This is a genomic window from Streptomyces guryensis (assembly GCF_021261325.1).
In the GTDB taxonomy this organism is placed as follows: Bacteria; Actinomycetota; Actinomycetes; order Streptomycetales; family Streptomycetaceae; genus Streptomyces; species Streptomyces guryensis.
Genome location: NZ_JAJSBI010000002.1, coordinates 55,693 through 170,243, shown reverse-complemented (window position 1 = coordinate 170,243; position 114,551 = coordinate 55,693). Strand labels below are relative to the sequence as shown.

96 protein-coding genes and 9 pseudogenes (2 of these 105 only partly in view) are annotated in these 114,551 nt (G+C 70.7%); 40 read left to right on the top strand and 65 right to left on the bottom strand.

Annotated elements, in window-relative coordinates; translation table 11 throughout:
- The 7 genes from LJ657_RS04745 to LJ657_RS04715 all read right to left on the bottom strand — a co-directional run.
- Nucleotides 1–397, bottom strand: the start of a protein-coding gene (locus LJ657_RS04745; RefSeq protein WP_232646941.1) for a lantibiotic dehydratase family protein. It extends 2,264 nt beyond the left edge of the window; only the first 397 of its 2,661 coding nucleotides appear in the window; it begins with the start codon at nt 395–397; the stop codon falls past the left edge of the window.
- Nucleotides 397–1,977: a SagB family peptide dehydrogenase gene (locus LJ657_RS04740; protein WP_232646940.1), complete on the bottom strand. Its 1,581-nt coding sequence runs from the start codon at nt 1,975–1,977 to the stop codon at nt 397–399. Before LJ657_RS04740 ends, LJ657_RS04745 begins: the two co-directional genes overlap by 1 nt.
- Nucleotides 1,974–3,623, bottom strand: coding sequence for a TOMM precursor leader peptide-binding protein (locus LJ657_RS04735; RefSeq protein WP_232646939.1), 1,650 nt, complete (start codon nt 3,621–3,623; stop codon nt 1,974–1,976). The genes LJ657_RS04740 and LJ657_RS04735 overlap by 4 nt, the downstream gene beginning before the upstream one ends.
- Nucleotides 3,616–5,598 (bottom strand): hypothetical protein, encoded by a 1,983-nt coding sequence (locus tag LJ657_RS04730; RefSeq protein ID WP_232646938.1) that lies wholly within the window; start codon nt 5,596–5,598, stop codon nt 3,616–3,618. Before LJ657_RS04730 ends, LJ657_RS04735 begins: the two co-directional genes overlap by 8 nt.
- Nucleotides 5,599–5,718: 120 nt before the next feature.
- On the bottom strand, nt 5,719–5,886 hold the full coding sequence (locus LJ657_RS04725; RefSeq protein WP_232646937.1) for a thiomuracin/GE37468 family thiazolyl RiPP peptide: 168 nt from the start codon (nt 5,884–5,886) through the stop codon (nt 5,719–5,721).
- Nucleotides 5,887–5,944: 58 nt separating this feature from the next.
- Nucleotides 5,945–6,112, bottom strand: a complete 168-nt coding sequence (locus LJ657_RS04720; protein WP_232646936.1) for a thiomuracin/GE37468 family thiazolyl RiPP peptide — start codon at nt 6,110–6,112, stop codon at nt 5,945–5,947.
- A 60-nt stretch (nt 6,113–6,172) separates the two neighbouring features.
- On the bottom strand, nt 6,173–7,237 hold the full coding sequence (locus LJ657_RS04715; protein ID WP_232646935.1) for an LLM class flavin-dependent oxidoreductase: 1,065 nt from the start codon (nt 7,235–7,237) through the stop codon (nt 6,173–6,175).
- A gap of 531 nt (nt 7,238–7,768) precedes the next feature.
- On the opposite strand from LJ657_RS04715, the gene LJ657_RS04710 reads away from it, so the two are divergent.
- From LJ657_RS04710 to LJ657_RS04700, 3 genes and pseudogenes are all read left to right on the top strand, one after another.
- The gene (locus LJ657_RS04710; RefSeq protein ID WP_232646934.1) at nt 7,769–9,808 is read left to right on the top strand and encodes a radical SAM protein; all 2,040 of its coding nucleotides are present in this window, start codon (nt 7,769–7,771) and stop codon (nt 9,806–9,808) included.
- Nucleotides 9,809–9,999: 191 nt separating this feature from the next.
- Nucleotides 10,000–10,419, top strand: a complete 420-nt coding sequence (locus LJ657_RS04705; RefSeq protein ID WP_232646933.1) for a winged helix-turn-helix transcriptional regulator — start codon at nt 10,000–10,002, stop codon at nt 10,417–10,419.
- 14 nt (nt 10,420–10,433) lie between these two features.
- Nucleotides 10,434–10,676, top strand: a pseudogene (locus tag LJ657_RS04700) (IS630 family transposase); the annotation flags it as partial.
- Nucleotides 10,677–10,748: 72 nt separating this feature from the next.
- Here the strand turns inward: LJ657_RS04700 and LJ657_RS04695 are convergent.
- The 3 genes from LJ657_RS04695 to LJ657_RS04685 form a co-directional block, all read right to left on the bottom strand.
- A complete protein-coding gene (locus LJ657_RS04695) occupies nt 10,749–11,126 on the bottom strand; it encodes a nuclear transport factor 2 family protein (RefSeq protein ID WP_232646932.1) in 378 nt (125 codons plus the stop codon).
- A 358-nt stretch (nt 11,127–11,484) separates the two neighbouring features.
- Nucleotides 11,485–11,730, bottom strand: coding sequence for a DUF2283 domain-containing protein (locus LJ657_RS04690; protein WP_232646931.1), 246 nt, complete (start codon nt 11,728–11,730; stop codon nt 11,485–11,487).
- A gap of 147 nt (nt 11,731–11,877) precedes the next feature.
- Entirely contained in the window at nt 11,878–12,342 is a 465-nt protein-coding gene (locus tag LJ657_RS04685; RefSeq protein ID WP_232646930.1) for a DUF6299 family protein, read from the bottom strand.
- A 225-nt stretch (nt 12,343–12,567) separates the two neighbouring features.
- Here LJ657_RS04685 and LJ657_RS04680 point away from each other — a divergent pair, with 225 nt between their 5' ends.
- Nucleotides 12,568–12,777, top strand: coding sequence for a DUF5999 family protein (locus tag LJ657_RS04680; RefSeq protein ID WP_232646929.1), 210 nt, complete (start codon nt 12,568–12,570; stop codon nt 12,775–12,777).
- A gap of 19 nt (nt 12,778–12,796) precedes the next feature.
- On the opposite strand, the gene LJ657_RS04675 is transcribed toward LJ657_RS04680, so the two are convergent.
- A complete protein-coding gene (locus LJ657_RS04675; protein ID WP_232646928.1) occupies nt 12,797–13,195 on the bottom strand; it encodes a RidA family protein in 399 nt (132 codons plus the stop codon).
- Complete coding sequence (locus tag LJ657_RS04670) at nt 13,192–14,343, bottom strand: acyl-CoA dehydrogenase family protein (RefSeq protein WP_232646927.1); 1,152 nt, start codon at nt 14,341–14,343, stop codon at nt 13,192–13,194. The genes LJ657_RS04675 and LJ657_RS04670 overlap by 4 nt, the downstream gene beginning before the upstream one ends.
- Before the next feature lie 135 nt (nt 14,344–14,478).
- Here LJ657_RS04670 and LJ657_RS04665 point away from each other — a divergent pair, with 135 nt between their 5' ends.
- Nucleotides 14,479–16,161, top strand: coding sequence for an AMP-binding protein (locus tag LJ657_RS04665; protein WP_232646926.1), 1,683 nt, complete (start codon nt 14,479–14,481; stop codon nt 16,159–16,161).
- Nucleotides 16,158–16,970 carry a PaaX family transcriptional regulator gene (locus LJ657_RS04660; protein WP_232646925.1) on the top strand — a complete coding sequence of 271 codons (813 nt, stop codon included), beginning with the start codon at nt 16,158–16,160 and terminating at the stop codon, nt 16,968–16,970. Before LJ657_RS04665 ends, LJ657_RS04660 begins: the two co-directional genes overlap by 4 nt.
- 32 nt (nt 16,971–17,002) lie before the next feature.
- Here LJ657_RS04660 and LJ657_RS04655 read toward each other — a convergent pair whose 3' ends face one another.
- Together LJ657_RS04655 and LJ657_RS04650 are read right to left on the bottom strand one after the other, a co-directional pair.
- Nucleotides 17,003–19,393: a bifunctional salicylyl-CoA 5-hydroxylase/oxidoreductase gene (locus LJ657_RS04655; RefSeq protein WP_372487802.1), complete on the bottom strand. Its 2,391-nt coding sequence runs from the start codon at nt 19,391–19,393 to the stop codon at nt 17,003–17,005.
- Nucleotides 19,390–20,217, bottom strand: coding sequence for an enoyl-CoA hydratase family protein (locus LJ657_RS04650; protein WP_232646923.1), 828 nt, complete (start codon nt 20,215–20,217; stop codon nt 19,390–19,392). Before LJ657_RS04650 ends, LJ657_RS04655 begins: the two co-directional genes overlap by 4 nt.
- Nucleotides 20,218–20,517: 300 nt before the next feature.
- Here LJ657_RS04650 and LJ657_RS04645 point away from each other — a divergent pair, with 300 nt between their 5' ends.
- A complete protein-coding gene (locus LJ657_RS04645; RefSeq protein ID WP_232646922.1) occupies nt 20,518–20,976 on the top strand; it encodes an ATP-binding protein in 459 nt (152 codons plus the stop codon).
- A gap of 15 nt (nt 20,977–20,991) precedes the next feature.
- Here the strand turns inward: LJ657_RS04645 and argF are convergent, their stop codons facing one another.
- Together argF and LJ657_RS04635 are read right to left on the bottom strand one after the other, a co-directional pair.
- Nucleotides 20,992–21,999 (bottom strand): ornithine carbamoyltransferase, encoded by a 1,008-nt coding sequence (gene argF, locus LJ657_RS04640; protein ID WP_232646921.1) that lies wholly within the window; start codon nt 21,997–21,999, stop codon nt 20,992–20,994.
- Nucleotides 22,000–22,060: 61 nt separating this feature from the next.
- Nucleotides 22,061–23,284, bottom strand: coding sequence for an arginine deiminase (locus LJ657_RS04635; protein ID WP_232646920.1), 1,224 nt, complete (start codon nt 23,282–23,284; stop codon nt 22,061–22,063).
- A 131-nt stretch (nt 23,285–23,415) separates the two neighbouring features.
- Here LJ657_RS04635 and LJ657_RS04630 point away from each other — a divergent pair, with 131 nt between their 5' ends.
- Both LJ657_RS04630 and LJ657_RS04625 read left to right on the top strand, forming a co-directional pair.
- Nucleotides 23,416–24,519: an SPFH domain-containing protein gene (locus LJ657_RS04630; protein WP_232646919.1), complete on the top strand. Its 1,104-nt coding sequence runs from the start codon at nt 23,416–23,418 to the stop codon at nt 24,517–24,519.
- A gap of 274 nt (nt 24,520–24,793) precedes the next feature.
- On the top strand, nt 24,794–25,699 hold the full coding sequence (locus LJ657_RS04625; protein WP_232646918.1) for a hypothetical protein: 906 nt from the start codon (nt 24,794–24,796) through the stop codon (nt 25,697–25,699).
- Here the strand turns inward: LJ657_RS04625 and LJ657_RS04620 are convergent.
- From LJ657_RS04620 to LJ657_RS04595, 6 genes and pseudogenes are all read right to left on the bottom strand, one after another.
- Complete coding sequence (locus tag LJ657_RS04620; protein WP_232646917.1) at nt 25,679–26,935, bottom strand: MFS transporter; 1,257 nt, start codon at nt 26,933–26,935, stop codon at nt 25,679–25,681. The genes LJ657_RS04625 and LJ657_RS04620 overlap by 21 nt on opposite strands.
- Nucleotides 26,936–26,938: 3 nt before the next feature.
- Nucleotides 26,939–29,062, bottom strand: coding sequence for a RiPP maturation radical SAM C-methyltransferase (locus LJ657_RS04615; RefSeq protein WP_269786069.1), 2,124 nt, complete (start codon nt 29,060–29,062; stop codon nt 26,939–26,941).
- 216 nt (nt 29,063–29,278) lie between these two features.
- A pseudogene (locus tag LJ657_RS04610) lies at nt 29,279–29,986 on the bottom strand (polynucleotide kinase-phosphatase); the annotation flags it as partial.
- Nucleotides 29,987–30,109: 123 nt separating this feature from the next.
- A complete protein-coding gene (locus LJ657_RS04605; RefSeq protein ID WP_232646915.1) occupies nt 30,110–31,822 on the bottom strand; it encodes a recombinase family protein in 1,713 nt (570 codons plus the stop codon).
- A gap of 40 nt (nt 31,823–31,862) precedes the next feature.
- Nucleotides 31,863–31,976, bottom strand: a pseudogene (locus tag LJ657_RS04600) (hypothetical protein); the annotation flags it as partial.
- 108 nt (nt 31,977–32,084) lie between these two features.
- Complete coding sequence (locus tag LJ657_RS04595; RefSeq protein ID WP_232646914.1) at nt 32,085–33,002, bottom strand: DUF4232 domain-containing protein; 918 nt, start codon at nt 33,000–33,002, stop codon at nt 32,085–32,087.
- 149 nt (nt 33,003–33,151) lie between these two features.
- Between LJ657_RS04595 and LJ657_RS04590 the strand changes: the two are divergent.
- Nucleotides 33,152–34,072: pseudogene (locus LJ657_RS04590) on the top strand (FAD-binding oxidoreductase); the annotation flags it as partial.
- Nucleotides 34,073–34,093: 21 nt separating this feature from the next.
- On the opposite strand, the gene LJ657_RS04585 reads toward LJ657_RS04590, so the two are convergent.
- Nucleotides 34,094–34,765, bottom strand: a complete 672-nt coding sequence (locus tag LJ657_RS04585; RefSeq protein ID WP_232646912.1) for an FMN-dependent NADH-azoreductase — start codon at nt 34,763–34,765, stop codon at nt 34,094–34,096.
- 132 nt (nt 34,766–34,897) lie between these two features.
- On the opposite strand from LJ657_RS04585, the gene LJ657_RS04580 reads away from it, so the two are divergent.
- Nucleotides 34,898–35,824: a LysR family transcriptional regulator gene (locus LJ657_RS04580; protein ID WP_232646911.1), complete on the top strand. Its 927-nt coding sequence runs from the start codon at nt 34,898–34,900 to the stop codon at nt 35,822–35,824.
- Between the two features lie 31 nt (nt 35,825–35,855).
- On the opposite strand, the gene pheA is transcribed toward LJ657_RS04580, so the two are convergent.
- The 5 genes from pheA to LJ657_RS04555 form a co-directional block, all read right to left on the bottom strand.
- Nucleotides 35,856–36,707, bottom strand: a complete 852-nt coding sequence (gene pheA, locus LJ657_RS04575) for a prephenate dehydratase (protein ID WP_232646910.1) — start codon at nt 36,705–36,707, stop codon at nt 35,856–35,858.
- 9 nt (nt 36,708–36,716) lie between these two features.
- Entirely contained in the window at nt 36,717–37,121 is a 405-nt protein-coding gene (locus tag LJ657_RS04570) for a nuclear transport factor 2 family protein (protein WP_232646909.1), read from the bottom strand.
- A gap of 15 nt (nt 37,122–37,136) precedes the next feature.
- The gene (locus tag LJ657_RS04565) at nt 37,137–38,060 is read right to left on the bottom strand and encodes an NAD-dependent epimerase/dehydratase family protein (protein WP_232646908.1); all 924 of its coding nucleotides are present in this window, start codon (nt 38,058–38,060) and stop codon (nt 37,137–37,139) included.
- A gap of 27 nt (nt 38,061–38,087) precedes the next feature.
- A complete protein-coding gene (locus tag LJ657_RS04560) occupies nt 38,088–40,844 on the bottom strand; it encodes a non-ribosomal peptide synthetase (RefSeq protein WP_232646907.1) in 2,757 nt (918 codons plus the stop codon).
- A 603-nt stretch (nt 40,845–41,447) separates the two neighbouring features.
- Nucleotides 41,448–42,371: an LLM class F420-dependent oxidoreductase gene (locus LJ657_RS04555; RefSeq protein WP_232646906.1), complete on the bottom strand. Its 924-nt coding sequence runs from the start codon at nt 42,369–42,371 to the stop codon at nt 41,448–41,450.
- A 238-nt stretch (nt 42,372–42,609) separates the two neighbouring features.
- Between LJ657_RS04555 and LJ657_RS04550 the strand changes: the two genes are divergently transcribed.
- A complete protein-coding gene (locus LJ657_RS04550) occupies nt 42,610–42,774 on the top strand; it encodes a hypothetical protein (protein WP_232646905.1) in 165 nt (54 codons plus the stop codon).
- Between the two features lie 10 nt (nt 42,775–42,784).
- On the opposite strand, the gene LJ657_RS04545 is transcribed toward LJ657_RS04550, so the two are convergent.
- The 4 genes from LJ657_RS04545 to LJ657_RS04530 form a co-directional block, all read right to left on the bottom strand.
- Entirely contained in the window at nt 42,785–43,255 is a 471-nt protein-coding gene (locus LJ657_RS04545) for a DUF6099 family protein (protein ID WP_232646904.1), read from the bottom strand.
- A 197-nt stretch (nt 43,256–43,452) separates the two neighbouring features.
- Nucleotides 43,453–43,779: a nucleotide pyrophosphohydrolase gene (locus tag LJ657_RS04540; protein ID WP_232646903.1), complete on the bottom strand. Its 327-nt coding sequence runs from the start codon at nt 43,777–43,779 to the stop codon at nt 43,453–43,455.
- Nucleotides 43,776–44,954, bottom strand: a complete 1,179-nt coding sequence (locus LJ657_RS04535; RefSeq protein ID WP_232647399.1) for an AAA family ATPase — start codon at nt 44,952–44,954, stop codon at nt 43,776–43,778. Before LJ657_RS04535 ends, LJ657_RS04540 begins: the two co-directional genes overlap by 4 nt.
- A 310-nt stretch (nt 44,955–45,264) precedes the next feature.
- Nucleotides 45,265–45,654, bottom strand: a complete 390-nt coding sequence (locus LJ657_RS04530; RefSeq protein ID WP_232646902.1) for a cell division protein SepF — start codon at nt 45,652–45,654, stop codon at nt 45,265–45,267.
- Between the two features lie 234 nt (nt 45,655–45,888).
- Here LJ657_RS04530 and LJ657_RS04525 point away from each other — a divergent pair, with 234 nt between their 5' ends.
- The gene (locus LJ657_RS04525) at nt 45,889–47,649 is read left to right on the top strand and encodes a hypothetical protein (RefSeq protein ID WP_232646901.1); all 1,761 of its coding nucleotides are present in this window, start codon (nt 45,889–45,891) and stop codon (nt 47,647–47,649) included.
- A 6-nt stretch (nt 47,650–47,655) separates the two neighbouring features.
- On the opposite strand, the gene LJ657_RS04520 is transcribed toward LJ657_RS04525, so the two are convergent.
- Nucleotides 47,656–48,171, bottom strand: coding sequence for a YceI family protein (locus LJ657_RS04520; RefSeq protein WP_232646900.1), 516 nt, complete (start codon nt 48,169–48,171; stop codon nt 47,656–47,658).
- A gap of 134 nt (nt 48,172–48,305) precedes the next feature.
- Here LJ657_RS04520 and LJ657_RS04515 point away from each other — a divergent pair, with 134 nt between their 5' ends.
- Together LJ657_RS04515 and LJ657_RS04510 are read left to right on the top strand one after the other, a co-directional pair.
- Complete coding sequence (locus LJ657_RS04515; protein ID WP_232646899.1) at nt 48,306–48,881, top strand: MarR family winged helix-turn-helix transcriptional regulator; 576 nt, start codon at nt 48,306–48,308, stop codon at nt 48,879–48,881.
- 64 nt (nt 48,882–48,945) lie between these two features.
- Nucleotides 48,946–52,065: an FAD-binding and (Fe-S)-binding domain-containing protein gene (locus LJ657_RS04510; protein WP_232646898.1), complete on the top strand. Its 3,120-nt coding sequence runs from the start codon at nt 48,946–48,948 to the stop codon at nt 52,063–52,065.
- A gap of 9 nt (nt 52,066–52,074) precedes the next feature.
- Here the strand turns inward: LJ657_RS04510 and LJ657_RS04505 are convergent, their stop codons facing one another.
- Nucleotides 52,075–52,812, bottom strand: a complete 738-nt coding sequence (locus LJ657_RS04505; RefSeq protein WP_232646897.1) for a YcnI family copper-binding membrane protein — start codon at nt 52,810–52,812, stop codon at nt 52,075–52,077.
- A 39-nt stretch (nt 52,813–52,851) separates the two neighbouring features.
- Complete coding sequence (locus LJ657_RS04500) at nt 52,852–53,460, bottom strand: hypothetical protein (RefSeq protein WP_232646896.1); 609 nt, start codon at nt 53,458–53,460, stop codon at nt 52,852–52,854.
- A gap of 108 nt (nt 53,461–53,568) precedes the next feature.
- On the opposite strand from LJ657_RS04500, the gene LJ657_RS04495 reads away from it, so the two are divergent.
- The 3 genes from LJ657_RS04495 (at nt 53,569) to LJ657_RS04485 (ending at nt 54,869) form a co-directional block, all read left to right on the top strand.
- Nucleotides 53,569–54,027: a DUF5990 family protein gene (locus tag LJ657_RS04495; RefSeq protein WP_232646895.1), complete on the top strand. Its 459-nt coding sequence runs from the start codon at nt 53,569–53,571 to the stop codon at nt 54,025–54,027.
- Between the two features lie 39 nt (nt 54,028–54,066).
- Nucleotides 54,067–54,561, top strand: coding sequence for a DUF6153 family protein (locus tag LJ657_RS48515; protein ID WP_308117006.1), 495 nt, complete (start codon nt 54,067–54,069; stop codon nt 54,559–54,561).
- A gap of 95 nt (nt 54,562–54,656) precedes the next feature.
- On the top strand, nt 54,657–54,869 hold the full coding sequence (locus tag LJ657_RS04485; protein ID WP_232646894.1) for a hypothetical protein: 213 nt from the start codon (nt 54,657–54,659) through the stop codon (nt 54,867–54,869).
- Nucleotides 54,870–55,096: 227 nt separating this feature from the next.
- Here the strand turns inward: LJ657_RS04485 and LJ657_RS04480 are convergent, their stop codons facing one another.
- The 3 genes from LJ657_RS04480 to LJ657_RS04470 all read right to left on the bottom strand — a co-directional run bounded on the left by LJ657_RS04480 (nt 55,097) and on the right by LJ657_RS04470 (nt 60,370).
- Entirely contained in the window at nt 55,097–59,179 is a 4,083-nt protein-coding gene (locus tag LJ657_RS04480) for a bifunctional nitrate reductase/sulfite reductase flavoprotein subunit alpha (protein ID WP_232646893.1), read from the bottom strand.
- A 172-nt stretch (nt 59,180–59,351) separates the two neighbouring features.
- On the bottom strand, nt 59,352–59,798 hold the full coding sequence (locus LJ657_RS04475; RefSeq protein ID WP_232646892.1) for a hypothetical protein: 447 nt from the start codon (nt 59,796–59,798) through the stop codon (nt 59,352–59,354).
- Nucleotides 59,799–59,833: 35 nt separating this feature from the next.
- Nucleotides 59,834–60,370 (bottom strand): DUF2231 domain-containing protein, encoded by a 537-nt coding sequence (locus LJ657_RS04470; RefSeq protein WP_232646891.1) that lies wholly within the window; start codon nt 60,368–60,370, stop codon nt 59,834–59,836.
- A gap of 105 nt (nt 60,371–60,475) precedes the next feature.
- Between LJ657_RS04470 and LJ657_RS04465 the strand changes: the two genes are divergently transcribed.
- The 6 genes from LJ657_RS04465 to LJ657_RS04440 all read left to right on the top strand — a co-directional run bounded on the left by LJ657_RS04465 (nt 60,476) and on the right by LJ657_RS04440 (nt 65,731).
- On the top strand, nt 60,476–61,129 hold the full coding sequence (locus LJ657_RS04465; protein WP_232646890.1) for a helix-turn-helix transcriptional regulator: 654 nt from the start codon (nt 60,476–60,478) through the stop codon (nt 61,127–61,129).
- Between the two features lie 252 nt (nt 61,130–61,381).
- On the top strand, nt 61,382–61,996 hold the full coding sequence (locus tag LJ657_RS04460) for a hypothetical protein (protein ID WP_232646889.1): 615 nt from the start codon (nt 61,382–61,384) through the stop codon (nt 61,994–61,996).
- Nucleotides 61,993–63,327, top strand: coding sequence for a copper resistance CopC/CopD family protein (locus tag LJ657_RS04455; protein ID WP_232646888.1), 1,335 nt, complete (start codon nt 61,993–61,995; stop codon nt 63,325–63,327). The genes LJ657_RS04460 and LJ657_RS04455 overlap by 4 nt, the downstream gene beginning before the upstream one ends.
- A gap of 60 nt (nt 63,328–63,387) precedes the next feature.
- Nucleotides 63,388–64,416 (top strand): cupredoxin domain-containing protein, encoded by a 1,029-nt coding sequence (locus LJ657_RS04450; protein ID WP_232646887.1) that lies wholly within the window; start codon nt 63,388–63,390, stop codon nt 64,414–64,416.
- A gap of 134 nt (nt 64,417–64,550) precedes the next feature.
- The gene (locus LJ657_RS04445; RefSeq protein ID WP_232646886.1) at nt 64,551–65,066 is read left to right on the top strand and encodes a hypothetical protein; all 516 of its coding nucleotides are present in this window, start codon (nt 64,551–64,553) and stop codon (nt 65,064–65,066) included.
- Nucleotides 65,054–65,731, top strand: coding sequence for a cupredoxin domain-containing protein (locus LJ657_RS04440; protein WP_232646885.1), 678 nt, complete (start codon nt 65,054–65,056; stop codon nt 65,729–65,731). The genes LJ657_RS04445 and LJ657_RS04440 overlap by 13 nt, the downstream gene beginning before the upstream one ends.
- Nucleotides 65,732–65,749: 18 nt before the next feature.
- On the opposite strand, the gene LJ657_RS04435 is transcribed toward LJ657_RS04440, so the two are convergent.
- On the bottom strand, nt 65,750–66,022 hold the full coding sequence (locus tag LJ657_RS04435; protein WP_232646884.1) for a hypothetical protein: 273 nt from the start codon (nt 66,020–66,022) through the stop codon (nt 65,750–65,752).
- A 335-nt stretch (nt 66,023–66,357) separates the two neighbouring features.
- On the opposite strand from LJ657_RS04435, the gene LJ657_RS04430 reads away from it, so the two are divergent.
- Together LJ657_RS04430 and katG are read left to right on the top strand one after the other, a co-directional pair.
- The gene (locus tag LJ657_RS04430) at nt 66,358–66,795 is read left to right on the top strand and encodes a Fur family transcriptional regulator (protein ID WP_232646883.1); all 438 of its coding nucleotides are present in this window, start codon (nt 66,358–66,360) and stop codon (nt 66,793–66,795) included.
- Between the two features lie 23 nt (nt 66,796–66,818).
- On the top strand, nt 66,819–69,011 hold the full coding sequence (gene katG / locus LJ657_RS04425; protein WP_232646882.1) for a catalase/peroxidase HPI: 2,193 nt from the start codon (nt 66,819–66,821) through the stop codon (nt 69,009–69,011).
- Between the two features lie 35 nt (nt 69,012–69,046).
- Here the strand turns inward: katG and LJ657_RS04420 are convergent, their stop codons facing one another.
- Nucleotides 69,047–69,709: a restriction endonuclease gene (locus LJ657_RS04420; protein ID WP_232646881.1), complete on the bottom strand. Its 663-nt coding sequence runs from the start codon at nt 69,707–69,709 to the stop codon at nt 69,047–69,049.
- Nucleotides 69,710–69,998: 289 nt separating this feature from the next.
- Here LJ657_RS04420 and LJ657_RS04415 point away from each other — a divergent pair, with 289 nt between their 5' ends.
- From LJ657_RS04415 to LJ657_RS04405, 3 genes are all read left to right on the top strand, one after another.
- Nucleotides 69,999–70,445, top strand: coding sequence for a hypothetical protein (locus tag LJ657_RS04415; RefSeq protein ID WP_232646880.1), 447 nt, complete (start codon nt 69,999–70,001; stop codon nt 70,443–70,445).
- Nucleotides 70,446–70,542: 97 nt separating this feature from the next.
- Complete coding sequence (locus tag LJ657_RS04410) at nt 70,543–71,463, top strand: DUF8832 domain-containing protein (protein ID WP_232646879.1); 921 nt, start codon at nt 70,543–70,545, stop codon at nt 71,461–71,463.
- Between the two features lie 488 nt (nt 71,464–71,951).
- Entirely contained in the window at nt 71,952–72,287 is a 336-nt protein-coding gene (locus LJ657_RS04405) for a hypothetical protein (RefSeq protein WP_232646878.1), read from the top strand.
- A gap of 141 nt (nt 72,288–72,428) precedes the next feature.
- Here LJ657_RS04405 and LJ657_RS04400 read toward each other — a convergent pair whose 3' ends face one another.
- Nucleotides 72,429–73,187 carry an SDR family NAD(P)-dependent oxidoreductase gene (locus tag LJ657_RS04400; protein WP_232646877.1) on the bottom strand — a complete coding sequence of 253 codons (759 nt, stop codon included), beginning with the start codon at nt 73,185–73,187 and terminating at the stop codon, nt 72,429–72,431.
- Nucleotides 73,188–73,544: 357 nt separating this feature from the next.
- Between LJ657_RS04400 and LJ657_RS04395 the strand changes: the two genes are divergently transcribed.
- Both LJ657_RS04395 and LJ657_RS04390 read left to right on the top strand, forming a co-directional pair.
- Nucleotides 73,545–74,210, top strand: coding sequence for a DUF4097 family beta strand repeat-containing protein (locus LJ657_RS04395; RefSeq protein WP_232646876.1), 666 nt, complete (start codon nt 73,545–73,547; stop codon nt 74,208–74,210).
- A 164-nt stretch (nt 74,211–74,374) separates the two neighbouring features.
- Complete coding sequence (locus LJ657_RS04390) at nt 74,375–75,190, top strand: alpha/beta fold hydrolase (RefSeq protein WP_232646875.1); 816 nt, start codon at nt 74,375–74,377, stop codon at nt 75,188–75,190.
- Between the two features lie 202 nt (nt 75,191–75,392).
- Here the strand turns inward: LJ657_RS04390 and LJ657_RS04385 are convergent, their stop codons facing one another.
- The 3 genes from LJ657_RS04385 to LJ657_RS04375 all read right to left on the bottom strand — a co-directional run bounded on the left by LJ657_RS04385 (nt 75,393) and on the right by LJ657_RS04375 (nt 78,337).
- Nucleotides 75,393–76,640 (bottom strand): MDR family MFS transporter, encoded by a 1,248-nt coding sequence (locus tag LJ657_RS04385; protein ID WP_232646874.1) that lies wholly within the window; start codon nt 76,638–76,640, stop codon nt 75,393–75,395.
- A complete protein-coding gene (locus LJ657_RS04380) occupies nt 76,637–77,764 on the bottom strand; it encodes a PLP-dependent cysteine synthase family protein (RefSeq protein WP_232646873.1) in 1,128 nt (375 codons plus the stop codon). Before LJ657_RS04380 ends, LJ657_RS04385 begins: the two co-directional genes overlap by 4 nt.
- A gap of 129 nt (nt 77,765–77,893) precedes the next feature.
- Nucleotides 77,894–78,337: a hypothetical protein gene (locus tag LJ657_RS04375; protein WP_232646872.1), complete on the bottom strand. Its 444-nt coding sequence runs from the start codon at nt 78,335–78,337 to the stop codon at nt 77,894–77,896.
- Nucleotides 78,338–79,865: 1,528 nt separating this feature from the next.
- Here LJ657_RS04375 and LJ657_RS04370 point away from each other — a divergent pair.
- Entirely contained in the window at nt 79,866–80,795 is a 930-nt protein-coding gene (locus LJ657_RS04370; protein ID WP_232646871.1) for a Ppx/GppA phosphatase family protein, read from the top strand.
- Nucleotides 80,796–80,883: 88 nt separating this feature from the next.
- Here the strand turns inward: LJ657_RS04370 and LJ657_RS04365 are convergent.
- The 8 genes and pseudogenes from LJ657_RS04365 to LJ657_RS04335 form a co-directional block, all read right to left on the bottom strand.
- Nucleotides 80,884–81,835: pseudogene (locus tag LJ657_RS04365) on the bottom strand (diaminopimelate decarboxylase family protein); the annotation flags it as partial.
- A pseudogene (locus LJ657_RS49320) lies at nt 81,830–81,943 on the bottom strand (sensor histidine kinase KdpD); the annotation flags it as partial. The pseudogenes LJ657_RS49320 and LJ657_RS04365, both read right to left, overlap by 6 nt.
- Nucleotide 81,944: 1 nt before the next feature.
- Nucleotides 81,945–82,628: a response regulator gene (locus tag LJ657_RS04360; protein WP_232646870.1), complete on the bottom strand. Its 684-nt coding sequence runs from the start codon at nt 82,626–82,628 to the stop codon at nt 81,945–81,947.
- A gap of 132 nt (nt 82,629–82,760) precedes the next feature.
- Nucleotides 82,761–83,429, bottom strand: coding sequence for a potassium-transporting ATPase subunit C (locus LJ657_RS04355; RefSeq protein ID WP_232646869.1), 669 nt, complete (start codon nt 83,427–83,429; stop codon nt 82,761–82,763).
- Nucleotides 83,430–83,435: 6 nt separating this feature from the next.
- Nucleotides 83,436–85,574, bottom strand: coding sequence for a potassium-transporting ATPase subunit KdpB (gene kdpB, locus LJ657_RS04350; RefSeq protein ID WP_232646868.1), 2,139 nt, complete (start codon nt 85,572–85,574; stop codon nt 83,436–83,438).
- Nucleotides 85,571–87,235: a potassium-transporting ATPase subunit KdpA gene (gene kdpA, locus LJ657_RS04345; RefSeq protein WP_232647397.1), complete on the bottom strand. Its 1,665-nt coding sequence runs from the start codon at nt 87,233–87,235 to the stop codon at nt 85,571–85,573. Before kdpA ends, kdpB begins: the two co-directional genes overlap by 4 nt.
- Nucleotides 87,236–87,267: 32 nt before the next feature.
- Entirely contained in the window at nt 87,268–87,357 is a 90-nt protein-coding gene (gene kdpF / locus LJ657_RS04340; RefSeq protein ID WP_016434100.1) for a K(+)-transporting ATPase subunit F, read from the bottom strand.
- Nucleotides 87,354–87,527, bottom strand: coding sequence for a hypothetical protein (locus LJ657_RS04335; RefSeq protein ID WP_232646867.1), 174 nt, complete (start codon nt 87,525–87,527; stop codon nt 87,354–87,356). Before LJ657_RS04335 ends, kdpF begins: the two co-directional genes overlap by 4 nt.
- A 398-nt stretch (nt 87,528–87,925) precedes the next feature.
- Here LJ657_RS04335 and LJ657_RS04330 point away from each other — a divergent pair.
- Both LJ657_RS04330 and LJ657_RS04325 read left to right on the top strand, forming a co-directional pair.
- A pseudogene (locus LJ657_RS04330) lies at nt 87,926–88,048 on the top strand (RNA-guided endonuclease TnpB family protein); the annotation flags it as partial.
- A gap of 10 nt (nt 88,049–88,058) precedes the next feature.
- Nucleotides 88,059–88,496 (top strand): annotated as a pseudogene (locus tag LJ657_RS04325) (Na+/H+ antiporter); the annotation flags it as partial.
- A gap of 64 nt (nt 88,497–88,560) precedes the next feature.
- Here LJ657_RS04325 and LJ657_RS04320 read toward each other — a convergent pair.
- Together LJ657_RS04320 and LJ657_RS04315 are read right to left on the bottom strand one after the other, a co-directional pair.
- The gene (locus tag LJ657_RS04320; protein ID WP_232646866.1) at nt 88,561–89,586 is read right to left on the bottom strand and encodes a GlnX family signal transduction membrane protein; all 1,026 of its coding nucleotides are present in this window, start codon (nt 89,584–89,586) and stop codon (nt 88,561–88,563) included.
- Nucleotides 89,574–89,759 carry a hypothetical protein gene (locus LJ657_RS04315; protein ID WP_232646865.1) on the bottom strand — a complete coding sequence of 62 codons (186 nt, stop codon included), beginning with the start codon at nt 89,757–89,759 and terminating at the stop codon, nt 89,574–89,576. The genes LJ657_RS04320 and LJ657_RS04315 overlap by 13 nt, the downstream gene beginning before the upstream one ends.
- A 19-nt stretch (nt 89,760–89,778) precedes the next feature.
- On the opposite strand from LJ657_RS04315, the pseudogene LJ657_RS04310 reads away from it, so the two are divergent.
- The 4 genes and pseudogenes from LJ657_RS04310 to LJ657_RS04295 form a co-directional block, all read left to right on the top strand.
- Nucleotides 89,779–90,348: pseudogene (locus tag LJ657_RS04310) on the top strand (amino acid transporter); the annotation flags it as partial.
- 104 nt (nt 90,349–90,452) lie between these two features.
- Nucleotides 90,453–90,971 (top strand): hypothetical protein, encoded by a 519-nt coding sequence (locus tag LJ657_RS04305; RefSeq protein ID WP_232646864.1) that lies wholly within the window; start codon nt 90,453–90,455, stop codon nt 90,969–90,971.
- A gap of 407 nt (nt 90,972–91,378) precedes the next feature.
- On the top strand, nt 91,379–91,771 hold the full coding sequence (locus LJ657_RS04300) for a hypothetical protein (protein WP_232646863.1): 393 nt from the start codon (nt 91,379–91,381) through the stop codon (nt 91,769–91,771).
- A 5-nt stretch (nt 91,772–91,776) separates the two neighbouring features.
- Nucleotides 91,777–92,445, top strand: coding sequence for a nucleotidyl transferase AbiEii/AbiGii toxin family protein (locus LJ657_RS04295; protein ID WP_232646862.1), 669 nt, complete (start codon nt 91,777–91,779; stop codon nt 92,443–92,445).
- 459 nt (nt 92,446–92,904) lie between these two features.
- Here LJ657_RS04295 and LJ657_RS04290 read toward each other — a convergent pair whose 3' ends face one another.
- The 4 genes from LJ657_RS04290 to LJ657_RS04275 all read right to left on the bottom strand — a co-directional run bounded on the left by LJ657_RS04290 (nt 92,905) and on the right by LJ657_RS04275 (nt 105,418).
- Nucleotides 92,905–98,964, bottom strand: coding sequence for a hypothetical protein (locus tag LJ657_RS04290; protein ID WP_232646861.1), 6,060 nt, complete (start codon nt 98,962–98,964; stop codon nt 92,905–92,907).
- Between the two features lie 112 nt (nt 98,965–99,076).
- The gene (locus LJ657_RS04285; RefSeq protein ID WP_232646860.1) at nt 99,077–101,314 is read right to left on the bottom strand and encodes a hypothetical protein; all 2,238 of its coding nucleotides are present in this window, start codon (nt 101,312–101,314) and stop codon (nt 99,077–99,079) included.
- A 620-nt stretch (nt 101,315–101,934) separates the two neighbouring features.
- Nucleotides 101,935–103,263, bottom strand: a complete 1,329-nt coding sequence (locus LJ657_RS04280; protein WP_232646859.1) for a class I SAM-dependent RNA methyltransferase — start codon at nt 103,261–103,263, stop codon at nt 101,935–101,937.
- Nucleotides 103,264–103,354: 91 nt separating this feature from the next.
- Nucleotides 103,355–105,418, bottom strand: coding sequence for an APC family permease (locus LJ657_RS04275; protein ID WP_232646858.1), 2,064 nt, complete (start codon nt 105,416–105,418; stop codon nt 103,355–103,357).
- A 383-nt stretch (nt 105,419–105,801) separates the two neighbouring features.
- On the opposite strand from LJ657_RS04275, the gene LJ657_RS04270 reads away from it, so the two are divergent.
- Nucleotides 105,802–106,473: a potassium channel family protein gene (locus LJ657_RS04270; protein WP_232646857.1), complete on the top strand. Its 672-nt coding sequence runs from the start codon at nt 105,802–105,804 to the stop codon at nt 106,471–106,473.
- Complete coding sequence (locus LJ657_RS04265) at nt 106,473–107,150, top strand: potassium channel family protein (protein ID WP_232646856.1); 678 nt, start codon at nt 106,473–106,475, stop codon at nt 107,148–107,150. The genes LJ657_RS04270 and LJ657_RS04265 overlap by 1 nt, the downstream gene beginning before the upstream one ends.
- Nucleotides 107,151–107,351: 201 nt before the next feature.
- Here the strand turns inward: LJ657_RS04265 and LJ657_RS04260 are convergent, their stop codons facing one another.
- The 7 genes from LJ657_RS04260 to dut form a co-directional block, all read right to left on the bottom strand.
- On the bottom strand, nt 107,352–108,116 hold the full coding sequence (locus tag LJ657_RS04260) for a DUF3159 domain-containing protein (RefSeq protein WP_232646855.1): 765 nt from the start codon (nt 108,114–108,116) through the stop codon (nt 107,352–107,354).
- 3 nt (nt 108,117–108,119) lie between these two features.
- Nucleotides 108,120–108,518: an OB-fold nucleic acid binding domain-containing protein gene (locus LJ657_RS04255; RefSeq protein ID WP_099931846.1), complete on the bottom strand. Its 399-nt coding sequence runs from the start codon at nt 108,516–108,518 to the stop codon at nt 108,120–108,122.
- Between the two features lie 68 nt (nt 108,519–108,586).
- A complete protein-coding gene (locus LJ657_RS04250; protein ID WP_232646854.1) occupies nt 108,587–109,273 on the bottom strand; it encodes a response regulator in 687 nt (228 codons plus the stop codon).
- The gene (locus LJ657_RS04245; RefSeq protein WP_232646853.1) at nt 109,270–111,816 is read right to left on the bottom strand and encodes an ATP-binding protein; all 2,547 of its coding nucleotides are present in this window, start codon (nt 111,814–111,816) and stop codon (nt 109,270–109,272) included. The genes LJ657_RS04250 and LJ657_RS04245 overlap by 4 nt, the downstream gene beginning before the upstream one ends.
- A gap of 124 nt (nt 111,817–111,940) precedes the next feature.
- Entirely contained in the window at nt 111,941–113,119 is a 1,179-nt protein-coding gene (locus LJ657_RS04240) for an alginate lyase family protein (protein ID WP_232647395.1), read from the bottom strand.
- 263 nt (nt 113,120–113,382) lie between these two features.
- Entirely contained in the window at nt 113,383–114,144 is a 762-nt protein-coding gene (locus LJ657_RS04235; protein WP_232646852.1) for a DUF3710 domain-containing protein, read from the bottom strand.
- 1 nt (nt 114,145) lies between these two features.
- On the bottom strand, nt 114,146–114,551 hold the 3' portion of the coding sequence (gene dut, locus LJ657_RS04230) for a dUTP diphosphatase (RefSeq protein ID WP_232646851.1). Its footprint extends 146 nt past the window's final position; only the last 406 of its 552 coding nucleotides appear in the window; the start codon falls outside the window, past its right edge; its stop codon occupies nt 114,146–114,148.

Here is a 114,551-nt window from a genome sequence, read left to right as displayed (position 1 = left end):
GTTCGAGCTGCTCCGGCAGTGCCGCGAGCAGGCGGTCGCGTTCGTCGAGCCGCGCCGTCCACTCCCGTACCGGGCCGGCCAGTTCGGCGGGGAGGCCGGCCAGCCGTTCCGGGCCGACGCGCCGACCCCGGTGCACTGCCCTGCGCACCGCGACGAGCCTGGCCTTGAGCTCGCCGTCGCCGGTGGCGCCGACCGCCGCGTGCAGCAGGTCCGACAGCTCGCCGGCCGCCACGGCGATCGCGGCGCGCAGCGGTACCAGGCTGGTGGCGGTGCGCCAGCTCCGCGCGCAGCGCAGTCCTTCCAGCGCGGCGAGCGGGCTGCCGGCGAGGCGGACCACGGCGGCCGGAGCGAGCACGTACTGCGCCGGCTCGGGGCCGGCTTCCTGCGACCTGTCCATCACTGAGCCCCCTCCGGTTCGACGGGCACGATCACGCGACCGCCCGGGCCGGTCCTGGCCAACAGGATCTGGAAGACCGGGGCGTGGCGTTGTTCGGTGAGTCCGAGCGCCGCGCGCACTCCGTCGGCGTGGTAGGCGTTGACGATCCGGCCGGAGACTCCCTGCGCGGCGGCCGCGACGCACACGCGGTGCGCGAGCAGTCCGGCCTCCTGGTTGAGCACCCGGTAGCCGCGGTCGCCGAAGGTGTCGAACGCCCAGTCGCGGTCGACGACGAGATGGACGACGGCGTTCATGTTCCGGAAGACCGGTCCGGGGATGGTGACGCGTTCGATCGCGGTGAGGGCGTCCGTGCCGCCCTGCCCTGTGTCGGGGGTCGCCGGGCGGACCGGGTGCAGCGCGCCGGTGCCCTGGTCGAGCCGGTAGCAGCCCGCGGGTATGCCGGTGAGATCCCCGACGGTCAGGAAGATCTCCACCGGCACCGGCGCACCCGCCGGGACGGCATCGCTGCTGACCCCGGTGCGGACCCGGGCCAGCCGTGCCCACAGTTCGGCTCCGTCGACCTGCGAGGCGACCGGCCGGAAGATCCCGGGACCGGAATCGCGGGCCCGCAGCACCTGCGCCAGGTCCACTTCCGGAGCGGCCGTCCGGGGCGGGGCCAGCGGTTCGGCTGCGGGCAGCGCGGGCGCGGCCGGTTCGGCCGTCGCGAAACCCCCGGTGTCGGTGCGGAGGGACGCGCGGTTGACCGCCGTCAGCGTCGGACATGCCTGCGCGACCCGCAGTCCGCTGCGGACCACGTACGGCTCGATCGGTTCGATGGTCCCGGCCAGTGCCGCCGCCGTTTCCGCCACCTCCCGGCGCCGGATTCCAGGGTCGGCACCGGCGAGGTGCAGCGGCAGGACCACGAGCGCCGGCTCCTCGTCGGGGTCGAGCCCGAGCAGCTTGTTGACCGGCTCGTCGACGAACTGGTGGTGCACATGGGCCCGCAGGCCCATGGACCGCGCCACCAGGTCGAGGTTCCCGGTGAGCAGACCGGCCTCCTGGGTGCACAGCCGGTAGGCGTAGTCGCGGTAGATGTAGGCGGCCTTGGAGAACAGCCCGGAGAGGACGAGTACGGCCTGAGGCGGCGCACCCGTGCTTCCGGTCGCCCTGGCCAGCAGCTCCCGGTGGTCCCCGGCGCGCAGCCGCACCAGCGAGTGGTGCGGGGCGTCGTAGTGGTGGACGCCCTCGGCCAGGCACACGTACAGCTGGACGGCGAACAGGCAGCGCGCCGACGCGACCATCCGGTGGTAGGGCCAGGTCCCGTTGGTGTCGAACTCCTGCCGGGAGATGCCGTAGCCGTAGCGCAGCAACGTGGAGAGTGCCTGTTCGTCGAGCGCCTCGACCCCGGTCAGCCGCCGGTGCACCCTGGTCGTCAGCGGGCGCCGGGGCAGGCCCCGGTAGATCTTGAACTTCAGCGGCTCGTCCGGGTTGGCGTACTCCGACTGCCGGGTCTCCATCGCCTCGGCGAGGTCCTCCAGGCTGACCCGCAGGAACTCCCGGCCCACGCGGGCCTCGTGCTCGATCACGGCTGCCCCGGTCACGGGAAGGGATGCGGGTGCGGGTTGCGCACCTCGGGCAGCCTGGGCAGCCCGGTCACCCGCCGGGCCGTGTGTCCGAAGGTCATCGGCACCGACCCCGGTGCCATCACCTTGACGCATGTGAAGCCTCCAGCTGTCTGTTCCATGGAGGTGGTGTCGACGGCGACGACGTCCATGCCGGCCGCCGCGAAACGCCGGACGCACTCGTCGAGATCCGCGCCGATGTCGGCGTTGACCGGCCACGGCCGGCGTTCGGGTCCCTGCTGCCAGGTCGATGTCACCGGGTCGTCGAGCAGGAACGAGTACCGGTCGAAACTGGCCGGATCGGCCGCGCAGAGCAGGTGGTCGGCCATCGACACGACCTCGTCCGGGTGGCCGGCCAGATGCCGGGCGCGCTCGCTCCAGCCCGGATCGAGCGCGAGGATCGTCACGTACTCGACGGTCTGGCTCAGCTCGTGCAGCGCGGCCAGGATCGCCTCGGCCGGGCGCAGTCCGCTGCCGCCGGTCGACACGGCCCTGGGCCGGCCGGTCCCGGTGACGTCCTCGGCCAGCGTCCAGAACGACGGGATCCCGTGCTCCCGCGTGGAGTCGAACACGTGCACCCGGTACCCCTGGCGCTCGATGCGCTCGGCCACCAGCGGGATACGGCGATCGGGCGCCGTGGCGAGGTCGATGCGGGGCAGGGGGATCTGCCCGTACCAGGCCATCAGGAAGGCGTCGCGTTCGGCGACCTCGAGGACGCCGTGCAGCACGGCCTCCTCGTAGCAGCCCCCGAGCGCGAACCCGCTGGAGATCTCGCAGGCGAACCTGCGCTCACCGGCGGGCATCGGCGACCGGTGGTAGACGAAGCTCTCCGGCACCAGCACCGGCCGGCCGCGGCCGAAGGAGTACCCCCACACCCAGTCGGTCACCGCGTCCTCGGTGAACGGCCGGTAGGGGAAGTCCGGGGTCAGGAACCGGTCGTCGGGATACAGGCCGAGCGAGCGCGGATCGATCGCGGCACCGGCCACGTCGGCGTAACCGGCCCTGACGCCGGTCCGCCTGGCCGGCGCGTACGCGGCGAGCCGTTCGAGCGACTCGGCCACCGCGATGGACCACGCGGAGGCGAAGTCCCGGGTGCGGCCGTAACCGGCCGGCTCCTTCGGGGCACCGGGTACGGCCATGACGGCCCCGGTGAACGGAAAGGCGTGCTGGGTGTAGGAGGTGACCGAGGGGATCAGGCCGCTCTGCTCGTCGACGTAGGCCTCCCGGAGTGCGCCCTGGTCCAGCGGGCGGACGCGGCTCGACTCCGGCGACAGCTTCGGCCGTGCCTCCCGGACGGGCCTCGCCGCCTGCTCGGTGTCGGCCGGCAGCACCGAACACGCCGGACAGTGCGGATCGTTGAGGAAACCGTGGCGGGACAGCGCGAGCGTGGCCGTGTCGACGATCCAGAACCGCTGGGCCCCGGGCCTGGCCGCGGCCAGTTGGGCGACGGTGTCGGCCAGGAAGCTCGGCAGCTCCCGGTCCGGCGCCACGGCCGCCATCTCGGCGGCGCGTTCGGTGGAGGCCGACGCGGCACGACGCGTGCGCAGGCACTCCGGACAGCCCGGCGCCCACGGTCCCACGACCACCTGATGTGGTTCGCGGAGCACCTGCGGCTGGTCAGCCATGGACGACCACGGCACGCACCACGAACGGACAGGCCCGGGCCACGGAGGCATCGTGGTCAAGCGGGACCGCGACCACCCGGCCGCCTTCCCGTGTCAGCCCGGCCACGACCTCTTCCAGGGTCGCCGAACGGGGCCGCGCCCCGGCCGCATCCTCGGCGGCGGGCCCACGCAGGGCCACGGGCAGCTCGGGCACGGGCGCCGGCGCGTAACCGGGCTGGTCCGTGACCCGGGCCTGGTAGGCGAGCAGGGTCCGCTCCAGCCCCTGCTCCAGCGCCACGCCCGCCTCCAGGTCGCTGACGTACGCGACCGTACCGGTCGGGGTGGTGAACGCGAACGTGGGCAGTCCGAGCAGGCCGGACAGATCGTGGACCTCGAAGGACTGCTCGACGATCCCCAGCAGCTTCAGGTAGCGCTCACCGCGCGGGGTCAGCTCCGCGGTGTCCATGTCCAGCCGCGGCAGTGGTCCGGCGGCGGCCGAAAGTGCCTCCGCGACGCGGTCGTTGGCCGCCGCCACCACCGCGGCGCGCACGGCGTCGGACCAGTCCGGCCCACTGGCCGCGGTCCGCGCGGGGAAGACCTCCGCGGCGTCGACCGTGACCTGTTCACCGGTCAGCACGTCCAGGCCGTACAGCCTCTCGCCCTTGCGGGAGTCGGCCATGACGGCCGCGTAGCGCTCGAACGCGTGCCGGACGGCCCGCTGGCGCGACTCGACCACGGTCTCGCCGCAACCGTGGACCGGGAAGGGACCACCGGCCAGGCCGACCGGGTCGGAGACCACGACCTCGCTGACGAACAGCGGCAGTTGCTCGTAGTCGCGCTCGGTGACCTCGGCGAACACACCGGTCCGCGGGTCGACGAAGTCCACCGCGCGCCGGGCCAGTTCGTCGTCGTCGACAGGAGCCGCGGCGGCCAGGGCGGTCAGCCGCGCCGGGTCGTCGGGAACCACGGGCCGGGCGAGTGGGTGCGGCAGAAACGCGTGCTTCGAGGTCTCCAGCGTCTCCAGGTCGAATCGCACCAGGTGAGCGGCCCCGCTGCCCTCGTCGATTCCGGTGAGATGGCGGAACGCCGCGAAGCACAGCTGGTTGGCGACCAGCGCGACGGTGGGTCCGCGCAGGAACTCGCTCGGGGCCACCTCGGGGTGGTCCCGCAGATCCGCGCCGGTCAGGTCCGATGTGAGTGCGGACAGTCGACGCCACGCCGAATCCCACGCGGTGGCCTCGTCGTCCTTGCCGATCACCGGGCCGACCCACGCCTCGTCACCCGCCACCAGCGCCTGCGCGAACGCGGCACCCGCGGTGATGGCGGCTGCGGGCAGCAGCCGGGCACGTTCGATCATGGGGCGGTCGGCGACGTGCAGCACCATGGTGGCGTCCGCAGTCAGCAGGTCGAGCGGCCGGGTGTCGGCCTCCAGGTACTCGATCCGCTGCTCCGGGTCCTGTTCACGGGACGCGGCCAGGTGCTCGTCGACGCGGTCGCGGTCGAAGGGCGACTCGGCGAACGGTGCGAGCCGTACCGTACGCACACCGGCGCGCAGCTGCGAGTTGACCAGGGCCTGCAGCAGGGGACCGGATCCGGTCAGCACGAGGGAGCTGTTGCGGTAGGTCTCGAAGCGCAATTCCGGCGAATCGGTGAAGTACTCGATGAAGGAGATGTTGGCCGCGTAGGTGGTGGCCAGCTCGCCGGACAGGGTGTGCGGACGGTCGTCCAACACATTTTTTACGTATCCCTTGCCCTGCAGGAGCAGAATCAGTTTCGCCAGCGCGCTGCGGCTGGATTCCGGCACGGCGGCGCACAGCTCGCCGAGTGTCCTGGTGCCGTCGAGCATCGGCGCGATCCGCTGGATGAATTCGTACGTCGACGCGCCCTTGAGTATTGACCCGCCCAGGTTGCTGCGAATGTACGCACCCTCCGGAACGCGCATGACGTAGACGTCACCGCGCAGTCGTGGCCGTATCCGCTCCACATCGACTCCCATGACCACCGCTTCTTTGCAAATTCATTGACAACTGGCCAGCAGGAAGGGCCGAGAGCCACCCGGTCCCTTTTGGTGAACACGCACCGGCTAGAGCACATGTGCCGAGAATTCAGCGCCCGATCAGGTGCAGGAGCAGCACGGGCAACAGCAGCAGCAGCTGCTCTGGCCCTTTGACGCGGACAGCTCCGTCAGGCCGTAACCGGCCGTCACCGACGCGGGCACCACCTCGCCCAGGTCCACCAGCTCGAAAGCGCTGTCATCCAGCACCAGGCTGTCGAAGTCCTCCATGTCTTTCACCTCCTTCGCCTGTCTCGTGCGGAGCACATGTGCCGGGGCAGGCCCCGGATCAGGTGCAGGAGCAGCAGGGGCAGCAGCAGCAGCAGCTGCTGGCGCCGCCGGAAGCGGACAGCTCCGTGAGGCCGTAGCCGGCCGTCACCGACTCGGGCACCACCTCGCCCAGGTCCACCAGCTCGAAGGCGCTGTCATCCAGCACCAGCTCGTCGAATCCCTCCATGTCTTTCACCTCCTTCCGGCGTACGGCCGATGCGGTCCCGATCGGGACCGGCACCGACGGTCAGAGTGCTTTCACCTCCGGCAGAACCCGGTCGCAGAAGAGCTCCAGGGTCTGCCGAGCTTCGGGGAGCGGCATCGCGCCGAAATCGACCTGCCACAGGATCTGGTCGACGCCGCCGATGTCCTCGTTGAAGGCGCGGATGCGGTCGATGACCGTGGCCGGCGATCCGACGATCGCACCGCCTTCGGTGTAGAGGTTCTTGGGCTGCATGCCGCGCAGCATCCAGCCGAACCCGGAGTAGCCGCGGTAGGCCGAAGACTGCCGCCTGTCCCAGGGGCTCACCGCTTCCGCCCATACGTCGAGGTAACGACGCAGGTAGGTCTCCGCGATCTCGGCCGCGCGCTCGTCGGTCTCGGCGACCACCAGCGGCAGGCTGGCCGAGACCCGGGGCCGCAGTTCCGAATCACCGTGCGCCGCCTGGAAGGCGTCGCGGTAGAGGGTCAGCTGGGCGCGGAACTCGTGCGGCGAGATCATCGGCGTGATCAGCAGCCCGAGCCCCTCCGTGCCCAGCCAGGTGAAGCTGTCCGGTGTGCGCACCGCGGCACCCCACATCGGCGGGTGCGGCTGCTGGGTGGGCCGCGGCAGTCCGGTCACGTCGCGGTAGGAGAAGAACGGCGTCTGCTCGCTGACCTTCTCCTCGGTCCAGATCCGCCGCACCGCCCGGATCGTCTCGCGGAATCGGTCGACGCTCTCGTCCATCTCCACACCCAGCGCGTCGAACTCGTCCGGCAGGTACGCCCGGGCGAACCCGACGTCGAGCCGGCCACCGCTGATCGCGTCCACCTGCGCGGCTTCCGCCGCCAACTGGATCGGATGGTGGAAGACCGGCAGGACGCATCCGGTGATCAACCTGACCGAGCTCGTCCGAGCGGCCACCGCGGACAGGAAACCCAGCGGGCTGGGGCAGTAACCGCCGTAGTGATGGAGATAGTGCTCGGTCATCTTGACCGAATCAAGGCCACCCGCCTCCGCCTGGACCGACAAGTCAAGCGCATCACTGAAATAGGTCTGCGGAGATTTCATCTCCGGCGTACAGTCAGGAAGAAAAGAAAGCCCGAAGCGCACCGATACCACACTCCATATATCCGCCGGATGAATTCTGGAGGTTCACTGCTCGAACACTGGGGCCGGTCGGCACGCCACCAGGTGTTTCGGCGCTGACGCTACATGGGGGCACGGGGGCCGTCAATTACGCTCCCGCATTTTTACGAAGCTCAAATAAAGCTCAAATCTGGCCGGGTATCCTCGGGGATACTTACGGTGCCTGGGGTGCGTTATTGACGTCAATGCGCGCCACTGGAAATGTTGGCGGCAATTGGCGGCCATTGACCGTGGCCTTGCATCGAGGGAACGGCAACGCAAAGCGGAGCCGATGCGCCCCGCACCGGAACGACCGACCACAACCCGGCCGGGCGGCGGTGCGGGCGGGCCGGCCGGACGGGGCGGACCGGCGGGGACGACTCCTTCCTCCTCATGCACGAAGCCGCGCCTCGGGCTCGTGCAGTCGATGTTGTGTTGTGTGCGGTCTCAACGGGCGCGCGAGGGTCGCTTGGGCGTCCGAAATATTCGTCTTGCTCGATTTATTTGGATGTGACTATGACCTCCGCCATCGAGACGAACGACGTCGCCCATACCGGGGCGCAGCCGCCGGTGCCCGACGGGCGGAAACCCGTCCAACTCGTCGAGTTCACCGCGATGCAGGGGGTCCGGTACAGCGTCACCCTCGGCTACCTCAAGGCGGCCGCGATCGCCGACCCCGTACTCGACGCGGCATGCGACTTCCGGATCAGCGTGCGCGAGCAGAGCGGCGGGGAGCAGGCGACGAAGGAACTGCTCGACACCTGGGACGAGCCGTTCGTCGTCGCACTGACGGTGTTCTTCTGGAACCGCGCCCAGTCCCTGGAGCTGGCCCGCCAGGTGAAGGAGCGCTGGCCGGACTGCCGCGTCGTCGTCGGCGGCAACGATGTCAGCTACCAGCAGGAGCCGCTGTTCGCCGAGGCGCCCTGGCTGGACGTGCTGGTGCACGGCGAGGGCGAACTGCGCTTCCGCGACCTGCTGCACGCCTTCCTGACCGACGGGGAGCTCGCCGCGATCCCCGGCATCAGCCACTGGCGCGACGGCGCCGTCGTCACCAACCCGGACGCGGACCGCATCACCGACCTCGACCAGGTCGTCTCGCCGATTCTCACCCCCGTGTACTCGGACGAGGAGATCACCGGCTCGTCCATGATCGTCTACGAGACCAACCGGGGCTGCCCGTACGGGTGCGCCTTCTGCTATTGGGGAGGCGCGACCAACTCCAAGGTCCGCCAATTCGACCTGGAGCGGATCTTCGCCGAGCTGGACCGGCTGATCCGGCTGATGCCCCAGGACGCGACGCTGTTCATCGCGGACGCGAACTTCGGCATCCTCGGCCGCGACCGGCAGATCGCCGAGCACATCGTGGAACTCAGCCGGCGGTACGGCAAGCGGCTGATCGTCAGCACCAACTGGGCGAAGAACGGCAACGAGCGCATCGTGGAGATCGCGAGCATGCTGCACGCCGCCGACCTGACCGGTGCGATCACACTGTCCGCGCAGTCCTTCGACGCGGACGTGCTGAAGATCGCCAACCGCGCCAACATCCGCACCGACCACTACCGCCGGCTGCTGTCCCGCTTCCGCGAACTCGACGTACCCACCTACACCGATCTCATCTGGGGCCTGCCCGGGGAGACGTTCGACAAGTACCTCAACGGCATCGAGGAGGTGCTGACCGCGGGCGGATCTCCGGTGATCTATCCGTTGCTGCTGCTGAACAACACCGAGTACTCGCGCGACTCCTTCCGGGACGAACACGCGTTGAGGACGCGCTGGATGCCCGCCGACATCACCAATCCCGAACTCGTCGCCGACGTGGTCGTGGAGCACGGGTGCATGACCGCCGACGAGTGGGTGCGGGGCATGGAGTTCAGGGTGTCCATGACGCTGTTCCAGAAGATCCTGCTGCGCTGCGCTCTCCGCGTCCTCCATACGACCACGGGCGTCCGCATGGTCGACCTGTGCCGGCAGCTGTGGTCGTTCCTGCTGGACGACTGTGCCGACCCGTTCATGCGTGCCGTGGCGCGCGATGTCTCCGCCGTCTACCGGGACCCGTCCTCCCTGGACATGGCGATGCTGAAGACGGTCATGGGCAACCGGGCCATCGTGCCCGAAGAGGTGCACTACCAGGCGTTGTTGTGCCGCGCCGTGCGCACCGGGCGTGCCACCGCGGACCTGCTCGACGCGGCGGTCGACCACCTGTGCACCTGGCTGGCCGGCACCGGGTTCGAGGTCGACCGCGTCCTGGTCGACGGTGCGCTGACCCTTGACATCGCGACGACGACGATCCTGCGCGCGAGTCTGCACGGGGAGCTCTCCGAGACGGACTTCGCCGTCCCGAGGCGGGGCTGGGACCTGCTCGTCGCTTCCGGGGACGTGCCGTCGAGCCTCGACACCGGCAACCAGGGGAGCATCGTGCGCGGCACGGTGTGGGCGCCGCCGCGCTGGGTCCACTTCCCGATCAGTGTCTACGCGCTGTCCATCTGGCACGGTACCGGCCGGCCGCTGTACGACCTGCTGTTCGCTCTGCCCGACGAACTGCCGGCCGTCGCGTGACCCGTGCGCACCCGCCGGGCCCTGTCACCTGGGGTGCCACCCCTTATTGACACCTTTTTGTCTGGACAACATCATGAACACATCACATGCGCCACCTGACCAGGGTGCATCATGCGCACTACGCGCAGCCCGAGATGATTCATCTCCGTCTCAAGGCGGCTGCTGCGCCCCATGGATATCGAGGGGGGACCATGACCACCGAACGCCCCGCCTACAGCCCCGACAGCACCTGCCGCGCCATCATCGACCAGATCAGCGACAAGTGGTCGATGACCGTCATGGCGGTCCTGGACGAGCCGAGGCGGTTCAATGAGATCAAGCGCCACATCGACGGCGTGACCCACCGGGTCCTGACCCAGACCCTTCGTCGCCTGGAGCGCAACGGGATGATCACACGCCGAGTGCTGCCGACCTCACCGGTCGGGGTCGAGTACTCCCTCACTCCACTCGGCGAATCTCTGAGGGAACCGTTCAACCGGTTGCACGCCTGGACCGTCGCCAACACAGACCAGATCCGGGCGCACCAGATGGCATACGACCGGCGGGCGCACTGCTGCCCGGACCAGGACTCCTCAGTGCCACACCGGCCGCGGGGACCGGAACCCGCCTGATCCGGCGACGGGCGACCTACGCATCCTGGGCCAACCGGATCGAGACCCGCTTCGGGCCGCTGCGGCAGTTCACCCTGGCCAACTCCCACCACCGCAGCCACCCCGCGCAAACCCGGGCCCTGCACCGCTACCCGCGCTGGCGCAACGCCGACGCCCGCCGCCCCGACGTACTTGCCGCCCAATGCACGGAACGCGCCCGCATCCGCAGTGAGAAGGGCATCCGCTGGGGCGGACGCCCCCTCGACGCCGCGGCCTGACCGACCGCGAACCGCAGCCCCGGAATGCCGGAAGGGACAAGTTCACGAGAAGGACAGCGGCAGAAGGACGACTCAGAAGGCGGATGGCCCGATCTCCCCCGCAAAGACGATGACCTGGTCGATGAGGCTCCGCCGCAGATGGACGACGTCCGTTCCCGCCAGGCGGGGGCCTCCATCCGGCGTGGTGAAGACCCACTGGTACCGGGCCCACTCGTCAGGCATGTCCACCGCTGAGCAGCGCACCATCGTGCCGGTCCCCGCCGGGTGGCGCCGGATGTCCAGCACGAACCGCTCGACCTCCGCGATTCCTTCGCTGCGACCCAACGGCCCCCAGAAGACCACGTCTGAGGTCAGGGCCTGGGAGAGCAGGGCAGTCACATAGCCGTCGTCCGAGGCGTTGAACGCGGAGATGAACGTGTCGATCGCGGAGCGTGCCGTCTCTTCCTGCATCCCCCAGTAATACCAGCCGTTGCGCGTGCGCTCGTCCCGCGAGCCGCCTTCCGATCACGGTGGACCATCCCGGTCACAGCACGATTGGCGTATGGAGCCGAAAGGGCATCCCTCAGCAGTGGGAGCCCTCTGGGACTTTTCTGACTTCCGGCCCCATCAACTGGCCCGAACGTGAAACAGATGAAAGGTCATTCGCTCAGGTCAACGACCATCAGCCACCCATCGCGGCAGGTCACCGCGTTCACTGGTCTCTTCCGGGACATCTGAAGGACGGGTGCCGCCGCACCGCCTCCGACCTGCGTGGCCGCGGGCGTGGCGGGAGGACGGCTGCACCGCCTTCAGGTCGATCGTCGATGGTTCATCCGGTATCCGTGTCCGGCCGCTCCGCGTTGTCGAGCAGATACCGGGGCACCTTCGAACGAGCCGCCATCACCTCTGCACCGGTCAGTCGGCCGTCCTCGTCGAGGTCGAGGTTGATCATGCCGCCCACCTCGACGGGATCGCAGGGATACATGCGCGCGACCGCAGGCTCCGATCCCGGTTCGGCGAAGGAGATGTACGCCGCGTTCGCCTGCCCGTCGTACGTCACCTTGACGTCCGCCATGATCACTTCGCTTTCCGGAGCCGGTTGAGTAGGCCTGACCGACGTCGGTCATGACCGTGTCACGCAGTATCTTGCCGTTGCGCGACCCATCCGTAGAGTGCCGGACGCGTGTGCGCCGCCGGGTCCGGCGGCGCACACAGGCGGCGGTCAGGCCTTGGTCAGGGTGACCTCGTGCCGCTCGTCGGCGTGGATGCGGGGCAGCGGCAGGATGCCCTCGAAGCGGAGTTCCGCGACCGTGGCCTCGACACTGACCTTGCCGGGGCCGATGGCCGGCGACGGTCTGCTCGTGTTCTCCCAGCGGTGTGTCGCACCGTCGCACACTGCGACCGTGCCACCGATGCCCTGGACCAGGGTCGAGGTGCCGTGGGTCGCGGAGGATTTCGTGGTGCTCACGGAGGAGCTGACGAAGGCCGCGCCCCCGCCGCCCGTGCAGCGGTAGGTGCCGGTGAGGGTGACGGTGCCGTCCGCGGAGATCTGGCCTGTCGGGTCGACGGTCACCGTCTCTTCCAGATCCGCGGCCCTGTACGGCGCCGCGGCCGCCGACACGGCGGGAGCGGCGAGCAGGAGCAGGGCGGCACCGGCGGCGAGAGCCAGGGCGGGGCGCTTGGGCATGGGAAACCTCCTGTAGGTGGGGCTTCCACTGGTACCCGGAGGGCGCGTCCCCGGCCGTGACCGTCACCCACTCGGTGGCGAGTCCGCACCGACGGTCCTGGGACCGTCCTGGTGTTGTCCGCGTGTTGTCACGCTTCACGCCCGGCCGTTCCGATGAGTTCGCGGCGGGAGCATGGTCTGTCCACAGGGACCGGCGGACGGTCCCGACCGACGTGGAGGTGCGCCATGTGTTCCCACCAGTCTTCGTGCCCTTCCTTCGACGGCAGCTCCTTCGACGGCAGCGCCGTGCACGTCGTCGCCGCCCACCCCGAGCAGGGCTGGAGCCTGCGGTGCGACGGCGCGATCGTGTTCGACGACAGCGGCGAGCTGACGCCCGACGGCAGGGCCGTCGCGCCGCACCGGGCGCCGGCGGAACGAATGGCCGTCGCCGCCTGATCGGACACGGCTTGCGCTACTAGGGCAGTACGGCGAACCCGTCGAGTTCCACCATCGCCTCCTCGTCCCACAGGCGTACGACCTGCACGACCGCCATCGCCGGGTAGTCACGGCCCGCCAACTCCCGCCAGAGACACCCCAGTTCGTGGGCGTGAGCGCGGTAGGCGGCGACATCTGTGGCGTAGACCGTGACGCGGGCGAGGTCCGCGGGGGTGCCGCCCGCCGCGCGCAGGGCGCTCAGGAGGTTGGTGAGGGCCCGCTCGAACTGGGCGGTGAGGGTGTCGCCGGTGACCTTGCCGTCGGCGTCGAGGGCGGTCTGGCCGGCCAGGAAGACGACGCGGGTGCCGGTCGCGACGACGGCATGGGAGAAGCCGGCGGGCGGGGAGAGGTCGGGCGGGTTGACGCGCTCGGTGCTCACTCGGGTGCCTCCACGTCGGCGTACGACTCCGTGTACAACTCCTTGGCGATGATGCCGCGTTGCACCTCGCTCGCGCCCTCGTAGATGCGGGGGGCGCGCACCTCGCGGTAGAGGTGTTCCAGGAGGTGGCCGCGGCACAGGGCACGGGCGCCGTGCAGCTGGACGGCCTGGTCGACGACGTACTGTGCGGTCTCGGTGGCGAGCAGCTTCGCCATCGCCGCGCGCTTCGGGACGCCGGGGGCGTTCTCGTCGTACGCCGCCGCGGCCGCGTACACCATGAGACGGGCCGCTTCGGTGCGCAGCGCCATCTCGGCCACCTGGTGGGCGACGGTCTGCAGATCCCTCAACTTGCCGCCGAACGCGTCCCGTCGGGCGGTGTGCGCGAGCGTCGCGTCCAGCGCCGCCTGCGCCATGCCGACCGCGAAGGCGCCGACGCTCGGGCGGAACAGATTGAGGGTTCCCATGGCGACCCGGAACCCGCGGTCGACGTCACCGAGCACATCGTCCGCCGTGACGGGTACGGCGTCGAAGTCGAGGGCGCCGATGGGGTGCGGCGAGAGCATGTCGAGGGCCCTCCCGGTGAGGCCGGGACGGTCGGCGGGCACCAGGAAGGCGGTCACGCCTCGGGCGCCTGCCTCGGCGGTGGTGCGCGCGAACACGGTGTAGAAGTCGGCCTCGGGGGCGTTGGAGATCCAGCACTTCTCGCCGGTGAGCCGCCAGCGGCCGGGGCCGGCGGTACGGGCGGTCAGCGACAGCGCCGCCGCGTCCGACCCGGCCCCCGGCTCGCTCAACGCGAACGCGGCGACCGCACTCCCCTCGCTCACCCGGGGCAGCCAGCGGTCCCGCTGAGCGGGTGTGCCGTACGCATGGACCGGGTGGGCGCCCAGCCCCTGAAGGGCGAGGGCCGTCTCCGCCTCCGTGCAGGCATACGCGAGCGACTCCCGCATCAGACAGAGGTCCAGGGCACCCGACGTGAACAGCCGCTCCAGGAGGCCGAGTCGGCCGAGCTCGGCGACCAGGGGGCGGTTGACGTGCCCCGGTTCAACCTCCTCCGCCTTCTCCACGAGCGGGCGCAGCCGGTCGGCGGCCAGGGCGCGCAGCTCGGCACACCAGGCGGTCTGTGCGGGATCGAGCGAGAATACGGGCATTGGCGGTCCCCTCTCCCGACATGACCCTTCGACGATATCGCGCACCGTTGACTGTCGTCACCAACACGATACGCTCGATGTGCCAGGTGTATTGGCCCACCAGGACGCCCACAAACGGCAAGGGGGCGCACCGCCATGAACGTCTCGGCCCACGTCGACACCTTCGCGCGCGACCACCTCCCGCCGCCCGAGGAGTGGCCGGAACTCCGGTTCGACCTGCCGGAGCTCCGTTACCCCGATCGGCTGAACTGCGCCGCCGAGCTGCTGGACCACGCCGACCCCGGCCGCCCGGCGTTCCACACCCCGGACGGGCCTTCGTGGACGTACGGCGAGCTGCGTGCCCGCGTCGACCGCATCGCCCATGTCCTGACGGGGGACCTCGGCATCGTCCCGGGCAACCGCGTCCTGCTGCGCGGCCCGACCACGCCCTGGCTCGCGGCCTGCTGGCTGGCGGTGCTGAAGGCGGGCGGGGTAGCGGTCACGGTGCTGGCCCAGCAGCGGCCTCACGAGCTGGAAGTGGTATGTGACATAGCACTGATCGGACACGCCCTCTGCGACATACGCGCCGTCGACGACCTCGCCAAGGCCGAGATACCGGGCCTGCAGATCACGACCTACGGCGGCGACGCCCCCGACGACCTTCTGCACCGCCCGGCGCCCGACACCCCGTACCCGGCCGTCGCCACGGCGGCCGACGACGTCGCGCTGATCGCGTTCACCTCGGGCACGACCGGCCGCCCCAAAGGGTGCATGCACTTCCACCGGGATGTGCTCGCCATAGCCGACACCTTCGCCAAGCATGTGCTCCGACCCCGTGCGGACGACGTCTTCGCGGGCAGTCCCCCGCTCGGTTTCACCTTCGGGCTCGGCGGGCTGGTCGTCTTCCCGATGCGGGTCGGAGCCAGTGCGCTCCTGCTCGAACAGGCGCATCCCCAGCAGCTGCTGACGGCGGTCGCCGAGCACCGGGTCTCCGTACTGTTCACCGCGCCGACGGCCTACCGGGCGATGCTCGACGAACTCGACGCCCACGACACCTCGTCCCTGCGCCGCTGCGTCTCGGCCGGCGAGAACCTGCCCGCCGCCACCTGGCGGGCCTGGTACGAGCGGACCGGCCTGCGCGTCATCAACGGCATCGGCGCCACCGAGCTGCTGCACATCTTCGTCTCAGCGGCCGACGAGCACATCAGGCCCGGCACGACGGGCGTGCCCGTACCGGGCTGGCACGCGCGCGTGCAGGACGAGAACGGACAGCCCGTGCCCGACGGGCAGCCGGGGCTGCTCGCCGTGCGCGGGCCCGTCGGCTGCCGCTACCTCTCCGACCCTCGCCAGCGCGTGTACGTGCGCGACGGCTGGAACATCACCGGTGACACATACGTCCGCGAGAGCGACGGCTACTTCCGCTATGTCGCCCGCGCCGACGACATGATCATCTCGGCCGGGTACAACATCGCCGGACCGGAGGTGGAGGACGCCCTGCTGCGCCACCCGGACGTGGTGGAGGCGGCCGTGGTGGGCCGCTCCGACGAGGCACGCGGACAGGTCGTCGTGGCGTACGTCGTCCTCAGGGAGGGCGCCGAGCGGGACGCCGAACCCCTGCGCGCCTTCGTCAAGTCCGAGCTGGCGCCCTACAAATGCCCCCGCGAGATCGTCTTCCTGGACGCCCTGCCCCGCACGGCGACCGGCAAGCTGCAGCGCTTCAGACTGCGCACCGACCGTGACACCCGGCCCGGCACCGAAGGAACCGGCGAACCAGCCGTCGAAGTGTCCTCGAACGTGACACCGAAGGTGACCAGCACTGATGCCGACGACCTAAGATGATCAACGTGTCCGACCAGCATGCACCACGGTCTCTCATCGTCACGCTCTACGGCGCGTACGGCCGCTTCGCGCCGGGCCCCGTGCCCGTCGCCGAACTGATCCGGCTGCTCGCCGCGGTCGGCGTGGACGCGCCCTCCGTACGCTCCTCGGTCTCCCGCCTCAAACGCCGGGGACTGCTGCTGCCGGCCCGTACCGCGCAGGGCGCGGCCGGGTACGAACTGTCGCCGGACGCCCGCCAGTTGCTCGACGACGGCGACCGGCGCATCTACGCCACCGACCCGCCCGGGGACCAGGGGTGGGTGCTCGCCGTGTTCTCGGTGCCGGAGTCGGAGCGGCAGAAGCGGCACGTGCTGCGCTCACGGCTGGCCGGGCTCGGCTTCGGCACGGCGACGCCCGGGGTGTGGATCGCTCCCGCCCGGCTGTACGAGGAGACCCGGCACACCCTCGAACGGCTGCACCTCGACCCGTACGTCGATCTGTTCCGCGGCGAGCACCTGGGGTTCGCGGCGACCGAGGAGGCGGTCGCCCGCTGGTGGGACCTGGCCGCGATCGCCAAGGAGCACGAGGCGTTCCTCGACCGGCACGCGCCCGTGCTGCACGAATGGGAGCACCGGGCGGACACCCCGCCCGAGGCGGCCTACCGCGACTACCTCCTCGCCCTCGACTCCTGGCGCCACCTCCCCTACACCGACCCCGGCCTGCCCGCCCGTCTCCTCCCCGAGGACTGGCCCGGCGTCCGCTCGGCGGCCGTCTTCCGGGACCTGCACGAGCGGCTCAGGGACGCGGGGGCCGAGTTCGCGGGCGTGTGACCGCGCGGCCGTTCCGCATCCACCTCGGCACCTCAAGTCCCCAGCGTCAGGCGGGGCTTGGGGGCGTCCGTGCGGCCCGTCCGAGGGCGGCGGCTGCCCGCGCGGTACGGGGCCGGCCAGACGACGCCGGGGCCGTCGTAACCCTGCTCGGCCGCCGCGTGCAGGGTCCAGTGGGGGTCGTAGAGGTGGGGGCGGGCGAGGGCGCAGAGGTCCGTGCGCCCGGCCAGGATCAGGGAGTTGACGTCGTCCCAGGAGGAGATCGCGCCGACCGCGATCACGGGGAGGCCGGTGGTGTGGCGGATGCGGTCCGCGTACGGCGTCTGGTAGGAGCGCCCGAACTCCGGGTGGTCGTCGGCCACGACCTGCCCGGTCGACACGTCGACGGCGTCGACGCCGTGCGCGGCGAAGGCGCGGGCGATCTCGACGGCGTCGTCGGCCGTCGTGCCGCCCTCGGCCCAGTCGGTGGCCGAGATGCGGACGGTCATGGGCCGTTCCTCCGGCCAGACGCCCCGGATCGCGTCGAAGACCTCCAGCGGGAAGCGGAGTCGTTTCTCCAGCGAGCCGCCGTAGGCATCGGTGCGGCGGTTGGTCAGCGGGGAGAGGAAGCCGGAGAGCAGATAGCCGTGGGCGCAGTGGAGTTCGAGGAGGTCGAAGCCGGCGCGGGCGGCCCGCCAGGCGGCGGCCGTGAACTGCTCGCGGATGTCGGTGAGTTGGGCCCGGGTCAGCTCGCGCGGGGTCTGGCTGTCCGGCTTGTACGGCAGCGGGGAGGCGGCCACCAGCGGCCAGTTGCCGTGGGGCAGCGGTTCGTCCATGCCCTCCCACATCAGCCTGGTCGAGCCCTTGCGGCCGGAGTGGCCGAGCTGCACGCCGATCGCGGTGCCGGGCGACTGTGCGTGCACGAATTCGGTGATCCGTTTCCAGGATTCCGCCTGCCGGCCGGTGTAGAGGCCGGTGCAGCCGGGGGTGATCCGGCCTTCCGCGCTGACGCACACCATCTCGGTCATCACCAGACCGGCGCCGCCGAGGGCGCGGGCGCCGAGATGGACGAGGTGGAAGTCGCCGGGGACGCCGTCGACCGCCGAGTACATGTCCATGGGCGAGACCACGACCCGGTTGCGCAGGGTCAGACCGCGCAGCCGGAACGGGGTGAACATCGGCGGCGTACCGGGCGGGCAGCCGAACTCGTGCTCCACGGCCTGGGTGAAGCGGGCGTCGCGCAGGCGCAGGTTGTCGTGGGTGACGCGGCGGCTGCGGGTGAGCAGGTTGAAGGCGAACTGGCGGGGCGGCTGGTCGAGGTGGAGGCCGAGGTCCTCGAACCACTCCAGGCTGGCGCGGGCCGCACGCTGGGTGGAGGCGACGACGGGCTTGCGCTCCTCCTCGTAGGCGGCCAGCGCCTCGGCCGGTGTGGGCTGTTCCTCCAGGCAGGCGGCGAGTGCGAGGGCGTCCTCGACGGCCAGCTTGGTGCCGGAGCCGATGGAGAAGTGGGCGGTGTGGGCCGCGTCGCCGAGCAGGACCACGTTGCCGTGCGACCAGCGCTCGTTGACGACCGTACGGAAGGTGGTCCACGCCGACTTGTTGGAGCGGAGCGGGCGGCCGCGGAGCGCTTCCGCGAAGATCTTGGCGCAGCGTTCGACGGACTCCGTCTCGTCGAGGTCCTGGAAGCCGGCAGCCCGCCATACGTCCTCATGCATCTCGACGATCACAGTGGAGGCGTCGGGAGCGTACGGGTAGCCGTGCAGCTGCATCACGCCGTGTTCGGTCTCGGCGATCTCGAAGCGGAACGCGTCGAAGGCGAAGTCGGCGCCCAGCCAGACGTAGCGGCAGTGATGGGTGGCCACATGGGGGCGGAACACATGCGCGTAGGCCTCGCGGGTGGCGCTGTTGACTCCGTCGGCGGCGATGACCAGGTCGTACTCCTGTGCCAGCCGGTCGGGGTGCGGGCCTTTCGAACGGAAGCGCAGGTCGACGCCGAGGTCCCGGCAGCGCTCGTGCAGTATCTCCAGGAGGCGTCGCCTGCCGAGTGCGGCGAAACCGTGGCCTCCGGAGGTCTGGCGGGTGCTTCGATGGACGATGTCGATGTCGTCCCAGCGGATGAAGTCCTTCTTGAGGGCCTCGTAGACGACGGGATCGGCGTGTTCGATGCCGCCGAGGGTTTCGTCGGAGAGGACGACTCCGAAGCCGAAGGTGTCGTCCGGGGCGTTGCGTTCCCAGACGGTCAGCTCGCGCTGCGGGCTGAGCCGTTTCAGGAGGGCGGCGGCGTACAGGCCCCCGGGACCGCCGCCGATGATCGCAACGCGTTGGGGGTGGCCGGTCGCCTCGGGCGGCTGCGGGTCCTCTGTGGCTGGTCGCGCCCACGCGGCGGTAGCCGCAGATTCCACACGGTCCCGCGCCCCTTGGGGCGGTGTCACTGAGGTCGGCATCATCGGCCCTGCCACTTCGGTGGGCGCTTCTCCGTGAACGCCGCGTGGAACTCCGCGTAGTCCTCGCCGTTCATCAGCAGGGCCTGGGTCGAGGCATCCAGTTCGACCGATGCTGCGAGCGGCATGTCCAGCTCGGCCGTGAGCAGGGCCTTCGTCTGGGCGTACGCCAGGGCCGGGCCGTCGGCCAGGCGGTGGGCCAGAGATTGGGCCGCCTCGTCCGCGCCGCCCTCGTCGGTCAGCTCGCTGATCAGGCCGATGCGTTCCGCCTCGGGGGCGCGGACCGGTTCGCCCAGCATCAGGAGGCGGGTCGCGTGGCCCAGGCCGACGACCCTCGGCAGCAGATACGCCGCGCCCATGTCGCCGCCGGACAGACCGACCTTGGTGAACAGGAAGGCGAACCGGGCGGTGGGGTCGGCGACGCGGAAGTCCGCCGCCAGGGCGAGCACCGCCCCCGCGCCCGCCGCCACCCCGTGCACCGCCGCGATCACCGGGAACGGGCACTCCCGTATCGCCCGCACGGTGTGGCCGGTCATGCGGTTGAAGTCGAGGAGCTGGGCGGTGTCCATGGACAGGGTCGCGCCGATGATCTCGTCGACGTCGCCGCCCGAGCAGAAGCCGCGGCCCTCGCCGGCCAGGACCAGGGCCCGCACGGACCGCTCCCGGGACAGTTCGGCCAGCAGGTCGCGCAGGTCGGCGTAGGCGCCGAAGGTGAGCGCGTTGAGTTTCTCCGGGCGCGCGAGGGTGACCGTGGCGACCCCGTCGGCGTGCTCGACACGCAGATGCCGCCAGTCGGAGGTGCGGGCGGCGGAGCCGGTGAAGGGACTCATGACGAGCGGCCTCCTCGGGGGGCGGGCACTGCCTCACTGAGCTCTACCCCTCGAAGTTATCACTCATCCGTGACTGTCGTCATGAGTACGCGATAGAGCTGTCCGGATGTGACCCGGTCCGGTCACATCCGTCACGGCTCGTCGACAGAGCGGCTACGGCGGGAGCAGCCGCGCGAGGCAAGCCGTTGCTACGGGTAAGCCGCCCGTCAGCGGGGCCGAAGCTCCCGCACGGTGCCCGTCGGGCCTCTCGTCGGGCGGCGCCGTACCATTCATAAAAGTTGAAAGCAGGACAGCCTGCTCATGAACGGACCCGCCTTGCACGACCGCCCCTCAGCCTCCGCCGCCTCCTGGCGCATCGCACTGCCGCACTCCGCAGCGGCCGTGCCCGTGGCCCGCGCACTCGTGCGCACGGCACTCGCCGAGCTGGAGCACGGGGCCGACTGCGACACCGCGGAACTGCTCACGGCGGAGCTGGTCGCGAACGCCGTGGAGCACACCGTCGTCGGCGACTCCCCGATAGAACTCGTGGTGGAGCTGCTGCCGAGCGGCTGCCAGGTGGAGGTGCACGACCCCGACCCGGTGCCGCCGTTCGACCTCACCTGGCCGGGCGCGCAGGCACCCGACCCCTGGCAGGAGCACGGGCGCGGGCTGCTGCTGATCCGCGCGCTCAGCTCGTCCTGCGGTCACCGGCCGACGACGTCCGGCAAGGCCGTGTGGTTCCGTCTGCCGGTGGTGCCTCGGCAGCGGCGTTCCGCCTGAGTGCGGCGCCGGGCGTCAGGCGAGGGTCGCGACCAGGACCGCCTTGATGGTGTGCATGCGGTTCTCGGCCTCGTCGAAGACCACGGAGTGCTCCGACTCGAACACCTCGTCGGTGACCTCCAGCTCCGTCAGACCGTGCCGCTCGTGGACCTCGCGGCCCACGCGCGTGCCGAGGTCGTGGAAGGCCGGCAGGCAGTGCATGAACTTCACGTCGGGGTTGCCGGTGGCGCGCAGCACGTCCATGGTCACGGCGTAGGGACCGAGCAGCGCTATGCGCTCGTCCCAGACCTCCTTGGGCTCCCCCATCGACACCCAGACGTCGGTGGCGACGAAGTCGGCACCGCGCACCCCCTCCTTCACGTCCTCGGTGAGCGTGACCCGGCCGCCGGAGGCGAGGGCGAGCTGCTGGGCCACCTCGACGATCGTCTCGTCCGGCCACAGCACCCGGGGCGCGACGATACGGACGTCCATGCCGAGCAGGGCGCCCGTGACCAGGTAGGAGTTGCCCATGTTGTAGCGGGAGTCGCCGAGGTAGGCGAAGACCGTCTCGCTGAGCGGCTTGTCGCTGTGCTCGGTCATGGTGAGCACGTCGGCCAGCATCTGGGTGGGGTGCCACTCGTCGGTGAGGCCGTTGTAGACGGGAACGCCGGCGTACGCGGCCAGTTCCTCGACGACGCCCTGCCCGTGCCCGCGGTACTCGATCCCGTCGTACATCCGCCCCAGCACGCGCGCGGTGTCCTTCACGGACTCCTTGTGCCCGATCTGCGAGCCCGCGGGGTCGAGGTAGGTCGTCGAGGCGCCCTGGTCGGCGGCGGCGACCTCGAACGCGCAGCGCGTGCGCGTCGAGGTCTTCTCGAAGATCAGCGCGATGTTCCGGCCCCGCAGGTACTGCGTCTCCGTCCCGGCCTTCTTGGCGGCCTTCAGCTCGGCGGCCAGCTCGATCAGACCCAGGAACTCCTGCGCGGAGAAGTCGAGCTCCTTGAGGAAGTGGCGGCCGGCGAGGGCGGTCGGGACTGTCGCCATGGGGGCGCTCCAGGAATGCGGGGACGTATACGGATGGAAGTCTATACGATGATTTGCATTTCTATACGGCATCCCGTTCGACCGGACAGCTCATACAGCGCGGGCCGCCCCGGCCCCGCCCGAGTTCGCTGCCGGGGATCTCGATGACCTCGATGCCCTGCTTGCGCAGGTGCGTGTTGGTGGTGACGTTGCGTTCGTAGGCGACGACGACGCCCGGCTCGACGGCGAGGACGTTGCAGCCGTCGTCCCACTGCTCACGCTCGGCGGCGTGCACGTCCTGCGTGGCGGTCAGGACGCGGATCGCGCTCAGGCCGAGGGCGGCGGCGATCGCGCGGTGCATGTGCTCCGGCGGGTGGTCGGTGACCTTGAGCTCCTTGTCTCCGGCGCCGGGTTCGATGGTGTACGAGCGGAGCATGCCGAGGCCCGCGTACTGGGTGAAGGTGTCGCCGTCGACCATGGTCATCACGGTGTCGAGGTGCATGAAGGCGCGCCGCTTCGGCATGTCGAGGGCCACGATCGTCTGCGCGGAGCCGGCCTCGAACAGCTTGTGCGCCAGCATCTCCACCGCCTGCGGGGTGGTCCGCTCGCTCATGCCGATCAGGACGGCGCCGTTCCCGATGACCAGGACGTCCCCGCCCTCGATCGTGGACGGGTAGTCGGCCTGCCCCTCGGACCAGACGCGGAACGTTTCGTCACGGAAGAGGGGGTGGTGGCGGTAGATCGCCTCGAAGTGGACCGTCTCCCGCTGGCGGGCCGGCCAGCGCATGGCGTTGACACAGACGCCGTCGTAGATCCAGGCGGAGGTATCGCGCGTGAAGAGGTGGTTCGGAAGCGGTGCGAGGAGGAAGTCGTCGAGGTCCATGACGTGGAAGCGGACGGAGGTGGGCTCCGCGTGGGCCTCCAGGAACTCGCGTTTGGTCATGCCGCCGACCAGGGCCTCGGCCAGCTCCGGCGCGGGGAGCGTCTCGAAGGCGGCTCTGAGGTGGTCGGTGGCGAGGACGCCGTACTCCTTCTCGTCGAAGACCCGGTCCAGGACGAGCGTTCTGGCCGCCGGGATCTCCAGGGCCTCGGTGAGCAGGTCGCCGAAGAGGTGGACGGCGACCCCGCGGTCACGCAGGACGTCGGCGAAACCGTCGTGCTCGGCGCGCGCCCGGCGCACCCACAGCACGTCGTCGAAGAGGAGGGCGTCCTTGTTGCTGGGGGTGAGCCTTTTGAGCTCGAGATCCGGCCGGTGGAGTATGACGCGGCGCAGCCGCCCGGCCTCGGAGTCGACATGCATTCCCATGCCTCCATCCTGACCATCGGAGGGCTCATTGACCCGCCGGTGGCCGGTTTCTCCGCCTTCTTGTTTTCGTCCTCTTGACGATAAATGGCCCCGGCGATTATCGTCTGATGGACGAGAACCGAGGGGGTCCGATGGCCGACATCACACGGCGCCTGGGCTGGCGCCATCTGCGCGGGGCGCCGACGGCGCACATCCGGCACCAGCGCGCCGGGAAGCTGCTGCACGACGGGCCGGGGCTCAGCTTCTGGTTCCGGGCGCTGACCGCCGCTCTCTCCGAAGTGCCGGTCGACGACCGGGAGTTGGCGATGACCTTCCATGCCCGTACGTCCGACTTCCAGGACGTGGCGGTGCAGGCGACGGTGACGTACCGGATCAGCGACCCGGCGCTCGCCGCCGCCCGGCTGGACTTCTCCGTCGACCCTGACACCGGGGTGTGGCGGGGCGCGCCGCTGGAGCAGCTGGGGACGCTGCTGACGGAGACGGCGCAGCAGCATGCGCTGGACGTCCTGGCCCGTACGTCGCTGTCGTCGGCGCTGGTGGACGGGGTGGCGGCGGTACGGGAGCGGGTCGCGGCGGGGCTGGGCGCGGAGCCGCGGCTGCCGGCGACGGGCATCGACGTGGTCGCCGTACGCGTGGTGGCTCTGCGTCCGGAGCCGGAGGTGGAGCGGGCCCTGCGCACGCCCGCCCGGGAGCAGATCCAGCAGGAGGCCGACCGGGCGACGTACGAGCGGCGGGCGGTGGCCGTCGAGCGGGAGCGGGCGATCGCCGAGAACGAACTGGCCAGCCAGATCGAACTGGCCCGCCGGGAGGAGCAGTTGGTCGAGCAGCGCGGGACGAACACCCGGCGGGAGGCCGAGGAACAGGCGGCGGCGGACGCCGTACGGACCGAGGCGGAGGCCACGCGGTCCGTGCGGCTCGCGGACGCCGAGGCGCGGCGTACCGAGCGGCTGGCGGAGGCGGAGGCGGCGCGGACGGTGCGGATGGCCGATGCCGAGGCGGCTCGTTCGGTGCGGCTCGCCCGCGCCGAGGCCGAAGGTGCGCGCGAGGTCGGGGAGGCGCGGGCCCAGGCGCAGGCCGCCTGGCTGCGCGTGCACGCCGAGGTGGACGTCGCGACCCTGCACGCCCTCGCCGGGACCCGGCTGGCGGAGAACCTGCCGAACATCGACAGCGTGACCATCTCGCCGGACGTGCTGACCGGGTTGTTGGCCAGGCTGGGCTCGCGGGAGCGGGTGTGAAGGCGGAGGCCGGACCGACCGGATTCGCCGGAGCGAGGGTGACCGGCCTGCCGTCGGCCGGCCCGGCCGGGTTCCGCGGCGCGGGCCATGGGGCCTGTCCGGCGGATCAGCTCGGCGTCGCGGGGTCCGGCACGCAGATCTGCGGCGTTGTCGTCGGTTGCCGACGCTCGGCGTCAGCGCCCCTGCGGGGCGACACACCTGGCGCCGGGCAACCGTCCCTCGTCGCGCCGACGGGAGCGCCCGTCCGGCCCGTCCTCTCCGCGGGGCGTGCCGCGTGAGCCTCGCCCCGCGTGTCGTGCTCGTCCATCGCACCACGGAGTACGAGGAGTTGGTGGCCCACCACGGCACGCACGGACAGGCCGCCTTCTTCCTCTCCTCCCGGGGCCGGGACATCGGGGAGGTCGCGGAGCGGCACCGACGCACCCGGCGGGCGCTCGCCGAGGTCACCTCCGCGATTCCACTGACTTGGCGTCAGACGCTGGTCGAACGGGGCGACTTGGACCGATTCCTGTTCGCGCCGGAGGACGTCGTGGTGGTCGTCGGGCAGGACGGGCTGGTGGCGAACGTCGCCAAGTACCTCGCCGGGCAGCCGGTGCTGGGCATCGACACGGACCCCGGCCGCAACCCGGGCGTCCTGGTGCGGCACCGGCCCGCGGACGCGGCGGCCCTGCTCCCGGCGGCCCGCAGCACGAGCGCCGTGGACGAACTCACCATGGTGGAGGCCGTCGCCGACGACACACAGCGGATCGTCGCGCTCAACGAGATCTACCTGGGCGCCGCCGGACATCAGACGGCCAGGTACCGCCTGGGCCTCGAGAACGACGGGGGTGTCGTCGAGGCCCAGGCTTCGTCCGGGGTGCTGGTGGGGACGGGGACCGGGGCCACGGGATGGATCCGGTCCGTGTGGCAGGAGCGGGGCGCCGCCCTGAGTGACCTGTCGCTGCCCCACCCGACCGACGACCGGCTGCTGTGGTTCGTACGGGAGGCGTGGCCGTCGCCGGCCACCGGGACGTCGTTGGTGGCGGGCGAGCTCGCGGCCTCGGCCCGTCTCACCCTCACCGTCGAGTCCGAGCGGCTGATCGCCTTCGGGGACGGGATGGAGGGTGACGCGCTACAGCTGACGTGGGGGCAGTCGGTGCGGGTGGGCGTGGCGGGCACGTCACTGCGCCTGGTCGGGTAGCGGCAGCTCCCGCGTCCGGATCGGCGCCCACAGCGTCGCACCGGAGGCCAGCGCGACCGCCGCTGCCGCCACCAGCACCGGTACGGCCCCCAGCGCCGCCGCCAGCGCCCCGCCGCCCAGCGCGCCGACCGGCACCGTCGCCAGAAGCGCGGCCTGGTTGAAGCCCGCGACCCGGCCCTGCATTCCCGCCGGTGCGACCAGCTGCTGGAGGGTGGTCAGGGAGATGGTCCAGACGGTGACGGCCAGGCCGTACGAGACCTGGTATGCGAGGAGGAGCGGGAAGGCGGGGCCGAGGGACGCCGTCGGGACCAGGAAGCCCGCGGCGCCCGCGACCAGTCCGCAGAACCTCGTCGTCCGCCACAGCCCCAGCCTCTCGCCGAACCGCTTGGCCACCACGATTCCGAGCACGGTGGCCGCACTGAACATGGCGTATGTCGCACCCAACTGCCATGGCGAGAGACTCAGTTCACGGCTCGCGTACAGCACGTAGAGCGCGGCCGAGGCTCCGCTGCCGAGGTTGAGTCCGGCACCGGCCAGCACCATGCGGAACAGCCGCCGCTCCCGCCGTACGACCTCAAGTCCCGCCCGCAGGGCGGCGGTCGGCGAGGTGCCGCGGGCGTTGCGCGGTGCGGCCGGGGTGTCGAGGGCGCCGGGCAGGGCGAACATCACCAGTGCCTCCACGGCGTAGGCGAGGCTCCCGGCCGTCAGTGCGACGGCGGTTCCGGTCAGGCCCACGAGGACGCCGCCGAGGGCCGGTCCGCCGATCTGGCCGAGGGTGCGGGCGCCGGTCAGCACGGAGTTGGCGGCGAGCAGCCGGTCGGGGCCGACCACCCGGGGCAGCGCCGCCTGGAGGGCGATGGAGAGGGTGAAGGTCAGGCTGCCGGAGACCGCGGCGACCGCATGGATGTGCGGCCAGGTGAGGTGTCCGGCGGCCTGGGCGAGCGGGACGGAGCCGACGACCAGGGCCTGGAGGGAGGTGGCCAGGACCAGCAGCCGGCGCAGGCGTACGCGGTCGACCAGCACTCCGGCGAAGGGGCTGAGCACCGCGCCGGGCAGATACGTCAGCGCGAGGATCACGGACGCGGCGAACGGCCCGGCGTCCAGGACCGTCACGGCGAGCAGGGTGAGCGCGAGCGCGGTGATCTGGCGGCCGACGGAGCCTGCCGTCTGCTCCGCGCAGAGCAGGACGAAGGGGCGGTGGCGTCGTAGGGGCGGGGGCTTCGGCGGGACGGTCACCCGTCAGATTCCGGTGCAGGGCACGGGCCAGCTCCGGAGACGGGGTGGCAGGGCGACCGCCCGGCCGTCGGTGAGCAGGGCCAGTCCCTCGTCCGCCAGGAGCCTCGCCGCTTCCTGCTGTGTGTCGCTCAACTCGGCCAGGGGTGTGGGTTCCTGAAGCATGTCGAAGGTGGCGAGCAGATCGGGGTCGTCGAGCGTGTAGCGGGCCGACACCCCCTTGTCCCTACGGTCCATGACGATGACGAAATCGGGTCCGCGCCGGTGGTAGAGCATCTGGTAGGCATACCCCGGTTCGTCCAGGCGCACCGGTTCACCCCAGGTCGGCAGGGAGACGTACGTCCGCCCGTCACGGAACAACAGGCCGAGTTCCAGGGCCCGTTGGAGCCATTGGTCCAGCTCCTCGACCGTGAGCCGGTGACCGTCCTCAAGGAGCAGACGGTGCAGTGCCTGCCCGCTCCGTCCGTCCTCCAGTCGGCGCAGGGCGGCCGCCCGCCAGCCCGTGAACCTGTGTGTGCGCCGCGGCCAGTTCGCCCGCCGGTCGTGCACCAGCAGGGCGTCCGCGTCCTCGGTGAACGTCAGCCGCGACCCGGAGTGGCCGGTGAGCCAGCGCTCCACGCCCCGCTTCAGCCGGGCCTCCACCGCTCCCCCGATGCCTGCGTCCTCCGTGTCGAACAGGTAGACGAGTTCGGTGAGTTCGTTCTCGGGCAGGTCGTAGACGTGCTGGTACATCTCGGCCGGGCCGCGCTTGCCGAAGCCGAGGCCGGGGTCGTTGAAGTGGGGGCTGAACCGTTCGAGCTGGATGCGGTGGGCGCCGCTGGGCGGCTGGAGGTGGACGAGTGCGGGGAGTTGGTCCAGTACGGCGGTGTAGTCGTCGGCGGTCTCGCCGGGGAAGCCGTAGAGGAGGTTCCAGGAGCAGGTCAGCGCGTGGTTCTCGCACTCGCGGAGGGTGCGGATGTTGCGGGCTCCGGTGACACCCTTGTCCATCAGGTCGAGAACGCGGCTGCCGAGGCTCTCGATGCCGGGCTGGATGTGCACGGTGCCCGAGTCGGCGAGAAGGGCGAGCTGGTCGGCGGTGAGGTTGGACTTCACCTCGTAGTGCATGCGCAGGTCCCAGCCGCTGGCGGCGGCCCGCGGCAGGAAGTCCCTGAAGTACGCCATGTCGATGATGTTGTCGACGGTGACGACGTCGAGGATGCGGTGCCGGCGGACCAGGCGGTCGACCTCGGACCACAGGCGCTCGCCGGGCTTGGCGCGGAAGGCCATGGCCGAACCGTTGAGCCCGCAGAAGGTGCAGTGGTGCTTCTCGCCCCACCAGCAGCCGCGCGCGCCCTCGACGACCAGTTTTGGGTGGACGTACTCGGCGACCGGCGAGGCGTCCAGCGCCGTCTGCCAGTCGTCGTAGTCGGGCGAGGGGATGTCGGCCGGTGCCACCGTGCGCCGCGACTCGGGGTTGGCACGCGAGACCTCGCCCTCCCACCAGCACAGGCCCGGTACGTCCGAGGGTGGGGTGCCGTCGTCGAGATGCCGCAGGAGCGCGGGAAGGGCGTACTCCCCCTCGCCGCGCACCACCTGGTCGACGAAGCGGTGGTTGCGGTGCAGGGCGTGCCCCATGGGGCCGTCGCAGTTGCTGCCGCCGAAGACGATCGTCAGCTGCGGGCTGCGGCCCTTGAGTTCGCGGGCCAGTGCGAGCGAGGACACGTTCTGCATGAAGGTGGTGGTGAAGCCGACGACGTCCGGTTCGTCGGCGAGTACGGCGTCGGCGCACTCGGCGATGAACTCGGCCGCGTACGCGCGCATGGCGCACGCCGTGTCCACGTCGATCCCGTGCCGGACGGCGTAGTCCCTGAGGCGTGCGGTGCCCCAGTCGGGGTCGTCGTAGAGCGCTCCGGAGAAGACCCAGTCGCCCAGGCCGTGGAAGATCGAGTCGCTGCCGACCCGTACGTAGTCGCCCGGCCGCAGCCGCCCGTCGGAGCGTTCCAGCAGGAACTCCGCCCAGCGCAGGGAGCCGTGGAACTCGCGCACCTCGTCGTGTGGGCGGGTGCGCGAGACCAGAGCGTGCAACAGGCCCAGCTGCAGCGAGGGCAGATCGATCGGATGCCAGGGCATCGTCACGAGCGTGATGCCCATGCCGCCCCGCCGGCCGGTCAGGGCGTCGGCCGTTTCTCCACGATGCGCGGCTGCCGGTTGGTTTTCTCTTCCTCCCGGACCACTACCTTCTTGATCTCCACCGGTGCCCCGCCCTCCTCGAACTCCCCTGATTCGTACGGCTGTTCAAGTTAGGCGGGGCCATGTGTGTGACACAAGGTTTCCATGGTGCTTGTGTGAACACGGCTCACGATTGGCTCAAAGCCGTGGGTCCACCGGCTCCGACTCCAGTGCCAGCACCCCGAACACGGCCTCGTGCACCCGCCACAGCGGCTCGCCCTCCGCCAGCCGGTCCAGGGCCTCCAGACCCAGGGCGTACTCACGGATCGCCAGCGACCGCTTGTGGTTCAGGAACCGGCCGCGCAGCCGGACGAGGTTGTCGGGGCGCGTGTACTCCGGACCGTAGATGATCCGCAGGTACTCGCGGCCCCGGCACTTGATGCCGGGCTGCACGAGCCGTCCCTCCCCGCTGCGCACCAGCGCGCCCAGCGGCTTGACGACCATGCCCTCGCCGCCGCGACCGGTCATCTCCAGCCACCAGTCGACGCCGGCCCGCACCGACTCCGGGTCACCGGTGTCGACGTAGAGCCGTCGGGTGGTCTGCAGCAGGCCGCTGCCGTCGTGCTCCACGAGCCGGTCGAGCAGGGCGAGCTGCTCGTCGTGCGGCAGCCCGGCGAGGCTGCGGCCCTGGACGGCCAGGATCTGGAAGGGGGCGAGCCGTACGCCCTCCAGGCCGTCCGTCGTCCAGCAGTAGCGGCGGTACGCCTGCGTGAAGGCGGCCGCGTTCGAGGCCCGTTCGCGCTGGCGCGCCAGCAGGTCGGCCACCTCGACGCCGCGGGACACGGCGCCGACGGCCGCGTACTGCGACCGCAGAAGACCGGAGGCCTTCAGCGACCACGGCCCTAGTCTTTCGCGAGTAAGGCTAGTCAATGGTCCAAGCAGTATCCGGAAGGGGGCTCTGGTAGACACAGAAAAGCCCCTGTGACGCCCTCCCGACTCGGGAAGGCATCCAGGGGCTTTCTCGTATTCTCAGACGCTCTCAGGGACGCTCAAGAGCTTCTTGTGTAGCTGGTCAATGACTTCCGGAACAACCGACGTATCCGCCAACCGGCTCGGGAAATCCCTCAGTTCTGGATTGGTCCAGTGGTCCGGTACGTTCCAGCCGCTCAACTGCCATCCCACAAGCACATCGGATTCCAGACTTGCCGCCGTGGCAAGCTGCTTGAGATCTCCCAGTGAGATCACAGCGCCATGCGCGAGTTTAGGAATGGCCTGCTTCCAGACGTAAACCTGAACGTCCCTGTTCGTCAGGTAGTCCCTGCGAGCATCAGTGTTCATCCCTCCCCACTTCTGAGCCCACTTCAGACCTGTCGGGACGTAGCGAGTGACCGCAGCGCGTACAGGCTTTGCCTTGAGATCCTTCTGTTTCTTGGTGAGATTCCCGTGCATCCGCCAGTAGGACTCTTCCTTCTCAGGCTCGTCGTACCGGCCGTTCTCGTAGTCCTTCTCCAGGCGCAGCAGACGTGCTGTGACCTGGTTAAGCTCCGCTGTGTGGTCTTCCCCCGGCTCTGTCACCTTCACCACTTCCGGAAGCTCACCAAGTCGGCTCAGGAGAGCATTCTCAAAGATCTCATTGAGCAAGTCCTCTGGAATCCGTGCCGGGTTGCTACAGGGCATTCCCTTGGAGCGCGCCATACAGGAGTAGTGCCTATAGACCTTGACCTCTCCTGTTGCCAGAGTCTTCTTCAGCCGGTGACAGAAGATCCTCTCACCGCAGTTGCCACAGCGGGCAACACCAGTCAGGAGAGAGGTTTCGTTGGTGCGCCGGATGTTGGACTGCCCACGGGACTCAATGGCTGTGACAGTGGCTTGCCATTCCGCATGGGTGAGAATCGGGTACTCCGTAGCCATGACCAAGTTCCCCTGATCGTCCTCGAACGGCTCACCCTTGTATGCGAGGAATCCAGCGCAGGAAGGGTTCTTGAGGATGTTGCGGACGACGTTGGGACTCCAGTTGGTTCCCTTGGGCTTTGTGAGAGCCGTTCCGTGCCTGCGCTTGGCATCCTTGCCTCGCAGCTCCCTGAGATAGTCACGCCATGTCAGAAGGCCGGATGCGTTCAGCTCTCGTGCAATCTGGTTGGTGGAGACTCCCGTACGCACCCGCTCTGAGATCTCCTTCAAGATCTTGGCGTACTTGGCTTCCGGCACCAGGACGTAATGTTTCCCGTCCGGTGAGTTCTCATAGAGATAGCCGAACGGTGTGTGCCCACCAGCGAACAGACCGTTCCGGCGTAGGTAGTCCCGTGCATCAGAGACACGCTGTCTGATCTTCCTCAGCTCTGCTGCTGCCTGAGTCGCTTTGGCGTAGGCAATGAGCCGTCCCGTCTCGGTGGAGATATCGAACGAGGGGTCATCCAGGACAACGAGAGTCTTCCCCCAGTCCAGAACGTTCTTCACGAACGCCATGAAGTGGAGATCGTCTCGGCTCAGACGGTCCTGTGTGGTGACTGCCAGTACGTCCCACTTCTCCCGCCCTTCCTCGGTGAGCCATGGCCCCATAGAGGGGCGCTCAGGGAGGTCTACAGAGCCGGACACGGAACGGTCCTCAACTACCCCCGCTACGTCATGTCCGAGCCCCTGAGCCCACCTGTGAAGGTGTTCCAACTGCCTTGGGATGGACGTCGATTCGTCCGTGTCGACGCTGATCCGCGCGGCGAGTAGCGCCCTCTGTGTCTCTGCCATGAGACAGAGCGTAGGGCAGTTTCAACCTACGTATCTACGGAGTGCCGTAGGAGATGGAGAACACCTGGGCCTTCTCGGGGTGCTTGTGCAGCAGGAAGCCGAGGTCGGTGGCGGGGCGTTCGGGGGTGCCGGTGGTGGTGATGGCCAGGAACACGGTGGGTTGCCTCGAAAGGGTTCGGTAGGAGAGAAAGCGCTGGTCGTGCACTCTCGCGCCCTTCCAACGTACCGAGATCGGCGCGGGCTCACGCGGAATTTCGCCGCGCTACGGTTGCGCTCGTTTCCACGCGCCGACGCCCAGCTTTCCGGTGGTGCCGAGGTCGAGGTGGGGGGTGAGCATGACCGGTGCGGCGCCGGACTTCGCGCGCACCCGGACGTAGGGGATGTTCACGGCGTCGGTGCCGGCGTCGGTGGTGTTGCGCCAGGCCAGACCGGAGACAGCGGTTTCGCCGGGTGCCAGGGTGAGGGCGCTGGGCGGGTCGTCGTAACCGGTTCCGGTGGCGATGGCGGCGCCGCCCTTCAGGATCTTCACGCCCTCGACCGGCTCGTGGTCCTCGGCCAGGAGGCTCAGCTGCGGGTAGCCGTCGAGGGTGTAGTCCTGCTTGCCGCAGTTCTCCAGGCGCAGGCCGACGACGCGCAGCCCCATGGCGGCGTCACCGTCGTCAGCCGTGACGCGGATTCCGGAGGAGGGGCAGACACCCGCCTCGGGCGGCGCCTCGTCCGCGGGGACCTCGGTGACCTCGCCGATCTTCACCGTCGTCACCGTGGAGGCGCCCGGAGCGATCACACCCAGGCCGACGGTGCCGCGCACGGTCCGGCCGGGCCCGACCGCGCGCACGGTCTCGCGCCGGTTGCTCATGACCTCGCCTCTGCTCGTCGTGAAGTCGAACAGCACGGTGTACGTCAGTGCCTGGGTGCTGTCGTTGGTGACCTCGTAGGCGGCCGAGACGCCGGAGTCGCCGGGGATCCGGTCCGCGTGGACGAGGCCGTCGGAGGGGGTGGGGGTCGCAGAGGCGGAGGGGATGGTCACGGCGGTGATCCGCACGCCGTCCACGGCTGGTCCGCTGACCTGCGTGCGGGGTGCCGGGGAGGCGGTGCCGGGGCCGGCGGCGCGTTGCGAGCCGCAGGCCGACAGCAGCAGGACGGCGGCGAGGGCCGGGAGGAGGCGGGCGGGTCTGCGCATCCGGTCACCCCATCAGGACCGTGGGGCCGGGGCCGTGACGGAAGCCACACCTCCGGTCACAGCCGCGTCACAGGCCGGCCGGACACCCCGCTCCGCCCGGAGACTCCCTCAGTGCGGATGCACGGTGGGCACGCCCGACGCACGGCGACGTCGGGGTGGGCGGGGTGGTCACGGCGGGCGGGACCGGGTGGTTCACGCCGCGGAACGGGCTGACGACCGGCCATGTGACGGCCGTCGAACTCGTCCTGGCCGACGGGACGTTCGTCCGGGCGGGCACGGAAAGCAGTCCCGCCCTGTTCTGGGCGGTGCGGGGCGCGGGCGGCAACTTCGGCATCGTCACGGCGCTGGAACTGGAGGCGTCCGAGACCGGCGACGTCGTCTTCGCCGACCTCGTCATCGACGCGCGGGACGCGGCGCCGCCCGTCGAGGAGTGGGGAGCCGTGCTGCGGGCGGCGCCCCGCGAACTCACCGGCTTCCTCACCCTGATGCCGGCGGGGCCGGACCGCCCGGCCGTCGCCCATGTCTCCGCCGTGTACGCCTGCGACCGGCCGGACGCCGCCCAGCGGGCGCTGACGCCCCTGCTGGGGCTGGGTCCGCTGTTGCCGCGGGAGGCGGTACTCGCCCCGTATCCGGCGCTGGTGCCGGCCGGCGGTGCCCCGCACCAGGGCCAGGGGCTGGGCGCCACCCGCTCCGGGCTGCTGGACGGCGTCTCCGCGCACACCGCGCGCCGCGTCGCGGACGCGCTGGGGTCGGGGCAGGTACTGATGGAGCAGTTCCGTTCGGTGGGCGGCGTGGTCAACGACGTCGATCCCGCGGCCACCGCCTGCGTCCACCGCACCCAGAACTTCCAGCTCCTGTCCGCGACCGTGCCGGAGCTGGAGCGGTCCCTCGACGCCCACTGGGCGAGACTCGCTCCTGAGGTGAACGGCAGGTACCTGAACTTCGACAGCCGCTGCTCCCCCGACGTCCTCATCGAGGCGTTTCCCGAGCCGGCCCTGACCAGGCTGCGTGCGCTCAAGGCCCGGTACGCCCCGGAAAACGTCTTCGGCCGGAACCTCCCGCTGCGGTGAGGTCCCGGTTGTGGCGGGCGGTCAGGCGCCACCGTGGGTGCGGGCGCCGTCGATCGCGGTCTGGTACGAGGTGGCCGCCAGCTCCTTGAACTGGGCGAGCCGCGGCACGTGCGCCGACTTGGTGAGCTCCGCGTGCAGGAAGGTGAGGTCGCCGGCGAGACCGACCATGGAGAGGGCCGCCTTCAGGTAGGGCTCTTGGTGGTCGAAGTCGTGCCGGGGGGTGCCGGGGCCGTAGGCGCCGCCGCGCGCGGAGGCCACCACGACCTTCTTGCCGGTCAGCGGGCCCTGGCCGGTGGCCGGGTCGGCGATCAGCGGTGCGATCAGGACGCGGTCGAACCACGCCTTGAACGTGGACGGCACCGAGAAGTTGTACATCGGTACGCCGAGCAGAATCGTGTCGGCCGCGAGGAGCTCCTCGATCAGCGGCCAGGTCACCGCCCAGCTCGCCTTCTCCTCGGGGGTCTTCGCGAACTCGCGGGCCACGGCGAGGTCGCGCACGCCCTCCGTCTCCAGGCGGTGCATGACCTCGATCTGCGCGTGGTCGACGTGCGGTACGGGGTCGGCGGCGAGGTCGCGGTAGACGTACTCGCCGCCGGAGTTGGTCTTGCGCCAGGTCTCCGCGAACTCGCCCGAGATCTGGCGGGAGACCGAGCCCTGGCGGGGGCTGGAGTCGAGGTGGAGCAGGGTGGGCATGGCGGAGTTCCCTTGTCTGGTGCCCGCGTCGGGCGAGGTGGATGAAGCGGGGTTGATCTCCATTGAAATCTCCGGTCGGAGCGTTGTCCCGTAATCTGGCGTGATACTTCGTAACCGGAAGCGTTAGCGAGGATGACGGTGCTGGATGTACGGAAACTGGTGCTGCTGCGTGAGGTGGGGGCGCGGGGCTCGATCGCCGCGGCCGCGCAGGCGCTCAACTACACGCGTTCCGCGGTGTCCCAGCAGTTGTCCGCGCTGGAGTCGGAGACCGGTACCGCGCTTCTCGACCGTGGCAGCAAGCGGGCCGAACTCACCCCCGCCGGGCGGATGCTGGTGACCCACACGGAGCGGGTCCTCGCCCAACTGGAGGAAGCGGAAGCGCAGTTGATGGCACGGGACGGCAGGGTCACCGGCGAGCTGCGGGTGGGCGTACCGCTGCACGAGGGCCCCGCTCTGCTGGTACCGGCGCTGAACCGGTTACGGAAAAGCCATCCGGAGCTGCGTATCACCCTGCACGGTGTGCATCCCGACGAGGGCCGGCAGACGGTCCGCCTGGGGCGTCTCGACGCCGTCCTGGCCTCGGGCTACTCGCACGTGCCCGAGCCGCGGGTGCCCGGGCTGTACGAGGAGGAGGTGATCAGCGACCGCATCCGCCTCGCCGTCGCGCCCGGTCACCCGCTGGCCCGGGCCGAGGAGCCCCGGGCTCTCGCCGAGTTCGCGGAGGAGCCCTGGCTCCTGGACCGGACGTCCGGGCTCGGCCAGCTGGCGCTGCACGTGTGCGCCGGCGCCGGTTTCGCACCCGACATCGTCTCCGACATCGGGGACATGCAGGCGGTGTTCGGCCTGGTCTCCCTGGGCTGGGGCGTCGCCCTCGTCCCCGACCTGGTGCCGGACCGCCCGGGCCACCCTGTCACCCGGATCCCGCTGAAGGGCATCCGCCCCATCCGCCGTATCACCCTCGTCGTCCGCACGGGCACGCTGACCAGCCCGCCGGTGGCGGCCCTGCTCCCCGCGGTGCGGGAGGCGGCCGACGAGTTGCGCCGGGTGACGACCGACTGACCGCGCCGCCGTACGGGCCGGGGCGGTCGTGTCAGCCGGTTGCCGTCCAGCGGGGGTAGCTGCCCAGGAAGCGCACCTCCAGGCCGAGGGACCCGACCGCCGCCATGGCCAGACGGAGCGGGCCGGTGTCGATGTGGGCGTCCACGTCGAGGAAGAGGTGGTAGCTGCCGAGGGCGCGGCCCGTCGGCCAGGACTGGATCCAGGACAGGGCGATGCCGAGGGTGCGGAAGGCGTTGAGGACGTCGGGCACGAGGGCCGGGCCGCCGGGGCCGAGAAAGACCAGCAGGGAGGTGCGTTCGCGGGCCGTGCGGGCGGGGTGGGACCAGCGGGGGGCCACGGCCACGAAGCGGGTCACGGCGCCCTCCTCCCGGCCGAGGCCGCCGGCGAGGATCCTCAGCCCGTACAGGTCGGCGGCCGCCGGTGCCGCGATCGCCGCGTGGCCGGGCGCGGCCGTCTCGGCGACCTGCCGGGCGGCCGCCGCGGTGGAGGCGGCCGTCCTCGTACCGGCCCCGGGCAGCCGGGTGCGCAGCCAGTCCTCGCACTGGCCGAGCGCGTGCGGATGGCTGTGCACGGCGGTCACCTCCTCCAGCGCGACGCCCTCGGGGGCCATGAGCGCGAACGACACCGGCACCTCGACCTCCGCGTTGATGTGCATCTCCGCCGAGGCCAGCTGGTCCATGGTGGCGGGGACGACCCCGCGTACCGAGTTCTCCAGCGGCACCACCGCCGCGTCGCAGTCGCCCCGGCGGGCCGCCTCCAGGGCGGCCGGCACGCTCGGGAAGGGGCGGTGCGCCGGTGCGCGGCCCGGAGGGACCGCCGACAGCAGCCGGCGCAGCGCGGTCTGGGTGAAGGTTCCCTCCGGGCCGAGACAGGCGTACGTCATCGTCGCCCGTCAGCTCTCGATCACACGGTGGAAGGCGACGGTGTCGAAGATGTCCTCCATGCGCACCGCCCGGCCCTCGCGCAGCACCCAGGAGTGCACGAAGGGCTGTGTCTCCGTGTGGCCGCTCAGCGAGGTGATGTCCCGGTGGCCGAAGACGACCACACGTTCTCCCTCGCGGACGAACTCCACGGGGTGCAGCCGCATTCCGCCGAGGACGGTGGGCACGTGCGCCAGGAACTCCTTGACGCCGGCGTGTCCGTGCTTGGTGCCACCGAGGCCGTACTTGTGCATGCCCTCGGGGTGCACCCACTCGATGCCGGGGTCGAAGGCGTCCAGGAGCGCGCCCACGTCACGTGCCGCGAAGGCCGCGTAGGCGGCGTGGATCGGCGCCAGCGGATCGGGTTTGTCGGTCATGGCCTGGCCGCTCCTTCAGTTCTTGAGGTACTCGGGATACATGGCCTCGAGGGTGCGCCGGATGCCCTCGCGCCAGGGGACCTTGCACGGCCCGGTGAGCGAGCGGCGCAGCGCCGGGTCGAACTGGTAGGTCTCACGGGTGACCTCGCTCGGTACGAGGTCGGCCTTCACCCCGGTGAGCTCCTCCAGGTGGCGGACGCAGTCGGTGATGCCGACGGCCTCGTCGCCGCCCCAGTTGGTCAGGGTCACCGGGACGCTCGCCGCGTTCCACAGATGCGGGACCTGCTCGACGAGGTCGTCGGTGTACAGCAGCGAGGTCCAGTTCTGGCCCTCCAGGGGGACCGGGATCGGCTCCCCCGCGAGCATGCGCTTGAAGTACAGCATCGGGACACCGCCGTAACCGCCGGGGCCGTAGGCGATGTTGAGGCGGGCGATGACGGTCGGCAGGCCGAGGGTCTGCGCGAACGCCCGGACCGTGCCCTCGGCCGCGATCTTGACGACGGGGTAGGCGGGCAGCCAGTCGGCCTTGCCGTCCAGCGGGTCGGTCTCGGTGTATTTGTGGTCGAGGGTCTGGCGGGCGTAGAGGGCGCCGGTGGAGACGTAGAGGAACGCTTCTGCTGTACGGCAGTGAGTCATCAGGCGTCCCGCGGCGACGGAGTTGACCTCTACGGCCGCGTTGAAGTCGCCGTCCTCGCCGCGCCGTACGGCCGAGTGGAATACGTGGGTGAAGTCCTCCGGCAGGCCCTTGAGGGCGCCGGCTGCGGTGTCGTCCATGTCCCAGCGGAAGATACGGATGCCATGCCGGGTCAGCGCCTCCTGTGCCCCGGGGGTGCCGAAGCGGCCGAGCGCCCAGACCTCGTTGCCGTCGGTGAGCGCCCTGGCCACCGGTCCCGCGACCTGTCCGGTGGCTCCGGTCACCAGGATCTTCTTGCCGTTCAAGGTGGTTGTCCTCCTGGGGTTGGGGGGTCAGGCGTCGCCGAGGGCGCGGTCGAGTTCCTTGCGCAGGATCGACTGGAAGGTCGCCACGTGCGCGGGGCCCATCAGCGTGTAGTGCTCGCCGGGTACGTCGATGTAGCGGTTCTCTCCGGTGACGTGCTCGTCCCACCGGCGCAGCTCGTTGTTGAGCCAGTCCTCCTTGGTGCCGCGCAGCGGAATGGCGTAGAAAACGCTGAGCGAGCGGACCGTGCCGGCCGGCGAGTAGGTGCGTCCGAGATCGGTGAGGCGGTCGGCGAGCTCCGCCCACGCCTTGAACTTCTCGAAGGTCAGGTCGAGTTCCGCGAGCCGGCCCTCGGGCGCGTGGTCGATGAACTGGGCCAGCTGCTCGTCCCTGGGCAACGGCCGTAGCAGTTCGGGGAGTTCGAGGGACTGCTTCTTGTCGATGAGCTCCAGGAAGAACGCCAGGTTGGCGGCGGTCTCGATGAAGTCCAGTTCGTTCATGCGGTACTTGATGTGCGGCGGCAGGTTGAAGCTGCCGACGAAGTCCACGCGCTCGCCCTGAGCTTCGAGCACCTTCGCTATTTCGAAGGCGACGGCACCGCCGTAGGAGTACCCGGCGACGGCGTACGGGCCGTGCGGCTGACGGGAGCGGATCGCCCTGACGTATGTGTCGACCATCTCGGCGAAGCTCTCGAAGGGCTGCTCGCCGGGGTTGAAGCCGCGGGCGCGCAGCGCGTAGAACGGGCGGTCGCCGACGAAGTACTTGGCGAGGTTGACGAACACGAGCACCTCGCCGACGCCGGGGTGGACGCAGAACAGCGGTGTCCTGTCGCCGGTGGTCTGCATGGGGACGATCGGGTCGTACTCCTGCTCGCCGTCCGCGGCCCCGTCGAGGTGGGCCGCCAGCGCGCGCACGGTGGGCGACCGCAGGACGGTGATGATCTGCAGGTCGTGCGCGCCGAGGCGCTGGGCGACCAGGGAGCGCAGACGCAGGATGTCGAGCGAGGTGCCGCCGAGGTCGAAGAAGTTGGCGGTGGCGCTCAGCCGCCCGGGGTCGGTGTCGAACATCTCGGCGTAGATCCCGGCGAGGACCTGCTCGGTGTCGCCCTCGGGTGCGGTGTAGCCGCCGAGGCGGCGCAGGACGACGTCGTCGACGTAGGTCTTCACCTCGTCGTACGCCCCGGACTCCAGACGTTTGCGCATCAGCGCGCGCTGGATCTTGCCCAGGCTGGTCTTGGGGAAGGCGTCCTTCGGCAGCGGCAGGACGAGTGCGGGCCTGAAGCCCCAGTGCATGACGACGGTGCTGCGTACGGCGCTCAGCACCCGGTACAGCGCGAGCTCGTCGCCGTCGGCGCACTCCGCGTGGAAGGCGATGACGAGCTGCTCGGTGTCGCTGCCGGGGGCGCGGGTGGGGAAGGCCGCGACGTAGGAGCGGGCGACGTCGTCGAGGCCTTCGAGCAGGGTCTCGATGTCATGGCTGAAGTAGTTCACGCCATTGACGATGACGCTGTCCTTGCTGCGGCCGACCAGGGTGAGCCGGCCGTCGTCGATCCGGCCGAGGTCGCCGCTGCGGAACCAGCCGTCGGGTGTGAACGCGTCCTGAGTGGCCTGCTCGTCGTTGTAGTAACCGGTTGTGATCATAAGGCCGTTGAGCTGGAGTTCTCCCACCTCGCCCGCGGGCAGCTCTTGGTGCTCCTCGTCGGCGACGCGGATGCGCAGCCCCTCGACGGGGCGGCCCAGGTTGGCGAACTCCTGGCCCTGGTCCGCCGCCGGGAACTCGACGGAGTAGATGCTGCCGGCGCAGGTCTCGGACATGCCGAACGCCGGCCACAGGGCGTCGGCGCGCAGCCCGTAGGGCGCGAAGCGGCTGAGGAAGGTCTCGCCGGTGGTGCGGACGACGGCCTCGCCGCCGCTGATGATGTGCCGCAGCCGGGACAGGTCGAGTTCCTCGCCGTCCTCCTCGTCGAGCCGGTCGGCCTGCGGGTTGATCAGCCCCAGCAGGAAGTTGGGGGTGAAGGTCATGGTGACGCCGAAGCGGGAGACGATCCGCAGGAAGTTCAGCGGCTCCTGGAGCACCACGGGCGCCTCGACGTGCAGCTGGGTGCTGCCCGCGGACAGCGGCAGCATGTGGCATTCGAGCAGGGCGGCGACATGGTCGAAGGAGACCCAGTTGAGGCTGGTGTCGGCGGCGGTCAGCCGGTGGTAGCCGTTCTTGCCGGCCATGGAGGCGAGCAGGTTGGCGTGGCTGAGCATGACGGCCTTGGAGTTGCCGGTGGAGCCGGAGGTCAGCACGAGGACGGCGGTGTCCTTCGGGTCGGCCTCGTGGAAGGTGTCGGCGGGTTGCTCGGCGCGCAGCTCCTCCAGCGGGACGACGGACAGGCCCTCGGCGCGCGGGAGTTCGGCGGCGAGGGTGGCACTGGTGACGATCAGCGGGTGGTCGAGGAGGGTGTCGACGTGGGTGAGCTGGGCCGCCCAGCGCTCGGGGTCGCCGCCGAGGGCGGCCATCGGGCAGGGCACGAACCCGCCGAGCTGGCAGGCCCAGAACGCGGCGAGGAATTCCTGCGGCTTCTCCAGCAGCAGGACGACCTTGTCCTGGGGTGCGAGGCCGCGGTCCCTGAGGCCGCAGAGGACCGAGCGGGCGGCGTCGAGGAGTTCGGGGTAGCTCTGCAGGGGTGCGTCCCGGTCGTCCGCGCTCCGGGGGTAGCGCAGCCCGGACTCCGCGTGGTTCCGGGCGGCCTCACGCAACAGGTCCACGATGGTCCGCGTCGTCGTCACGGCTGTGGTCATGTGGGGATGCCTTCTTCCTCTGCGTCGGCCGCCGCACCCGGGATCACCGGGACGGAATGCCGAACGGTGTACGGAATGTCGTTCGGACGTACTGAGACGTACTGAGGGCGCACTGAAGCCGGCGCACTGAGGGCGTAATGATGATGTGCCAGGGCGGTATGGGGCGGTCGAGGCTCGAACGCATGCGAAATAGGGCAGCGAAGCCTGCACGAAACCCGGTCGGGAAACTAAGAAGCGGAACAGACCTCTCCGCTTCGCTCCGGCAATTCGGGCGAATACCTGTTCATCGTCCCCCATCGACCAGGTCGTCCCCTGGAGCCACGACGCCGGAGCTCCGAATACCCAGCGAGAATAAGAACGGCGGTCCAGCTTGTCAAAGGCTTAAAGGGACAGCAAAAAAGAGCGGGGAAAAGGGAGAAACACCCACCTGAGATAGGGGCAACCCAACCGTCACATTCAAACTTCCCGGGCGTTTCACAAAAAACTCGCCCGGCGGTTTTTCTGACGGCGTGCGTAAGCAATCGAGACATGTGGGGGAAAGGAAACGCCGCAGGCACCCGGAGCATTCGTCTCCGGGCGCCTGCGGCGGGCGGCGGGCCCGGACTACGGCAGCTGCGACTGCACCTGGGCGGAGATCAGTTCCAGGTGGTCCAGGTCGTTCAGGTCGAGGACCTGGAGGTAGAGGCGGCCGGCGCCGGCCTCCGCGTAACGGCCGATCTTGTCGACGACCTCGGACGGGGTGCCCGCCAGGCCGTTGGCCCTCAGTTCGTCGGCCTCGCGGCCGATGGCGGCGGCGCGACGGGCGACCTCCTGGTCGTCCTTGCCCACGCAGACGACCAGTGCGTTGGAGTAGGTGAGCTCCTCGGGCCTCCGGCCGGCCTCCTCGGCGGCGGCGCGGACCCGGGCGAACTGGCGCTCGCTGTCCTCGATCGAGGCGAACGGCATGTTGAACTCGTCGGCGTACCGTGCGGCCAGCCGCGGGGTGCGGGTCGCGCCGTGGCCGCCGACCAGGACCGGGATCTTCTCCTGGGCGGGCTTGGGCAGCGCGGGCGAGTCGGTGAGGTCGTAGTACTTGCCGTGGAAGTCGAAGGTGCCGCCGACCTTGGTCTGCCACAGGCCCGTGACGATCTCGAGCTGCTCCTCCAGACGGCCGACCTTCTCCTTCGGGAACGGGATGCCGTACGCCTTGTGCTCCTCCTCGAACCAGCCGGCGCCGAGGCCCAGTTCGACGCGGCCGCCGGACATCTGGTCGACCTGCGCGACCTGGATGGCGAGCACGCCGGGGAGGCGGAACGTGCCGGCGGTCATCAGGGTGCCCAGACGGATGCGCTTGGTCTCGCGGGCCAGGCCGGCGAGGGTGATCCAGGCGTCGGTGGGGCCGGGCAGGCCGTCCACGGAGCCCATGCGGAGATAGTGGTCGGAGCGGAAGAAGGCGTCGAAACCGAGGTCCTCGGTGGCCTTGGCCACCGCGAGCAGTGTGTCGTAGGAGGCCCCCTGCTGGGGCTCGGTGAAGATGCGAAGATCCATACCTCCATCCTGCACGCAACGGTGCCGGTCAACCTCGCCGGTCCCTCCGGGCACTCCCGTCCACGGTCGGGTGAAAATCCGTCATCGGCGGGCGGGTACACACCCGCGCCAGTGACCCGCCCTGGTGGTGGTCGTTGGCTCGTGCGGAGCCGGACCGCCCGGCGCCCGCGCCGGCGGTCGTCGCCGGGATGTCACCCGTTCGGCCTCCCCGAGGGGGCCCGGGGCCGAGGAGGCCGTCATGTCCGAAGAGTCCGTGCCGCAGCAGGGCGGGGGCACCGGCCAGCCGAAGGGCTTGCTGCAGCAGATGGAGGAGCTGATGGCGGCGCTGAACGCGGATCTGTCGGCCCTGGACGCGGACCTGCAGTCCGCGGGGCGGGGCGTGGAGGAGAGCGAGGCCGGCTGAGACCCGGGCTCTAACCTGCCTCCCTCTCGGGTAACACCTCCTCCCGGTCCGCGAGTCTGCGCAGCATCTCCCGGACCCGGTCCCTGGACTCGTCCGCCGCGTCGATGGCCTCCATGCACTGCCAGTAGGTGCTCTCGTCGTCCGCGGCGCAGGCGAGTCCCACGAGGGCGATGCCCACCTCGCCCAGCAGGCCGCCGAGACAGAGGAGGGCCTGTCGGGCGTCGCCCAGGTCGGTGAGCTGGGCCGCGCGCAGGTCCTCGGTGGCGAGGTGAGGGGTGTCGAGGACACCACAGCCGCGGCCTGCCAGCTCCGTCAACCCCAGTGCCTCGCCGCGCAGTTCGGGCGGGCCGGAGACGGCGAGGCGGCTGCCTATCGCCTGCGCCAGGGCCTGCGCCTGCCACACCTCGGTCATGGTCTCCGGAGCGCCGCCGCTCCCTGCAAGGGCACGTCTGCTCGTCACGATGAGCCGCACAGCGTCCATGCCGCTGCCCCCGTCTGTCTGGACGCGCTGCCCGCGCGCCCGCCCGAACTCCGTTGTTCACTACCCAGAGTGAGGGTGTGCGGGACGAAAAGCCAGAGGAAGACCGAAATCTGTGGACAACAAATCGATTTCAGGCTGGAATTTGACTCCGGAGAGTGAAAGTGGACTGAACCACTCCCGGCGGCTGCCCTGTTCGACTACGGCGCCGGGAACCTCCGTTCGTTGCGGTCGATCTTCGCGTCCAGCGCCGCGAGCGGGTCGATGTCCAGTACGTCGCACAGCTGCAGCAAGTAGGCGAGCACGTCCGCGACTTCGTCCGTCACGCGGTGCGCGGTGTCCGGGTCGTCCATGACGCGGGCCGACTCCTCCGGCGTCAACCACTGGAAGATCTCGACCAGTTCGGATGCCTCCACGCTGAGCGCGGCGACGAGGTTCTTGGGGGTGTGGTACGGCTGCCAGTTGCGGGCGGCGGCGAAGTCGGCCAGCCTGCGCTGCAGTGTCGCCACGTCGAGATGATCGGTCACGGCTCCAGGTGTACCACCGTGACGGGCTCCGGCCCGTCCACTGCGGCGGCCCACGACGCGTCACTGACCGTGGCCACGACGCGGATGTGGCCGCGTCCGCCCATGCGCAGGGCCAGCCGCAGAAGTTCCCGTCGCTGCCGCGGGTCCAGCGAGCGGTCGAAGCCGTCGGCGAGGACGGTGAGTGTCTGCATCGCCGCGGGCACCTCCGCGGCGGTGTCCACCTCCAGGACGCCCGGCCCGGTCAGCAGGACCAGCGCGAGGGCGAGATACCTCAACTCGCCGTCGCCCAGCCGCCGCAGAGCTGACCGGAAACCGTCGCCGCGGTCGAACAGCGCCTGGACGGTCCCGTCGCCCAGCGGCTCTGCGAGCACGTCGGCCACCGGCCCCGCGCATCCGGCGCGCACCGCGCCGACGAGCTGGGCGTGCCGCCGTCCGCACTCGGCGCGGGTGCGCCACAGGACGTCGGCGAGGTTTTCGCAGCCGCCGAGGAGCAGTCCGGAGCCGAGCGGGGCGGGAAACCGCATTCGGCCGGGGCGCGGATCGCAGGCGAAGACGGACCGCAGGGCGACCACCATCTGTTCGGCGGCGGCGAGCACCCGGCGCTGTCCGTGGGTCTTGCCGGCCACGCGCAGCGGCAGCAGCGCGGTGCCGAGCCGGTCGTCGGGCAGCGGAGCACGCGTCACGGGTGCCGAGCCCGCGGTGTGCCAGGCGGCCTGCACGGTGCGGCGGGAGGGGTCGCGCAGGGCGGTCTCCAGGAGCACCAGCCCACCCGCGGTCAACCGCTCGCCCACGATGCGCAGTTCGGGCTCGGCCTGCACGGCGACGTCGAGCCGGACCGGCCCCTCGGGCCCGTCGGCCGTACAGCCGATGCGGAAGCCGCGCCGCCGCTGCGCGTCGGGCCGCGCCCGCTGCGGCACGCAGTCGGCGGCGTCGGGGAACACCTCCCCGACCTCGGCGCCGCCACCGAGCCGGGCCAGCGCCTCGTACGCCCGCAGCGCGCTCGTCTTTCCGCAGCCGCTGCCCCCGGCGAAGAGGGTGACCGGCCCGAGCACGAACTCGGCCCGCCGATGCCCGGCGAAGGCGGACAGCCGCAGCTCGGTGACACAGGGGCGCTCCGGGCGGGCGCGGTCCGCGGCGGTACGGGGCGGGGACTGCGGAACCTTGGCCTCCGGCACACGGGTCTGCGGCCCGGCCGTCCTCCTGCGCGCAGTCGGCACCGACGGCGCCTGGACACCTGGCTCGGAGGCCGCGGGGGTGGCCGGCTCACATGCGTCGGTCGCAGACGGCGCAGGGCCGCCTGTTCCGGAAGATGTGCCGGGGTCGGGCTCGGGCGGCAGGCACGCTTGCGTGCGGGACGCCTGGCTCACGGTTCGGTCGGCGGGCCCGCACGGTACAGATGACACGGTCATGATCCGGACCGTAGGGCTCCGCCCGGGAGACGAACCGTTACGGCGTCGGGAGCTTCCTACGATCGGGGGACCAGGGTCAGGAGCCGGACACTCCGGCGCTCTCCATCAGGCCGGTGACCTCGGTGTCCGCCGGGGTCAGCAGGAAGACGTTGCGGTCGACGCGGTGCATGCCGCTCGCGAGACCGAAGACGACTCCGGTGCTGAAGTCCAGTACACGCTTGGCGACTTCGCTCTCCGCGCTGCTCAGGTCGAGCAGGACGGGAATGCCGGCCATCAGGGTCTCGGCGACCTCGCGGGCGTCGGCGAAGACATTGACCCTGAGGACGACGAAACGGCGGCGCGTCTCCGTCACCGCGTCCGGGTCCGCGCGGTGGTCCACCGCGGACGGCCAGGCGTCGCGGCCACGCAGCGGCACGACCTGGGCGAGCCCCTCCCACTGTTCATCGGTGACGTCGTGGCTGTTCACCGGCTCCCCCCGAACTGACTCGCACTCATTGCCTGCACCGGTCAATTCTTACGCCAAGTCACCCGTTCGGCCCAACTGCGACACGGTCCGCGACCGTCACAACCGTTTCGTCGGTGATGAGATGCCGTCAGGTATGGACCGGTTCCTGCCCTAACGGGGCTCTTACCCGCCTCACACCGGACTCTTCACCTCCGGCCACGCACCGCTCACCGGGCCCGGCTAGCGTGCTCCGACGTGCACTTGGCAGAAACGCAGCTGGTGACACCCGGCCGGCGGACGCAGTCGGCGGTGTCCGCCGCACCGGAACCCCCCGCGCAGTGGCATCGGGTCCTGACGCTGCTCGCGAACGTCAGCCTGTTCATCGGTACGCGCGCGATCTGGACCCAGGCGGCCAGTCACCGGCCACCGGTGGCCGCCGCCATCTCGGTGTGCTACGCCTCGATCCTGGTGTGCGGGGTGCTGGCGCTCGTCGTGCGCCGGGCCCGGTCGCTCGCCCGGCTCGACGCGGCCGTGCTGGTGACCGCCGTGGTCCTCGCCCTGTGCGCCTGGGCCATGAACCACGGCGGCTCGGACGAAGCGGTGCTGACCACTCAGGCCGCCAGGGAACTGGCCGCGGGCCACTCCGTCTACGGGCATCCGTGGCCCTGGCTCTTCCAGAAGGGCATCGCCCTCACCACGACCTTCGACGGCGGCTACGACTACACCTACGGCTATCCCCCGCTCGCCCCGTTGCTCACCGCACCCCTGCTGTGGATCGGCCACGGCGGCGCCCCGGCGACGGCGGTGAGCACGGGCGCTCTGATCATCGGCACGGTCGTGCTGTGGCGGATGCTGCCCGTGCAGTGGCGGTCGGCGGCGACCATGGCGTGCCTCGGCTTCGGGTTCCTGCCCACCTATGGCCGCGAGGGCTATCCGGCGATCACCGCGCTGGCCCTGCTGATCCCGGTGGTGGTCCGCTGGCCGCGGATCGGGCAGGGCGGACGACTCGGAGCTGCCGGTCTGGCGCGGGCCGCATGCCTGGGTGCCGCGTGCGCCGCACAGCAACTGCCCTGGTTCCTGACACCGTTCCTGCTGGCCGGCATCTACGCGGTGCGCCGCGGTGAGCTGGGCGGACGGGCCGCGGCGCTGGTGGTGGCGCGCATCGCCGGGGTCGCCGCGACCGTGTGGCTGCTGATCAACACGTACTTCGTCGTGAGTGAGCCGGGCACCTGGCTCAGCGGCATCGCGCTGCCGTTGATCCAGGGAGCGACGTTGCACGGGCAGGGCCTGGTGGGCGTCTCGCTGTACTTCACCAACGGCAGCGACCGGCTCGACTGGTACGGGCAGGCGAGCATGCTGCTGGCCGCGGCCCTGCTCGGACTGCTGATCCTGTTCATGCGCCGGCTGGGACCGGCGGCGACCGTGCTGCCCTGGTGCGCCTTCTATCTGGCGACCCGGTCCCAGGACGGCTACTACCTGATGATGACCCCGCTGTGGCTGGCGGCCGCCATCACCGCGCCCCCGTCCGAGTTCACGCGGGCCTGGCAACCGCGCCCGCGGCTGCTGACCGGCCCCCACCGGCGCCCCGCGCTGGTCGCGGCGGCCGTGCTGCTGGTCGCACCGGCCCTGGTGAGCGCTGTCGTGGCGGTCACGGGGAAGCCGCCGCTCAGGACGGAGATCGCCGCCGTGCGCCGGGGGGCGGCGGACGCGAACGTCCTCACGGGGCTGACCCTGCGGGTCACCAACACGGACGACAGTGCTCTCGAACCGCACTTCATGCTCACCGTCGGCCAGGGGCTGCGCCAGTACTGGACGATCCTGCGCGGGCCTGCGACCCTGCCCGCGCACACCACGGCCGGCTATGTGATCCGGCCGACCGATGGGAAGTTCACCCTGCCGGGGCCGAAGGCCCGGCTCCGGCTGCGGGTCTTCACGCCCACACCGCAGACGCTGTCCAGCATGGACCTCCACCTGCGGGTGAGGGGCACGGGTGTGCGGGCCGGCCGGTCCGGCTGACGGGCGTCAGACCGCCGAACGCACGAAGCGGAGCGTGGCGGAGACCGTGGTCAGACCACGGATCATGCCCATCTGGTTCCAGCCCAGGCCGAACTCGGCACGGTCCACGGTGAACTCCGTGTCCAGCGTGAGCGCGTCGGCGTCCGCGCCGGCCAGGCGCGCGGTGAGGGTCTGCGGACGGCTGATGCCGCGCACGGTCAGCTGACCGGAGACCTCGACGGTGTCGCCGGCCCCGGCCTTCGCACTGCGGACGGCGAAGGTGATCTCGGGGTGGTTCGCGGTGTCGAAGAAGTCGGCGGAGCGCAGGTGCTCGTCCCGCTTCTTGTTCTTGGTGTCGAGGGTGGCGGCGTCCAGGGTCAGGGTGCCGGTGGCGGAGCCGTCCGGCCGCACCTCGCCCTGTCCGCCCACGGCGCCGAAGGTGCCCTTGACGGTGACGAGGCCCCAGATCGTCTTGTGGCGCAGGGCGACGGCGGAAGCGGTGGTGTCGAGCTGCCAGACACCGGTTTCGACGGCAACGGTCATGATCTTCTCCAGTGAGCAGTGAGCGGGGATCCAGGGAGACCAGTGATTCAAATTTGGATGACTGCACGCTAGCTCATTATCCAAATATGGACAACCCTTCGGTCCAAAATTGGACAACGGGTAGACTCGACACCATGGCCGCCCCCGAGGAGCACCCCACCGACCTGCCCGAATGTCCTTCCGCGCAGGGTGATGGCCTGCTGCCCAAGGAGCTGCGAGCCTGGATGGTGATGCTGGGGGCAGTGGGGGCGGTGGAGCAGGAGCTGCGGTCGGTCGTCAAGGAGCGCCTCGCCGTCTCGCACGACGAGTTCCTGATCCTGTGCCTGCTTGCCGAGCAGCCCCGGGCGGGCGTGCGCATGACGCGGATCGCGGAACTCCTCGGCCGCCCCAAGACCCGCCTCACCTACCAGATCGCCTGTCTCCAGCACGCCGGGCTCGTCACCCGCAAGTCGGTCTGCGGCGACAAGCGGGGCATCGAGGTGGCCCTCACCGACAAGGCCCGCGGCCACCTGGAGGAGGCCTCCGGCGCCCTCGCCTCGACGGTCACCCGGGCCCTGACCCACGTCATGGGCCCGGACCAGCACGAGGCGATGTGCGGCCTGCTGCCCGAGCTGGCCAAAGAGGCCGCACTCGCCCAGGAGGCCGAACTCACCGGGGAGTCCGCGCTCACCGAACAGTCCGCGCTCGCCAAGGAGTCCGAGGAGCCGTAGCGCGGGTGGTCCGCCCGCTCCTGGGTACTCGGCGGTCCCGTGCCGGCGATAGCAGGAGGGCTCCATGGGCGCACTCGACCTGCCCGAACCCGTCGTCCGCAGCGGAGCGGCGCCCCCGGTCGACGCGGCGGCGCTGGAGACCGCGCTGCGCGAGCGGGTCGACGGCGAGGTCCGCTTCGACGCCGGGAGCCGGGCCGCGTACTCCACCGACGCCTCGAACTTCCGGCAGACCCCGATCGGCGTCGTCGTGCCCCGCACCCCCGAGGCGGCCGCGGAGGCGGTGGCCGTCGCGCGCGAGCACGACGCCCCCGTCCTGTCGCGCGGCGGCGGCACCAGTCTGGCCGGGCAGTGCACCAACGCGGGCGTGGTGATCGACTGGTCGAAGTACTGTCACCGCCCGGAGTCCGTGAACCCCGACGCCCGCACCTGCGTCGTCCAGCCGGGCATCGTCCTCGACGAACTGAACCGGCAGCTCGCGCCGACCGGCCTGCGTTACGGCCCCGAGCCCGCCACCCACATGAACTGCACCATCGGCGGCATGATCGGCAACAACTCGTGCGGCGCCACCGCGCAGGCGACCGGCAAGGTCGTCGACAACATCGCCCGTCTGGAGGTGCTGCTCTACGACGGCACCCGCTTCTGGTGCGGTGAGACGAGCGACGAGGAGTACGCCGAGATCGAGCGGCAAGGCGATCTGCGGGCCACCCTCTACCGGCAGTTGCGCACCCTGCGGGACCGGTACGGCGACGAGGTCCGCCGCCGCTACCCGGAGATCCCGCGCCGGGTCTCGGGCTACAACCTGGACTCGCTGCTGCCCGAGCACGGCTTCGACATCGCGGGACTGCTCGTCGGCAGCGAGTCGACGCTGGTCACCGTCCTGCGGGCGGAGCTGGAGCTGGTGCCCGTGGTCAAGGAACGGACGCTGGTCGTGCTCGGGTTCCCGGAGATCGCCGTGGCCGCCGACGCCGTACCGGCGATCCTGCCGTACGAGCCGATGGCACTGGAGGGCGTCGACGCGCGGCTCGTCCGGGACGAGCGGATCAAGCACCTGAATCCGAAGGCCCGCGCCCAGATGCCGGAGGGCAACGCCTTCTTGATGGTGCAGTTCGGCGGGGACACCCTTGAGGAGTCCGACGAGCGGGCGCACCGGATGCTCGACGGGCTGCACGAGTCCGAGCACGAGGCCGAGGTCGCCTTCCTCGACGATCCCGCCCACGAGGAGGAGCTGTGGCAGGTGCGCGAGTCCGGCCTGGGCGCCACCGCGCACATCCCGGGCAAGCCCGACACCTTCGAGGGCTGGGAGGACTCGGCGGTGGCCCCGGAGCGACTGGGCGATTATCTGCGCCGACTGCGCCGCCTCTACGACGAGTTCGGGTATCTCAGCGACACCGGCCCCAGTCTCTACGGCCACTTCGGGCAGGGCTGTGTGCACACCCGGATCCCCTTCGACCTGTACTCGGCCGACGGCGTGGCGGCCTACCGGCGGTTCATGGAGCGGGCGGCGGATCTGGTCGCCGAGTTCGGCGGGTCCTTCTCCGGGGAGCACGGGGACGGGCAGAGCCGCGGTGAGCTGCTGCCGCGGATGTTCGGCCAGAAGCTGGTCGACGCCTTCGGGCAGCTGAAGGCGGCATTCGACCCGCTCGACCGGATGAACCCCGGGAAGGTCGTGGCGCCGTACCGGCTGGACGAGAACCTGCGCCTGGGCGGCGACTGGGCCCCGTACGCCCCCCGTGACCTGCACTTCCGCTTCCCCGACGACGGCGGGTCCTTCGCCGAGGCCGCCAACCGGTGCGTAGGCGTGGGCAAGTGCCGGCAGCTCACCAACAAGGGCGGCTCGGTGATGTGCCCCTCGTACCAGGTGACGCGGGAGGAGGAGCACTCCACCCGGGGGCGGGCCCGGCTGCTCTTCGAGATGCTCGACGGGCACGGCGACAGCGCGATCCAGGACGGCTGGCGGTCCCAGGCGGTACGGGACGCGCTCGACCTCTGTCTGGCCTGCAAGGGGTGCAAGAAGGACTGCCCGGCCGATGTGGACATGGCCACGTACAAGGCGGAGTTCCTGTCCCACCACTACGAGGGCCGGCCCTGGCGCAGGCCCCGCTCCGACCTGTCCATGGGCTGGCTGCCGGCCGTCGCCCAGGCGGTGGGCCGGGCCCGGCTCGGACCGCTCGTCAACGCGCTCACCCACACCCCGCCGCTGTCCCGGGCGGCCGTGGCGGTGGCCGGCGTCGAGAACCGGGAGGTGCCGCTGTTCGCGGGGCGGACGCTGCAGCAGTGGTTCGCCGGCCGTCGCGAGCGGTACGGCGACGGGGCCCGCGGGAGCGTGATGCTCTGGCCGGACACGTTCACCAACTTCTTCCACCCGCATGTCGGGCAGGCGGCCGTGGAGGTGCTGGAGCGCGCGGGCTGGCGGGTCGAGCTGCCGAGCCAACCGCTGTGCTGCGGGCTGACCTGGATCTCCACCGGTCAACTCGCCGTAGCCGAGCGGGTGTTGAGCCGCACCGTGCGGCATCTCGCCGGGCATGTCCGGGCGGGCGGGCTGGTGGTCGGCCTGGAGCCGAGCTGCACCACCGTGTTCCGTTCGGACATGAGCGAGCTCTTCCCCGGCGACCGCGACGTGCGCAGGCTGAGCGCGCAGACGGTGACACTCGCCGAGCTGCTCACCCAGCACTCCCCCGGCTACCAGCCCCCGCAGGTGCCGGACCGTTCGGCGCGGGCGCTGGCGCAGGTGCACTGCCACCAGCATGCGGTGCTCGGCTGGGACGCCGACCGCGAACTGCTCGGCCGCGCCGGCGTCGACGCCGAGCAGTTGGAGTCCGGCTGCTGCGGGCTGGCCGGCAACTTCGGCTTCGAACGCGGCCACCTGGACGTCAGCGAGGCCTGCGCGGAACGCGTGCTGCTGCCCCGGCTGCGCGAGACGGACCCGGGGACGGTCCTGCTGGCCGACGGTTTCAGCTGCCGCACCCAGGTCCATGAGTTCGACAGCGGCGGCCACGAGGCGGTGCACCTGGCGGAACTGCTGGCCTCGGCGCTGCCGGACGGTGCGCACGGCAGCGCGTACGGCGTCGGCGCGGGCGTACGGCCGGCGCCGCCGGGCCGCCGCGCCCAGTCCCTCGCCCTGGCCGGGGTCGGGGTGAGCGCGGCGGCCGTAGCGGCGGGGGTGACCCGCGTGCTGCGGCGGTGAGGACGGCGGTCAGGAGGCCTTGGCGGAGCGGTTGCGGACGAGCGCGAACGCCGCTGCCGCCAGGCCCAGTACGCCCACGACCAGCCCGGCGACACCGAGTCCGCGGGCGGTGGAGTCACTGCTCGCCGCGCTCGACGTGGAACTGTCGGGGCTCTTGGGCGCCGCCGACGACGAGGCCGGGGTGCTGCCCTCCCCGGCACCCTTGGCGGTCAGCTTGAGGACCGGTGCCGGGTTCTCCGGCTCGTCCGCGCCGGACTGGGGCACGTCGATCCAGCGGACGGTCTTCCCGTCGGAGTACGTCTGCAGGGTCTTGAACGTCAACTGGTCGGTGCCGTCCGGCAGTTGACCGAAGGCGACGTCGAAGTCCTGGTACTGCCCCGCCCCGATCCTGCCGCCGGTCCAGGTGATCTCGGAGACGGCGTCGGTGATGGTGCCGTCGTCCGTCTTGACGGGCGTCTTCAGCTTCGTGTTCGTGACCTTCGCCGTCCAACCGTTCTGCGGCGGCGAGACGAGCACACCGAGGACGGGGTGGTCGGTGGGCAGGAAGACCTGCACCTTGGTGGTGCTGGCCGTGTCCTCCTCGTTGGGGACGCGGAAGGTGAGGACGCCGTCCGTGGCGCCCTTCGCATAGCTCTCGGGGTGGACGGTGACGTGCGCGGACGCCATGCCGGCCGCGGCCAGGAGCCCGGCAGCGGTCAGAGCGGTGACGGTGCCGGCGCGGCGCAGGGCGGTGCGTGCAGTGGACATGGGTGAGCTGATCTCCGTACTGAGGAAGGGATGCCGAGGTCAGAGCGCGTACGACATCCCCTGCGGCGGACCGCGCCGCTGCACCGCGTGCCGCAGCAGCAGCCGTCGCAGCGGTCGCGGACCGTCGGCACCCAGGCCTACGGTGTCCGGCGCGGCCGGCAGGATTTCCGCCCCGCCGCGCACCCGCCACCAGGCCGCGAGGCCCGGGACGAGCGTGGCGGTGCGCCGCAGCAGCGTCCACAGCGCGGCCTCACCGCGCCGCAGCCACCAGGTCAGCACCACGGCCGCGCCGACATGGGCGGCGGTGGCATGCGGGGTCAGGGCGTGGGAGTGGCCCATGTGCATGCCGCCCATGTCCTGCATGCCGTACATGCCGCGCATGAGCATCATGGCGTGCGGACGTACGGCGTCGAAGGCGAGGTGCAGCCCGCCCTGGGCGGTGAGCGTGCCCGCGCCGATCGCGGCCAGCGAGCGCTCCCGGGCGCCCAGCAGACACCCGGCCCCGAAGACCGGCACGAACCCGACGGCCTGCACCCACACGGGCGGTGCCGTGCCGGTCGCCAAAGCGTGTCCCCCGGCGGCGAGCAGCACGCACAGCGCGGCGAACACCGCCGCGCGCAGCACGCGTACCGCAGGAGACGCCCTCATGGCGCCCGATCCTGCCACGCGCCGGGGTGGCTCCGCCCGGCGGATCCCCCAGCGCACAGATGCAGACTGGAAAGCCACAGAGAAGGGCCGGGCCGAGGCGGTGACGGGGTGGTGGACGGACTGCGCATCCGTATCGACGGTGTCGATCTGCCGGGCCGGGCGTGCGGGCCCGACGGCGGCACACGGTCGTACACGAACATCCATGTGGCCGTGCAGCGCCGGGACCGGCCGGGCGAGCTGCTCGATCCGCAGCCCGGCGACGCCGTGTCCGCGAGTTGGACGCTGGAGTGCACGGTCACAGGTACGGACGTCAGGGGGCCGTATGTTCAAGGGCGTCCGGGCGGGCGCTTCGTCCACCTGTCCTGGGGGACGGTCGACGACTCCGCTGCCTTCGGCATGTTCCGGCGCGCCAAGCTGATGCTGGACGCCGTGCCCGCCGACGTGCTCGACACCGCCGTACGCGAGGGACTGCTGGTGGGGCGGCTGCGGCTGACCGACGGCCGCGGGAACCCGCTGTGCGCACGGGTGGTGCCGCCGCACATCGCCTGGACCGCGGGACGGGGGTAACTGCCCGGCGCACGCGGCGGTCTGCGTACCATGGGCGCCGTGACAGCCCGTGCCCAGCATCGCGACGCGCCGCCTGTGCGGGGCGCTGCGCCGACTGTGCGGATGTGCGGCTTCGCCGCGGGGCTGCGACTGGCCGTCGATCGTCTGCGGCATCGTCGTGGCTGGTCACGCAGTTCCCCGCGCCCCTTTCGGGCGCTGGCCGTGCTCGGGCTGCTGGCCGGGCTGTTCGCCATGCACGGCCTGGCTCCCGGCGGTGGCATCGTCATCGGGCACTCCGCTCCGCGGCACATGACGGCGGTGGCCGCCCTGCGCGGCGACTGCGCGGGCGACGACTGCGGCGGCGGTCACGTCCATCACGCCGACCGGACCTGCGCGTCGGGTGCCCTCAGCGGCGGGCCGACGCTGCCCGCCCTCGTCGCCGACCCGGTGGCGGTGCCGGCCCCCTGCGACGCCCCTTGCCCGTACGCGGGCACGGCCCCGGACGGTGCACGCGCGCCACCCTCCCTGGCGGAACTACAGCTCCTGCGGATCTAGAGACCACGCGGCACCGCGCGCCCACGACCGACCGGTGACGCGGTGCGCTTCGGCACGTCCGGATCCCTTTCACGCAGCAACGCAGGAGTTCCAGCATGCGCAACACCCGTACATCCCTGACCCGTCGCACCGCCCTGGTGACGGCGACGGTCACGGCCGCGCGCGCACCCGCTCCGAGCAGCTCCCACCAGCGGGCCGGAACGGCGGCCAGGGGCTGCAGCAGGATCTCGGCCTGGCCCCCGCAGGTGAGCCCTGCCTCCTTCACGCCCTCGTCGTGCACGGCCACCGCGACCACCCGGGCGGTGTGACCGGGCGGGAGCGAGGCGGCCTCGGCGACGAGCTGCCGGTCGAAGGCGCCCCGGTAGAGCCGGCCGTGGCAGCCGCCGTCCTCGTCGACGAGGATCGCGTCGGCCGGGTGCCGCGGCCCGAAGCCCCGCTCGCTGAGCGGCCGCCCCACGACCGCCGCACGGCCCTGCGCCGCCCACTGTGCTGCCGTACCCGCCAGTTCCCGCATGGAACCAGCGTAGTCCGCAGGTCAGTACACGTCCCTGACGTAGCGCTTCTCGCTCGCGAGCTGCTTGGCGTACGCCGCCGCGCCCGCCTCGTCCAGGCCGCCGTGCACGACGGCGATGTCCTTGAGCGCCTGGTCGACGTCCTTGGCCATGCGGGACGCGTCGCCGCAGACGTAGAAGTGGGCGCCGTCCTGGAGCCAGGACCACAGCAGCGGACCGTGTTCGCGCATCCGGTCCTGGACATAGACCTTGGCACGCTGGTCGCGGGAGAAGGCGGTGTCCAGGCGGGCCAGGGTGCCGTCGGCGAGGAAGGCGGTGAGCTCCTCCTCGTAGTAGAAGTCGCTCGCCCGGTGCTGTTCGCCGAAGAACAGCCAGTTGGGGCCCCGGTGGCCGAGGGCGCGGCGCTGTTCCAGGAATCCGAGGAAGGGGGCGACTCCGGTGCCGGGGCCGACCATGACCATCGGGGTGGCGGGATCGGCGGGCGGGCGGAAGTGCGCGGAGCGCTGGACGTGGACCGGTACGGGGGTGTCCTGCTCGGCGTCGGCCAGGAACGGGGAGCAGACGCCCTGGCGGGGGCGGCCGTGCAGGTTCTCGTAGCGGACGACGGAGACGGTCAGCGAGACCAGGTGGGGGTCGGTCAGCGGGCTGGACGATATGGAGTACAGCCGGGGCTGCAGACGTCCCAGCGCGTCGGCCCACTCCTGAGCCCCGGCCCTGACCCGGTGCTCGGCGACCACGTCCACGGCCTGCCGCCCCCAGGACCACTTCGCCAGCTCGCCCTTGTTGTCGGGGCGCAGCAGCTTCTTCAACTCCCGTGGGTCGCGGGCCCGTTCGGCGACGAAGCGGAGGAGGTCGGGGCTGATGCGGGTGATGTCGAGGTGCCGGAGCAGGGCTTCGCCGAGGGGGACCTGGCCTGCGCCCCTCACCTCGACCGCCGCGTCCGCGTCCAGGCCGGTGGCGGTCAGCCACTCGCCCACCAGGTCACGGGAGTTGAGGGGACGGACGCCGAGTGCGTCGCCCGCCTCGTAGAGCAGCGGGGTCTCGCTGTCGCGGGTGTCGAAGGTGAACCGGCGGACCTCCTTGCCGGCGCCGGGGAGGCTCAGCAGACGGTTGCCGGTGAGGCGGGCGGTGACGGGGGCGGGTTTCCTCGTCCGCGGGGCGGGGGCGGCCGGCTCCGCCGGAGCGAGGGCGGGCCGTTCCGGCGTGCCGGACAGGGCCGTGAGCACCTGGTCCAGCCAGGCGTGCGCCGCGTCCTCGTAGTCGGGCTCGCAGTCCGTGCGCGGGGCGAGGCGCAGGCCGCCGAGCTCGTCGAGGCGCTGGTCGAGGCGGCGGCCGTGGCCGCAGAAGTCGTCGTAGGAGGAGTCGCCGAAGGCGAGCACGGCATAGCGTCGCCCGTCCATGCGCAGGGTGTCGGACGCGGCCAGGGTCTCCCAGAACCCGCTGCCGTTGTCGGGCGCGTCGCCGTCGCCGAAGGTGCTGGTGACGAGGAGCAGGTCGGCGCCGGAGGGCAGTGCGGCGGGGTCGGCCTCGTCCATGCCCAGCAGGGACGCGGCGTGCCCGTCGGACGTGACCCGCTCGGCTATGGCGCCGGCGAACTCCTCGGCGTTGCCGGTCTGCGAGGCCCAGAGGATCACGACCTCGCGGCCGGGTGCCGAGGTGGTCCGTACGGCCGTTTCGGCGGCCCGCGAGTACATGCCGGCCAGCACCCCGTTGACCCACAGGGCGTGCTCGGGGCTGAAGGGCGCGGAGGGCGGCAGCACCGGCACGCCCGGGGCGCCGGACGGGATGCCTGCGAGGAACCCGACGAGGTACTGACGTTCCTGCGCGGTGAGCACGGGCGGCGGGACGGGCGCGAGCCCGAACGGATCGGAAGCGGGAACCGCGACCGGTGCGACCTCGGCTTCCGCTGCCACGCCCGGCGTTCGCACCGTCACCGGAGTCGACACCTTGGTCAGCGACACCGCGCACACCTTCAGCTCGGGCTGGAAGGACAGCGGGTCGACGGCGTCGCTCGTCACGGCGTTGACGCTCAGGTACTCCCCGAACAGGTCGTTCCAGTGGAACGGCGCGAAGCAGCTCCCGGGCCGCACCCGGTCGGTGACCACCGCGGGCAGCACGGCCCGTCCGCGCCGCGAGGCGACCTCCACCGAATCGCCGTCGGTGATGTCGAGTGCGGCGGCGTCCTGCGGGTGGAGCTCCACGAACGGCCCGGGGTTGAGCTTGTTCAGCTTGGCCACCTTGGCCGTCTTGGTCAGCGTGTGCCACTGGTGCTGCAGCCGGCCGGTGTTCAGTACGAACGGGTAGTCGTCGTCGGGCATCTCGGCGGCCGGGAGGTGGGGGCGGGCGAAGAAGGCGGCACGGCCGCTCGCGGTGGGGAAGGTGGGGGCGCCGTCCTCGTTCACGTACCGGACGGGGTTGCGGTCCGGCCCGTCGTCACTCGCGGCGGGCCACTGCACGGGGGTCTCCCGCAGCCGGTCGTAGGTCACCCCGCGCAGGTCCCAGCCGGTCTTCGGGTTCCAGGCCCGCTTGATCTCCTCGAAGATCTCCTCGGCGCTGTCGTACGAGAACCCCTTCTCGTAGCCCATCTCCCGTGCGACGGCCGCGATGATCCGCCAGTCCGCCGTGGCCTCGCCGGGCGGGTCGGCGGCGGGCTGCGCGAGGGTGAGGTTGCGCTCACTGTTGATGAGGACGCCCTCGGTCTCGGTCCACAGGGCGGCGGGCAGGACGACGTCGGCGTAGGCGTTGGTCTCGGTGTCGGCGAAGACGTCCTGGGTGACGACGAACTCGGCGGCCTCCAGGCCCTCGATGACCGTCCTGCGGTTGCCGACGGAGGCGACCGGGTTGGTGCAGATGATCCAGCAGGCCTTGATCTCGCCGTCGGCCATCTTCCGGAACATCTCGACGGTGCCCTTGCCGACTCCGTCGGCACGGATGCTGCCGGGTTCCAGTTCCCACAGCTCCTCCACGAACGCCCGCTCCTCGTCGACGAGCACGGACCGCTGGCCGGGGAGACCTGGGCCCATGTAGCCCATCTCGCGGCCACCCATGGCGTTCGGCTGGCCGGTGAGGGAGAACGGGCCGCTGCCCGGACGGCAGATCGCACCCGTCGCCAGGTGCAGATTGACCAGGGCGTTGGTGTTCCAGGTGCCGTGCGTGGACTGGTTCAGGCCCATGGTCCAGCAGCTGGTCCACTCCCCCGCCTCGCCGATGAGCCGGGCGGCCTCCCGGATGTCGTCCTCGGGGATGCCGGTGATGTCGGCGACGGTGGCGGGCGGGTAGTCGGCGAGGAAGGCGGGCATCTCCTCCCAGCCGTCGGTGTGGCGGGCGATGAACTCGGGGTCCGTGTGCCCGTTCTCCTGCAGGAGGTGCAGCAGACCGTTCAGCAGGGCCAGGTCGGTTCCCGGCTTGATCTGCAGGAACAGGTCGGCCTTCTCGGCGGTGGCGCTGCGGCGCGGATCGACCACGATCAGCTTGGCGCCGGCCGATTTCACCCGTTCCATCATCCGCAGGAAGAGGATCGGGTGACAGTCGGCCATGTTGGAGCCGATGACGAGGAAGAGGTCGGCCCGGTCGAGGTCCTGGTACGAGCCGGGCGGTCCGTCGGCGCCGAGGGACAGCTTGTAGCCGGTGCCCGCGCTGGCCATGCACAGCCGTGAGTTCGACTCGATCTGGTTCGTCCTGACGAACCCCTTGGCCAGCTTGTTGGCCAGGTACTGCGCCTCCAGGCTCATCTGTCCGGAGACGTAGAAGGCGATCGCGTCCGGCCCGTGCTCGTCGACGATCTCGCCAAGGCGCCGGGCCGTCTCCCTGACGGCCGCGCCGACGGCGTCCGGCACCGGCTCCTCGCCCCGCTCGTGCCGCACGAGTGCCGTGGTCAGCCGCCCGGGAGCGGCGAGCAGGTCGGCGGTGGTCGCGCCCTTGGTGCACAACCGGCCGAAGTTCGCGGGGTGCTCCTTGTCGCCGGACGCCTTCAGGACCGTACGGCGTCCGTCCGGTCCGAACCCGATGTCCAGCACGATGCCGCAGCCCACCCCGCAGTAGGAGCAGACCGTCCGCACCTTCGGCGCCGTCGTCGTGTTGGCGTTCCGCGAGTCCGGCGCGGCCACGGGCACCCCCTGCCTCTCATGATCGTCCCGTACGGGTGGAGCTTTTGTGACGGTACGAAATGCCCATTACGCGGGTGTCTCCTGGGCCGGTCATCAGGGGTTACGCCGGGCGCACAGGAACGGGGCGGGCGGTGTGAGAGGTCTTCCGGGAAGCGGTTCGGGGCGTGAGAGGTCAGCTGCCGACTCCGATGGCGGCAAGCAGCACGAGGACCAGGGTGGTCGCGCCGAGCAGGCCGTGGGCGGCGACGACCGGCACGGGCAGGTGCCGTTCGGCGGGCGTCATCGCCTCGGTTCCGGCAGGGGCCATCACATCGGTTGCGGCGGGGGCCGCGCGGTAGACGGGGATCCAGCGGGCGAGCAGGGTGAAGCCCAGCAGGGCGACGGCGACGAGCACGCCGAAGGACGTCCAGGCCAGGGCGGTCTTGTCGGCGGCGAGGTAGACGATCCAGACCACCAGTCCGGCGGCCGCCAGCAGGAAGTGGCCGAAGACGAGCGGCGCCGGGAAGCGGGTGGTCCTGGTCTGCTGCTGGCGCAGCCCGCCGCCGGAGATCCAGCGGACGAGGAGGACGAATCCGCCGAGGGCGGTGACGATCCAGGCGACGAGAGCGGCGATGTCCATGTCCGGCTCCGGTGGCTCGGGCCCAGTGGTTCTGATCAGGGCGTCGTACGGGTGCCGCGGTAGCCCTCCGCCTGTACGGACTCGGCGGCCACGCGGACGCCGTAGCGGTACGCGAGCTTGCCGCCGAGGTATCCGGAGACGCCGAGGGCGGCCAGGGCGACGGCGGAGAGTGTCAGCTGCCCGTTGCCGACGCTCTGCCCTCCCGCGTAGCCGTCGCCCTGGCGCCAGGCGAAACCGGCCGCGTACGCCGCGGTCACGGTGAGGTTCAGCGCCATGTGCACCAGCGCCGTACGGAATGCCGGTGTGCCGGTGGGGATGGCGAACAGGTCGAGGAAGCCGACGCTCGCCGCGGCCAGGGCGCCGAGCACACCGATCGCGATCAGCCAGGCCGAGCCGTGGGTCAGGAAACCCGGCCGGTCGACGATCTTGGAGGCGATGTCGAAGACCAGGCTGCACACCCAGGCCCCGATCGGCACGGTGACCAGGATCGGATGGAACGGGTGCCCGTACGGCCCCGCCAGCGCGCCGCTGACCGGCTGCTTCGCCTGACGCAGATCACTGTCGACGGTCATGGGCCACCTCGCCTGAGAGGTATTTCACCAACAAGTGTTGGTCTTATTCGCGCGGAGGTCAACCGCGAACGCCCGAGTACCCCGAATCGGAGTTACGGTGAGCCCGTGACCTCCGGCTCCGACCCCATCTCCGCGCTCGCCGTCCTCGGCGACGAGTCACGGCGCCGGCTGCTGGACTTCGTACGGCGGGCCCGGCGGCCGGTGACCCGTGAGGAGGCCTCGGCGGCCATCGGGATCTCCCGCAAGCTCGCCGCCTTCCACCTCGACAAGCTGGTGGCGTCCGGCCTGCTCCAGTCCCGGCACGGCGGCCACGGCCCGCGCCGGGTCGGCCGCGCGCCGAAGGTGTACGAGCCCACCCCGCACACCCTCTCCCTGAGCCTCCCTCCGCGCCGCCACGAACTGCTGGCCTCGCTTCTGACCGAGGCCCTGACGGCGCAGAAGCAGGGGGAGAACGCGCAGGAGGCGGCTCTGCGCGTGGCCGGGGAAAGGGGCGAGGCCGTGGGCACCGAGGCCCGCGCCGACGACATCGTGGCCACCCTGGAGTCGCTAGGGTTCGAGCCGGCCGACGAGGGAGCCGGCCGCACGGTGCTGCACAACTGCCCCTTCCATCCGGTCGCCGCACAGGCACCGGACCTGATCTGCGGCATGAACCACGCCTTCCTGTGCGGCTATCTCGCGGCCTCCGGCCATCCCGAGACGACTGCCGTGCTCACGCCCCAACCGGGAATCTGCTGCGTCGAGTTGCACACCGACCGCTGAGGACAGGAAAGGGCCGGCAAGGACCGGCAGGGAAATGCCGTGTGCGTTCGAATTCACGGTCCCTTCGTTTTCTCCACGGAATACCACCGGAATGCAATGCGTGCATTGGGGCGGGGAGGTCCGTTCTCACAGTCACCCCCCGGCCGGAAATGAGGCAACGAAACGACCGATTAACTGACGCGTAGCGGACGGGAATCGTCACACGGGTGCACTCCTGGTCACCGTCATCCACGCACAGCGTCAGGAGGGACCGTGTCCCCCTTTGCCAGGGCGTCCTGGCCGGCAGACCATCGCGACGAGATCGTCGCGGGCACGCTGGTCGCGGCCGTGGTCGTCGTACTCGGATACGCCTCGGGCATCGGCGCCCCGGCGCCGACGACCATCGACACCGCGTCCCCGCCGGCAACCGAGACCTCCGCACCGCCGCACCAACCCACGGCCCGCTCCGCGACCGGGCCTCCCGACACCGCCGCCGGGAATTACGGCTCCGTCCCGGCGGGCGGCTATTGGCCGGGCGGCAGCGACTCCGGAATTCCCGTGCCGGGCGGAATGCCGTCCGCAGGCGGGGAGGGCGGCCACGATCACGGTACGGGCGGATCGGGGGGCGGACCCACCACCGGCCCGTCGCCCTCTCCGACACCCTCGCCCTCGCCCTCGGACGACTGCCCCGAGGGTGAAGTCCGCCTCGTGCAGCCGCTGCTGAACGGCGTGGCCACTTCGGTCACCGGCCTGCTGGGCGGGCTCCTGACCCCGGCCTCGCCGAGTCCGTCACCCTCCCCCTCCTCGTCGTCGCCGACCGGCACCCTCTCCTCGCTGTGCGTCGGTATCGCCGCCTCCCCCTCGGTCATCCCGGAGGTGCTCCCGTGAGACGCCGCACCCCGTCCCTGCTCGCCCTGCTCCCGACCGCGCTCGCAGCCCTGCTGCTCGCCGCGTCCCCCGCCTCGGCCCACACGGAGCTGAAGTCCTCCACCCCGAAGGACGGCGCCCGGCTCGTGCACACCCCCGCCACCGTGCGGCTCACCTTCAGCGAGCCGGTCGAACCGGCGGACGTGCACATCAAGGCGGCCGGCAAGCAGCTGCCCGTGTCCCGGGGCGACCACGGCAACGATGCCATCGAGGTCACCGTCCCGAAGCTCTCGGAGAAGGAACAGAGCAAGGACCGGGGCGACCTGACCCTGGTCTGGCACGTACTTGACATGGAGGACGGGCATCTCACGGCCGGGACGCTCTCCTTCCGCCTCACCGCGAAGACGGGACACCCGGCCGAAGCAGCGGCGATCCCACAACCGTCCGAGGCGGTGCACTCCGCCTGGGTCGCCGCCCGCTGGGCCGGCTATCTCTCCCTCGCCCTGTTCGTCGGCGGCCTGGCGTTCCTCGCGCTGCTCTGGCCGCAGGGCGCATGGGACCGCCGCACCCGCCGCGTCCTCACGCTCTCCTGGGCCACCGGCCTCGCGGCAAGCCTGCTCACACCCGGACTGCAGGGCGCGTACGGCACGATGGGCACCCTCGGCGACGTGTTCCGACCCGCCGCCTACACCGGCCTGTTGAGTACCGAGGTCGGCATCGTGGCCGCCTGCCGGGTGCTGATGTGGGTCCTCGCCGCCATCGCGCTGGCCGCACTGCTGCAGGGCGGTGACCGGGCCGCACGCTCGCCCGGCTGGCGCGTCGGCGCGCTCGCCGTCGGTCTCGGACTGCTGCGGACGACGAGCATGACCGGCCACAACTCCGAGGGCACGCACCCCGGTTGGGGCGCGGTGGCCGACCTGGTCCATCTGCTCGGAGTCTCGCTCTGGCTCGGCGGTCTGACGGTACTGCTGCTCGGGGTGCTGCCCCGGCGCCGTCCCGACGAGCTGTCGTCCGTCGTGTCCGGCTACTCCACGCTGGCCGGAGTGTCGGTCGCGGCGATCGTGGCGGCGGGGGCGGTGCTGACCTGGCAGGTGGTCGGGTCGTTCAGCGCCCTGTTCCACACCCGCTACGGGCAGCTCCTGCTGCTCAAACTCGCCGTACTGGCCGTGGTGTTGCTGATCGCCCAGCGCAGTCGCGGCTGGGTGAGAACGCGGCTCGACATCGCCGTACTGCTGCGCGGCGACCGCGCCACCGTACGGCCCTTCGTCCACTCGGTCGCGGCCGAGACGGGGCTCGTCCTCGTCGTTCTCGCCGCGACGAGTCTGCTGGTCACGTCCGCTCCCGGCCGCTGATCCGCACCCCTGTCCCACCCCCTCCCCTCACCAGGGGACTCACAAGGGAGAAGCACCACCATGCACACAGAGGAATCCACCGCACCCGCGCCGCATCACCGGCGCTCCCGTGCGGGCAACCGGGTGCTGCTGGCCACCGGCCTCGGCGCCGGCCTCGCCGCCGTCGCCGGCCTCGGCCTGCTCCAGGCGTCCGCCGGGGCCGCGACCCCGCAGACCGCCGCCCCGGCGGCCGAGGCGCAGTCGATGCCGGACATGAACCACTCGGCCACCAAGGCTGCGGCGGCCAAGTACACCATCGAGATCAAGAACTACAAGTTCGCCCAGCCGAAGCTGACGGTGAAGGTCGGCGACACCGTGAAGTGGATCAACGAGGACTCCGCTCCGCACACGGTCACCACCACCAGCGGCCCGGCCAAGTTCGACTCCGGGACCCTGCAGAAGGGCGACAGCTGGTCGTACACCTTCACCAAGGCCGGTACGTACCAGTACTACTGCGCGGTCCACCCGGACATGACGGCGTCGATCACCGTGGTCGCGAACAGCGGCGGCGGCTCGGGCGGTTCCACCGGGGGCGGCACGGGTGGCTCGACCGGAGGATCCACCGGAGGATCCACCGGCGGCTCGACGGGCGGTTCCACCGGCGGCGGCACGGGCGGCTCGACCGGCGGCTCCACGGGCGGCTCGACCGGCGGGGGCAGCAGCTCCGGCGGTACCGGTGGCGGGGGCGACGGCGGCGACTGCGTCAGCGTCCAGCAGGTCCTGCTGCCGATCCTGCAGCACATCGACAAGGCACACCTGGAGCAGTCCCCGGGCCAGCAGGTCCAGGACGCGCTCAAGCTCGACAGCTACCTCAAGATGCACACCGTCTGGCTGGAGTCGATCCTCACCCCCGCGGTGAACGGCACCGGCAGCGTCGCCGACGACACCCTCGGCGTGCTCCTGCAGCACATCGACAAGGCGCATCTGGAGGAGTCCCCGGGACAGCAGCTCGCGGACATCCTCAACCCCGACGCCTACGTGAAGATGCACACGGTCTGGGCCGAGCACCTGCTCGCCCCGACCGAGAACTACATCACCAACTCCTGCTGAGTCAGCTCCAGGTGATCAGCTCCTGCTGGCTTCCCTTCAGCAGGACGCGGCGGGCCGGCCGAGTCGCAGTCGGCCGGCCCGCCGCTCGCTCATTCTCCCCGCCCGTCACTCCGCTCGCCCATAGAGGTGCCGAGATGACCACCGAGACCCGCCCCACCGCCGTCCTGCCCCCGGCCCGTCCGGGCCCCGACTGGCTGCCCGACCCCGGCACGTACGGTGCCGCCCCGGACCGCTGCATCGTCGAACTGACCGCACGGTTCGGCCCGTTGACCACCCTGCGCCGCCGGCTCACCGCCCTGGACGCGACCCTCACCGTGGCGCCCGACTCCGACGACTGTGTGCTGAGCCTGGAGCTGGCCGGCCGGGCTCTGGGCGGCAGGGTGCTCACCTTCGTCAGTACCAGCCTCACTCCCACGGACCAGGCCACCCGGCTGCACGTCCCCGGCGAACTGGCCCTGGCCGGTGATCCGGCCCCGGCCCTCTTCGGCTTCCGTGTCGTCGAGCGCACCGCCGACCGGCTCCTGGTCCTCGGCACGCTCGGGCTGCCGTACCGCCCCCTGCGCCGTACGACCGGCCTCACTCTGCCCCGCATCCGTCCCGCAGACCGCATCCGGCTGCTCGTAGCCGCGGAGTTCACATGCCCCGTCTGACCGCCTTCCTCGGCGCCCTCTTCCTGGCGGGCGCCGCGCTCGTCCTGCCCGCTCCCGCGGTGCAGGCGGCCGCCGGCCACCAAGTCCTCATGTCCGGCTACGCGTTCTCGCCCCGCGTCCTGACCATCACCGCCGGGGACACGGTCACCTGGACCAACCAGGACCAGGCGCCCCACGACGTCGAGACCACCTCCGGCCCCGCCTCGGTCCACTCCCCGATGCTCAGCAAGGGCGGCAGCTGGAGCCACACGTTCACGACACCGGGCAGCTACGGCTACCTCTGCACCGTGCATCCGGGCATGACGGCCCAGCTCGTCGTGAAGCCGGCCGCCGCGCCCGCGCCCACCGTCCGACAGCATCAGCACCCGACGGCCGCCGCACCCACCACTCCGGCGATGCCGTCCTCCATGCACATGGGACACAGCGCCGAGGCCGCCGCCCCCGGAGCCGCCAAGACCCCGTCCCCCTCCCCCACGGCCTCCGCATCCGCCGCCCCCGCGGCGGCACAGCCACCCGTGGACGACGCCGCCTCCGCCACCCGTCCCCTCAGCCCCCTCCTGCTCCTCACCGGCGTCGTAGCAGGCGTAGCCGTCCTGTGCCTGCTCCTGGTCGGCTCCCGGTCGGCAGCCGCCGCGTCCCGGAACGAGGAGCCGGGTACGAGCTGACCTCGCGCCGGGCCGGCCTCACTCCCGGCGCAGCACCACCAGCACGACCAGGAGCACGGTCGCGCCCGCGCTCGCCCCGTGGGCGACGACCGCCGTCAGCGGAAAGTGCCGCTCGGCTGTCCGTCCGCCCCGGGAGTGCCGTCCCGAGCTGGGCAGCCAGCGCAGCAGCATCATGAACCCGAAGGCGGCGACGACCAGCACCACGGCGCAGGCCGCCCAGGCCGTGCCCCGGACCGCGCCCGCCCAGGTACGCCGTCCAGCAGGCCAGACCGGCGACGGCCAGCACGACATGCCCCATCACGAGCCACAGCGGCAGCCGCGTCACCCCCGGCGTGCGCTGCCGCAGGCCGCCATGGCGGATCCACACCGAGGCCAGATAGCCGCCGAGCCCCGCGGTCAGCAGCCACGCGCACAGAACGAAGACACCCACGCGTTCCAGCACAGCGCAGGGAACCGGCGCAGGCCGGACATCCATTCACTGATTCGCCCGTAGGCGTGAACAGTGGTGCGAATCCCTTGCCAGCCCTTGATCTGCGGGGATTCCCCCCGAGGTCATCGACCGGCCACCAAACCTGTCTCGTTCGTTTTCTTGAATCATTCGTGTTTGTGCGGGTAGCTTGGGTGCCATGACTTCACCCCGGACCCCGACCACCGCCGAGGAGCTGCGCGGTGCCGGCCTGCGGGTGACGGCCGCCCGCGTCGCACTGCTCGAGACCGTCCGCGAGGGTGACCACCTCGGCGTCGAGGCGATCGCCTCGGGTGTGCGCGACCGGGTGGGCCACATATCCCTGCAAGCCGTGTACGAGGCGCTGCACGCGCTCACCACGGCAGGACTCGTACGCCGCATCGAGCCGCCGGGCAGCCCGGCCCGGTTCGAGGGCAGGGTCGGGGACAACCACCACCACCTCGTGTGCCGGTCGTGCGGTGCCGTCTTCGACGTCGACTGCGCGGTCGGCCACGCCCCCTGTCTCACCGCTTCGGACGACCGGGGCTTCGCGATCGACGAGGCCGAGGTCATCTACTGGGGCCTGTGCCCCGACTGTTCCACCGCTCGCACGGCCTGAGCACCAAACCCGGAAGGATTCCCATGTCTGAGAACACCCCCGCCGAAGGGGCCAAGTGCCCGGTGGCGCACGACCGCGCCCTGCACCCCACCCAGGGCGGTGGCAACCGTCAGTGGTGGCCGGAGAAGCTCAACCTGAAGATCCTTGCCAAGAACCCCGCGGTGGCCAACCCGCTCGGCGAGGAGTTCGACTACGCCGAGGCGTTCAAGGGTCTCGACCTCCCGGCCGTGAAACAGGACATCGCCGAGATCCTGACGGACTCCAAGGACTGGTGGCCGGCCGACTTCGGGCACTACGGCCCGTTCATGATCCGTATGGCCTGGCACAGCGCGGGCACCTACCGCATCAGCGACGGCCGCGGCGGTGCCGGCGCAGGCCAGCAGCGCTTCGCCCCGCTGAACAGCTGGCCGGACAACGGCAACCTGGACAAGGCCCGCCGTCTGCTGTGGCCGGTCAAGAAGAAGTACGGCAAGAGCCTGTCCTGGGCCGACCTCATGATCCTCGCGGGCAACGTGGCGCTGGAGTCCATGGGCTTCGACACCTTCGGCTTCGGCGGCGGCCGCGAGGACGTGTGGGAGTCCGAGGAGGACGTCTACTGGGGTCCCGAGAAGGTCTGGCTCGACGACCAGCGCTACACCGGCGACCGCGAGCTGGAGAGCCCGCTCGGCGCGGTCCAGATGGGTCTGATCTACGTCAACCCCGAGGGCCCGAACGGCAACCCGGACCCGATCGCCGCGGCCCGCGACATCCGTGAGACCTTCCGCCGCATGGCGATGGACGACGAGGAGACCGTCGCCCTCATCGCCGGTGGTCACACCTTCGGCAAGACCCACGGTGCCGGCCCGGCCGACAACGTCGGCGCCGACCCCGAGGCCGCCCCGATCGAGGCCCAGGGCCTCGGCTGGAAGAGCACCTACGGCTCCGGCAAGGCCGGCGACGCGATCACGTCCGGCCTGGAGGTCACCTGGACCGCCACGCCGACCCAGTGGGGCAACGGCTTCTTCAAGAACCTCTTCGAGTACGAGTACGAGCTCACGCAGAGCCCGGCCGGCGCGAACCAGTGGGTGGCGAAGGACGCCGAGGCGATCATCCCCGACGCCCACGACGCGTCGAAGAAGAAGCTCCCGACGATGCTCACCACCGACCTGTCGCTGCGCTTCGACCCGGTCTACGGGCCGATCTCGCGCCGCTTCTACGAGAACCCGGCGGAGTTCGCGGACGCCTTCGCCCGCGCCTGGTACAAGCTGACCCACCGTGACATGGGCCCGAAGTCGCTGTACCTCGGCCCGGAGGTCCCGGCGGAGACCCTGCTGTGGCAGGACCCGCTGCCGCAGGCCGAGGGCGAGCCCATCGACGCCGCCGACGTCGCGGCGCTCAAGGCCAAGCTGCTGGAGTCGGGCCTGTCCGTGGCCCAGCTGGTGTCCACCGCGTGGGCGTCGGCCTCGACGTACCGCAACAGCGACAAGCGCGGCGGTGCCAACGGCGCCCGTATCCGTCTGCAGCCGCAGGCCGGCTGGGACGTCAACGAGCCCGACCAGCTGGCCCAGGTCCTCCGCGTCCTGGAGGGCGTCCAGGCGGAGTTCAACTCCGGCGCCAAGAAGGTCTCCCTGGCCGACCTGATCGTCCTCGGCGGCGCCGCCGCCGTGGAGAAGGCCGCCAAGGACGCCGGTCACGACGTCGAGGTGCCCTTCACCCCGGGTCGTGTGGACGCCACGGAGGAGCACACCGACGCGGAGTCCTTCGCCGCGCTGGAGCCCACCGCCGACGGTTTCCGCAACTACCTGGGCAAGGGCAACCGCCTGCCGGCCGAGTTCCTGCTGCTCGACAAGGCCAACCTGCTGGGCCTGAGCGCCCCCGAGCTGACCGTCCTCGTCGGCGGTCTGCGCGTCCTCGGCGCCAACTACCAGCAGACCGCCCACGGCGTCTTCACCGAGACCCCGGGACAGCTGACGAACGACTTCTTCGTCAACCTGCTCGACCTGGGCCACACGTGGTCGCCGGTCTCCGAGGACCAGACGGTCTTCGAGTGCCGCGACGACGCGACCGGCGAGGTCAAGTGGACCGGTACCCGTGCCGACCTGGTCTTCGGCTCGAACTCCGAGCTGCGCGCCCTCGCCGAGGTCTACGCGGCCGACGACGCGAAGGAGAAGTTCGTGAACGACTTCGTCGCGGCGTGGGTCAAGGTGTCGAACGCGGACCGCTTCGACATCGCCTGATCCGCACGGTCACCGGGCTCGGTCACTGAGCTCGTTCACTGAGCAAGGCCGCTGACGTCCGGGCCGTCCCGCATGGGGCGGCCCGGACGTCGCCTTTTCCGCCCGTACGTCTTCCGCCACCGCGCCAGGTGACGGGCATCGCCCTGCCCGGAGCCGCCGGCACCCATCAGCGAGGGCAACGAGGCACCGCTGTTCCACGCCCCCAGCAGGTCGCGGTTGACGGCGACGATGCCGTTCCTGACCACGACCTCCATGGCCCGCCTGCTGAACCGGGTCGTGGTGACGAACACCGCGACGTCCGCCCCGAAGTGCACCCTCGACCCGAGCAGATCCCGCACCTCCCGGCTGGCGATGACGGCACTCGGCGCATACCGCTTGCACTGCACGACCATCGCCCGCCCGTCCGGCAACCGCCCGACCACATCGGCCCCTTGATCCCCCGATCCGCCCACCCGCCGCACCTCACGGCACACGTCGCGGCGGCACAGCCCTGCGACCAGCTCCTCGAACTCCGTACCGCTCATGCCATCCACCTCGGCCAACGACCGGTGCCCGGCCGCGACAGCGTCCTGCTGCCGCCACACCCGGTCCCGCCCGCGCAGGATCCGGTCCGTACGCCACAGCCACCAGCCCAGCCCGCCGAGAGCGGCCGCGGCGACGACCCCGACGACGTACATCCAGATCGCCGACCAGAACACGGCCGTTACCAGCAGTCCGACGAGGCCGGCCCCTGCCCGGCGCGAGAGCGCGTCCCGCCGCGCGGCCCGCCGCCTCTGCCTCTGCCTCTGCCTCTGCCTCTGTGGGCTCCTGCGTTGCGCTGTCATCCGCACCACCCCCGGTCTCTTCTCGGGAAGTGTGAACAGAGCGAGGACCGGCGGAAAGGTCGCATATCGGCCGTGACGGCCGGAACGGGCCCGCTTGCTGGCCGACGGCACTGGGATCTCGCCCCACGACATCGTCGTGCGCCCGGCTGCGTAAGGTGAACCCGTGACCGCCACGCAGCCCGCCCTGAGCACGGCCGGGGCCCGCCACCGCAGAGTGGTGCGGCCGGCCGTGCTGGTCGCGGTGCTGCTGGGGCTGTTCCTCATGCACGGCGGCCCGGCCGCGGCCGACGGTGGCTGCCACGGGGCCATGGCGGACGCGGCCGCCATGCACCCGGCACCGGCCACGGCGGCGGCGCAGTCGGCCGCCCGCTCCAGGACAGCGGAGGACAAAGCGACCGCCCGCGCGGACGAGACCATGCGGGGCGCTCTGTGCCTGGCCACCCCTCCTCGCTCAGGGATCCCGCTGCCGCCGCTCGCCACGGTCGCCCTGTTCCTCCCCGCCGCCGTCCTGCTGCCGCAGGCTCGGGGGGCAGACACCGGCACCCGCCGCAGGGGGCCGCCCACAGGCGGACGCGAACTGCTTCTCCAGGCGTGCATCGCACGGACGTGACGAGACCCCCGGGCACCGGCTCACCGCCGCGGCCCGGCGCAGGTCCCACGTTCGTCACTCGCGCCACCTCATGGCGCCCACCTGGAAAGACACACCCATGTCCAAGCGTTCCCGGACGTCCCGCCCTGCCCTCATGGCAACGGCCGCCACCGCGGCACTCACCCTGGCGCTGGCCGGCTGCGGCTCGAACACCGACTCCAGCCACAGCTCCGCCATGCCCGGCATGGACCACAGCAACACGCCGTCCCACTCCGCCTCGGCCGGCGCCATGGCGTCGATGCCCGGCATGGACACGGCCTCCACCGGCAACGGCCTGACCGCAGCGAAAGACGGCTACCGCATGACCTCCACCACCTCCGGCCTCCCCTCCGACCGGTCGGCCGACTACCGGTTCACCGTCACCGGCCCGGACGGCAGGCCGGTCACCGACTTCGCCGTCGACCAGACCCAGCGGATGCACTTCTACGCCGTCCGCACCGACCTCACCGGCTTCCAGCACCTGCACCCCACCATGGCGAAGAACGGCACCTGGACCGCGCCACTCGCAGCCCTGCAGCCGGGCACCTGGCGGCTGTACGCCTCCTTCACCCCGAACAGCGGCTCCGGCAAGGGCAAGCACCTCGTCCTGAGCCGCACCGTGAAGGTGTCCGGCATGCCGATGACCACGGCCCTGCCCAAGGCGTCCGGCACCACCACCGCCGACGGCTACACCATCACGGTGAAGGGCGGCCCGATGGCCGGCATGGCCCACCGGCTGACCACCACCATCACCAAGGACGGCAAGCCCGTCACCGATCTCCAGCCCTACCTGGACACCTACGCCCACCTCACCGCCTTCCATCAGGGCGACCTCGCCTTCGCCCACCTCCACCCGGAGACCAAGGCGGACGGCGACCACGGCGGACCCGCCCTCACCTTCCACGCGGAGTTCGCCCAGCCCGGAAACTGGCGGCTCTACCTGCAGTTCCGGACCGACGGCAAGCTCCACACCGCAGCCCTCACCCTCCACGTGAACTGACGCCTCACCCCGGCCCGTCCCCTCACCTGGGGGACGGGCCGACCAGGACCCGCGAACTCCCGGCACGGAGACCACTCCCGGCACGGAGACCTGTCTTCACCGGCCCCGCGTCGCCCGCACATGGCTCTGCCAGGGCCGCACCTCGCCCTGCCCGCTCACCTCGAAGCCCGCGTCCGCGTCCGCGTCCGCGATGAGCCTGTCAGCAGGTCCACCCGGTGGTGGTGGGCCATGGCGTGACCGCTCCGCCGTGCGCAAGTGCCCCGGACGCGGCGAGGCGAACCGGGGCTCGCCAACGAAGCTGCGCCCGCCCACGCCCGCTCCCGGCCCCGGGCTCCGGCACGGCCCCCGCCAAGCAGCCCAGGCGTCCACCGTCACCACCCGCAACCCCACCACCGGCACCTCCGTGCTGACCCCGGAGTACGACGACGCGGGCAACACGAAGACCCTGACCACCACCGGGGCCGGCACGGGCAGTCAGGGACCGATCCATGGTCCGCCCTTACGACCAACACCACGGTGAGGCGCTCGGCGCCCGACTGCACCTGCCCCTGGCCGAACGTAGCTGTCCCATCTGCGGCCACGTCGCGCTGCGCGACTACCACCACGGGTCGTACGGCCGGCCCGCTCCCTCATGGATCAACTGCCTGTGCTGCGGCAACTGCCACGCCTACTCATCGTCCTTCACCGCGGCTGAACGCAAAATGGTCGAGAGCGACCCGCCACTCGCGCAGTACGGAGACCAAGTCGACGAGGTCTTCCGCGACCCCGAGCGCCTGCTCAGGACGCTCGACGGCTACTGGAAGTCGGGAAGACGGTCCCAGTAGTCATCCCCCTCCTCGTCATCCTGCTCGCGCTGTCGCCAGACCTGCCATAAGCCATCCCGCACCGCTCCCGCGAACCGCTCGCCCAAGCCTCGATCGACCACGTCACCGGGGTCGCGCTGCGGGACTTTTGGTCGGCAGCTTCTAAGGAAAGAGCCGGCCCGCGCTCGGGTGGTCCTGGGCGCCGTCCACGCAGACGTTGGTGCCGTTGACCCCGCCGGCGCGGCCCGACAGGAGGAAGCACGCCACGTCCGCCACTTCGTGCAACTCGACCAGCCGTCCACGGGGGAAGTCGTCGCGGGCGAAGGCCTTGTACTGCTTGGGACGGTTGTCCCGGAACCAGGCCCAGCCTCCGCCCTCGAACATCACCGAACCCGGACTGAGCGCGTTCACCCGGATGTTGCGCGGGCCCAGCTCCTGGCCGAGTGCGGCGGCGAGGTGGATCTCCGCCGCCTTCGCAGAGGCGTACGACGATTTGGGGCCCGGCTTCCACCCGGTGATCGACGCCACTATGAGCGCACTGCCGCCCCCGCGCCGCTCGAAGTGCGGCACCGCGCTGCGGATGGCGTGGGCGGCATGCAGCACGTTCAACTCGTACGTCCGCAGCCAGTCCTCGGGCGTCGAATCCAGCAGCCCACCCCCGAACACACCGCCGGCATTGGCCACCAGCAGGTCGAGCCCGCCCATCTGCTCAGCCGCCTCGTCGACGGCCCGGGCGAGCGCGTCCGGATCCGTGACGTCCGCCTGGACCCCGGGCAGTCCTGACTCCTTCAGCCTTTCTGGATCCCGTCCGCAGACGGTGACCGCCGCCCCCTCTTCGTGGAGCGCCCGGCCGATGGCCAGCCCGATACCGCTGCTTCCCCCGGTGATGAAAGCTGCCTTCCCCGCAAGTCCCAGATCCACGGCGGCAGCCTGTCAGCAGACGCCGACACGAGCAACCCACTTGATCCCGCCGGTCCGGACTTGGCTGGGCGGTGCCGTTTGAGGTTGTTCCGGGTTTTGCGTGAAGGACGTCGCTGTCCCCTTCGTACGCCCCTTCTTGATGCCTCCACTCTAGCGTTCACTCCCATCCCATTGCAACGCGCAGCACAAGCGCGTTGCATTAGATTCTGAACCATTGCAACGTTTTATCGCCTACTACCTGCAATGACTGCCTTTCTACGCAACACCACTGTTGCAGGATCTATGAATGCAACGTAGCTTTCCATTATCAGAAACGGCGGGCCGACGGAGTGCCCGCCGCAGACGAAGGAGAGCACGATGCAGAAGTTCGACACCCCGGCCGCCGTCTCCGCCGTTCTCGACATCCCCGCGGGACGCATCCAGTTCATCGCCGCCGACCGGGCCGACACCACGGTCGAGGTCCGGCCCGCCAACGCCGCCAAGAGCCGCGATGTGAAGGCGGCGGAGCAGGTCGAGGTCACCTACAGCGAGGGCGTCCTGCGGATCGAGAGCCCGGAGGCGAAGAACCGGATCCTCGGCAACTCCGGATCCGTCGAGGTGACTGTCCAACTGCCCGCCGGCTCCTGCGTCGAGGCCAGGGCCGCGAGCGCTGAGCTCCGTGTCGTCGGCAGCCTCGGCGACGTCGCCTTCGAAGGCGCCTACCGCCAGATCAAGATCGACGAGGTCGCGAGCCTCCGCCTCACCACGGTCGACGGCGACGTCGAGGTCGGCCGGCTCGGCGGCCCCGCGGAGATCAGCACCGCACGGGGCGACATCCGCATCGCCGAGGCCGTGCGCGGCACGGTGACGCTGAGCACCCAGTCCGGCGACATCACGGTCGGCGCCGCCGCCGGTGTCTCCGCCGCCCTGGACGCCGGTACCGGCAACGGCCGCATCAGCAACGCGCTCAAGAACGACGGCACCGCCGGACTCGACATCCGCGCCACCACCTCCTCCGGCGACATCACCGCCCGCAGCCTCTGAACGAACCGAACCAGGACCATCCGGCCGGGCCCACCTCGATCGCGATCCTGTCGGTCGTCGCCGAGGACCCGGCCGTCCGTCCCGAAGAGCCTGCGATCCGCGCGCAGGACCCGGAGAAGCCGTACCAGACGCTCTCACCCGACCAGGGGAAACAGGGGAAACACATGACGAAGAACAGCACTTCCTCGACCCGCTCCAAGTGGACCGGCATGGTGCCGGTTGACGACACGGCCCTGGCCGTCACCGACACCGGCGGTCCCGGTATCCCTGTGGTCTACCTCAACGGCCAGTTCGCCACTCAGGGGTACTGGCGACGGGTCATCGCTGAACTGGGGACGGGGTGGCGGCACATCACCTACGACGAACGGGCCCGCGGCAAATCGAAGCGTTCCGCCAACTACTCCTTCGAGGCAGCCGTCCAGGACGTCGATGCCGTTCTCGCGGCCAGGAGCGTGGACCGGGCGCTGGTGGTGGGCTGGTCCTACGGGGCGGTCGTCGGGGCGCACTGGGCCGGCCGCAATCCGGAGCGCGCCTTGGGCGCGGTCCTGGTCGACGGCGCGTTCCCGTACGACTGGCTCGACGAGGCCATGGAGCAGCGGATCCGGAAGCTGTTCCGGCGGATGAGCTGGTTCCTGCCGCTGCTGCGCCCGACGGGCCTGGCCCCGCGGATGACCGCCGAACAGCAGGCGAACAGCAACATCGAGCTCGGCAGGCTCTCCCGCGAGCGCGAGCTGGGCCCCGTGCTGGACAACATCACCGTCCCGGTGCGGTATGTGGTCGCTTCGGGGACGTCCTTCGGAAGCCGCGGTCATGAGCAGGAACAGATACGCACCGGCCTCGATGCGGTGACCGCCCGCAACCCGAACATCCAGATCGGCGCGAAGGTCGCCAGCAACCACGGCGCGATCCTCAAGAAGGACTTCCCGGCCATCACCAAGGCCGTACGCGAGGTCGCCGGCCTCGACCACCGGGGATGCTGACGTCCTGACGAGCACACGGACCTCCACGCCGACCATCCACACCTGGTGGACGCCGAACGGGTGCGGGACGGCTGGCGTCACAGCCATCACCACCTCGCCGACGGTCTGCACGCGCATAGCTGAGGAAGCCTCGGTACGCCTCCCTCTTCCTGCACGACACCCCGGCGGAGGCCCCGGCCAGGCAGCCGGGGCCCGTTGGCCGTCACCCCGTCGCAGCCACCGTGGCCGGCCTCGGTGTGAGATACCCCGCGCGATGCAGCCGGGCCACCAGCCCGGCGCAGAGGAGCCCCGTGACGGCCAGCACCCCCCAGGGGAGCCAGCGCACACCCGTGTCGAACAGCGCCCCCACGGCCAGGTTCCCGAGCGAGACCGCGATGCCGGAGGCGGTGTTGTAGGCGCCGTAGTAGGTCGCGACCAGCCGATCGTCGGAGAGCCGTACGACGGTGTCCATCTCGAAGGGATAGAGCAGCGCGCCGCCCCAGGCCAGCAGCGCCGCGCAGAGCGCCAAGGCACCCACGCCGACGACGGCGTCGTACGACCTGGGCAGCAGCGGCAGGAAGGCCGCGCCCATCACCACCAGCCCGTACACGATGGCCCGCGGTCCGGACAGGGTCCGTTTCGCCCACGCCGTGAGCTTGAGCTGTCCGGACAGGGCTGCCAGCGCGGAGACGGCGAAGATCGCGCCGGTCACCAACCCGGTCCGATCACCGAAGAGTTCCCGGGCGCGGAGGGGGAGGGCGAGGTAGACCTGGAAGGCCAGGACGTACGAGCCCGACATGGCGGCGGCGAAGAGGAGGAAGGGCCGGTTGGCGGCGATGGTGCGCCAGTCGGCGGCCACCGCCCGCCAGGCCGGCTCCGCGCGTCGGTCGGTCGGCGGGCGGGCGGGCAGGGCGCGGGCCTGAAGGACGGCCAGCGTGCCGAAGATGAGCGCGGCGACCGCGCACACCGCGCCGAAGTCCCAGGTCAGCAGGGCCAGTCCGGCGAGCGGGCCGACGAGGATGCCTGTCTGGTAGAAGACGTTGAAGGCGGCGAACGCCTCCACCCGCCGCTCCTCTCCCGCTTCCGCGGCCAGATACGCCCGCACAGCCGGGTTGAACAGCGCACCCGCCAGGCCCGTCAGCGCCGAGGCCACGATCAGCACCGGCAGGCTGCCCGCCACCGCGAGCAGCCCGAAGGCGACCGTCCGCAGCGCGCAGCCGGCCAGGATCATCGGCTTGCAGCCGTAGCGGTCGGCGAGGGTGCCGCCGACCAGGAACATGCCCTGCTGGGAGAGGTTGCGCACGCCCAGCACCAGACCGACCGCCCAGGCCGCCAGGCCGAGGCCGTGGGAGAGGTGGTCGGCCAGATAGGGCATCAGCATGTAGAAGCCGAGGTTGATGGCGAACTGGTTGACCATCAGCAGACGGGCCGGCCGGTCGAAGGAGGCCACCTGGGCCCGCAGCCGCCTCATCGGACACCCTCCTTGGCCCGTGCCTCGCGCCCCAGCGGATCCCGAACCCGGCTGCACCGGGTCCAGCCGGACACCACGCACTCGTCCGGCTCGGCGATCTCGTCGGGCTCCGGCGGAGGTTCATGGCCGAGGAGCCCGTGGTCCTGGCACCAGGCATCGTTGTAGACGGTCTCCAGGTAGCGGTGCGGGCCATCCGGGAAGACGGCGATGATCCGGGTGCCTGCGGGATACGTCCGGGCCACCCAGCCTGCCACCAGCGCCACCGCCCCGACGCTCCAGCCGCCGGACGCGTAGTGACGGCGGGCGAGCTGACGGCAGGCCCATACCGCCTCGGCCGGGGCGACCCAGTGGACCTCGGTGAAGGCGTCGTAGTCCACGTTCGACGGGTAGATGCTGGAGCCGAGGCCCCGCATGAGCCGCGGCGCGGCGGGCTGGCCGAAGATCGTCGAGCCGACCGCGTCCACCCCGATCAGCCTCAGCTCGGGGCACCCCTCCCGTAGTCCCGCCGCGATGCCGGCGGAGTGCCCGCCTGTGCCCACCGCTGCCACCAGCACGTCTGCGCGGCCGAGTTGGGCGATGAGTTCGGCGGCCAGCGGGCGGTAGGCGGCCGTGTTGTCGGGGTTGTGGTACTGGTCCGGGCAGTACGCGCCCGGGGCGCCGTCCAGGAGCGCGGTGACGCGCTCGCGGCGGGCCCGCTGCCAGCCACCGTCGGGATGCGGTGCGGCCACCTGGTCGACGTGTGCCCCGAGTGCGGTGAGCAGGCGGACCATCGACGGCTCCATGCCGGAGTCGGTGACGACGGTGACCGGATGGCCGTACGTCAGTCCTGCCAGGGCCAGGCCGAGTCCGAGGGTGCCGCTGGAGGACTCGACGATCGGTGCATACGGCGCGAGGTCGCCGCGTCGCCGTGCCTCGCGGATCATGTGCAGGCCGGGGCGGTCCTTGATGCCGCCCGGGTTGGTGCCCTCCAGCTTCGCGTGGAAGCCGCGGCCCGGCGGGGCGAACGGCTCGTCGATCCACAGGACGGGTGTGTTGCCCACCAGGTGGGCCGGGCGGCGGGCGATCGGGGGGACGGGGGCGTCGGCCCCCACAGGGAGAAGGGATTCGAGCAGGGTGGGATCCATGAACGTACGGCTCCTTCACGCCCATCGGTCAGGTGGGCGCGGTGCTGGCGGTGCAGGGACGCGGGGGCACGCCGGACCGTGGGCCGCCGCCGTTTCAGCGCGGCCCAGGTGAGGGCGTGCGGGTCGTGCCTACTGCCGCCAGACGCAGTGCCGGGCGCATGCGGAGCGGCCGCCCGGCGGCCATGGAACACCGCCGTCCGGACCGTCGCGGCCGGGCGATGCGTACGTAACCGGTTGATCTACCTGATCGATGACCGGCTCGACAAACTGGGGGGCGTGGAGCGGGCCGTCAGCGGAGACTCGCACGCGGTCGACCGCGTGCTCGATGGTGTCCTCGAAGATCTCGTGGCGATGATCGTGGTCGGAGCCGATCGCTTTCGCCGCCTCCACCGACTCGGCCGCTGCGGTGGACTGCACCGCTCTCAAGGGCATGAGCGGCGTATGGGGACCGAGGAAGCCCGGGCCGTGCAGGGCGCCCAGCAAATGGGACGCCACCAGCAGGATGAACCCGATGAGCAGGACGGACGGCGCGGGACGACCCCGAACGCGGCTGCCGACCATCACACGGATCACACACAGAGCGTAATCGATTGATTACTCGCAATCGCAGTGCGACGCGGCACCCTCATCACCCGCCCATGCGTTCAGAGCCTCTGAACGCCCCAGAAAGCGAGGACAAGCAGGACCAACGCGGCCACATGAGCGAGCTGAGGAGGACCCGGACACCCGCGTGCCGCGCGTGCGCGTCGACAGAGTGACCTTCACCTCCGATCTACAGGCGCGGGTCGGCCACACCCGGTTCTCCGGGGACCGGCGGGTCGGGCCTGACAGTCCTGGGGCGTCCGTACGCCGGGACGCCAGGTGGAAGGTCTCCGCGAAGACCGCGTGCTCCCCGACGACGTACAGCAAGGACGTCCCTCAGGCTCCGATCTGCCGACGCCCACCGGTGCGGAGATGAGCGGCCGGCGGATCAGAACGGAGCAGTCCCCTCACCCAGGAAGGGCACGGACACGCCTTCCTCGTCCCCTCCCTGGGAGGCATACCGGAGACGGATGCGCCGCTCCTGGCCGTCCGACAGACGGAGGCGGACGTCCTCATCGCTGCGCAGGTCGTTGACCAGCGCAGACGGAATCCGATGAAGGATGCCGCCCCACGTGCTGGGGGCTTCAAGGAGAGGGACACCAAGGTCCACTTCTGCCGATACCCACCGATCCCCCACGATCAGTGTGGCGTCATCGCAGTAGACCCGACGTGTCATGCCTCCAGCCTGCGCCCACTGCACGCAGCCCACGACGCCGCCAGTGCGGGGACAGCCTGATCAGGCTCGCGCCGCCAGGGCGGCTGCCAGCGGTGGTGCCGCGAACTCCGTGCCGGCCGTGCACGAGCATGAGGCATTCCCTGATGCCGACTGCCGGACTCACGTGCGCGTTGGCACCGGCCGCCGCCGGCAGCTCCTCAGGCGGCGACGACTCAGTGACCGCGGACACGAACGGCGCCCCGAAGGCCGAGGCTTCCGCCCCGCCATCGAGCACGTCCCGCACCCCGTTCGAGCCGTACGCCGGCGCCACCACCCCCGCGGACACCAACTCGTCCACTTCCCTCCACACGGCGAGCCTCACCAGGCCGAGGTGGAGGCTGCGGGCGTGCGGACCGGATTCAGCTCGGCCCCCGTGGGTGGCGAGCTCCTCGGCACCCCCCACGAAGCCCGGGGAGAACACGGAGGTCGTGTTGTGGTGCAACGACGTTGACGACCTGCACCGGACGGCGCTCGCCGCGGGAGGCGCGCACGTGACGAGGCCGACCAACCCGCCGGACGGGCGTCCTCGGTACGCCTGGCCGCGCGATCTCGTGAGCCACCGCGTGAAACTCGCACAGGAGCACGGCTGTCTGCGCTGCGCCGAGCAGGGGCGGTCAGGAGATCTCCTTCACACTGTCCGCCGAGGAAACCCTCCGCGACGGCCGGCGAGCACTGGCGGTGACATGATGGTCACCCGGTGCCCGGATTCGCGTGGCGCCGCCCCGGCGACTGCGCCGACAGCAGCCAGGGGAAGGCGGTCGGATCCCGGGAGCCGAAGGGCTCGCAGGGCGGAGAGGCGGTGGGATGCGGCAGGCAGGGGTCCTGGACGTCGGGTGCCACAGCGCCCTGCTGACGGTGGCGCGGCAGCGTACGGGCGGGGTGCTGGAGCCGGTGCTCTCCCGAAAGGTGCGCCTGAGGCTGCATCAGACCCTCGGCCCGAGCGGGCGGCTGCGGGAGTCCGGGGTGAGGAGCGTGCAGCGGGCGGTGGCCCAGGCGGTCGCCGAAGACCCGCGGCTGCGGCTGCCGGAGCTGTTCGCGTTCGCCACCTCCGTCATCCGTGACGCGCCCAACCGCGATGAGGTGATCGAACAGGTGGCCCGGTCCACCGGCGTCCGCCTGCAGGTGCTGCCGGGCGAGGAGGAAGCCCGGCTGGCATACGTGGCCGCCCGCCGCTGGGCGGGCTCCGGGGACGGCCCGCTGCTGGTCCTGGACATCGGCGGCGGCACCGTGGAGATCGCCTCCGGCACCACGGACCAGCCCGACACCGTGTGCTCTCTGCCGCTGGGCGCCCGCACGATCACCCGTGAGTGGCTGCCCGGCGGCACCGCCCGTTCCCAACGGCGCCTGGCCGAGGTGCGCAAGCACCTGCGCCGGTCCATGGGCACCATCCCTGGTCTGCCGCAGGCCGAGCCGGGCGGGGATGTACTCGCGTCCTCCAAGACGTTCGCCCAGCTCGCGCGACTCGCCTCCACCCGGAACAGGCGCCCACGCGCGCCACGGCACCTGACCCTGTCCGCGGTGCGGGCCACGATCCCCCTGCTGGCCGGCGCGAGCCCGGCCCGCCGCGGCAGGCTGCCGGGCATCTCCGCGCACCGCGCCGAGCAGTCCCTGGCCGGAGCCCTGGTCGCCGAGGCCCTCATGGAGGCCTGCGGGGCCGACCGCGTGAGCATCTGCCCCTGGTCCACCCGGGAAGGACTGCTCCTGGAACGCCTCGACACACACCACACGAGCTGACCTCGGGCCCCTGCGCATTCAGCAGGCGGATGTCGTGCAGTACGTCCAGGACAGCCTGTTGTGGTGGTTGATCCCGCCGCCGGCCCGGCTACAGTCCCACGTCGCGCCCGCGGATGTCCTCCAGGGACTCGCGGCGGACCAGGAGGCGGGCGATGCCGTCGCGTACGGCGGCCACCGGTGGGCGGCCGACGAGGTTGTAGCCGGAAGCCATGGACAGGTGATGGGCGCCGGCCACGGGGACGGCGAGCAGGTCGCCGGGGCGTATGTCGGCGGGGAGTCGGGCGTCGGATGCGACGATGTCGTCTGCCTCGCAGTGGCGGCCGACCACGGTGACCGGAGCCGGGGCCTCGGCGCTGTGCCTGCCGATCAGGCGGGGGGCGTAGCGGACGCCGTACAGGGCCGGGCGCGGGTTGTCGCTCATGCCGCCGTCCACGGCGACGTATGTGCGCGAGCCGGTGCGCTTGACGGACAGGACGCGGTACAGGGCGATGCCTGCGGGGCCCACGACCGCCCTGCCCGGCTCGATGATCAGCCGGGGCACGGGAAGCCCGGCCGTGGCGCAGGCGTCGGCCAGTTCGGTGCGGATCTTTCGGGCCAGTGCCGTCAGGGTCCAGGGCTTCCTCACCGGGGCGGTAGGCAATGCCGTGACCCCCGCCGAGGTCGACTTCGGGCAGGGCCGGGCCGTGCTGCTCGTGCAGCCGGGTCATGAGGCCGACCATGCGGCGTACGGCGGCGACGTACGGCTCGACGCTCGTGATCTGCGAGCCCAAGTGGCTGTGCAGTCCGGTGAGTTCGAGCTGCGGCTGGTCGAGTTTGCGGGCGATGGCGTGCTGGGCGTAGCCGTCGAGCGGGGCACCTCCCGCTCGAGCGAAGCCGAGAGTGGGGGCGGACAGGCCGAACTTCTGGTCGTCCGTGCCGGTGCGGATCTTCTCGTGGCCGCCGGCGCTGATGCCGGGCACGACCCGGACCATCACCTTCTGGTGGCCGTCGGGCCCGACCGCCGCGGCCAGTCGTGCGATCTCGGACGGGCTGTCCACCACGCAGTCGGCGCCACGCTCGATACGGCGGTGTGCCTCGGAGAGCATCGCGTAGGTCTTGCCGACGCCGGGTGCCGCGCCGAGGTGGATCCGGAGCTTGCCGCGCGCCATGTCATCCCTCGAAGCGGTAGCCCATGCCGGGCTCGGTGATCAGATAGCGGGGGTGGGCGGGGTCCGTCTCCAGTTTGCGGCGCAGCTGGGCCATGTAGACGCGCAGGTAATTGGTCTTGTTGCTCTGCGAGACGCCCCAGACCTCCTGGAGGAGGTGCTTCTGCGTGATCAGCCGGCCCGGATTGGTCACCAGGATCTCCAGCAGGTGCCACTCGGTCGGGGTCAGCCGCACGTCCCGCCCGCCCAGGACGACCCTTTTGGCGAGCAGGTCGATGCTGAAGTCCGCCGTCTCGACGAGGACCGTCTCGGGAACGAGCGGCGTGTCCTCGGTACGGCGGACGGCGGCCCGCAGCCGGGCCAGCAGTTCGTCCATGCTGAACGGCTTCGTGATGTAGTCGTCGGCGCCCGCGTCGAGCGCGGCCACCTTCTCGTCGGACCCCTGCCGGGCGGACAGGACCAGGATCGGCACCCGGGTCCAGCCCCGCAGGCCCTTGATGATGTCGACGCCGTCCATGTCGGGCAGGCCGAGGTCGAGCATGACGACGTCGGGCTGCCGCGCGGCGGCGAGCCGGAGGGCCGTGGCGCCGTCGGGGGCGGCGTCCACTCCGTACTTGCGCGCCTGCAGGTTGATGACGAGGGCCCGTACGAGCTGCGGGTCGTCCTCCACCACCAGCACCCTGGTCATGGGCGTGTGCCTCTCCTGTTGTACGTCGGGCCCTGCGCGCCGGCAGCAGGGGACCGACTTCACGGCGGTGGGAGCCGGCGGATCCGGGGGGATTCCCCGGCCGCCGGCTCCCATGCGGATCGCGTAAGACCGTCACTTCTTCGCTACGAGGGCCTTGAGCGCGATGTTGAGTTCGAGGACGTTCACGCGGGGTTCGCCCATGAAGCCGAGCGTGCGGCCCTCGGTGTGTTCGTCGACCAGCTTCTGGACCTGGGTGACGGACAGACCGTTCTGCGCGGCGATCCGGTGGACCTGGAGATCGGCGTAGGCCGGGGAGATGTCCGGGTCGAGGCCGGAGCCGGAGGAGGTGACCGCGTCCGCGGGAACGTCCGACGGCTTGACGGTGTAGCCGGACACGGAGTTGTCCTTCACCACCGCAGCCTTGGCGTCCTCGACCTGCTTGATCAGGACCTTGCTGTCGGCGGACAGGTTCGTCGCACCGGACAGGATCAGCTTGTACTGCGTGTTCAGGCTGTTGCTGCCGAGCCCGTTCGCCGGGCGGCCCTGGAACCATTTGAGGTCCGCGTCCGGCGTCTCCTGCCCCTTCTTCAGCGGCAGGTTGTACGACTGCCCGATCAGCGAGGAACCGACGACCTTGCCGTCCGCCTTGATCTCCGAGCCGTTCGCCTTGTTGTGGAACAGCGCCTGGGCCACGCCCGTGACGACCAGCGGGTAGATGACACCGGTGACCAGGGTCAACACGAGGAGGGCGCGCAGGGCCGCCCCGAGCAACCGGGCGGTGTTCGTAACCGAGTTGTTCATGATGGGTCAACCGATCCCGGGGATGAGGGAGATGAGCAGGTCGATGAGCTTGATGCCGATGAACGGGGCGATCAGCCCGCCGATGCCATAGATGGTGAGATTGCGCCGCAGCATCCTGTCGGCGCTGACCGGCCGGTACTGCACGCCCTTCAGGGAGAGCGGCACCAGCGCGATGATGATCAGCGCGTTGAAGATGACGGCCGACAGGATCGCGGAGTCCGGCGAGGTCAGGCCCATGATGTTGAGCTTGTCCAGGCCCGGGTACACGGCCGCGAACAGCGCCGGGATGATCGCGAAGTACTTCGCGACGTCGTTGGCGATGGAGAACGTGGTCAACGCGCCCCGGGTGATGAGGAGCTGCTTGCCGATCTCGACGATCTCGATGAGCTTGGTCGGGTTGGAGTCGAGGTCGACCATGTTGCCGGCCTCCTTGGCGGCCGACGTACCGGTGTTCATCGCCACGCCGACGTCCGCCTGGGCGAGGGCGGGTGCGTCGTTCGTGCCGTCACCGGTCATGGCGACGAGCTTGCCGCCCGCCTGCTCCCGCTTGATGAGCGCCATCTTGTCCTCGGGAGTGGCCTCCGCGAGGAAGTCGTCGACGCCGGCCTCCTCGGCGATCGCCTTGGCCGTCAGCGGGTTGTCACCCGTGATCATGACGGTCTTGATGCCCATGCGGCGCAGCTCGTCGAACCGCTCCCGCATGCCCTCCTTGACGACGTCCTTGAGATGGATGACGCCCAGGATGCGGGCACCCCTGTCGTCCTCGACGGCGACGAGCAGCGGGGTGCCACCGGCCTCGGAGATGCGGTTGGACAGCGTGTCGGCGTCCTCGGCGACCGTGCCGCCCTGCTCCTGCACCCAGGCGATGACCGAACCGGCGGCACCCTTGCGGATCCTGCGCCCGTCCACATCCACACCCGACATACGGGTCTGTGCGGTGAAAGCGATCCACTCGGCACCGGCCAGCTCGCCCTGGTGGCGCTCGCGCAGTCCGTACTTCTCCTTCGCCAGTACGACGATGGAGCGGCCCTCGGGCGTCTCGTCGGCCAGCGACGACAGCTGGGCTGCGTCGGCGACCTCGGCCTCCGTGGTGCCGCTGACCGGCACGAACTCGGCGGCCTGCCGGTTGCCGAGGGTGATGGTGCCGGTCTTGTCGAGCAGCAGGGTCGACACGTCACCGGCGGCCTCGACCGCCCGGCCCGACATCGCGAGCACATTGCGCTGGACCAGGCGGTCCATGCCCGCGATGCCGATGGCGGAGAGCAGCGCGCCGATCGTGGTCGGGATCAGGCACACCAGCAGGGCCACGAGCACGACCATCGTCAGATGCGTGCCCGCGTAGTCCGCGAACGGCGGCAGGGTGGCCACCGCGAGCAGGAAGACGATCGTCAGCGAGGCCAGCAGGATGTTCAGCGCGATCTCGTTGGGCGTCTTCTGCCGGGCGGCGCCCTCGACCAGGTTGATCATCCGGTCGATGAAGGTCTCGCCGGGTTTCGTCGTGATCTTGATGACGATGCGGTCGGACAGCACCTTCGTACCGCCGGTGACCGCGGAACGGTCACCGCCGGACTCGCGGATGACCGGGGCGGACTCACCGGTGATCGCCGACTCGTCGACGGACGCGACGCCCTCGACGACGTCACCATCACCGGGGATGATGTCGCCGGCCTCGCAGACGACCAGGTCGCCGATGGTCAGCTCGGTGCCCGGTACCTGCTCCTCGGTCTTGCCGTCCTTGGACAGCCGACGCGCGACGGTGTCGGTCTTGGCCTTGCGCAGGGTGTCGGCCTGCGCCTTGCCGCGGCCCTCGGCGACGGCCTCCGCCAGGTTGGCGAAGACCACGGTCAGCCACAGCCAGGCGCTGATCGCCCAGCCGAACCAGTCGCCCGGGTCCTTGAAGGAGAAGATCGTCGTCAGGACCGAGCCGACGAGGACCACGAACATCACGGGCGACTTGACCATCACCCGCGGGTCGAGCTTGCGGAACGCGTCCGGCAGCGACTTGAGCAGCTGCTTGGGATCGAAGAGGCCCGCGCCGACGCGTCCTTCGGCGGGCTTGTGCCCGGTGGGTACGTCGCTGTGCGGCGCCCTGGCCGGGGTGGCTGTGGACATCGAGTCCTCTTGGTTCTCTTTACGGGTGGTCATGAGGCCAGCCCCTCGGCCAGCGGCCCCAGCGCCAGGGCCGGGAAGTACGTCAGACCGGTGATGATCAGGATCGCGCCCACCAGCAGACCGGTGAACAGCGGCTTCTCGGTGCGCAGGGTGCCCGCGGTCTCCGGGACCGGCTTCTGCTCGGCGAGCGAACCGGCCAGCGCCAGCACGAACACCATCGGCAGGAAGCGGCCCAGTAGCATGGCGAGTCCGGTCATGGTGTTGAACCAGTCGGTGTTCGCGTTCAGGCCGGCGAAGGCCGAGCCGTTGTTGTTGGCGGCGGAGCTGAAGGCGTACAGCACCTCGGAGAAGCCGTGCGCGCCGGAGTTCAGCATGGAGTGCGGCGGGGTCGGCAGGGCCATGGAGGCAGCCGTGAAGATCAGCACCAGGGCCGGAGTGATGAGGATGTAGCAGGCCGCCAGCTTGATCTCGCGGGTGCCGATCTTCTTGCCCAGGTACTCGGGCGTACGGCCGACCATCAGACCGGCGATGAACACCGCGATGACCGCCATGATCAGCATGCCGTAGAGGCCGGAGCCGGTGCCGCCGGGCGCGATCTCGCCCAACTGCATGCCCAGGATGGCGATGCCGCCGCCCAGGCCGGTGAACGAGGAGTGGAACGAGTCCACCGCACCGGTCGAAGTCAGCGTGGTCGACACCGCGAAGATCGACGACGATCCGACACCGAACCTGGTCTCCTTGCCCTCCATCGCACCGCCCGCGGCCTGGAGCGCCGCGCCGTGGTGGGCGAACTCGGTCGCCATCATCAGGGCGACGAAGCCCAGCCAGATCGTGAACATCGTGGCGAGGATCGCGTAGCCCTGCTTCACGCTCCCGACTATGACGCCGAACGTGCGGGTCAGGGAGAACGGGATGACCAGCAGCAGGAAGATCTCGAAGAGGTTCGTGAACGGGCCGGGGTTCTCGAAGGGGTGGGCGGAGTTGGCGTTGAAGATGCCGCCGCCGTTGGTGCCGAACTCCTTGATGGCCTCCTGCGAGGCCACGGCCCCGCCGTTCCACTGCTGGTGCCCGCCCATGAACTGGCCGACCTCGTGAATGCCGGAGAAGTTCTGGATGGCACCGCAGGCAACCAGCACGATCGCGGCGATGAACGCGCCCGGCACCAGGATCCGGATCGTGCCGCGCACCAGGTCGGACCAGAAGTTGCCGAGCTCACCGGTACGGGAGCGGGCAAAGCCGCGGACGAGGGCCACCGCGACGGCGATGCCGACGGCCGCGGAGACGAAGTTCTGCACGGCCAGACCGGCGGTCTGCACGACGTGACCCATGGTCTGCTCGCCGTAGTACGACTGCCAGTTGGTGTTGGTCACGAACGACACGGCCGTGTTGAACGACTGCGCCGGATTGACCGAGTCGAAGCCGAGCGAGCCGGGCAGGATGCCCTGCAGCCGCTGGAGCAGGTAGAGGAAGAGGACGCCGACGGTGGAGAAGGCCAGGACACCGCGCAGGTACGCGGGCCAGGTCATCTCGGCGTCGGGGTTGGCGCCGATGCCCTTGTAGACCCACTTCTCGATCCGCCAGTGCTTGTCGGAGGAGTAGACCTTGGCCATGTAGTTGCCAAGGGGGATGTAGGCGAGGGCCAGCGCGCCTATGAGGGCGAGCAGCTGGAGGACGCCTGCGAGTACGGGACCCATGTCGCCCGCTGCGGAAGCAGCTGATGTCACCGTCAGAACCTCTCCGGGAAGATCAGGGCGAGGACGAGATAGCCCAGCAGGGCGACGGCCACGACCAGGCCGACGATGTTCTCCGCGGTCACAGCTTCGTCACCCCCTTGGCAACGAGGGCCACCAGCGCGAAACCCGCGATCGTGGCGATGACGAAGGCCAGATCGGCCATCGCGAACTCCTGGAGTGAGGTTCGTTGAACAGGGACGAGTAGAGGAAAACGCCTCTTTGGCCGGATCGGGTCGCCGTTGACGGCTCTCATACGGCGGCGCCCACGGCTTTGACGGGACTCTTACGCCCTTGATCCATACCGGCGGGTAGGCCGCCGTGACGGCCGATGACCCGGCTCACCTGGTGACCGGAGGATGCCCCGGCGTTCACGCCGGGGAGGAATCCGGCTTCCGCGGCGTCTGTCACGGGAGCGCCGCACCCGACCTCAAGCAGGTGCACGATCTCACTGGTTTGTGGGCACGGAGCGTCCGCATGGCTGCTTGGCGGAGCCGGGGAATGCGAACGCGTGTGCCGGTAGCCGCCGGTTGGAATGGCGATCGCGCTATCCGGGTACGGGCGTGCGGTTGTCGTACGTACGGTCTTCTCGCAAGGCGTCGGCAGGCTGCGGACGTTCGGTCCCGGTGTCGTGGAGGGGGTGAGGGTGTGGCGGTGGTGGGGGCGGTCGCGGAGGCTGCCGGGCACGCCCGGTGGACGTTCCGCCTGCGCGTGTCGTCCACCGCGCTCGCCGCGCTGCTGGACGAGTGGGACCGGTGCCTGTGGGTGTGGAACGAGTCCTGACCACTCGGTCGTGGTCGTCACCCTCGTCGTCCAGGGCTTCACCCTCGCCCCGGTCGTCCGCCGCTCCGGCATCGCGCTGGAGCCCGCCCACACCGCGCGCGAGGAGGCCGAGGCCCGCTCCCACCTCGCCCATGCCGGCCTCGCCCGCCTGGACGAACTCGCGGAGCTGGAGGTCGTACCCGAGGTCGTCCTCGACCGCCTCCGCCGCGGCCTGACCGCCCGCCTGGACGACGCCCGCGACCGCCTCGCCGAGCACAACGGCACGGACGGCGCGGCCACCGAGTCCGCCGACCGCGTCTACCACCAGCTCCGCCGTGACCTGATCGCCGTGGAGACGGCCGAACTCCAGCGCCTCTACGATGCCCACGCCATCAGCGACACCACCCGCCGCAGGCTCCAGCGGGCCCTGGACCTGGAGGAGGCCCGGCTGGCGGACGCGTAGCGCTCCGCGGGCAGGCGGTTGTTCGTCTGCGAGTCGGTGGGGCCCGACCGCCCACTGCGGCGGCTCAGCGGAACTCCGCCAGCCGCGGCCGCAGGCCCAGCGCAGCCAGGACCATCGCCGCGCACAACAACCCGCACGCCCACGGAAGCAGGCCGTTCACCGCCGAGCGGCCGTCTTCGGCGGACGACGCGAAGTGGGCGCGGTTGATGCCCGCCACCTTGTCCAGCGCGGCCATCCACGCCCCGAAGTGCGCGTTGGACGTGCCCTGCTCCCACCCCATGCAGAACTCCACCGCCGCCCGTTCCTTCCCGGCCGCCAGCCGCGCGCGGATCTTCCGGTCGTCGCGCTGGTGGACGGCGTACGTCCGCACCGTCTTCTCCGCCGCGGCCTGCTCGCCGGGGAAGGTGATGTTGTCCAGCTCGCGGCGGAACTCTCCGGTGCAGCGCAGGTCGTGGTGGTCGCTCTCGTACGCCTGCCAGGTGGTGGCGAGTTCCGAGTCGTACGTCGACAGGGTCGCGCCCTTCAGGCCGTACAACTGCTGCGACTTGGCCAGGGACGACTCCTCGTACTGCGCCTGGCGCTGCGGGTCGAGCAGGTAGCGGCTCTCGTCCGCGTTGGCGTCGTAGGCGATGGCGCGGGCGCGGCAGAGGGCGACGACGGAGTCGAACGCGTCATGCCGGGCCCCGCGCAGGTGACCGGCAGAGGCGGACATCATCTGTGACCCGAGAATCACCGCCAGCAGCGAGCAGACGGTGGCGGCGAGCACTCCGGGGTTGAGGATGCGCCGGAGACTGCGCGCGAGGTACCACTGCAGGACTCCGGGCACGGCCGGCAGCAGCATCCCGAGGACCAGGACGGCGCCGAGCTGCGCGGAGAGGACAGAGCGCGCCGCGGAGTACCCGGCCTCGAAGGCCGCGTTGTTCGAGGCCACCAACGTGCGTGCGGCGGGCAGGAGTTGGGTGCGCAGCAGGTCGGTCGCGCGGCGGTGGTCGGCCAAAGCGCCTGCCTTGCCTCCGCGGTGGCCGTCGTTCTCCAGGGCCCGGCCGATCAGCTCCTGGTACTCGGCGAAGCCGTCGGTCAGCGACTCCACCGTCTTCTCGTCGGCCGGCTGCCCTGCGCGGCGACGGCGAGAGTGCGCAGGTCGGGCCCGATCTCGCGCCAGGCGTCGCCGTAGAAGCCGACGGCCTTTTGGTACGGCGTCTGCCGGCGGCCCTGCCCCGCATCACCGTTGGCCAGCAGGACGTTGGCGGCCTGGGCGTCCATGTCGTTCAGGGCCAGGCCGAAGATCGGCCGCGCTGGTATCGCCGGCATCATCCTCGTCTCCCTGCTGTCCCGACTGGCCCGCGCCTTCGAACTGCGCGTCATCAGCGTGACGCTGGACGACATGGCGGAACGATTCATCCGCGACGCGTCCCACCGGCGCATCCGCTTCCTCGCGAACGAGCCCGGCAGACGCGACAAGGCCCCGTACCGCGACAAGGTCGAGCAGATCCGGGCCGACCACGACCTGCCGGAGCAGGAGGACTTCGTCTTCGTCGAGGTCACGGTCACCGACCTCTCCGAGTTCGAGGCGGGCCTGACGGTACGCGGAGAGGTCCTGCACAACCGCTACCGGGTGCTGACCGTGGAATCCTCCTCCCTTCCCAACGCCCTGGCCGCACTGCTACTCCACGCCCGCGACACGACGGGCTGCATCCCGCACATCCACTTCGAGTGGACCGAGGGCGGCCCCTTCGCCAACTTCCTGCGCTTCTTCCTCGTCGGCCAGGGCGAGGTCGCCCCGGTCACCCGTGAGGTCCTGCGCGAGGCAGAGCCGGACCGTGGGCGCCGGCCGCGCGTACACACCGGCTGAGGCTCCGGCGACCGCGTAAGGATCCCGTCAATATGCGCCCGTACGGCGCTAGGAACCCATCAGCGGCGGCAGCCGGCCGCCGTACGGCCGTCTAGCGTCGGGGCATGGAACGGAGCGGACCGGCGGCCCCGGCCGGCGACCGCCACTGGCGTGGCAGCGCCCGGCTCGCGGTGAGCTGCGCGCTGGTGTTCCTCACCATGACCCTCCTGGTCGACTGGGACGCGGGAAGCCTGACGCCCCTGCGCACACTGCTCTGGACCGCCCTGTCGGCCGCCGCATGCGCCGTCCTGCTACCGCCGCGGGTGACCGCGGGTCCCGGCTGGCTGGCGGTACGCGCCCCCTGGCGCAGGCGCGTGATCCACACGGATGAACTGACGGCCGTGCGGCAGTACGACGGTGTCTCCTCCCACCTGGTCCTGCGGGACGTCCACGGCCACAGCCTGCAACTCGACCCGAGGATCCTCGCCGCCAACCCCCTGCTCTGGCACGAGCTCGACACGGGCGTACGCCGCTCCCTGGAACATGGGACGCTGCACCTGGGAGCGGAGGTCATGGAGCGATTGGGGCACCACATCGACGACGCTGCGGTCCAGGCGGTGCTTCGGGCCTCGGGACTTTCCTGATCTGCAGAGGGTACCCTCGCTCATCCCTGTCCGCCCCTGCCCGATCATCGTCCTGATATCGCCCGTAACGCCCACACCGAACATAATGCGCACGCACAAAGCCGCAGGTCAGGAGCCCTTCGCGGCCGGTTCGAGGATCGCCACGCACTCCAGGTGATGCGTCATCGGAAAGATGTCGGCCTGCGCGAGTCATGGAAAGGAGCAGGTCAGAGCCGCTTTCTCAGCTAGACCGGCAGCGTGTGGGCGCTCAGAGCGTCAAACGAGCGTCACGGCCGACAGTCCGTCCCGCCTACTCGGGTCGGGCCAAGCTGCCGCGACCAGCTCCCCCCGCAGGCACGGGCCCCCACTCCAAACGCCAGCTGTCTCATCATGACCCGTGCCACTTCTCCGACCGTCATAATGGACTCATGTCCTCCAGCCCACAGCATTCCGCACCCACCCCGAGCGACTTCTCGGGCGCGGTCGCCGAGGACCTCGCCCTGTACCAGGAGAAGTTCCGCCGCCGTCTGCCGGAGTCGCTGGACGAGCTGCACGGGCCGACCCACGGTGTCGTGGATCTGCCCCTGCACATGGCCTGGTCCGGGCTGACTTCGTACGACCTGGGCAAGCCACGCCAGCGCATGGGCCTGTACCGCACCGTCCTGCACGAGGGCCTGCACGACGACCTGCCCCGCTACCTCAACCAGGACCTGCTCCTCCAGCTGTGGCCGGTGCTGCGCACTCTCGTCGGCCGCACCGTGCGCGCCGTATGGGAGGACGCCTTCCCTCAGCTCGCATCCCGCACTCGGGCAGCCGCGTGACGGACATGCCGGAGCTGCACACGCGGCTCCTGGCGGATGTGATCGCGCTCGGTTCCCCGTATCCACTGGTTCTCACCGGCGGCTACGCCGTGCGGGCGCACCGCCTCGTGAACCGCCCCAGCCAGGACCTCGACGTCGCCACCGAGAACCCTGCGCCCATGGCCGACATCGCCGCCACGCTCCGCGCCGGCCTGGAAGCCCGCGGCTGGAAGGTGCACGCGCTGGAAACTGCCCCGCTGTCCGCCCGCTTCACCGTGTCCGACCCGACCACCGGCCAGGAATGCGAAGTCGACATCCTCAAGGAGATCTTCTGGCGGCCGGTCACCCAGAGCCCGTACGGGCCCGTCCTCGCGGAGGAGGACGTCATCGGGACCAAGGTCCGCGCCCTCGCCGACCGAGGAGCGCCCCGCGATCTGATCGACGTGTTCGCAGCCTCGCGGCGATGGACAAATTCCGAGCTCGAAGAGTTCGGCCGCCGCCACGCGCGCGGCCGCTTCGAGCGCGAGGATCTGCAGGCTAACCTCACGGGCGCCGAGTGGACCGACGATGAAGCCTTCGCCGCCTATGGGCTCGATGACACCACGATCACCGCTGTCCGCGCTTGGGCCGTGGAATGGGCCGACGACCTCGCGGCTCGCCTCCTCGAAGAGGGCGATGATCCGGACTTCGACTGATCGTTTGCGGATGAGATCTTATCCGCAAACGATCAGAGCAGGAGCCTAAAAATGAGTAGGTAGGGAAGCAATCGGTCGCGAGCTTGTCCCACATCAAGCACACCGGGAAGGCCCTGAGAAGATCAGTACACGGGCATGATGCAGGCCCCAATAGCCCGGGTGATCAACTGGGGTCGACCCGCGTGCGTCCCTACTCGCTTGGCCTCCAGAGCCTCGGCCGTCGGCAAGTCGGTGTGCACAAGGCAGGCGCCGTGCGCCACCGGACAGCTGTACGCCGCGTCCGGCGGTCGGCCCGAGGTGCGCCCCTTCACGGACGGCCAGCGCAGAGCCGCACCGGCCTGCCAGCAAGACCGTCCGGGTCGCGGTGTACCTCGCCGCGCCTGATCGGCTACCCGCAAGCGACCGTGAAGGCGACCGGCCGCCCTGACAGGTGGGCGACCGGCTCGCTTTCACACACTGTCACACGCGAAGTGCCACGCACTGGCGCAGCAGCGGTTCCAGGCGCAGCAGAGTGCCCTCGCGGTCGAAGACCTGAAGGGCGTCGAGGCCGGTCACGATCCACCGTGCCTCGTCCTCGTCGACCTCAACCTTGACCGCCACGGCGGTCAGCGCGGCCTCCCAGTCGAATGATCCGTCCTTGTACTCCTCCGCCAGGGCCCGGTATCCGGTGGCGAGCAACGGGTCCGCGTACAGGCCCGTGTCCTTGGCGAAGGCGTGGGCGCGGGCTCGGTCGGTGGGCAGGTCGGCCAGGCGACGCAGCGCCTCGTCGGGGTTGTCCAGTTCGCGGTGCAGCCGGTGGGCGTCGCCGACCAGCCGCGGCCAGCCGCCGGTCAGCTCGTGGAGCCGGTCCAGCCGGTCCTCGCGCTGGAACATGTCGACGCGCTGTGCCCAGCCACGCAGGCTGCGGCGGTCGTGGCGGCGCAGCACCACCGGGGCGGCCGAGGTGGGTTCGGTGCCGGTCAGCAGGGGGCGCCACAGGGCCAGCTGGGTGGTGTCGGTGACGAGGACGACCGCGCGGGTCACCCCCGGGGTGAGGGGCAGCAGCGTCTCGGCGAGGTCGGCAGCCTCCCGGCAGGTCTCGGGACGCACCGGGTCCCGGTAGTTGACGAAGTCGCTGATGACGACGCGTCGTTCGCGGGGGCGTCCGCCGGTGAGCTCCTGCTTGTAGACGCTGGGCCTGCCGACGGGCGGCAGCGTCCAGCCGGCGATGCCCGCGGTGAGCGTCCGCAGGGTGTGGGCGACGTCGCCCACACCGGTGGCAGGGCTGCCGAGGACGACCCTCGTCTGGTTGGACCGCCGGCCGAGGAGGTCGTCCAACTGGGTGTTGGTGAGTGGTGCGGGGCGGCCGTCGGGCAGCTCGGGGCGGCCTTCCTGCACGATGCTCTCCTGGAGCTTGCAGTCCTCCTCGGCCCTGAGCAGGCGGGCTTCCACCTCGTGGGAGGTGCCGATCATACGCAAGGCGTTGGGGCCGCGCAGATGCCAGCCCAGACCGTCGTGGTTGGGCGCGAGGATGCCGAGGCCGACCATCTCGGAGAGGTAGGCGCGGAAACCCTCGGTGTCGAGCTGCTCGAACCCCTTGTGCCAGTATGTCTCGCATTCCTCGCGCAGTTCGGTGTCGCTCAGCCGCACCTCCAAACCGCGGTGGCGGGCGTGATAAGCCAGCACATTGGCGATCACGTCGTACCGGTGGTCGAGGCTGAGGGTGTCCTTGAAGGCCGCCGAAATGCTGTCCCTGAGTCCGGCGTCCGACTCCACAACCTCGATGTCTGCGAGTTCCACCTGGTACGGAGGGCCTTCGGCACCGCGTCGCGCCCGCTTGCGGTGCATCAGCTCCACCAGCCGGTGGCCGAACATCTGGAGCAGGAACGGCTGGTAGGAGCAGTAGCCGAGCACCCGGTTGACCAGGTCCATGTCCTGGAACTCGAAGCCGAGTGCCCGCATGGGCTCGACGAGTAGCTCGGCGGCAAACTGAGGGGCGAGCGGGCCGATCACCTTCGGGGTCTGAGCGAGGTGGCCGAACGGCCCGTTGCTCGCGAGTTTGGCGAACCGCTGCACCGAGTGCAGCCCGGCGAAGACAACCTTGGCCCGATCCTTGGTGTCGTCCCCGAGGCCCTTGAGCTTCTTCGTCTGGGTGAACCGGGGTGCGTCCGCCTCGAAGAACTGGTCGCACTCGTCGAGCAGGATCAGCAGCCGGCGACGCGAGTCCGCGTCGGTCCAGGCCCGGATGCCTGCGCGCACGCGCTCGGAGATGTCAGCGGTGTCCCTCGCGGACCTGCGGCCTTGCGGCCGGTCCAGTACCTGCGCCTCGGTCAGCTTCCGGTCCAGAACGCTCCAGAGCGCCTCCGGGCCGAGCGAACTGCCCTTGCCGATGTTCTCCTGGTCGAGGTTCACGTACACCGCCTGGTGGTAACCGGGACGCTGCTCCACGAACTTGTCCCCGGCATCGGCGAGCAGTGCCGACTTGCCGAGTCCCCGGCCGCCGTAGATGACCTGGGTGCCGCGCGGGTCGATGATACTCTTGCGTTCGGCGTCCCGGCCGTAGAACATCTCGCCGCCGATCCGGCCGCGCTTCTCCCTGATGTACGGGTTGACGCCGGAGAACGGCAGCAGAGTCTGCGTGGCAGTGCTCACCTGCCGGTTGCCCTGAGCCGCCAGATAGGCGAGGGCGGCGTCGTCCACGACCAGCAGGGGCTGCAACCGGTCAGAGCCGACGGCAAGTTCCACGCGCGCCTCACGGCTGAGCGTGCCGAAGTAGGCGACCAGGAGGCTCGCACCGCTGCTGTCGCGCTCCGCGAGGCTCATGACGACCTTGGCGGGTGGGCGGCCCCAGACCATCAACACCCGCAACGTGCCGCCGTGCTCCCGGATCTGCGAGCCGAAAGCGGGCGCCTTCGCTCTGCCGCTGATCTCCACCTCAGTCGCCTCGAAGAAGCGGTACTCGCGTCGGCGTAGATTCGGCGACCGCTCGTCGAGCGGCCTGGCACTCTTGGCGTCGTAGCCGAGGAGTTTGAGGAGCGGGGGCAGCTGCCGTCGTCCCGACACCTCGAGCCGGTCCTTCGGCTCGGTCGCGCCGAGCTCCCGCCACCCGTCGAGGGCGTCGGCCGCCAGAGCGGCCTCGTCGGTGGACAGGGCGCCGTAGTCGAGGACGGGAAGTGTCGGATGCTTGGCACCGGACCGGACGAGGTCCACAAGCTCGCGGTCGATGCCCCGGGGGAGGCCGTCGGGCACCGCCGGAAAGAACACCGTCAGGTGGGGTTCGCTGCCCTCGATCTCCGGGACGGGTTCGCCGATCTCCAGGAAGTAGACGAGGTCGGCCGCAGTGGCCAGGCCGCCGGTGTCCAGGTGACGCAGGACTTGCGCACGCCCGTCCGCAGTTAGGTCCAGGGCATCGAGCCGGGCCCGGATCCGGTCGGCCGCCTGCTGCCGGAAGTCGGGCAGGTCGCCGCGCACGGTGTCGAGGGCCTGGCGTACGTCCCTCAGATCCTGCGTGCCGGTGCCGCCGAGCCGGTCTTGGGCGTCGGCAAGCAGCTCCTGCAGGCGCAGGTCCTGGTCGTCGGTCACAGCGCCGTCGGCTTGCGCACGGTGCACCTCGGCGACGAGTTCGTCATGTTCCCTGCGCAGCTCCGTGCGCCGGGCGGCCTCCCGCTCGTCGATCCAGGCCAGGGCGGGCGGAGTGAAGTCGCCGACCTGCGCGGCGGGCAGCAGCCCACGGTCGGCCAGCTCGGCGATTGTACGGGCCGCGGTGAAGGCATCGCGGGACAGCCGCTCGTCGAGGGCGTCCTGCCAGGTGCGGTCGACCGCGGTGAGGAGCCGGTCGAGGGACGGCCGCTCGTCGGGGGTGTCGCAGACCTTCAGCAGTTCCGCGTCCAACACCATCTCGGGGGTGATCGAACCGCCGGGACGTGTGGTCGCGGAGGCGCCGCCCAGCAGGGCGAACAGCTCCTCCATCGAGGCACGTGCCGCCCATGCGGTCGCGGCGGCGACGGCACCCGAGCGCCGCGCCAGCTGTTCCAGCTCGACGAGCAGCGCCTCCTTGCCGTCCAGGAGAGACCTGCGCAGAGAGGAGATCTCCTTGGTCGCCCGGTTGCCGTCGGAGCGGTCGCCGCGGCGGATGCCGTCTACCGCCAGACACCACTCCTTGGCCAGGCCGGCGGCTCGCTCCACGAGATGCACCAGGTCCTGCCGCCCGGCGCCCTGGAGCGGCTTGCCGCTGGAACGGTGTTTGCGGTCCATGCGGTCGATCTCGCTGTTGATCTCGGTCAGCTTCGAAAGGCGTTCGACCTGTTCCCGAACCTGCGGAACCGAGTCGCGCTGGTCGCGGACCACGGTCGTGAGCAGCGACCCCAGCATTCCTCGGTCCTCAGCCAGCCAGCGCTTGGCGATCTCCGTCGCCCGCGCGAACCGCAGCCTTGGCGGCACGAGCAACGCACGGCACTGCTCCCCCAGTTCCCGCAGCCGGGTCTCCGTCTCTGAGACGTCTGCGATGACGACCAACGGCGAGGCGATCATGAGGACACCGCTCAGGGCACGGTCGGCGACGGCGGTCGCGGCCTCGCCGAGCCGGTCCGGCAGCCGCGGCACCAGCGCCTTGAGTTGGGCACCCGCCAGGTGGTCGCCGGTGATCAGTGCCGTACGCAGCAGGGCGGGCAGCAGCAGCAGCTCGCTGCCCTCCGCGTCGCGGCCCGCGTGTCCGCCGTACTGCTGAAGCACGCCCGTCGTCAGCCGGGCACTCTGGCTGTCGCCGGAAGTGAGCAGCGCGGCGGCACCGGCCAGGCGGAGCGCCGTCACCTGCGGCTCGGGGTGGCCGGCGGCACGTGCCACGTGGTGGCCGAGTCCGAAGCGCCGCTCGACGACGAGCCGCGCCAGAGCCCGCTCGGCGTCGGTCTCGTCCTCGTCTCCCTTGTCTTCGGCCACGGACGTGACCGGGGTGGGAGCCGCTCCCGGAGCGGGTGCGTGCTGGTCGCGCGGTCCGGCGGCGGACGTGGGCGCGGCGTCGGCGTCGGCGTCCGGGGTCGTGCGCGGTGCCTGGTCGCTGTCGGTGCGTGTCTCGGTCTGTGCATCGACGGTGTCGGCCGCACCTGGGGCTGTCGCGACGAGTGCGGCGGCTTCCTGTCCGGGGGCGCGGTCAGGCGCGGTTTCCTGCATGGAGGGGTCGGCGGTCACGCGCGCCGGCTTTCCGGACGCCTGCTCGGCCTCTTGGGCGGCCCCGCGTTCTGCGAACGCCGTACCCTCGGCAGGCTCGGTGGTGTCTGCCTCCGCCTCGACGGGTCCGTGGTCGGCGCCCTCCGGCTGCGCCAACGTCAGTTCAGGAGCCATGACCGCCGCCGTGGCACACAAGGGCAGCCCCCGCACGACCTGCTCCTGCAGAGCCAGGATCTCCGCCGCGGCGTCCGCCTGCCGCCCCAGCCGAATGAGCTGAGCCAAGGCGGTAAGTGCGGCGCACTCCTCCCGTTGGGCCTGCTCCCACACCGGTGTGTCCAGCAGGCGGCGGGCCGCGCCTCGCACGGCCTCGGCGGCAGAGGCGGCGGGGCTGTCCGGACGGCAGACGACATCCACCAGTTCGCGCAGGGTCTCCCGTGTCCGGAGGTCCTGTTCGTGTGCCGCCCGGTGCGCGTCCGCGGCACGCGTCATGTCTTCCAGACGACGAGGCACCCCCTTGATCCCCGCCATACGGAACACCGATTCGGCGCTGTCGAACGCGGCACTCAGCCCGGTTAGCAGTGCCAGATCCTCGTCCTTCGGAGGGCGGCCGTCCGCGACCGCACCCGTCACCTTTTCCACGGCTTGCCGGGCTCGGGCGAAGGCCGACTCCAACTCCCGGCCGGCCTCGTCCGGCCTCCTCGCCTCTTCGGTTCGGTCATGGTCGGCCGCCGCTGCGGACACGTCGTCCGAGACGACCACGAGTGCCTGCCCCTGCTCCTCCGCTGCGCCGGACACGAAGCCCGGGTGCGCCGCAATGATCGACCGTGCCTCGTCACCGACAGCGGAGAGTCGTGCCGTCTCGGTCTCGTCGACCGGCGCCACGAACCACTCCTGGTCCGCGGCCCAGGCAAGTATGTAGGCATCGGCGACGGAGGCATTGCACCACGCGAACACTGTGGCCCGGACGAGCGTCGCACCCCACCGGGAAACGGGGTCGGAAGCGGACTCGCCGTCCGGTGCGATGACGTACGCGATCACCTGGTCCATCACAGTCTGCGTGAGGCCCCTGATCCCACAATTACAGGCTTGCTGCCGTGCATCGCGCCGCAGCCGCGCGAGAACGTCATGACACAGGGCATGGCCGGCCCGTCGAGGAGCTGCCATGCGGATGCCCAGGTTGCCGAGCAACTTCTGCCGGTCCTTAGGCAGCAGAGAGTTGAAGGCGAGTTCCGCCATGTCGACCGTGAGGTCGTTCAGGGCAGCGGCGGCCGGGGCCTCCAAAGCGTTCAGCGCCTCGGCCAAGCCTGCGAGTTCCTCGGCCGAGGCGCTCGGCGGGGACAACGGCGGCTCCGTCACGACGTGGTAGCGGTCATGCATGTACGCGTACTCCGTTTCTGTGGCTGGTCCTGCGGGATCGGCTCACCCAATGCCGAGGAGCCTGGAGAGGAACGGGGTGTGAGGGACTCGGCGGAAGCCTTGGGTACGCGGATCAGCGGCCGCGCGTGTGCTCGGTGACGAAGGTGTAGCCGTAGGGCAATTCCCAGCCGTCCGCCTTGCCGAGCCTGCGGCAGTGCTCCCGGAAGGCCGCCCGCTGGCCTTCGCTGGGCGAAGAACCCGGCCGCAGGCGACGGAGGTGGCCGGAGACGAACTGGGCCGCGGACAGCCCCACACTGCCCGTTTCCGTGTCCATACCGCCCCACGGGCGTATCACCCGCCGCCGGACCGGGCGGTAGCCGATGAGAGGGATGGTCGGCTCCCTGTCGCGCGCCGGGAAGTGCGGCTGCCCCAAGGCGTCCCGACTACCGAAGGCCGGTGCCAAGAGCCGTTCCGCGAGCAGTTCCGCGACCGCCGCTTCCAGGGCGGCAGCCTGTGACCGGGCCGGCCGGCGCCCGTATACCGCGCACGGCAGGACCGAACGGTCCATCAGGGCATGGCCGTCCAGGGTGAGCAACCCACAACGGCGCACAGTGCGCATCACCAGTTGCCGGGGCCCGAGGCCGACCGCGCTGTCTCCACGGCGGTCACTGCCCGGGGTGTCCTCCCTGGTGAGCACGCGAGGGTCGTAGAAGTGCCCGGTCTCACGGTCGCCGACCTGCACCCGTTCCTTGAGGCGCGTCGAAGCCAGGCGGATCACCGTGCCGCCACGGAGACGGCGCAGTTCAAGCATCAGGCCGGGGAAGAAATCGCGGGGCCAGGCGATTCCGGTCAACCGGCCCGAGTCGTCCCCCAGTTCGGAGGTGACGTCCTGCGTCGTCTCCTTCTCGCACAACGCCTCGCCGACGTGGTCGAGTTCGAGGCGTACCGTGGGGCGCGCACCGTGAGACTGTCGAAGGTCCTCTACGACGTACGGATGCAGGGGGAACCAGCCATCGATCAGGTGGGCCAGCCGCAGGGGCGCCCGCCAGACGGTTTCCTTCGCGTCGTTGCGCAGGAGTTCGCCGATGCCGAGGGAGGCGTCGTCGGCGAGGGACAGATCGACCGGGTCCAACTCCGCTTCCGGCTCCGACTGCGCAGGCAGTGTGGACGTCCAGCCGTGTCCGGCCGGGGCAAGGGGGTCTCCGGGTGCCGCCGTCTCACCGGGATGATGGGACCGCCACACGCCTCCACCCTCGAAGGCGTCGTCGAGAGTGATCCGGGAGCCGTTCTCGAACAGGCCCTGGTCGCTGTCCCCTTGGACGACGTCGGCGAGCGCCACGTTCGCCCGGCACACCGCGGCGGCGTACCCGACTCCCCTGAGCACTTCCGTCGCACCCGGGAACCCGCGAAGCCGCGGTCCGACCGCTGTGTACACGGTCACCGGAGTAGTGAGGCCGTAGCGCCGCCTCGCCGGGGTGGCCGCGCGTTCCACAGCTGCCGCGAGAGACCTGAGGTCGTCACCGCCCAGCGGCCCGGTGTCCCGCCAGCAGTCAGCGAGGGATTCCCGGGTCATGGCGTAGTGCCCCCATGTCCGCAACGCGGCACTGGAGTTGAGGACGCCCCGCACCGTGTCGAGGAGACCGAGCAGACCCGCCCGCAGGTCGTCGTCGGGCGTGCCGCCCACCAGTACGGCGAGGGACACGGGGACGAGGGGGCTGAGCAGTTGCTCGCGTGCCGTCGTCAGGAGATGGTGCGCATAAGCCGTCAGGTCGTCGCGGCGGGCTTCCTCCGTGGACGGGTAGCACACGTCGACGACGACATGCCCGTCCTCATTGATCCAGCGTCGGCGCGTGCGTAAGCGGTGGAGCTGGGTAGGTGACAGGCTCAGGGCCGGGCCGAAGGCGTGGAGATCCGGCACCAAGAGCTCCCTTCGCCGTGGCGCGGCGCCGTCCCCCGGTCTGCCCGGGCCCTCGGCACCCGCGGGCGCCCCCGACACCCAGGCCGGTACGTCACCGAGGGCACCGACCTTCGGGTGGGCACCCTCCCGATGGACGATCTCGGCGTACAGCGGGTCCGACCCGGTGGCAACGCACACCATGGCGCCGACCGGCAGCACTGGAGCGCACTCGCCGAAGGTGATCACGGGGAAGTCGTCAAGGCGCAACGGGCTGCCGCCGTAGCCGTCACCACCGAGGTCGTACCCGAAGTACACGGCGTTGAAGGCGACGGTGGTGTGCACTGGCGCCGATCGGGCCGCGACAACGGCTTCGAGATAGCGCCGCAGTCGATCCCGCTCCTGGCCGGGTACGGCGTCGTAGCCCTCCGTCATGACGGAGGTCAGAAGGGCCCGGTCACCGTACGGGTCAGGCACCCCCGTCCCCCCGCGTTCGCCGACCGTTGCTGACACATAAGGGTCCCCACCCATGACACCTCCGCCGCACTACAGGTCACCCCGGCCCGCCTGCGGTAATTCCCGCAGACTATGCCCGCACTTGGGGTTCCTGCGGCACTTTCATCACTTTGCGATGGCTGAACGTGGCCGGCGCCTAACGCGGCACCGGCACGACATCTGGATTCACACATCACCGGCATCGTGAATGTCGTCGCGCGTGCCAGGTAAAGGGGCCGGTAAGCGATCCAGTGCGGCGATTCCGGGTTTGTTCGTCTCTGTACCGTTCCGCGAGACAGGAAAAGCGCCCTACCACCTGCAGTGGTCACTCAACGATGGCCGACCTACTGTCCCGGCAAGGTCTCACGTATGCCCAGCGCTGGTACGGCCTGGCCCATGGGCAGATGATGCTGTGGTGCGTCTTGAGCCGACGTCATCTGAGCGTCAAGGGTTCTCAGCGATGCCACGGCGCTCGGGCCGCCGAGACCGCACCCAGGCACAAAGCCGCAGGCCACGGCATGCACGACAGGCGCACGGTCCGCTCGACCCGCTGTATGGAGGAAAAACAGGTCGAGCAAACGCCTGAGTTCCAAACCCACAGGTCAGACGCCCTTGGCAGCAGGCTCCAGGATCGCCACGCACTCCAAGTGATGCGTCATCGGAAACAGATCAAACGCCCGCAACATCCGCACCCGATACCCCCCGTCCCGGAAGTACCCCAGATCCCGCGCCAGCGCCGCCGGATCGCAGGCCACGTACGCGATGCGGCGGGCGCCCAGGGACGACAGGTGGGCCACCGTCTGGCGGCCGGCGCCCGCTCGTGGGGGGTCCAGGACGATGAGGTCGACCTCGGTGATTCCGGTGCGCGGCAGGACGGACTCGACCTTGCCCTGTTCGATGCGTACCCGCTCGAATTCGGCGAGGTTGTGCCGGGCGTCCTCGACGGCGCGCTTGCCGGACTCGATGCCGAGCACCGCGCCCTTGTCGCCGAGCCGGTCGGCCAGGGCGCCCGCGAACAGGCCCACGCCGCAGTACAGGTCGAGGGCCATCTCGCCCTTGCGCGGCAGCAGGCCCTGCATGACCGCGGTCACCAGGGTGTCGGCGGCCTTCGGGTGGACCTGCCAGAAGCCGCCGCTGCCGACCCGGTGCGTACGGCCGTCCGCGCGCTCGCGGACGAAGGGACGGCCGTGCACGCGGTGCACTCCGCCGTCCTTCTCCTCCACCCGCATCACGGACACCGGCTTGTCCAGCTCGACGATCGGCAGGCGCGCGCCCGGCCTCGGCGTCAGGATGACCTGGCGGTCCTGCGACCCCGTCGCCGCGATGGCGTCGATCGACGCCATGCCCGCCCAGTCGCGCTTCTCGATGCCCAGCTCGCTGACGCCCTCGGCCGCGATCATGCAGTGGTCGATCGGCTCGACCTCGTGCGAGCGGTGGCGGCGCAGACCGGCACGGCCGTCGGCGTCCACCGCGTACTGCACACGCGTCCGCCAGGCGGGCACCTCACCCGCGGGCAGCTTGTCGCCCTCGGCCGGCATCACCGTGCCGTCCCAGCCGGCCTCCTCGGGCGTGAGGCCCGCAAGCCGCTGCAACTGCTCGGTGAGCACCTCGCCCTTGAGCCGCCGCTGAGCGCCCGGCTTCGCATGCTGCCAGTCGCAGCCGCCGCAGCGGCCGGGGCCGGCGTAGGGGCAGGGCGCCTCGATGCGGTCCTTGGAGGCGGAGAGGACCCGGACGGCGTCCGCGCGCAGGAAACGGGCCCCCTCCTCGCCCTCCGTGACCCGCGCCACGACCCGCTCACCGGGCAGCGTGTGCCGGACGAACAGCACCTGACCCTCGGTGGTACGGGCGATGCAGTGCCCGCCGTGGGCGACGGGGCCGATCTCGACCTCGTACTCCTCCCCCACCAGCGACTTCTTCGGTTCTGCCTGCATGGCGGGGTGACTCCACAACATCGAAAGGGAAACGGCCGGACAACAGCCCACCAGTCTACGTGGGTGTCGTCCGGCCGTTGACCGACGTGTGTCAGCTCTTCTCGCCCGACGTGCCCGAGGGCTCCTTCGGCCGGTCCCCTTGGGCCGGACCGCGCCGCACCGAGCCCGGAGCGTTCCACTCCTGGCGCTTGCGGGCCCTGACCTTCGCCGCCTCCGAGGACTGCAGCTGGTAGGGCACCGAGGTGACCATGACACCCGGCGTGAACAGCAGCCGGCCCTTCAGCCTGAGCGCACTCTGGTTGTGCAGCAGATGCTCGTACCAGCGGCCCACCACGTACTCGGGGATGATCACGGACACCGCGTCCCGCGGCGACTCCTTGCGCAGCCCCTTCACGTACTCGATGATCGGCCGCGTGATCTCGCGGTACGGCGAGTCGAGCACCTTCAGCGGTACGTCGATGCCGCGCCGCTCCCACTCCTCCTTCAGTGCCTTGGTCTCCGCCGCGTCGACGTTGACGGTGAGCGCCTCCAGGGTGTCCGAGCGCATCAGCCTGGCGTAGGCGAGGGCGCGCAGCGCGGGCCGGTGGATCTTGGAGATCAGGACGACCGAGTGGACGCGTGAGGGTCGCAGGCTGTCGTCGCTCGGACCCTCCGGGGCGGCGAGTTCTGCGGCCACGCCGTCGTAGTGCTTACGGATCGCCGTCATCGTCGCGTAGAAGATGCACATGCCCAGCAGCGCCACCCAGGCGCCGTGCGTGAACTTGGTGACGAGGACGACGACCAGCACCAGGCCGGTGAAGAAGGCACCGAAGGCGTTGATCGCGCGGGAGCGCATCATGTGGCGGCGCTTGGCGACGTCCTTCTCGACGGCCAGGTGGCGGTTCCAGTGGCGGACCATGCCGGTCTGGCTGAGCGTGAAGGACACGAACACGCCGACGATGTACAGCTGGATCAGTCGGGTCGAGTCGGCGCCGTAGATCACCACCAGGAAGGTCGCCGCGCCGGCCAGCAGCACGATGCCGTTGGAGAACGCGAGGCGGTCGCCGCGGGTGTGCAGCTGGCGGGGCAGGTAGCGGTCCTGGGCGAGGATCGAGCCGAGCACCGGGAAGCCGTTGTAGGCGGTGTTGGCGGCCAGGAACAGGACGAGCGCGGTGGCCGTGGCGAGCACCACGAACAGGAAGCTGCCCTTGCCGAAGACGGCCTCGGCGACCTGGGTGATCACCGGGTTCTGGACGTAGCCGGAGCCGACCCCGATGCCGTGCTTGAGCAGGTCGGTGGCCGGGTTCTCGGCCATGCGGACCTTGGTCGTCAGGGCGAGGACGATGATCCCGCAGAACATGGTGACGGCGAGCAGACCCATGGCGGCGAGCGTGGTGGCCGCGTTCTTCGACTTGGGCTTGCGGAAGGCCGGCACGCCGTTGGAGATCGCCTCGACACCGGTGAGCGCGGCACAGCCGGAGGAGAAGGCCCGCAGCATCAGGAAGACCAGGGCGAATCCGGCCAGCCCCTGGTGCTCGGCCTTGATCGTGTACTGGGCCGTGGGCGCCTGCATGGTGTCGTTGAGCACCAGGCCGCGGAACGCACCCCACGCGATCATGACGAAGACGCCGCCGACGAACACGTACGTCGGGATCGCGAAGAGCTTGCCGGACTCCTTCACGCCGCGCAGGTTCATCAGCGTCAGCAGCACGATCACGGCGACCGCGCAGAGCACCTTGTGCTCGACCACGAACGGCACCGCCGAGCCGAGGTTCTCGATGCCGGACGCGATCGAGACGGCGACGGTGAGTACGTAGTCGACGAGCAGGGCGCTGGCCACGGTCAGGCCCGCCTTGGCACCCAGGTTGGTGGTCGCGACCTCGTAGTCGCCGCCGCCGCTGGGGTAGGCGTGCACGTTCTGCCGGTAGGAAGCGACCACGGTGAACATCAGCACGACGACCGCCAGGGCGATCCAGGGGCTGAAGTGGTACGCCGACACGCCCGCGATGGACAGGACCAGCAGCACCTCTCCGGGGGCGTAGGCCACGGAGGACAGCGGGTCGGAGGCGAAGACGGGGAGGGCGATGCGCTTCGGCAGGAGCGTTTCGCCCAGCCGGTCACTGCGCAGTGCGCGCCCGATCAGGATGCGTTTGGGCACGTCGGTCAGTTTGGACACAACAGGTAATCGTAGGCGTTCGAACGGGCACCCAACCACCCTCCCCCGCCCATCTGCCCTCCGGGTGAAAACGGAGGTGGCTCCGGCGACGGATTCCGCAGGTCGCCGCAGCCTCATGTCTATATGACAATCACCGCCCTAGTTGCCGCCCTTTGGAGGTTCCATGCATGCCACCGCAGAGTTGATCGGCGCCGCGGCGGCCCTCGTCGGCCTCGGAATCCTGACTCTTGCCAGCGTCCGCAGCATCAGCCGCCGCTGACGTCACACGCGGCGCGGCAACCGTGCACAGGGGTGCCGACGTCCTACCGCGCGTGTGTAGCTTGGGCGTCGGTCTGAGACCCTGATCTGGCTGAGCAGTAACTCTTGACACCGGAAGGACGGTCGTGCACATCGTCATCATGGGCTGCGGAAGAGTGGGTTCCGCGCTGGCCCAGACCCTGGAGCAACAGGGGCACACGGTCGCAGTGATCGACCAGGACCCCACGGCCTTCCGCCGCCTCGGCCCGGGATTCGGCGGCCGCCGGGTCACCGGGATCGGCTTCGACCAGGACACCCTGCGCGAGGCCGGCATCGCGGAGGCCGGCGCCTTCGCCGCCGTGTCCAGCGGCGACAACTCGAACATCATCTCCGCCCGCGTGGCCCGCGAGATGTTCGGTGTGGAGAACGTCGCGGCCCGTATCTACGACCCGCGTCGTGCCGAGGTCTACCAGCGCCTCGGCATCCCCACCGTCGCGACGGTCCGCTGGACGGCCGACCAGATGCTGCGCCGGCTGCTGCCCTCGGGCGCCGAGCCGCTGTGGCGCGACCCCACCGGCGGTGTCCAGCTAGCCGAGGTACACGCCTCGGCCGCCTGGGTCGGCCACAAGATCAGCAAGTTGCAGGAGGAGACGGGCGTCCGCGTGGCGTTCCTCACCCGGCTCGGCGAGGCGATCCTGCCCAGCTCGCAGACGGTGCTGCAGGAGGGCGACCTGGTGCACGTGATGATGCGCACCGACGAGGTCGACAAGGTCGAGGCGTCGTTCGCCAAGGGTCCCGAAGAGGAGGGCGGTCACTGATGAGGGTCGCCATTGCCGGTGCCGGCGCGGTCGGCCGCTCGATCGCGGGCGAGCTGCTGGAGAACGGCCATGAGGTCCTGCTCGTCGACAAGGCGCCGACCGCCATCTCGGTCGAGCGCGTCCCGCAGGCGGAGTGGCTGCTGGCCGATGCCTGCGAGATCACGTCCTTGGACGAGGCCGCGCTCCAGCGCTGCAACGTCGTCATCGCCGCGACCGGCGACGACAAGGTCAACCTGGTCGTCTCGCTCCTGGCGAAGACGGAGTACGGCGTCCCGCGCGTCGTGGCCCGCGTCAACAACCCCAAGAACGAGTGGCTCTTCAACGAGTCCTGGGGCGTCGACGTGGCGGTCTCGACCCCCCGTCTGATGTCGGCCCTGGTCGAGGAAGCGGTCTCGGTCGGTGACCTGGTCCGCCTCCTGCGCTTCAGCCACGGCGACGCGAACCTGGTGGAGCTGACCCTGCCGGAGGAGTCGGCCCTGGCCGGCACCCAGGTCGGTGACGTCGAATGGCCCGAGGACACGTCCCTGGTCACCATCATCCGCGGCACCCGAGTCCTCACCCCGTCCCGCGAGGACTCCCTGGAGCCGGGCGACGAACTCCTGTTCGTGGCCGCCCAGGCCCGGGAGGAGCAGCTGGAGGATCTGCTCTCGGTGCGGCGCGAGGATACGGCGAGCTGACGAAGGGTGCCCCTGAAACCGGGGGCGCCCAGTTCTGTCTCTTTCAGCCCGTCCGGGTTCTGTCTCTTTCAGCCGGTCCGGGTTCTGTCTCTTTCAGCCGGTCCGGCGTTCGAGGACGAGGCCGTCCAGGCCGAAACGGGGGTCTGGGGGCAGAGCCCCCAGGGTCGGGACGGGAAGGGGCGGCGGGGGCGAAGAACGCCTCTACGCCTCCCGGCGGTGCCGCCCGCCACTCGGCTCAGCCTCCGCGGCAGCGGTCCGCTCCTTCTCGGCCCGCTCCTTCTCGGCCCGCTCCTCCGCCTCCATCTCCGCGAACACGTCGATCGGCGCGGGCGCCTTCGCCAGGAACACCCAGGTGAGCCAGACGGCCAGCAGGAACGGCGGAATCTTCAGCGCGACCAGCACCCAGCCCAACTGCGCCGTGTTCGCCCACCAGTACAGCGGAAAGAGAATCGCGCACTTGGCGAGCAGAATCAGGCCCCAGGCCCAACTCGCCTTCGCGTACGCCTTCTTGCGCCCCGGATTACGCGTCCGCCAGGAGAGGTTCTCCTTGAACACCGGCCCGAGGATCAGCCCGAGCAGCGGAACCCCGCACAGGGTCGTGACGATGTACGCCAGCGCCAGGCCCAGCGTGTAGAGCATGCCAGGGAGGTAGAAGTCCTTGGCGTTGCCCGTCATCATCGCGAACACGACACCGAAGGCGACACCGAAGACACCGCTGAACGCGTGCTTGACGGTGTCCCGCATGACCAGCCGCACCACCACGAGCAGCAGGGACACGGCGAGGGCGGCGATGGCCGACCAGTGCAGGTCCTTGTTGATCGTGAAGATGGTGACGAAGAGGAGGCCGGGCAGCACCGTCTCGACCATGCCCCGCACTCCGCCGAACGCCTCGAACAGGGCGGCCTCGGTCACCGCCCGGGCGTCGTCCTGCTGAGTGTCTTCGGTCGGCTTGTCGAGCGACGTCACCGGCTACTCCCGTCCGAGGGGTCTCAGTTCGTACTTCGGATTGAACAGCACCCGGCGGCCCCGGCTGAGCGAGACGCGGCCCGATGCGATCAGCCTGCGCCCCGGTTCTATGCCCACGATGGAGCGCCTGCCGAGCCACACCACGTCCAGGGCGGCGGAACCGTCGAACAGTTCGGCCTCCAGGGCCGGGACGCCCGCGCGCGGCCGTAGGGTGACCGTGCGCAAGGTACCAGTAACCGTGACGATCTGTCGGTCGTGACAGTCACCGATCCGGGTACATCCGGCGGTCGCCGTATCCTCCCGCAGCTCCTCGGACTCCAGGTCCTCCTGCGACGAGGAGAGCCGGTCGAGCATGCGCCGGAACCGGCCCACCGGCTTTTCGGAACGAGGAACAGCACTCATATCTGAAGCGTACCGGGGTGCACTGACAGCTACGTACCCGCGGCGCCGGGAGCTCGAACCGGCGCCCCTCAATTCTCGAACCGGTACCCCATACCGGGCTCGGTGATGAAGTGCTTGGGGTGCGACGGGTCGGCCTCCAGCTTCCTGCGCAGCTGCGCCATGTACACCCTCAGGTAGTTCGTCTCGGTGCCGTATGACGGGCCCCACACTTCCTGGAGGAGCTGCCGCTGGCTGACCAGCCGGCCCGTGCTGCGCACCAGCACTTCCAGCAGATGCCACTCCGTGGGCGTGAGCCGTACGTCCTTGCCGCCCCGGTTGACCTTCTTCGCGGCCAGGTCGACGGTGAACTGCTCGGTCTCCACGGTCGTCACGTCGTCCTCGCCGGCGCCGACCGGTTCGGCGCGGCGGACGGCGGCCCGCAGCCGGGCGAGCAGTTCGTCCATACCGAAGGGCTTGGTGACGTAGTCGTCAGCGCCCGCGTCGAGTGCCTCCACCTTCTCGTCGGAGGTGTGCCGGGCGGACAGCACCAGGATCGGCACCCGGGTCCAGCCGCGCAGGCCCCTGATCACCTCGACGCCGTCCATGTCGGGCAGCCCCAGGTCCAGGACGACCACGTCGGGGTGGCGGGCGGCGGCGAGCTGGAGGGCGGTGGCGCCGTCGTGGGCCGCGTCCACCTCGTACTTGCGTGCCTTGAGGTTGATCACGAGGGCGCGCACGATCTGCGGCTCGTCGTCAATGACCAACACGCGGGTCATGTGACCTGCCTTTCGGGTTCCGCCGGGTGGAGAAGTTCCTGGGCACGCGATCCTGCCGCGCGCAGGGTGAGGACCATGGTGAGGCCGCCACCCGGCGTGTCCTCGGCGTTGAGGGTGCCGCCCATGGCCTCGGCGAAGCCACGGGCCACGGCGAGACCCAGGCCCACGCCGGCCCCGCGCGGGGCGTCGCCGTAGCGCTGGAAGGGCTCGAAGATGCGCTCCTTGGCTTCGTCGGGGACGCCGGGTCCGCGGTCGACCACGCGTACCTCGACCCGGTCGGCGATGGCGCTGGCGGCGACCAGCACCGCCCGGCCCGGCGGGCTGTACTTGACGGCGTTCTCGACCAGGTTGGCCACCGACCGCTCAAGGAGGCCCGGGTCCACCTCGACCATGGGCAGGGTCTCCGGCACGTCCAGATCGACGCTGTCCTCGGGCACCCCGACCAGCGCCATCGGCACGACCTCGTCCAGGTCGACCTCACGGATCAGCGGGGTGACCGTGCCGGTCTGCAGGCGGGACATGTCGAGCAGGTTGCCCACCAGGTGGTCGAGCCGGTCGGCGCCCTCCTCGATGCCCTCCAGCAGCTCCGCCTGGTCCTCCTCGGACCACGCCACGTCGTCCGAGCGCAGGGACGACACGGCCGCCTTGATCCCGGCCAGGGGGGTACGGAGGTCATGGCTCACGGCGGCCAGCAGCGCCGTGCGGATGCGGTTGCCCTCGGCCAGCGCACGGGCCCGTTCGGCCTCCTCCTGGAGGCGCCGGCGGTCCAGTACGACGGCCGCCTGGGCGGCGAACGCGGCCAGCACCCGGCGGTCCTCGGCGGGCAGCACCCGGCCGGTCAGCGCCAGCGCCATGTGGTCCCCGGCCGGCACGTCGACGTCCGCCTCGTCCGGCCGCTGCACCGCGGGGCCGAGGCCCGCGCGGCCCGCGCAGGTCCACGGGTCGTGGTCGCCGGCCCGCTCCAGCAGGGCCGCCGACTCCATGCCGAAGGTCTCGCGGACCCGTTCGAGGAGCTCCTCCAGGCCGGTCTCGCCGCGCAGCACGTTGCCCGCGAGGAAGGACAGGATCTCCGACTCGGCGCGCAGCCGGGCCGCCTGGTGGGTGCGCCGGGCGGCCAGGTCGACCACCGAGGCCACCGAGACGCCGACGCCGACGAAGATCACGATGGCGACGATGTTCTTCGGATCGGCGATGGTCCAGCGGTGCAGGGGCGGTGTGTAGAAGTAGTTCAGCAGCAGTGAGCCCACCGCGGCCGAGGCCAGGGCGGGCAGCAGGCCGCCGAGCAGCGCCGCCGCGACCGTCACCGCCAGGAACAGCAGCATGTCGTTGGCGAGTCCGAGATGGATGGTGTTCAGGAGCACCGCCATGACCGCGGGGCCGAGCACGCCGACCAGCCAGCCCCAGATGATCCGCGACCGGCCCAGCCGCGCCCCGCGGGCCACCGGCAGCCCCCGCCCCTTGCCCGCCTCGTCGTGCGTGATCAGGTGGACGTCGAGGTCGGGGCCCGAGTCCCGGGCGACCGTCGCGCCGACGCCCGGCCCGAAGACGTACTGCCAGCTCTTGCGCCGTGAGACGCCCAGCACTATCTGGGTGGCGTTGACCCCGCGTGCGAAGGCGAGCAGCGCCGCCGGTATGTCGTCGCCGACCACGTGGTGGAAGGTGCCACCGAGGTCCTCCGCGAGGGTGCGCTGCACGGCCAGTTCCTTCGGCGAGGCGGCCGTCAGTCCGTCGCTGCTGGCTATGTAGACGGCCAGCACCTCGCCGCCCGCGCCCTTCTCGGCGAGGCGCGCGGCCCGCCGGATGAGGGTCCGGCCCTCGGGTCCGCCGGTCAGGCCGACCACGATCCGCTCCCGGGAGCCCCAGATCTTCGACACCCGGTGGTCGCTGCGGTACTGCTTCAGGTACTCGTCGACCCGGTCCGCCACCCACAGCAGGGCCAGTTCCCGCAGGGCGGTCAGATTGCCGGGCCGGAAGTAGTTCGACAGGGCCGCGTCGACCTTGTCGGGCCGGTAGATGTTGCCGTGCGCCATCCGCCGGCGCAGCGCCTCGGGCGACATGTCGACGAGCTCTATCTGGTCCGCCCGCCGCACCACCTCGTCCGGCACGGTCTCCCGCTGCCGTACCCCGGTGATCGACTCGACGACGTCACCGAGCGACTCCAGGTGCTGGATGTTGACGGTCGAGACGACGTCGATGCCGGCGGCGAGCAGCTTTTCCACGTCCTGCCAGCGCTTGGCGTTGCGGGAGCCGGGGACGTTGGTGTGGGCGAGCTCGTCCACCAGAGCCACCTGGGGGGCGCGGGCCAGGACGGCGTCGACGTCCATCTCGGTGAAGGTCGTGTCCCGGTACTCCAGCTCCTTGCGCGCCACCTGCTCCAGGCCGTGCAGCATCACCTCGGTGCGCGGCCGCTCGTGGTGCTCCACGAAGGCGACCACGCAGTCGGTGCCCCGCTCCACCCGCCGGTGCGCCTCGGAGAGCATCGCGTACGTCTTGCCGACACCCGGTGCCGCACCGAGGTAGATCCGAAGCTTGCCGCGTCCCATGGCCCCATTGTCTTCCGGTCACTGCTGCCCACGCAGCGTCGACCTTACGGCCGGCCATCGCCGTGAAAGGGCCCGGGAGCGGCCTCGGAGCCGTCTTTGACGGGATTCTGACGCCGTACTCGGTTCAGCTCGGGTTGTCCCCGTGGGTGAGGGTCTCCCAGGCGACGAAGAGGTTGTTGGTGCCGGCCGGGCGCTGCTGCTGGGTCAGTGTCCGGGTGTTGGCCATCGCGATGCCGAGGCGGTTGTGCAGGGCGTTGTAGCCGACCTCGGTGACGGGCCCGAGCCCGAGCTTCAGCGAGCCGCCGCACAGCCGGCTCGGGACGGCGGCACCCAGCTGGTACTTGGCCTGGAACCCGAGCGCCTGCCGCAGCCGCTCGCCGACGTCGGTGCCGTACAGGTCCTGGCCCTGGATCCGGCTGGTCTCGGCGATGTGCGAGATCGCGGAGATGCCGTACCCCGTGTGGGTGAGGTCGCGGCAGGTCTCCTGGGTGAGGCCGGTGACGAAGGTGGACTGCCCCTGCCAGTAGTTGACGATCTTCGCCTTGGTGTCGAGGTTCTGGCTGGGCACGGTCCTGGGCAGATCACCGTCGGAGGAGAGATAGACATACGCGGCCGTACGCGTCCGGAACTTCGCCATGGCCTTGTCGTACGACGTCCTGTCCTCCAGGAAGACGGAGATGCCGACCGCGGCCTCCATCATCGACAGCTCCCAATTGCCGTTGGAGTCGGAGCCGTTGATGATCTCGGGGAGGTAGACGTTCCGGAGCATGCTCGCGAAGCGGCCGGAGTTCGGCCAGCTGCCGGTGTACGTGTACTTGATGATCTCGGCGGCCTTCGGCCAGGAGGAGCCGGCCCAGCCGGTCTGCAGGGGCGCGTTGCTGTTGGTGTGCTCCCTGATCACGGCGGACCAGGCGTCCATCAGCTCGATCGACTTCTTCGCGTACCGGTCGTCGCGGGTGAGGTACCAGGCGAGTGCGTCGGTGTACGCGGCTATGGCGTCCTGGCGCTCGTCCGTGCAGCCGAGGTCGGGGTTCGAGTAGGAGCCGCACTCGACCGTCGCCCGCGGTTTCGGGGTGCGGTTCAGGTCGGCGTACTTGCTCGCCATCATCTGGTCGAACGCGCCCTTCCAGGGCTGCGCACCCGCATCAACCTTGCTGCGGGTGAAGTCCAACTGCGCCCTGGAGACGGTGACTCCGGGGTGCGCGAAGGCGGCGGGGGCGGCGTCGGCGTGGCGGGCGGCAGGCCAGGCGATCATGCCCACGACAAGAGCGGAGGCGGTCGCGAGGAGTGCGGTACGACGCATGGCGGGGGTCATCCGTTCTTATATATGAACGCGAAGCGCCTTTATGAACAGACGCGTTGAGCGGAGACCGTAGGTACAGACCAATGCGTCGTCAAGGGGTCACGCATGCAGAAGAGCCGCACCCAGCAGGGTGCGGCTCTCGAGCCGTGGCGCGCCTCAAAGGGGCCGGGGCTGTGACATCAGCGGCTCCGCCGCGGGGCGCGACCAGCCACAACGGTGCCGCCGGCAAGCCGCGCCCATCGCGGCTCAGCCCAGCGGAGCGCCTAGCGGACCTCGGTGATCTCCGGTCCGCGCTGCAGCTGCCCCATGCCACCGGAGAAGCGCGAGCCCTCCTCCTGCTGGACACCCTCGGGCATCATCTGAGCGTCGTCCGGCAGCTTGAGGACGATCGGGTCGCGGGGCGCCATCGGCCCCTCGCCGCGGACCACGACCGTGTCCCGGAAGATCTGCTCGAGCAGGCCGGCCGCCTGCGGCTGCACCGCGCCCTGGCCCGAGATCACACCGCGCAGGAACCAGCGCGGACCGTCCACACCGACGAACCGCACGACCTGGAAGCCGCCCGTGCCGTCCGGCAGCTGCACCGGCACCTGGGCCCGCAGCTCCCAGCCCAGCGGGCCCTCGACCTCGTCGATGATGCCACCCTGCTGGGTGATGCCCGAGCCGATCTCCTCGCGCACCTCGCCCCAGATGCCCTCGCGCTTGGGAGCGGCGAAGGCCTGCAGCTGGATGGCGCTGTCGCGCAGCACGACGGTCGCCGCGACGATCGCGTCGCCCGCGACCTCGACCCGCAGCTCCATGCCGTCGACGCCGGGCACGAAGAGCCCGCCCAGGTCCACCCGGCCCTCGGCCGGGTCGCGCACCTCGGAGTCGTCCCAGGGCCCGTCCGGCCGCGGCTCGGGCTCGAGCCTCACGCGCTCGCGCTCGCCCTCTTCGTCGTCCGCCTCAGTGTCGACAAAGTCGACGACCTGCTCGGCCTCGCCGGCCGCGTCCTCGGCGGCACCCTTCTTGTTGCGACGTCCGAACACGTCACTGTCCTTCCCGGTCGGATACGACCGAAGCGTATCGATTCCCACCCGTAGTGCCGCCCATGGCGGCCTCACCGCTTGCGCTGCCCGTCCCGGCCACCGCGGCATGACCTCCGGTGGACCCGAAGCCCCCTTCGGCCCGTGCCGAGCCGGGAAGCTCCGCGACCTCCTGGAAGCGGACCTTCTCGACCTGCTGGACGACCAGTTGGGCAATCCGGTCGAAGCGCTCGAACCGCACGGCCTCGCGCGGGTCGAGATTCACCACGATCACCTTGATCTCCCCACGGTACCCGGCATCAACCGTCCCCGGGGCATTCACCAGGGCGACACCGCAGCGGGCGGCCAGCCCGGACCGGGGGTGCACGAAGGCCGCGTACCCCTCGGGGAGGGCGATCGACACCCCGGTG

Coding starts and splice junctions, on each gene's coding strand:
- LJ657_RS04735 (WP_232646939.1), bottom strand. CDS start 3,623: ATGGCTGACCAGCCGCAGGTGCTCCGCGAACCACATCAGGTGGTCGTG.
- LJ657_RS04730 (WP_232646938.1), bottom strand. CDS start 5,598: ATGGGAGTCGATGTGGAGCGGATACGGCCACGACTGCGCGGTGACGTC.
- LJ657_RS04725 (WP_232646937.1), bottom strand. CDS start 5,886: ATGGAGGACTTCGACAGCCTGGTGCTGGATGACAGCGCTTTCGAGCTG.
- LJ657_RS04720 (WP_232646936.1), bottom strand. CDS start 6,112: ATGGAGGGATTCGACGAGCTGGTGCTGGATGACAGCGCCTTCGAGCTG.
- LJ657_RS04710 (WP_232646934.1), top strand. CDS start 7,769: ATGACCTCCGCCATCGAGACGAACGACGTCGCCCATACCGGGGCGCAG.
- LJ657_RS04705 (WP_232646933.1), top strand. CDS start 10,000: ATGACCACCGAACGCCCCGCCTACAGCCCCGACAGCACCTGCCGCGCC.
- LJ657_RS04695 (WP_232646932.1), bottom strand. CDS start 11,126: ATGCAGGAAGAGACGGCACGCTCCGCGATCGACACGTTCATCTCCGCG.
- LJ657_RS04690 (WP_232646931.1), bottom strand. CDS start 11,730: ATGGCGGACGTCAAGGTGACGTACGACGGGCAGGCGAACGCGGCGTAC.
- LJ657_RS04685 (WP_232646930.1), bottom strand. CDS start 12,342: ATGCCCAAGCGCCCCGCCCTGGCTCTCGCCGCCGGTGCCGCCCTGCTC.
- LJ657_RS04680 (WP_232646929.1), top strand. CDS start 12,568: ATGTGTTCCCACCAGTCTTCGTGCCCTTCCTTCGACGGCAGCTCCTTC.
- LJ657_RS04670 (WP_232646927.1), bottom strand. CDS start 14,343: ATGCCCGTATTCTCGCTCGATCCCGCACAGACCGCCTGGTGTGCCGAG.
- LJ657_RS04665 (WP_232646926.1), top strand. CDS start 14,479: ATGAACGTCTCGGCCCACGTCGACACCTTCGCGCGCGACCACCTCCCG.
- LJ657_RS04660 (WP_232646925.1), top strand. CDS start 16,158: ATGATCAACGTGTCCGACCAGCATGCACCACGGTCTCTCATCGTCACG.
- LJ657_RS04655 (WP_372487802.1), bottom strand. CDS start 19,393: ATGATGCCGACCTCAGTGACACCGCCCCAAGGGGCGCGGGACCGTGTG.
- LJ657_RS04650 (WP_232646923.1), bottom strand. CDS start 20,217: ATGAGTCCCTTCACCGGCTCCGCCGCCCGCACCTCCGACTGGCGGCAT.
- LJ657_RS04645 (WP_232646922.1), top strand. CDS start 20,518: ATGAACGGACCCGCCTTGCACGACCGCCCCTCAGCCTCCGCCGCCTCC.
- argF (WP_232646921.1), bottom strand. CDS start 21,999: ATGGCGACAGTCCCGACCGCCCTCGCCGGCCGCCACTTCCTCAAGGAG.
- LJ657_RS04635 (WP_232646920.1), bottom strand. CDS start 23,284: ATGGGAATGCATGTCGACTCCGAGGCCGGGCGGCTGCGCCGCGTCATA.
- LJ657_RS04630 (WP_232646919.1), top strand. CDS start 23,416: ATGGCCGACATCACACGGCGCCTGGGCTGGCGCCATCTGCGCGGGGCG.
- LJ657_RS04615 (WP_269786069.1), bottom strand. CDS start 29,062: ATGGGCATCACGCTCGTGACGATGCCCTGGCATCCGATCGATCTGCCC.
- LJ657_RS04605 (WP_232646915.1), bottom strand. CDS start 31,822: ATGGCAGAGACACAGAGGGCGCTACTCGCCGCGCGGATCAGCGTCGAC.
- LJ657_RS04595 (WP_232646914.1), bottom strand. CDS start 33,002: ATGCGCAGACCCGCCCGCCTCCTCCCGGCCCTCGCCGCCGTCCTGCTG.
- LJ657_RS04585 (WP_232646912.1), bottom strand. CDS start 34,765: ATGCCCACCCTGCTCCACCTCGACTCCAGCCCCCGCCAGGGCTCGGTC.
- LJ657_RS04580 (WP_232646911.1), top strand. CDS start 34,898: ATGACGGTGCTGGATGTACGGAAACTGGTGCTGCTGCGTGAGGTGGGG.
- pheA (WP_232646910.1), bottom strand. CDS start 36,707: ATGACGTACGCCTGTCTCGGCCCGGAGGGAACCTTCACCCAGACCGCG.
- LJ657_RS04570 (WP_232646909.1), bottom strand. CDS start 37,121: ATGACCGACAAACCCGATCCGCTGGCGCCGATCCACGCCGCCTACGCG.
- LJ657_RS04560 (WP_232646907.1), bottom strand. CDS start 40,844: ATGACCACAGCCGTGACGACGACGCGGACCATCGTGGACCTGTTGCGT.
- LJ657_RS04555 (WP_232646906.1), bottom strand. CDS start 42,371: ATGGATCTTCGCATCTTCACCGAGCCCCAGCAGGGGGCCTCCTACGAC.
- LJ657_RS04550 (WP_232646905.1), top strand. CDS start 42,610: ATGTCCGAAGAGTCCGTGCCGCAGCAGGGCGGGGGCACCGGCCAGCCG.
- LJ657_RS04545 (WP_232646904.1), bottom strand. CDS start 43,255: ATGGACGCTGTGCGGCTCATCGTGACGAGCAGACGTGCCCTTGCAGGG.
- LJ657_RS04520 (WP_232646900.1), bottom strand. CDS start 48,171: ATGACCGTTGCCGTCGAAACCGGTGTCTGGCAGCTCGACACCACCGCT.
- LJ657_RS04515 (WP_232646899.1), top strand. CDS start 48,306: ATGGCCGCCCCCGAGGAGCACCCCACCGACCTGCCCGAATGTCCTTCC.
- LJ657_RS04510 (WP_232646898.1), top strand. CDS start 48,946: ATGGGCGCACTCGACCTGCCCGAACCCGTCGTCCGCAGCGGAGCGGCG.
- LJ657_RS04505 (WP_232646897.1), bottom strand. CDS start 52,812: ATGTCCACTGCACGCACCGCCCTGCGCCGCGCCGGCACCGTCACCGCT.
- LJ657_RS04500 (WP_232646896.1), bottom strand. CDS start 53,460: ATGAGGGCGTCTCCTGCGGTACGCGTGCTGCGCGCGGCGGTGTTCGCC.
- LJ657_RS04485 (WP_232646894.1), top strand. CDS start 54,657: ATGCGCAACACCCGTACATCCCTGACCCGTCGCACCGCCCTGGTGACG.
- LJ657_RS04475 (WP_232646892.1), bottom strand. CDS start 59,798: ATGGACATCGCCGCTCTCGTCGCCTGGATCGTCACCGCCCTCGGCGGA.
- LJ657_RS04470 (WP_232646891.1), bottom strand. CDS start 60,370: ATGACCGTCGACAGTGATCTGCGTCAGGCGAAGCAGCCGGTCAGCGGC.
- LJ657_RS04450 (WP_232646887.1), top strand. CDS start 63,388: ATGCACACAGAGGAATCCACCGCACCCGCGCCGCATCACCGGCGCTCC.
- LJ657_RS04445 (WP_232646886.1), top strand. CDS start 64,551: ATGACCACCGAGACCCGCCCCACCGCCGTCCTGCCCCCGGCCCGTCCG.
- LJ657_RS04440 (WP_232646885.1), top strand. CDS start 65,054: ATGCCCCGTCTGACCGCCTTCCTCGGCGCCCTCTTCCTGGCGGGCGCC.
- LJ657_RS04435 (WP_232646884.1), bottom strand. CDS start 66,022: ATGTCGTGCTGGCCGTCGCCGGTCTGGCCTGCTGGACGGCGTACCTGG.
- LJ657_RS04430 (WP_232646883.1), top strand. CDS start 66,358: ATGACTTCACCCCGGACCCCGACCACCGCCGAGGAGCTGCGCGGTGCC.
- katG (WP_232646882.1), top strand. CDS start 66,819: ATGTCTGAGAACACCCCCGCCGAAGGGGCCAAGTGCCCGGTGGCGCAC.
- LJ657_RS04410 (WP_232646879.1), top strand. CDS start 70,543: ATGTCCAAGCGTTCCCGGACGTCCCGCCCTGCCCTCATGGCAACGGCC.
- LJ657_RS04405 (WP_232646878.1), top strand. CDS start 71,952: ATGGTCCGCCCTTACGACCAACACCACGGTGAGGCGCTCGGCGCCCGA.
- LJ657_RS04395 (WP_232646876.1), top strand. CDS start 73,545: ATGCAGAAGTTCGACACCCCGGCCGCCGTCTCCGCCGTTCTCGACATC.
- LJ657_RS04390 (WP_232646875.1), top strand. CDS start 74,375: ATGACGAAGAACAGCACTTCCTCGACCCGCTCCAAGTGGACCGGCATG.
- LJ657_RS04385 (WP_232646874.1), bottom strand. CDS start 76,640: ATGAGGCGGCTGCGGGCCCAGGTGGCCTCCTTCGACCGGCCGGCCCGT.
- LJ657_RS04380 (WP_232646873.1), bottom strand. CDS start 77,764: ATGGATCCCACCCTGCTCGAATCCCTTCTCCCTGTGGGGGCCGACGCC.
- LJ657_RS04370 (WP_232646871.1), top strand. CDS start 79,866: ATGCGGCAGGCAGGGGTCCTGGACGTCGGGTGCCACAGCGCCCTGCTG.
- LJ657_RS04360 (WP_232646870.1), bottom strand. CDS start 82,628: ATGACCAGGGTGCTGGTGGTGGAGGACGACCCGCAGCTCGTACGGGCC.
- LJ657_RS04355 (WP_232646869.1), bottom strand. CDS start 83,429: ATGAACAACTCGGTTACGAACACCGCCCGGTTGCTCGGGGCGGCCCTG.
- kdpB (WP_232646868.1), bottom strand. CDS start 85,574: ATGACCACCCGTAAAGAGAACCAAGAGGACTCGATGTCCACAGCCACC.
- kdpA (WP_232647397.1), bottom strand. CDS start 87,235: ATGGGTCCCGTACTCGCAGGCGTCCTCCAGCTGCTCGCCCTCATAGGC.
- LJ657_RS04335 (WP_232646867.1), bottom strand. CDS start 87,527: ATGAGAGCCGTCAACGGCGACCCGATCCGGCCAAAGAGGCGTTTTCCT.
- LJ657_RS04315 (WP_232646865.1), bottom strand. CDS start 89,759: ATGGACGCCCAGGCCGCCAACGTCCTGCTGGCCAACGGTGATGCGGGG.
- LJ657_RS04305 (WP_232646864.1), top strand. CDS start 90,453: ATGGAACGGAGCGGACCGGCGGCCCCGGCCGGCGACCGCCACTGGCGT.
- LJ657_RS04300 (WP_232646863.1), top strand. CDS start 91,379: ATGTCCTCCAGCCCACAGCATTCCGCACCCACCCCGAGCGACTTCTCG.
- LJ657_RS04295 (WP_232646862.1), top strand. CDS start 91,777: ATGCCGGAGCTGCACACGCGGCTCCTGGCGGATGTGATCGCGCTCGGT.
- LJ657_RS04290 (WP_232646861.1), bottom strand. CDS start 98,964: ATGCATGACCGCTACCACGTCGTGACGGAGCCGCCGTTGTCCCCGCCG.
- LJ657_RS04280 (WP_232646859.1), bottom strand. CDS start 103,263: ATGCAGGCAGAACCGAAGAAGTCGCTGGTGGGGGAGGAGTACGAGGTC.
- LJ657_RS04265 (WP_232646856.1), top strand. CDS start 106,473: ATGAGGGTCGCCATTGCCGGTGCCGGCGCGGTCGGCCGCTCGATCGCG.
- LJ657_RS04255 (WP_099931846.1), bottom strand. CDS start 108,518: ATGAGTGCTGTTCCTCGTTCCGAAAAGCCGGTGGGCCGGTTCCGGCGC.
- LJ657_RS04250 (WP_232646854.1), bottom strand. CDS start 109,273: ATGACCCGCGTGTTGGTCATTGACGACGAGCCGCAGATCGTGCGCGCC.
- LJ657_RS04245 (WP_232646853.1), bottom strand. CDS start 111,816: ATGGGACGCGGCAAGCTTCGGATCTACCTCGGTGCGGCACCGGGTGTC.
- LJ657_RS04240 (WP_232647395.1), bottom strand. CDS start 113,119: ATGCGTCGTACCGCACTCCTCGCGACCGCCTCCGCTCTTGTCGTGGGC.